This window comes from Actinomadura fulvescens (genome assembly GCF_039533225.1).
Lineage (GTDB): Bacteria > Actinomycetota > Actinomycetes > Streptosporangiales > Streptosporangiaceae > Spirillospora > Spirillospora fulvescens.
In genome coordinates this window covers 1-113,386 of the sequence record NZ_BAAATD010000014.1, presented here as the reverse complement: position 1 = coordinate 113,386, position 113,386 = coordinate 1, and the positions used below count along the sequence as shown (strand labels likewise).

Annotated in this window: 108 protein-coding genes and 2 pseudogenes (1 of these 110 cut by a window edge); 56 read left to right on the top strand and 54 right to left on the bottom strand. The window is 70.8% G+C overall.

Going from position 1 to position 113,386, the window contains the following annotated elements:
• Positions 1-514, top strand: the 3' portion of a protein-coding gene (locus tag ABD333_RS38490) for a radical SAM protein (RefSeq protein WP_344547540.1). Its footprint begins 269 nt before the window's first position; only the last 514 of its 783 coding nucleotides appear in the window; the start codon falls outside the window, past its left edge; the stop codon is at positions 512-514.
• 145 nt (positions 515-659) lie between these two features.
• Here the strand turns inward: ABD333_RS38490 and ABD333_RS38485 are convergent, their stop codons facing one another.
• The 8 genes from ABD333_RS38485 to ABD333_RS38450 form a co-directional block, all read right to left on the bottom strand.
• On the bottom strand, positions 660-4,397 hold the full coding sequence (locus ABD333_RS38485) for a type I polyketide synthase (protein ID WP_344547687.1): 3,738 nt from the start codon (positions 4,395-4,397) through the stop codon (positions 660-662).
• Complete coding sequence (locus tag ABD333_RS38480) at positions 4,384-9,540, bottom strand: SDR family NAD(P)-dependent oxidoreductase (RefSeq protein ID WP_344547539.1); 5,157 nt, start codon at positions 9,538-9,540, stop codon at positions 4,384-4,386. Before ABD333_RS38480 ends, ABD333_RS38485 begins: the two co-directional genes overlap by 14 nt.
• Positions 9,537-12,866, bottom strand: a complete 3,330-nt coding sequence (locus ABD333_RS38475; protein WP_344547538.1) for a beta-ketoacyl synthase N-terminal-like domain-containing protein — start codon at positions 12,864-12,866, stop codon at positions 9,537-9,539. Before ABD333_RS38475 ends, ABD333_RS38480 begins: the two co-directional genes overlap by 4 nt.
• Positions 12,867-12,987: 121 nt before the next feature.
• Positions 12,988-13,911: an amidohydrolase family protein gene (locus ABD333_RS38470; protein ID WP_344547537.1), complete on the bottom strand. Its 924-nt coding sequence runs from the start codon at positions 13,909-13,911 to the stop codon at positions 12,988-12,990.
• A gap of 223 nt (positions 13,912-14,134) precedes the next feature.
• Positions 14,135-14,938 (bottom strand): phosphatidate cytidylyltransferase, encoded by an 804-nt coding sequence (locus tag ABD333_RS38465; RefSeq protein ID WP_344547536.1) that lies wholly within the window; start codon positions 14,936-14,938, stop codon positions 14,135-14,137.
• On the bottom strand, positions 14,938-16,629 hold the full coding sequence (locus ABD333_RS38460; protein ID WP_344547535.1) for an aminotransferase class I/II-fold pyridoxal phosphate-dependent enzyme: 1,692 nt from the start codon (positions 16,627-16,629) through the stop codon (positions 14,938-14,940). Before ABD333_RS38460 ends, ABD333_RS38465 begins: the two co-directional genes overlap by 1 nt.
• A gap of 404 nt (positions 16,630-17,033) precedes the next feature.
• A complete protein-coding gene (locus tag ABD333_RS38455) occupies positions 17,034-18,437 on the bottom strand; it encodes a hypothetical protein (protein ID WP_344547534.1) in 1,404 nt (467 codons plus the stop codon).
• Positions 18,438-18,853: 416 nt separating this feature from the next.
• Positions 18,854-19,714, bottom strand: coding sequence for a dienelactone hydrolase family protein (locus ABD333_RS38450; protein WP_344547533.1), 861 nt, complete (start codon positions 19,712-19,714; stop codon positions 18,854-18,856).
• 477 nt (positions 19,715-20,191) lie between these two features.
• Between ABD333_RS38450 and ABD333_RS38445 the strand changes: the two genes are divergently transcribed.
• Positions 20,192-20,701 carry a hypothetical protein gene (locus ABD333_RS38445; RefSeq protein ID WP_344547532.1) on the top strand — a complete coding sequence of 170 codons (510 nt, stop codon included), beginning with the start codon at positions 20,192-20,194 and terminating at the stop codon, positions 20,699-20,701.
• Positions 20,702-21,097: 396 nt separating this feature from the next.
• A complete protein-coding gene (locus tag ABD333_RS38440; RefSeq protein WP_344547531.1) occupies positions 21,098-21,844 on the top strand; it encodes a helix-turn-helix domain-containing protein in 747 nt (248 codons plus the stop codon).
• A 37-nt stretch (positions 21,845-21,881) separates the two neighbouring features.
• Here ABD333_RS38440 and ABD333_RS38435 read toward each other — a convergent pair whose 3' ends face one another.
• Positions 21,882-22,241, bottom strand: a complete 360-nt coding sequence (locus ABD333_RS38435; protein ID WP_344547530.1) for a hypothetical protein — start codon at positions 22,239-22,241, stop codon at positions 21,882-21,884.
• Between the two features lie 162 nt (positions 22,242-22,403).
• Here ABD333_RS38435 and ABD333_RS38430 point away from each other — a divergent pair, with 162 nt between their 5' ends.
• Both ABD333_RS38430 and ABD333_RS38425 read left to right on the top strand, forming a co-directional pair.
• Entirely contained in the window at positions 22,404-23,216 is an 813-nt protein-coding gene (locus ABD333_RS38430; protein ID WP_344547529.1) for an SGNH/GDSL hydrolase family protein, read from the top strand.
• A 38-nt stretch (positions 23,217-23,254) separates the two neighbouring features.
• Positions 23,255-24,862, top strand: coding sequence for a zinc-binding metallopeptidase family protein (locus ABD333_RS38425; protein ID WP_344547527.1), 1,608 nt, complete (start codon positions 23,255-23,257; stop codon positions 24,860-24,862).
• Between the two features lie 21 nt (positions 24,863-24,883).
• On the opposite strand, the gene ABD333_RS38420 is transcribed toward ABD333_RS38425, so the two are convergent.
• From ABD333_RS38420 to ABD333_RS38410, 3 genes are all read right to left on the bottom strand, one after another.
• On the bottom strand, positions 24,884-25,798 hold the full coding sequence (locus tag ABD333_RS38420) for an alpha/beta fold hydrolase (protein ID WP_344547526.1): 915 nt from the start codon (positions 25,796-25,798) through the stop codon (positions 24,884-24,886).
• Between the two features lie 99 nt (positions 25,799-25,897).
• Positions 25,898-26,257, bottom strand: coding sequence for an MDR/zinc-dependent alcohol dehydrogenase-like family protein (locus ABD333_RS38415; RefSeq protein ID WP_344547525.1), 360 nt, complete (start codon positions 26,255-26,257; stop codon positions 25,898-25,900).
• 83 nt (positions 26,258-26,340) lie between these two features.
• A complete protein-coding gene (locus ABD333_RS38410) occupies positions 26,341-26,931 on the bottom strand; it encodes a TetR/AcrR family transcriptional regulator (RefSeq protein ID WP_344547524.1) in 591 nt (196 codons plus the stop codon).
• A gap of 78 nt (positions 26,932-27,009) precedes the next feature.
• Between ABD333_RS38410 and ABD333_RS38405 the strand changes: the two genes are divergently transcribed.
• The 4 genes from ABD333_RS38405 (at position 27,010) to ABD333_RS38390 (ending at position 32,368) form a co-directional block, all read left to right on the top strand.
• Positions 27,010-27,849, top strand: a complete 840-nt coding sequence (locus tag ABD333_RS38405; RefSeq protein WP_344547523.1) for an alpha/beta fold hydrolase — start codon at positions 27,010-27,012, stop codon at positions 27,847-27,849.
• A gap of 237 nt (positions 27,850-28,086) precedes the next feature.
• Positions 28,087-29,544, top strand: coding sequence for a protein kinase domain-containing protein (locus ABD333_RS38400; RefSeq protein ID WP_344547522.1), 1,458 nt, complete (start codon positions 28,087-28,089; stop codon positions 29,542-29,544).
• 318 nt (positions 29,545-29,862) lie between these two features.
• Entirely contained in the window at positions 29,863-31,077 is a 1,215-nt protein-coding gene (locus tag ABD333_RS38395; RefSeq protein ID WP_344547521.1) for an MFS transporter, read from the top strand.
• An 85-nt stretch (positions 31,078-31,162) separates the two neighbouring features.
• Positions 31,163-32,368: a cytochrome P450 gene (locus ABD333_RS38390; RefSeq protein WP_344547520.1), complete on the top strand. Its 1,206-nt coding sequence runs from the start codon at positions 31,163-31,165 to the stop codon at positions 32,366-32,368.
• Positions 32,369-32,380: 12 nt separating this feature from the next.
• Here the strand turns inward: ABD333_RS38390 and ABD333_RS38385 are convergent, their stop codons facing one another.
• Entirely contained in the window at positions 32,381-33,583 is a 1,203-nt protein-coding gene (locus tag ABD333_RS38385; RefSeq protein ID WP_344547519.1) for a cytochrome P450, read from the bottom strand.
• A gap of 25 nt (positions 33,584-33,608) precedes the next feature.
• Positions 33,609-34,232 carry a sulfotransferase family protein gene (locus ABD333_RS38380; RefSeq protein ID WP_344547518.1) on the bottom strand — a complete coding sequence of 208 codons (624 nt, stop codon included), beginning with the start codon at positions 34,230-34,232 and terminating at the stop codon, positions 33,609-33,611.
• A gap of 196 nt (positions 34,233-34,428) precedes the next feature.
• Here ABD333_RS38380 and ABD333_RS38375 point away from each other — a divergent pair, with 196 nt between their 5' ends.
• The 4 genes from ABD333_RS38375 (at position 34,429) to ABD333_RS38360 (ending at position 37,384) form a co-directional block, all read left to right on the top strand.
• On the top strand, positions 34,429-35,034 hold the full coding sequence (locus tag ABD333_RS38375) for a hypothetical protein (protein ID WP_344547517.1): 606 nt from the start codon (positions 34,429-34,431) through the stop codon (positions 35,032-35,034).
• A gap of 196 nt (positions 35,035-35,230) precedes the next feature.
• Positions 35,231-35,776: an RNA polymerase sigma factor gene (locus tag ABD333_RS38370; protein ID WP_344547516.1), complete on the top strand. Its 546-nt coding sequence runs from the start codon at positions 35,231-35,233 to the stop codon at positions 35,774-35,776.
• Positions 35,769-36,035 (top strand): hypothetical protein, encoded by a 267-nt coding sequence (locus ABD333_RS38365; protein WP_344547515.1) that lies wholly within the window; start codon positions 35,769-35,771, stop codon positions 36,033-36,035. Before ABD333_RS38370 ends, ABD333_RS38365 begins: the two co-directional genes overlap by 8 nt.
• A gap of 80 nt (positions 36,036-36,115) precedes the next feature.
• A complete protein-coding gene (locus tag ABD333_RS38360) occupies positions 36,116-37,384 on the top strand; it encodes a wax ester/triacylglycerol synthase domain-containing protein (protein ID WP_344547514.1) in 1,269 nt (422 codons plus the stop codon).
• Here ABD333_RS38360 and ABD333_RS38355 read toward each other — a convergent pair.
• A complete protein-coding gene (locus tag ABD333_RS38355) occupies positions 37,295-38,674 on the bottom strand; it encodes a cytochrome P450 (RefSeq protein WP_344547513.1) in 1,380 nt (459 codons plus the stop codon). The two genes, ABD333_RS38360 and ABD333_RS38355, sit on opposite strands and share 90 nt — an antisense overlap.
• Before the next feature lie 26 nt (positions 38,675-38,700).
• Positions 38,701-39,882, bottom strand: a complete 1,182-nt coding sequence (locus tag ABD333_RS38350; RefSeq protein ID WP_344547686.1) for an aminotransferase class I/II-fold pyridoxal phosphate-dependent enzyme — start codon at positions 39,880-39,882, stop codon at positions 38,701-38,703.
• 53 nt (positions 39,883-39,935) lie between these two features.
• On the opposite strand from ABD333_RS38350, the gene ABD333_RS38345 reads away from it, so the two are divergent.
• The 7 genes from ABD333_RS38345 to ABD333_RS38315 all read left to right on the top strand — a co-directional run bounded on the left by ABD333_RS38345 (position 39,936) and on the right by ABD333_RS38315 (position 44,358).
• On the top strand, positions 39,936-40,184 hold the full coding sequence (locus ABD333_RS38345) for an acyl carrier protein (protein ID WP_344547512.1): 249 nt from the start codon (positions 39,936-39,938) through the stop codon (positions 40,182-40,184).
• Entirely contained in the window at positions 40,181-41,383 is a 1,203-nt protein-coding gene (locus ABD333_RS38340) for a beta-ketoacyl-[acyl-carrier-protein] synthase family protein (RefSeq protein ID WP_344547511.1), read from the top strand. The genes ABD333_RS38345 and ABD333_RS38340 overlap by 4 nt, the downstream gene beginning before the upstream one ends.
• Positions 41,355-42,518: a GNAT family N-acetyltransferase gene (locus ABD333_RS38335; RefSeq protein ID WP_344547510.1), complete on the top strand. Its 1,164-nt coding sequence runs from the start codon at positions 41,355-41,357 to the stop codon at positions 42,516-42,518. The genes ABD333_RS38340 and ABD333_RS38335 overlap by 29 nt, the downstream gene beginning before the upstream one ends.
• Positions 42,519-42,590: 72 nt before the next feature.
• Positions 42,591-42,968 (top strand): VOC family protein, encoded by a 378-nt coding sequence (locus ABD333_RS38330; protein WP_344547509.1) that lies wholly within the window; start codon positions 42,591-42,593, stop codon positions 42,966-42,968.
• Positions 42,969-42,972: 4 nt separating this feature from the next.
• Positions 42,973-43,299 (top strand): ArsR/SmtB family transcription factor, encoded by a 327-nt coding sequence (locus tag ABD333_RS38325; RefSeq protein WP_344547508.1) that lies wholly within the window; start codon positions 42,973-42,975, stop codon positions 43,297-43,299.
• The gene (locus tag ABD333_RS38320) at positions 43,296-43,748 is read left to right on the top strand and encodes an SRPBCC family protein (RefSeq protein WP_344547507.1); all 453 of its coding nucleotides are present in this window, start codon (positions 43,296-43,298) and stop codon (positions 43,746-43,748) included. The genes ABD333_RS38325 and ABD333_RS38320 overlap by 4 nt, the downstream gene beginning before the upstream one ends.
• Positions 43,749-43,767: 19 nt before the next feature.
• Positions 43,768-44,358 (top strand): TIGR03086 family metal-binding protein, encoded by a 591-nt coding sequence (locus tag ABD333_RS38315; protein ID WP_344547685.1) that lies wholly within the window; start codon positions 43,768-43,770, stop codon positions 44,356-44,358.
• 23 nt (positions 44,359-44,381) lie between these two features.
• Here ABD333_RS38315 and ABD333_RS38310 read toward each other — a convergent pair whose 3' ends face one another.
• Positions 44,382-45,866: a pyridoxal phosphate-dependent decarboxylase family protein gene (locus ABD333_RS38310; RefSeq protein ID WP_344547506.1), complete on the bottom strand. Its 1,485-nt coding sequence runs from the start codon at positions 45,864-45,866 to the stop codon at positions 44,382-44,384.
• A 72-nt stretch (positions 45,867-45,938) separates the two neighbouring features.
• Between ABD333_RS38310 and ABD333_RS38305 the strand changes: the two genes are divergently transcribed.
• The gene (locus tag ABD333_RS38305; protein ID WP_344547505.1) at positions 45,939-46,889 is read left to right on the top strand and encodes a GlxA family transcriptional regulator; all 951 of its coding nucleotides are present in this window, start codon (positions 45,939-45,941) and stop codon (positions 46,887-46,889) included.
• Positions 46,890-46,994: 105 nt separating this feature from the next.
• On the opposite strand, the gene ABD333_RS38300 is transcribed toward ABD333_RS38305, so the two are convergent.
• Positions 46,995-48,311, bottom strand: coding sequence for a helix-turn-helix domain-containing protein (locus ABD333_RS38300; protein WP_344547504.1), 1,317 nt, complete (start codon positions 48,309-48,311; stop codon positions 46,995-46,997).
• Positions 48,312-48,479: 168 nt separating this feature from the next.
• On the opposite strand from ABD333_RS38300, the gene ABD333_RS38295 reads away from it, so the two are divergent.
• The 5 genes from ABD333_RS38295 (at position 48,480) to ABD333_RS38275 (ending at position 51,879) form a co-directional block, all read left to right on the top strand.
• Positions 48,480-48,671: a hypothetical protein gene (locus tag ABD333_RS38295; RefSeq protein ID WP_344547503.1), complete on the top strand. Its 192-nt coding sequence runs from the start codon at positions 48,480-48,482 to the stop codon at positions 48,669-48,671.
• Positions 48,668-49,006: a hypothetical protein gene (locus tag ABD333_RS38290; protein WP_344547502.1), complete on the top strand. Its 339-nt coding sequence runs from the start codon at positions 48,668-48,670 to the stop codon at positions 49,004-49,006. Before ABD333_RS38295 ends, ABD333_RS38290 begins: the two co-directional genes overlap by 4 nt.
• Before the next feature lie 216 nt (positions 49,007-49,222).
• Entirely contained in the window at positions 49,223-49,618 is a 396-nt protein-coding gene (locus ABD333_RS38285) for a hypothetical protein (protein WP_344547501.1), read from the top strand.
• 169 nt (positions 49,619-49,787) lie between these two features.
• Positions 49,788-50,375, top strand: a complete 588-nt coding sequence (locus ABD333_RS38280) for a carbonic anhydrase (RefSeq protein ID WP_344547500.1) — start codon at positions 49,788-49,790, stop codon at positions 50,373-50,375.
• A 46-nt stretch (positions 50,376-50,421) separates the two neighbouring features.
• On the top strand, positions 50,422-51,879 hold the full coding sequence (locus ABD333_RS38275) for a SulP family inorganic anion transporter (RefSeq protein WP_344547499.1): 1,458 nt from the start codon (positions 50,422-50,424) through the stop codon (positions 51,877-51,879).
• 209 nt (positions 51,880-52,088) lie between these two features.
• Here ABD333_RS38275 and ABD333_RS38270 read toward each other — a convergent pair whose 3' ends face one another.
• From ABD333_RS38270 to ABD333_RS38260, 3 genes are all read right to left on the bottom strand, one after another.
• A complete protein-coding gene (locus tag ABD333_RS38270) occupies positions 52,089-52,721 on the bottom strand; it encodes a LysE family translocator (RefSeq protein ID WP_344547498.1) in 633 nt (210 codons plus the stop codon).
• A gap of 255 nt (positions 52,722-52,976) precedes the next feature.
• Entirely contained in the window at positions 52,977-53,345 is a 369-nt protein-coding gene (locus ABD333_RS38265; RefSeq protein ID WP_344547497.1) for a hypothetical protein, read from the bottom strand.
• Positions 53,346-53,569: 224 nt separating this feature from the next.
• Positions 53,570-53,830, bottom strand: a complete 261-nt coding sequence (locus ABD333_RS38260) for a WD40 repeat domain-containing protein (RefSeq protein ID WP_344547496.1) — start codon at positions 53,828-53,830, stop codon at positions 53,570-53,572.
• 586 nt (positions 53,831-54,416) lie between these two features.
• On the opposite strand from ABD333_RS38260, the gene ABD333_RS38255 reads away from it, so the two are divergent.
• From ABD333_RS38255 to ABD333_RS38240, 4 genes are all read left to right on the top strand, one after another.
• Positions 54,417-55,055 (top strand): hypothetical protein, encoded by a 639-nt coding sequence (locus ABD333_RS38255; RefSeq protein WP_344547495.1) that lies wholly within the window; start codon positions 54,417-54,419, stop codon positions 55,053-55,055.
• A gap of 1,175 nt (positions 55,056-56,230) precedes the next feature.
• Positions 56,231-56,374 carry a hypothetical protein gene (locus tag ABD333_RS38250; protein WP_344547494.1) on the top strand — a complete coding sequence of 48 codons (144 nt, stop codon included), beginning with the start codon at positions 56,231-56,233 and terminating at the stop codon, positions 56,372-56,374.
• Between the two features lie 350 nt (positions 56,375-56,724).
• On the top strand, positions 56,725-57,495 hold the full coding sequence (locus ABD333_RS38245; RefSeq protein ID WP_344547493.1) for an alpha/beta fold hydrolase: 771 nt from the start codon (positions 56,725-56,727) through the stop codon (positions 57,493-57,495).
• Positions 57,496-57,522: 27 nt separating this feature from the next.
• Positions 57,523-58,302, top strand: a complete 780-nt coding sequence (locus ABD333_RS38240; protein WP_344547492.1) for a MerR family transcriptional regulator — start codon at positions 57,523-57,525, stop codon at positions 58,300-58,302.
• A 37-nt stretch (positions 58,303-58,339) separates the two neighbouring features.
• Here ABD333_RS38240 and ABD333_RS38235 read toward each other — a convergent pair whose 3' ends face one another.
• A complete protein-coding gene (locus ABD333_RS38235) occupies positions 58,340-59,008 on the bottom strand; it encodes a response regulator (RefSeq protein WP_344547491.1) in 669 nt (222 codons plus the stop codon).
• Positions 59,005-60,132, bottom strand: coding sequence for a sensor histidine kinase (locus tag ABD333_RS38230; RefSeq protein WP_344547490.1), 1,128 nt, complete (start codon positions 60,130-60,132; stop codon positions 59,005-59,007). The genes ABD333_RS38235 and ABD333_RS38230 overlap by 4 nt, the downstream gene beginning before the upstream one ends.
• Before the next feature lie 193 nt (positions 60,133-60,325).
• Between ABD333_RS38230 and ABD333_RS38225 the strand changes: the two genes are divergently transcribed.
• Together ABD333_RS38225 and ABD333_RS38220 are read left to right on the top strand one after the other, a co-directional pair.
• A complete protein-coding gene (locus ABD333_RS38225; protein WP_344547489.1) occupies positions 60,326-60,688 on the top strand; it encodes a DUF6223 family protein in 363 nt (120 codons plus the stop codon).
• Positions 60,689-60,761: 73 nt separating this feature from the next.
• Positions 60,762-61,993 (top strand): annotated as a pseudogene (locus ABD333_RS38220) (APC family permease).
• Positions 61,994-62,027: 34 nt separating this feature from the next.
• Here ABD333_RS38220 and ABD333_RS38215 read toward each other — a convergent pair.
• The 5 genes from ABD333_RS38215 to ABD333_RS38195 all read right to left on the bottom strand — a co-directional run bounded on the left by ABD333_RS38215 (position 62,028) and on the right by ABD333_RS38195 (position 64,388).
• Complete coding sequence (locus tag ABD333_RS38215; RefSeq protein WP_344547488.1) at positions 62,028-62,177, bottom strand: hypothetical protein; 150 nt, start codon at positions 62,175-62,177, stop codon at positions 62,028-62,030.
• 10 nt (positions 62,178-62,187) lie between these two features.
• Positions 62,188-62,664 (bottom strand): hypothetical protein, encoded by a 477-nt coding sequence (locus ABD333_RS38210; protein WP_344547487.1) that lies wholly within the window; start codon positions 62,662-62,664, stop codon positions 62,188-62,190.
• Between the two features lie 121 nt (positions 62,665-62,785).
• Complete coding sequence (locus tag ABD333_RS38205; RefSeq protein WP_344547486.1) at positions 62,786-63,145, bottom strand: hypothetical protein; 360 nt, start codon at positions 63,143-63,145, stop codon at positions 62,786-62,788.
• Positions 63,146-63,459: 314 nt separating this feature from the next.
• Positions 63,460-63,867: a hypothetical protein gene (locus tag ABD333_RS38200; RefSeq protein WP_344547485.1), complete on the bottom strand. Its 408-nt coding sequence runs from the start codon at positions 63,865-63,867 to the stop codon at positions 63,460-63,462.
• On the bottom strand, positions 63,864-64,388 hold the full coding sequence (locus ABD333_RS38195) for an ATP-binding protein (protein ID WP_344547484.1): 525 nt from the start codon (positions 64,386-64,388) through the stop codon (positions 63,864-63,866). Before ABD333_RS38195 ends, ABD333_RS38200 begins: the two co-directional genes overlap by 4 nt.
• A gap of 275 nt (positions 64,389-64,663) precedes the next feature.
• On the opposite strand from ABD333_RS38195, the gene ABD333_RS38190 reads away from it, so the two are divergent.
• Together ABD333_RS38190 and ABD333_RS38185 are read left to right on the top strand one after the other, a co-directional pair.
• On the top strand, positions 64,664-66,214 hold the full coding sequence (locus ABD333_RS38190; RefSeq protein ID WP_486303486.1) for an NsdA family TPR-like regulatory protein: 1,551 nt from the start codon (positions 64,664-64,666) through the stop codon (positions 66,212-66,214).
• 29 nt (positions 66,215-66,243) lie between these two features.
• Positions 66,244-66,807 (top strand): GNAT family N-acetyltransferase, encoded by a 564-nt coding sequence (locus ABD333_RS38185; protein ID WP_344547482.1) that lies wholly within the window; start codon positions 66,244-66,246, stop codon positions 66,805-66,807.
• A gap of 163 nt (positions 66,808-66,970) precedes the next feature.
• Here the strand turns inward: ABD333_RS38185 and ABD333_RS38180 are convergent, their stop codons facing one another.
• The 10 genes and pseudogenes from ABD333_RS38180 to ABD333_RS38135 all read right to left on the bottom strand — a co-directional run bounded on the left by ABD333_RS38180 (position 66,971) and on the right by ABD333_RS38135 (position 74,983).
• Positions 66,971-67,423, bottom strand: coding sequence for a copper chaperone PCu(A)C (locus tag ABD333_RS38180; protein WP_344547481.1), 453 nt, complete (start codon positions 67,421-67,423; stop codon positions 66,971-66,973).
• Positions 67,420-69,600 (bottom strand): heavy metal translocating P-type ATPase, encoded by a 2,181-nt coding sequence (locus ABD333_RS38175; RefSeq protein ID WP_344547480.1) that lies wholly within the window; start codon positions 69,598-69,600, stop codon positions 67,420-67,422. The genes ABD333_RS38180 and ABD333_RS38175 overlap by 4 nt, the downstream gene beginning before the upstream one ends.
• Positions 69,597-69,791 carry a hypothetical protein gene (locus tag ABD333_RS38170; protein WP_344547479.1) on the bottom strand — a complete coding sequence of 65 codons (195 nt, stop codon included), beginning with the start codon at positions 69,789-69,791 and terminating at the stop codon, positions 69,597-69,599. The genes ABD333_RS38175 and ABD333_RS38170 overlap by 4 nt, the downstream gene beginning before the upstream one ends.
• Positions 69,788-70,966, bottom strand: a complete 1,179-nt coding sequence (locus tag ABD333_RS38165) for a Dyp-type peroxidase (RefSeq protein WP_344547478.1) — start codon at positions 70,964-70,966, stop codon at positions 69,788-69,790. Before ABD333_RS38165 ends, ABD333_RS38170 begins: the two co-directional genes overlap by 4 nt.
• The gene (locus ABD333_RS38160) at positions 70,963-71,625 is read right to left on the bottom strand and encodes an SCO family protein (RefSeq protein ID WP_344547477.1); all 663 of its coding nucleotides are present in this window, start codon (positions 71,623-71,625) and stop codon (positions 70,963-70,965) included. Before ABD333_RS38160 ends, ABD333_RS38165 begins: the two co-directional genes overlap by 4 nt.
• 121 nt (positions 71,626-71,746) lie before the next feature.
• On the bottom strand, positions 71,747-72,352 hold the full coding sequence (locus ABD333_RS38155; protein ID WP_344547476.1) for a hypothetical protein: 606 nt from the start codon (positions 72,350-72,352) through the stop codon (positions 71,747-71,749).
• Positions 72,353-72,580: 228 nt separating this feature from the next.
• A pseudogene (sigM, locus tag ABD333_RS38150) lies at positions 72,581-73,168 on the bottom strand (RNA polymerase sigma factor SigM); the annotation flags it as partial.
• On the bottom strand, positions 73,165-73,716 hold the full coding sequence (locus tag ABD333_RS38145; protein ID WP_344547475.1) for an RNA polymerase sigma factor: 552 nt from the start codon (positions 73,714-73,716) through the stop codon (positions 73,165-73,167). The gene ABD333_RS38145 and the pseudogene sigM, both read right to left, overlap by 4 nt.
• Positions 73,717-73,724: 8 nt before the next feature.
• Positions 73,725-73,955, bottom strand: coding sequence for a hypothetical protein (locus ABD333_RS38140; RefSeq protein ID WP_344547474.1), 231 nt, complete (start codon positions 73,953-73,955; stop codon positions 73,725-73,727).
• Positions 73,956-74,104: 149 nt separating this feature from the next.
• A complete protein-coding gene (locus ABD333_RS38135; protein ID WP_344547473.1) occupies positions 74,105-74,983 on the bottom strand; it encodes an RNA polymerase sigma-70 factor in 879 nt (292 codons plus the stop codon).
• A 170-nt stretch (positions 74,984-75,153) separates the two neighbouring features.
• On the opposite strand from ABD333_RS38135, the gene ABD333_RS38130 reads away from it, so the two are divergent.
• Entirely contained in the window at positions 75,154-76,647 is a 1,494-nt protein-coding gene (locus tag ABD333_RS38130; protein ID WP_344547472.1) for an MFS transporter, read from the top strand.
• 71 nt (positions 76,648-76,718) lie between these two features.
• On the opposite strand, the gene ABD333_RS38125 is transcribed toward ABD333_RS38130, so the two are convergent.
• The 3 genes from ABD333_RS38125 to ABD333_RS38115 form a co-directional block, all read right to left on the bottom strand.
• Complete coding sequence (locus tag ABD333_RS38125; protein WP_344547471.1) at positions 76,719-76,973, bottom strand: DUF6343 family protein; 255 nt, start codon at positions 76,971-76,973, stop codon at positions 76,719-76,721.
• The gene (locus tag ABD333_RS38120; protein WP_344547470.1) at positions 76,970-77,374 is read right to left on the bottom strand and encodes a YbhB/YbcL family Raf kinase inhibitor-like protein; all 405 of its coding nucleotides are present in this window, start codon (positions 77,372-77,374) and stop codon (positions 76,970-76,972) included. The genes ABD333_RS38125 and ABD333_RS38120 overlap by 4 nt, the downstream gene beginning before the upstream one ends.
• Positions 77,375-77,467: 93 nt before the next feature.
• Positions 77,468-77,875 carry a hypothetical protein gene (locus ABD333_RS38115; RefSeq protein WP_344547469.1) on the bottom strand — a complete coding sequence of 136 codons (408 nt, stop codon included), beginning with the start codon at positions 77,873-77,875 and terminating at the stop codon, positions 77,468-77,470.
• Between the two features lie 361 nt (positions 77,876-78,236).
• Here ABD333_RS38115 and ABD333_RS38110 point away from each other — a divergent pair, with 361 nt between their 5' ends.
• The 3 genes from ABD333_RS38110 to ABD333_RS38100 all read left to right on the top strand — a co-directional run bounded on the left by ABD333_RS38110 (position 78,237) and on the right by ABD333_RS38100 (position 81,633).
• Positions 78,237-79,250 carry a NucA/NucB deoxyribonuclease domain-containing protein gene (locus tag ABD333_RS38110; protein ID WP_344547468.1) on the top strand — a complete coding sequence of 338 codons (1,014 nt, stop codon included), beginning with the start codon at positions 78,237-78,239 and terminating at the stop codon, positions 79,248-79,250.
• 68 nt (positions 79,251-79,318) lie between these two features.
• Positions 79,319-80,317, top strand: a complete 999-nt coding sequence (locus tag ABD333_RS38105; RefSeq protein ID WP_344547467.1) for a hypothetical protein — start codon at positions 79,319-79,321, stop codon at positions 80,315-80,317.
• A 128-nt stretch (positions 80,318-80,445) separates the two neighbouring features.
• Positions 80,446-81,633: an aminotransferase class I/II-fold pyridoxal phosphate-dependent enzyme gene (locus ABD333_RS38100; protein ID WP_344547466.1), complete on the top strand. Its 1,188-nt coding sequence runs from the start codon at positions 80,446-80,448 to the stop codon at positions 81,631-81,633.
• A 14-nt stretch (positions 81,634-81,647) separates the two neighbouring features.
• On the opposite strand, the gene ABD333_RS38095 is transcribed toward ABD333_RS38100, so the two are convergent.
• Complete coding sequence (locus tag ABD333_RS38095; RefSeq protein WP_344547465.1) at positions 81,648-82,730, bottom strand: GNAT family N-acetyltransferase; 1,083 nt, start codon at positions 82,728-82,730, stop codon at positions 81,648-81,650.
• Positions 82,731-82,906: 176 nt separating this feature from the next.
• On the opposite strand from ABD333_RS38095, the gene ABD333_RS38090 reads away from it, so the two are divergent.
• From ABD333_RS38090 to ABD333_RS38065, 6 genes are all read left to right on the top strand, one after another.
• Positions 82,907-83,881 carry a GlxA family transcriptional regulator gene (locus tag ABD333_RS38090; protein WP_344547464.1) on the top strand — a complete coding sequence of 325 codons (975 nt, stop codon included), beginning with the start codon at positions 82,907-82,909 and terminating at the stop codon, positions 83,879-83,881.
• A 61-nt stretch (positions 83,882-83,942) separates the two neighbouring features.
• The gene (locus tag ABD333_RS38085; RefSeq protein ID WP_344547463.1) at positions 83,943-84,545 is read left to right on the top strand and encodes a cysteine hydrolase family protein; all 603 of its coding nucleotides are present in this window, start codon (positions 83,943-83,945) and stop codon (positions 84,543-84,545) included.
• A 162-nt stretch (positions 84,546-84,707) separates the two neighbouring features.
• Entirely contained in the window at positions 84,708-86,303 is a 1,596-nt protein-coding gene (locus tag ABD333_RS38080; RefSeq protein WP_344547462.1) for a helix-turn-helix domain-containing protein, read from the top strand.
• 224 nt (positions 86,304-86,527) lie between these two features.
• A complete protein-coding gene (locus tag ABD333_RS38075; RefSeq protein ID WP_344547461.1) occupies positions 86,528-86,698 on the top strand; it encodes a hypothetical protein in 171 nt (56 codons plus the stop codon).
• Between the two features lie 43 nt (positions 86,699-86,741).
• Positions 86,742-87,218 (top strand): hypothetical protein, encoded by a 477-nt coding sequence (locus tag ABD333_RS38070; protein WP_344547460.1) that lies wholly within the window; start codon positions 86,742-86,744, stop codon positions 87,216-87,218.
• A gap of 135 nt (positions 87,219-87,353) precedes the next feature.
• Positions 87,354-87,875 carry a pyridoxamine 5'-phosphate oxidase family protein gene (locus tag ABD333_RS38065; protein WP_344547459.1) on the top strand — a complete coding sequence of 174 codons (522 nt, stop codon included), beginning with the start codon at positions 87,354-87,356 and terminating at the stop codon, positions 87,873-87,875.
• Here ABD333_RS38065 and ABD333_RS38060 read toward each other — a convergent pair.
• On the bottom strand, positions 87,863-89,374 hold the full coding sequence (locus ABD333_RS38060; RefSeq protein WP_344547458.1) for a peptide deformylase: 1,512 nt from the start codon (positions 89,372-89,374) through the stop codon (positions 87,863-87,865). The two genes, ABD333_RS38065 and ABD333_RS38060, sit on opposite strands and share 13 nt — an antisense overlap.
• Positions 89,375-89,526: 152 nt before the next feature.
• On the opposite strand from ABD333_RS38060, the gene ABD333_RS38055 reads away from it, so the two are divergent.
• From ABD333_RS38055 to ABD333_RS38040, 4 genes are all read left to right on the top strand, one after another.
• Complete coding sequence (locus tag ABD333_RS38055; RefSeq protein WP_344547456.1) at positions 89,527-90,003, top strand: glycine-rich domain-containing protein; 477 nt, start codon at positions 89,527-89,529, stop codon at positions 90,001-90,003.
• A 19-nt stretch (positions 90,004-90,022) separates the two neighbouring features.
• A complete protein-coding gene (locus ABD333_RS38050; RefSeq protein ID WP_344547455.1) occupies positions 90,023-90,859 on the top strand; it encodes a hypothetical protein in 837 nt (278 codons plus the stop codon).
• 3 nt (positions 90,860-90,862) lie between these two features.
• A complete protein-coding gene (locus tag ABD333_RS38045; RefSeq protein ID WP_344547454.1) occupies positions 90,863-91,654 on the top strand; it encodes a helix-turn-helix transcriptional regulator in 792 nt (263 codons plus the stop codon).
• A 70-nt stretch (positions 91,655-91,724) separates the two neighbouring features.
• Entirely contained in the window at positions 91,725-92,471 is a 747-nt protein-coding gene (locus tag ABD333_RS38040; RefSeq protein ID WP_344547453.1) for a glucose 1-dehydrogenase, read from the top strand.
• Here ABD333_RS38040 and ABD333_RS38035 read toward each other — a convergent pair.
• From ABD333_RS38035 to ABD333_RS38015, 5 genes are all read right to left on the bottom strand, one after another.
• Positions 92,468-93,496 carry an Ig-like domain-containing protein gene (locus ABD333_RS38035; RefSeq protein WP_344547452.1) on the bottom strand — a complete coding sequence of 343 codons (1,029 nt, stop codon included), beginning with the start codon at positions 93,494-93,496 and terminating at the stop codon, positions 92,468-92,470. The genes ABD333_RS38040 and ABD333_RS38035 overlap by 4 nt on opposite strands.
• 354 nt (positions 93,497-93,850) lie before the next feature.
• Positions 93,851-95,221 (bottom strand): FAD-binding oxidoreductase, encoded by a 1,371-nt coding sequence (locus ABD333_RS38030; RefSeq protein WP_344547451.1) that lies wholly within the window; start codon positions 95,219-95,221, stop codon positions 93,851-93,853.
• Positions 95,222-95,250: 29 nt separating this feature from the next.
• Positions 95,251-95,859, bottom strand: a complete 609-nt coding sequence (folE, locus tag ABD333_RS38025) for a GTP cyclohydrolase I (RefSeq protein ID WP_344547450.1) — start codon at positions 95,857-95,859, stop codon at positions 95,251-95,253.
• Positions 95,856-96,590: a 6-pyruvoyl trahydropterin synthase family protein gene (locus tag ABD333_RS38020; protein WP_344547449.1), complete on the bottom strand. Its 735-nt coding sequence runs from the start codon at positions 96,588-96,590 to the stop codon at positions 95,856-95,858. The genes folE and ABD333_RS38020 overlap by 4 nt, the downstream gene beginning before the upstream one ends.
• Positions 96,591-96,702: 112 nt before the next feature.
• On the bottom strand, positions 96,703-98,484 hold the full coding sequence (locus tag ABD333_RS38015; RefSeq protein ID WP_344547448.1) for a CocE/NonD family hydrolase: 1,782 nt from the start codon (positions 98,482-98,484) through the stop codon (positions 96,703-96,705).
• Positions 98,485-98,590: 106 nt separating this feature from the next.
• Between ABD333_RS38015 and ABD333_RS38010 the strand changes: the two genes are divergently transcribed.
• The 3 genes from ABD333_RS38010 to ABD333_RS38000 all read left to right on the top strand — a co-directional run bounded on the left by ABD333_RS38010 (position 98,591) and on the right by ABD333_RS38000 (position 102,308).
• On the top strand, positions 98,591-99,769 hold the full coding sequence (locus tag ABD333_RS38010; RefSeq protein ID WP_344547447.1) for a glycoside hydrolase family 1 protein: 1,179 nt from the start codon (positions 98,591-98,593) through the stop codon (positions 99,767-99,769).
• Between the two features lie 130 nt (positions 99,770-99,899).
• Positions 99,900-101,723, top strand: a complete 1,824-nt coding sequence (locus tag ABD333_RS38005; RefSeq protein ID WP_344547446.1) for a glycine betaine ABC transporter substrate-binding protein — start codon at positions 99,900-99,902, stop codon at positions 101,721-101,723.
• A 93-nt stretch (positions 101,724-101,816) separates the two neighbouring features.
• Entirely contained in the window at positions 101,817-102,308 is a 492-nt protein-coding gene (locus ABD333_RS38000; RefSeq protein ID WP_344547445.1) for a hypothetical protein, read from the top strand.
• A gap of 56 nt (positions 102,309-102,364) precedes the next feature.
• On the opposite strand, the gene ABD333_RS37995 is transcribed toward ABD333_RS38000, so the two are convergent.
• The 4 genes from ABD333_RS37995 to ABD333_RS37980 form a co-directional block, all read right to left on the bottom strand.
• Complete coding sequence (locus ABD333_RS37995) at positions 102,365-102,574, bottom strand: hypothetical protein (protein WP_344547444.1); 210 nt, start codon at positions 102,572-102,574, stop codon at positions 102,365-102,367.
• Positions 102,575-102,576: 2 nt separating this feature from the next.
• A complete protein-coding gene (locus ABD333_RS37990; protein WP_344547443.1) occupies positions 102,577-103,227 on the bottom strand; it encodes a hypothetical protein in 651 nt (216 codons plus the stop codon).
• 127 nt (positions 103,228-103,354) lie between these two features.
• Positions 103,355-105,610 carry a glycoside hydrolase family 3 C-terminal domain-containing protein gene (locus tag ABD333_RS37985; protein WP_344547442.1) on the bottom strand — a complete coding sequence of 752 codons (2,256 nt, stop codon included), beginning with the start codon at positions 105,608-105,610 and terminating at the stop codon, positions 103,355-103,357.
• A 64-nt stretch (positions 105,611-105,674) separates the two neighbouring features.
• Positions 105,675-106,340, bottom strand: coding sequence for a TetR/AcrR family transcriptional regulator (locus ABD333_RS37980; protein WP_344547441.1), 666 nt, complete (start codon positions 106,338-106,340; stop codon positions 105,675-105,677).
• Positions 106,341-106,542: 202 nt separating this feature from the next.
• Here ABD333_RS37980 and ABD333_RS37975 point away from each other — a divergent pair, with 202 nt between their 5' ends.
• Genes ABD333_RS37975 through ABD333_RS37960 form a run of 4 tightly spaced genes read left to right on the top strand, consistent with a single transcriptional unit; the run spans position 106,543 to position 111,668 of the window.
• Positions 106,543-108,081 (top strand): ABC transporter substrate-binding protein, encoded by a 1,539-nt coding sequence (locus ABD333_RS37975; RefSeq protein ID WP_344547440.1) that lies wholly within the window; start codon positions 106,543-106,545, stop codon positions 108,079-108,081.
• Between the two features lie 22 nt (positions 108,082-108,103).
• Positions 108,104-109,045 carry an ABC transporter permease gene (locus tag ABD333_RS37970; protein ID WP_344547439.1) on the top strand — a complete coding sequence of 314 codons (942 nt, stop codon included), beginning with the start codon at positions 108,104-108,106 and terminating at the stop codon, positions 109,043-109,045.
• Entirely contained in the window at positions 109,042-110,847 is a 1,806-nt protein-coding gene (locus ABD333_RS37965; RefSeq protein WP_344547438.1) for a dipeptide/oligopeptide/nickel ABC transporter permease/ATP-binding protein, read from the top strand. Before ABD333_RS37970 ends, ABD333_RS37965 begins: the two co-directional genes overlap by 4 nt.
• Entirely contained in the window at positions 110,844-111,668 is an 825-nt protein-coding gene (locus ABD333_RS37960) for an ATP-binding cassette domain-containing protein (protein WP_344547437.1), read from the top strand. The genes ABD333_RS37965 and ABD333_RS37960 overlap by 4 nt, the downstream gene beginning before the upstream one ends.
• Before the next feature lie 113 nt (positions 111,669-111,781).
• Here the strand turns inward: ABD333_RS37960 and ABD333_RS37955 are convergent, their stop codons facing one another.
• The gene (locus ABD333_RS37955) at positions 111,782-111,991 is read right to left on the bottom strand and encodes a hypothetical protein (RefSeq protein WP_344547436.1); all 210 of its coding nucleotides are present in this window, start codon (positions 111,989-111,991) and stop codon (positions 111,782-111,784) included.
• Between the two features lie 45 nt (positions 111,992-112,036).
• Positions 112,037-112,987, bottom strand: a complete 951-nt coding sequence (locus ABD333_RS37950) for a helix-turn-helix domain-containing protein (RefSeq protein ID WP_344547435.1) — start codon at positions 112,985-112,987, stop codon at positions 112,037-112,039.
• Between the two features lie 148 nt (positions 112,988-113,135).
• Here ABD333_RS37950 and ABD333_RS37945 point away from each other — a divergent pair.
• Positions 113,136-113,386, top strand: a 251-nt coding sequence (locus ABD333_RS37945; RefSeq protein ID WP_344547434.1) for a hypothetical protein, incomplete at its 3' end; no start/stop codon positions are given.

Here is a 113,386-nt window from a genome sequence, read left to right as displayed (position 1 = left end):
GCACTGCTACCTGGGCTTGAAGACGTTCGAGGGACTGGATTGGCCGGACCGTGAGCGGCTGTTGGAAACGATCCGCGACGCGGGCGTGTTGTGGCTCCAGCTCACCGGGGGTGAGCCCATAGTGGATCGCCTCTTCGCCGCCGTCTACGCCAAGGCGTACGAACTCGGGATGATGATCGAGGTTCTGGCCAACGGTTCCCGATTGGCCAATCCCAAGATGCTCGATCTGCTGACCGCGCAGCGGCCAAGCAAGTTGAGCATCAGTGTCTATGGCGCCACGGCCGACAGCTACGACGCGCTCACCCGCCGGCCGGGCTCGTTCGACAAGTTCATGAAGGGTCTCTCGGCTGCAAGCGAGGCGGGCCTTCAGATGGATCTGAGCCTCATCATCACGGACAGGAATGCACACGAGGCTGACCAAATGCGTCTGATGGCCAACGAGTTCGGTGTGCGATATCGCGAGTACGGCATCTGGGCCATCAGGGCTACCTGCTGGGCACCGCCGACGCGGTGACCAGGGACGCCGAGCGGCGGGTCGAGCTGGTGAACCCGGCCGACCTGCGCACGGAGGTGGTGCGCCGGCGCACGGTGTTCCAGTTCACCGACTCGACCCGCCCCGGCCGGGTGGAGGGAGTCCCACGATCCGCGTCCGGCCGCGGCTACTGCGAGCCTGCGCTCTGCACTCGGTGGGCGAGAAGGCCGGCGAGGACCGGCGGCGTAGCACCCTCGGACAGGCTCTGGAGAGTCAATGAGACCCCCAGGTCCCGTTCGACGGCGGCCTGCAGCTCGGCGAGCATGAGCGAGTCGGCGTAGGCCGGCAGCGAGGCCTCTAGGTCGACCTCCCCGGGCGGCAGCCCCGTCACCTCCGCCACCTGATGGACGAGATAGTCGAGGATCAGACCGCGGCGCGCGCCGGCGTCGGCCGAACGCAGCGCGTCAGGTGAGGGGGCCGCCGGTACGGAACCGGCCCTCGGGCCGCGGACCGGCTTCACGATGCGGTCCAGCATCGCGACGGAGATCGTCCGGAAGCGGACCCCCTGCAGGTCCGCGACCGCACGGTCGTGTGCGTCGGTGAGCCGCAGGTCGCCGCTGAGCGTGCCGTCGGGTGCCTTCCGGGTCGTCGCGACACAGTGGAACGGCCCGTCGAGGTCGTGCGAGTGGACGATGGCCCGGTCGTAGCCCGTGCCGATGTGGACGGGACGGTCGCCGTCGGCGAGATCTGTCTCCGCACCGACCGGGATGAGCTGCACGCAGGTGTCCAGGAGCAGCAGTTCGGGCCGTACCCCGGCGAGGACTCCGGCGCAGGCCGCATCGGGAGCCGTCAGCCTCGCCGCCGCGACGCCATGGCCGCGCCAAGCGGTTTGAACGAGCTGGAAGCTCCTGCCCAGGACGAACGACGGGTGCCAGGCACGTTGGTAGAAGTCGGTCTGGCCGAGCTCGTCCACGCAGCGCCGCGCGGCGTCGGAGAGCGTCTGCGCCAGGCTTCGCCCGCTGGTCTTCCAGCCGTGGCTGGATGCCGTCTTGTCGGCGCCGGTGTCGGTCTCGGCGCCGGTGTCGGCCGCGGTCACCCGGGCCTCCATGTGCAGGTGCCACTTGCCAGAGGCGTCCGCGGCGAAAACGCGGGCCCTGGCGCGGCCCGGGCCGGCCGGGTCGAGGACGACCTGGACGCGGCGTTCGTCGTCGTCGCCCAGCGCCATCGCGCGGGGGATCGTGAGGTCGGCAAGGGCCGGGTCGGGTCCGAAGAGCCGCTCGCCCGCCTGCAGCAGGAGTTCGACGAGTGCCACACCCGGCACCACGAGGCGGCCGTGGACCCGATGTTCGTCCAGGAAGGGCACCGTGCGCAGGGACAGGACGGTCTCGGCGATCGCGCCGCCCGTCGCGGTCAGCAGGAAGGCCGGCCGCAGCGGGCGCCGCGCCGCCGGAGCGGTCGTCATGCTTTCGGGGACCTGGTGATACCTGTGCTGGAACGGGTAAGTGGGCAGGCCTTCGAGTAGTGGACGACGCGGGTTGACCTCGTCCCACCTCACGTCCACCCCCTTGACCCAGGCGCGGGAGAGGGTTTCCAGCAGGCGACGATGCGCGTGCCTGCCGTCCGTCAGCGGCTGAGCCGGCCCGTGCGATGCCTCCGGGTCGTCACCCGCGACGCCGACCCCGATGACGACGCCTTCGCCGTCGCCGTTATCGGGCCCGGTCGCACGGTCATGGCCGACCCAGTAGTCGGGTGAGGTCAGCTGGTCCACGGCCGTCACGTTCTCGCCGTCGAGCACGAGGTCCAGGCGCGGCCTCGCCACCTCCAGGTCGCGGACCACGCGAGCGAGCGCCGAGCGGTCCGCGCCGCCGGATCGCCCTGCCGCGACGGCGAGGCGGGCGCCGTCGGCCGCGGAGAAGACCCCGGCGAGGACCGCCGCCGCGACGATCCCCGGGCCTCGGCCCGTGACCTGGTCGGGTTCGACGCCGACCGACCGCCACCACTGGCCGAGGGCGACGGCCAGGCAGTAGGCGGTGACGGGATCGGCCGGCGGCAGCTCGGTGGCGGGACCCACGACCTCGGCCAGCGAGTCGAGTGCCTGACCGAACGCCGGCAGCCGCCGGCAGAGATCAGCGATCATGGCCGGTGCCGCCGGGCCGGGGAGCCGGGCGGGCACGGCGAACGTCACGCGCGGCGCGCCGGCGGCACTGCGGCGGCCGCGCGCGGGCTCGATCCCGTCAGGCCGGTCCTGGGCGATGGCGCGCAGCCCGCCGACCAGATCGCCGGACGCGTCGAGGACCACGGCGGCGCGGTCGCGCAGGTCGGCGCGCCCGACACCGGCGGCCCAGGCCACATCGGCGGGAGCGAGCCCGGTCCGGGCCGTGCAGTGGTCGGCGAGACGGGCCGCGTACGCGCGCACGGCGGCTTCCCGCGCCCCGCTGACCTTGACCACCACCGGGCGGTCGGGCACGGGGGCCGGTGGGCGGTGGGCCGGGGCCGGAGCGTTCTCGATGACGGTGTGGGCGTTGGTGCCGCCGAACCCGAACGAGGAGACTCCGGCGATGCGGCGAGGCCGGTCCCAGGACGTGGGCTCGGTCGGGACGGTGACCGGCAGGCGATCCCAGGCCACGTGCGGGGTGGGTTCGCGCAGGTGCGGGTGCGGTGGGACGAGGCCGCGCTCGACGGTCAGGACGGCCTTGATGAATCCGGCGATGCCGGCGGCGGCCTCCAGGTGCCCGATGTTGGTCTTGACCGAGCCGACCATGACCGGGCGTTCCGGCGCGCGGCCCGGTCCGAGCGCCTCGGCCAGCGCGCGCAGCTCGATCGGGTCGCCCAGCGGGGTGCCCGTGCCGTGGGCCTCCACGTAACCGACGTCGGAGGGCGCGATGCCCGCGGCGGCGCAGGCCTGACGGACGACCTCCTGCTGGGCGGCGGCGTTCGGCACCGTGATCCCCGAGGTCCGGCCGTCGTGGTTGACGGCGGTGCCGCGCACCACCGCCGCCACCCGATCGCCCGCCATGATCGCGTCCGACAGCCGTTTCAGCACCACGATGCCGCAGCCCTCGCCGCGCACGTAGCCGTCGGCGGACGCGTCGAACACGCGGCACGCTCCCGACACCGACAACATCCGGGCCTGACACAGCGCCACCCAGCCGTCCACGCCCAGCAGCGCGTTCACGCCACCGGCCAACGCCGCATCGCATTCGCCCGCGCGCAGGCTCTGTACCGCCAGGTGCAGGGCCACCAGCGAGGACGAGCACGCCGTATCGACCACCAGACTCGGCCCCGCCAAACCCAGGCAGTAGGAGATCCGATTCGCCACGAAGTTCGCCGACGCCCCGGACGCCGCGTATTCGTCCACCACCTCCACACCGGCCGCGGCACCCAGCCGGGCCCAATCCGAACCTCCCACCCCCACGAACACGCCGGTCCGCGATCCCCGTAGGCGGTCGGGCGCTATCGCCGCGCCCTCCAGCGCCTCCCACACCACCTCCAGCACCAGCCGCTGCTGCGGGTCCATCTTCAGCAGCTCACGCGGCGGCACTCCGAACAGCTCCGCGTCAAAGCCGCCCATCCCCTCGACGAAACCGCCGTGCCGCGCGTACACCCGCCCGGCGTCACCCACTTCCGGCGAGAACCATTCGCGGGCATCCCACCGGTCCGCGGGAACGTCACCAACGCCCGAGCCACCGTCCACCAGCAACTCCCAGAAGCCGGCCACACCGTTCCCCGAGCCCGCGTCCACCCCCGGAAAGCGACATCCCAGTCCGACCACGGCGATCGGCTCGGTCTGCCGGCGCCGGAGGTCCGCGGCCTCGGCCCGGGCCGCTCTGAGCTCGGTCAGGGCACGCCTGACCACCTCCTGGCGGCTTCCCGGGGTCCGCTTGTCGACAGCGTCGTCGGGGGCGTGCCTGCTAACCGGGTTCATCACGGTCCTCCAGCTCCTCTTCGAGGAGTCGCAGCAGCTCGTCCTCGGACGTGTCGGTGAAGTCGCCCGCCCCTGCTTCGCGCGCCCCGGTCTCGCCCGCCTCGGTCTCGGTCCGCGGGTCGCGTTCGGCGGAGGCGGTGCTCGCCGGCAGGACGGTGGGGAGCACCTCGCGTACCAGGAAGCCGGCCAGCGCGGCCACGGTCGCGTGCTCGAACGCGGTGGTCGCGGGCAGTCGCACGCCGAGCAGCGCATCCAGGCGGCTCTTCAGCTCGACACTGGTGATCGAGTCCATGCCCGCCTCGAAGAACCCGCGCTCGCGGTCGAGCGGGCCCTCGTCCGTGCGGCCGAGAACGGTGGCGATCTCCCGCTGGAGCAGCTCCTCGACCAGCCTCAGCCGGGCACCGGTGGTGGCCGCGCCGGCGAGCCGGTCGAGCAGCGCCGTGTCCACGGCGTCACCGGCGGCCCGGGGGAGGGGCTCGACGTCGGCGAAGTCCGAGAGCAGCGGCCTGCGTCGCCTGGCCTCCAGAACGGGACGGAACCGGGCCCAGTCGATCGGCGCCACGGTGACCTGGGCACGGGAGGAGCGCAGCAGCCGTTCGAAGGCGGCGAGCCCCTCGTCGTCGGGCAGGGCGTGCAGGCCCATCGCCTGGAAGTACTGGGCGTGCTGGGCGGCCATGTCGCTGTCGGACCACCAGCCCCAGTTGATCGCCAGGCCGGGCAGCCCGCGCCGGGCCCGGTCGTGCGCCGCCACGTCCAGGAAGTGGTTGGCGGCGCAGTAATGACCCGCGAGCGCCGAACCCCACACCGACGACGCGGAGGAGAACATGACGAAGAAGTCCAGCCGCCGGTCGGCGGTCACAGCGTCCAGCACCAGCGTCCCGTCGACCTTGGCGCGCAGCGTGTCGCGGAACGCCGTCCAGCTCAGCTCGGCCACCGATGCGGGCTCGAAGACCCCGGCGGCGTGCACGACACCACGGACGGCGGGCCAGGGCGTCGACTCGGCGTCGAACAGTGCGGCCATGGCCGCCGCATCGGACACGTCCGCCACGGGAGCGTGCACGGTGACGCCCGCCTCGGCCAGCCGGCCCAGCGCCTCGCCGATGCCCGAGCGCCGGGCGGCATCGCCGGCGGCGGCCGGCGGTCGCCTGCCGAGCAGGACCAGGTGCCGGGCTCCGCGTTCGGCGAGCCGCGCGGCGACACGCAGGCCGAGCGCTCCGCGCCCGCCGGTGACGAGGTAGGCGGCCTCGCCGTCGAGCCTCATGCCCTCGGCGGGAACGAGCGGTCCGGTCCGAACAAGGCGGGCCGCCAGCCGGGTACCCGAGCGCAGTGCGATCTGGTCCTCGCCGTCCGGGGCGAGAAGTTCGGCGACGACCGCCGCGGCATGGACGTCGGGGTCGGATTCGGCCGGGTCCAGGTCGATCATGGCCCCCCAGGTGTCCGGGTGCTCAAGGGCGATCGTGCGGCCCAGACCCCAGACGGGAGCCTGGGGCAGGACCGGACGTGCGGACCCGGCCGGCGTCGCGCCGCAGGTGACCGTCCACACCCGTGGCGCGGGCCCGCCGATCCGTGCCGTCCACGCCGTCAGCAGGGCGGGAGCGGCGAGCAGCGGCTCACATGAGACCTCCAGCGCGCGGTCGAGTCCGGGACCGGGCCCGGCGTCGGCGGACCTGGCGTCGAGCGCGCCCAGATGAACGATCCCGTGCAGGGTCTCGGTGCCGTTCAGCGCGGCGGCGAGACCGGCCCGCGTCACGTCCTGGATCGTCGAGCACTCGTGCCCGGCCGTGGTGAGACGGGCGGCGACGCGGGCGCCGACGCCCTGTCCGTCGGCGAGCACGAGCCACTTTCCCTTGGGCACGCTTGGTGCGTGTGCGTGTGCGTGTGCGTGTTCCGCGCGCGGGCTCGGACGCCAGTCGATCTCGTAGACGTCGCGTTCGAGCGCCCGCTCCAGCTCCGTCCCGGCGGCAGGAGCCGCGTCGGCGGGAGCGGCGGTGGCCGGGCGGGTGGGCAACCAGTGGCGTGCACGTTTCCACTGCCGGGGCGGACGTGGGGCACGTCCGGCATGAGCGACCGGCTGCGGCGCCTCCTCCACGACCACGTGCGCGTTCGTGCCGCTGAAGCCGAAGGAGCTGAGCCCGGCCAGGCGCGCCTGCCCCTCGGCCGGCCAGGGCGCGAGCTCGGTCGGCACGGTCACCGGTAGCTCGTTCCAGTTCACGTACGGGTTCGGCTCGGTGAGATGCAGATGCGGCGGAACGCGACGGTGGTGCAGGGCGAGCGCCACCTTGATCAGCCCGCAGACGCCCGCGGCCGCCTCCAGGTGCCCGACGTTGGTCTTCGCCGATCCGACCAGCAGTGGCGGCGCGGCGCACCCCGCCGGTCGCAGGCACTCGGCGAGGGCGGTCAGCTCCAGCGGGTCGCCCAGGGCCGTGCCCGTGCCGTGAGCCTCCACATAGCCGACCGCCTCGGCGGCCACGCCGGCGTCGCGCAGCGCCGCGCGGATGACCTCCTGCTGGGCCTGCCCGTTCGGCACGGTCAGTCCGGCGCTGCGGCCGTCCTGGTTGACGGCCGTGCCGCGCAGCAGCGCCCAGATCCGGTCGCCGGCGGCCACCGCGTCCGAACACCGTTTGAGGATCACCACCCCGCAGCCCTCGCCTCGCCCGTATCCGTCGGCGGTGGCGTCGAAGACCTTGCAGCGGCCGTCCGGTGCCAGGGCCCGCATCGTCGCCAGGCTCGCCGTGGTCGCGGGCGACAGCATGAGGCTGACCCCTGCCACGATCGCGAGGTCGGACTCGCCGGACCGCAGGCTGCGCGCGGCGAGGTGCGCCGCCACCAGTGACGAGGAGCACGCGGTGTCCACGGCCATGGCCGGGCCGTGCAGGCCGAGCAGGTAGGACAGCCGTCCCGCCGCGACGCTGAAGGTGTTGCCGGTCGCGACGTACGGATCGATCGTGTACGAGTCGTCGGCCGCCAGCAGCTGCAGGTAGTCCGAGGTGTTGATGCCGACATAGACCGAGGTGAGCGACCGGTCGAGCGTCTCCGGGCCGCGGCCGGCGTCGTCGAGGGCCTCGTAGGCGACCTCCAGCAGCAGCCGCTGCTGGGGGTCCATGGCCCGGGCCTCGCGCGGGGAGATGCCGAACGCGTCGGCGTCGAACTCGTCGACCGGCAGGTCGAGGAACGCGGCCCGGGCCGGGGACGCGGCGCCCGGCTGCCACCTTCCCGGGGGGACGTCGCCGACGGCGTCACGGCCGTCGTGAAGCAGCCGCCAGAAGCTCGTGATGTCGTTGGCGCCGCCCGGGAAGCGGCAGGCCATGCCCACGATGGCGAGCGGCTCGGCATGGGCGGGACGAGAGCGTTCGGCCGGACGGGACCGTTCGGCGGGACGAGAGCGTTCGGCGGGACGAGACCGTTCAGAGGTCGCCGGGGCGAGCGCCGCGCCTCCGCCGCCGGCCAGGTACTCGGCCAGTCGCCGGATCGTCGGGTGGTCGAAAACCGCGGTCGTCGGGATCTCCCGGCCGACGCGGCGTTCGATCCGGCCGCGCAGCTCCACCACCATCGCCGAGGTCAGGCCCAGGTCGAACAGGCCCGTGTCGGGGTCGAGCGACTCGTCCGAGGCCAGGTTGAGCGCCTCACGCAGTTCCGCGCGCAACCAGCCGGCCAGCTCCGACTCCGCCTGGACGGCCTCCGCCGCCGTTGCCTCGGCCGGGGCCTTCACCGTCGGGCTCGTCGGCGGTTCCGCCGGGAGGCGTTGACGCGGCAACGTGAACGGGTCGGCGTCCTGGGGGCGGAGGGGGAACTCCCGGCGTTGGTAGGCGTAGGTCGGCAGCGCGACGGGGCGCTCCGGGCGCCGGTTGACCTGGGGCCACGCCACGTCCGTGCCGTTCGCCCATAGCGCGCCGAGTGCCTGGAGCATCCCGCGGTGCCGATCACCCCGCGCCGGTACGGTCGCGACGGAGCGCAGCCGCACGTCGAGTTCCGCGGCGACGCTCGCGCCCGCCTGGAGCAGCGCTCCGGGACCCAGCTCGATGAGCCTGGTCACGCCGCTGCCCAGCACCGTGCGCAGCGCGGCGGAGAACCGCACCGGGCCGCGGGTGTGCCGCACCCAGTAGGCCGGGGTGGCGAGTTCGTCGCCGGCGAGCTCGCCGGTGTGGTCGGAGACCAGTCCGGTCAGGGGCGGCGTCGCCGGGACACGGGTGAACGCCTCGGCGAGCCGGTCGAGGATCGGGTCCACGTGGGCGGAGTGGAAGGCATAGGGGACCGGCAGCCGGACCACGCGGACGTCGCGCCTGACGAGCAGCTCGGACACGGCGGCCACCGCCTCCGCGGGGCCGGACACCACCGTGTTGGCGGGCCCGTTCTCCACGGCGACCACGACCTCGCCCGAGACGATCTGGGGCAGCCCGGCCAGTCGGCCGGGCGGTGCCAGCACCACCGCCATGGCACCGGACGGCGTCAGCTCCGACGTCAGGCGTCCGCGTTCGGCGACCAGCCGGGCACCGTCCTCGATCGAGAAGACCCCGGCGAGCGCGGCGGCCGCGTAGGCGCCGACGCTGTGCCCGAGGAGCAGGCCGGGGCGTACGCCGACCGACCGCCACCACTCGCCGAAGGCCACGGCGGCCGCGTACACCGCGGGCTGGAAGACCTCGGTGCGGGCGGCCGCGGCCTCGGCGTCCGGCCCCGTCCCGGTCAGCACCGACAGCGGCGGCCCGGCGGCCGGCCCCAGGACTCCGGCGAGCGCGTCGATCACCCGGGTGACGACGGGGACGCGCCCGTACACGCCCTCAAGGAGCCCGGTCACCCGGACGCCGTGGCCGGGGGCGACGAAGGCCACGGCCGGCGCGGGTCCCGGAGCCCGGCGGCCCGCCGCTCCGCCGGAGGGCTCGGCCCCCTCGGCCACCGCCCTCAGCCCCGCCAGCAGTTCGCCGGTCGAGTCCGCCACCAGGGCCGCCCGGTCCGGCAGGTCGGCGCGGCCGGTGCACGCCGTCCAGGCGAGCCCCGCCAGATCGACCGCGGGGTCGTCCGCCAGGAAGGCGGCCAGCCGGGCCGCCTGGGCGCGCAGCGCGTCAGGACCCGCACCGGCGACCTTGCACACCACCGGCCCGCCGCCCAGAGCCGGCCCGCCGCGCGGCTGGGCGCCTTCCTGGCTCACGGGGCGTCCCCGGTCAGCTCGCCGACGCAATCGTCGATCACGGTGTGGGCGTTGGTGCCGCCGAAGCCGAACGAGGAGATTCCGGCGATGCGGCGGGGCCGGTCCCAGGGCGTGGGTCGAGTGGGAATGGTGAGCGGCAGTCGGTCCCACGCGATGTGGGGGTTGGGCCGGTGGAGGTGCGGGTGCGGGGGGACGACGCCGTGTTTGACGGCGAGGACGGCCTTGATGAGCCCGGCGATGCCGGCGGCGGCCTCCAGGTGCCCGATGTTGGTCTTGACCGACCCGATCATCAGGGGGCGGTCCGGTGGGCGTCCCTGGCCCAGCGTCTCGGCCAGGGCCCGGGCCTCGACCGGGTCGCCCAGCGGTGTGCCCGTGCCGTGCGCCTCCACATAGCCGACAGCGGCGGGCTCGACGTTCGCCATCGCGAGCGCGTCCCGGATGACGTGCTGTTGCGCGAGCCCGTTGGGGGCGGTCAGGCCGTTGCTGCGGCCGTCGTGGTTGATGGCGGTGCCGCGGATGACCGCCAGCACCTCATCGCCTGCCGCGACCGCGTCCGGCAGGCGTTTGAGGACCACGATGCCGCAGCCCTCGCCGCGCACATAACCGTCGGCGGCCTCGTCGAACGCTCTGCACAGGCCCGAGGCCGACAGCATCCGGCCCTGACACAGCGCCACCCACGCGTCCACCCCCAGCAACAGATTGACCCCGCCCGCCAGCGCCAGATCGCATTCGCCGCCGCGCAGACTCTGCACCGCCAGATGCACCGCCACCAACGACGACGAACACGCCGTATCGACCGCCAGGCTCGGCCCTGCCAACCCCAAGCCGTACGACACCCGGTTCGCCACGAAATTCACCGACGACCCCGTTGCCGCGTATTCGTCTATCGCCCCCACTCCGGCCGCCGCGCTCAAGCGCGCCCAATCCGAGCCCGCCACCCCCACGAAGACACCCGTCCGCGACCCGCGCAGCCCGTCCGGCGCCACCCCCGCGCCCTCCAGGGCCTCCCACACGACCTCCAGCACCAGCCGCTGCTGCGGGTCCATCCTCATCGCCTCTCGCGGTGACACCCCGAACAGCTCGGCGTCGAAGCCGCCCAGTCCCGCAACGAAGCCGCCATGCCGCGCGTACACGCGACCCGCCTCACCCATGACCGGCGAAAACCACTCCTTCACGTTCCACCGCTCCGCAGGCACGTCGGTCACCTCACAACCACCCCTCACCAGCAGATCCCAGAAACCACCCACACCACCTCCCGGGCTCACACCTGGAAAACGGCAACCCATTCCCACGACGGCGACCGGATCGAAATGCGACTGCGAGGCTTTTCCGGCACGTGCGCAAACCGTTGTGGCCGGTCCGGGATTGTTTGCGGTGAGCGCACGCACCGCACTTTCGATGGTCGGGTAGTCCCACACGAACGTCGGAGGGACCTCGACGCCGAGCCATTCCGACAGCCGATGCGCCAGGGAACTGGCATGGACGGAATCCAGGCCGTAGTCGGTGAAGGGCCGGTCGAGATCGACCTCGGCTGAATCCCGGTCGGCCGCGTCCGCGACAAGCAGCCGGAGACGAGCGGCGACTTGATCGGGGGCCGGGTCCGAGACCGGACGCGCCGCCTCGTCGGCGCGGGGCCGGACGCGCGGTAGCTCGCCGGCCAGGTACGAGGCGCGGCACGCCGCCCTCCGCAGCTTGCCGCTCGATGTGACCGGGATCTTCTTCGAGGGGATGAGGACGACGTCGTGCGGGTGGAGACCGTGTTCCTGCGCGATGGCACGGCCCACGGCCGAGGTGATCTCGTCCACGTCACCTGCGCTCACCCGGGGCCGGACCAGCCCCTGCACGACGACCAGGCGTTCGGTCCCCTGGACGTCGATCGAGAACGCGACGGCACGGCTCCCGGCAAGGCAGGGATGGCTGGCGACGCTGCCGGCCTCCACGTCCTGCGGGTGGACGTTCCGGCCCCGGAAGACCATCATGTCGCTGGCCCGGCCGGTGACGAACAGGTAGTCCTCGATGAAGGTTCCGAGATCGCCTGTGCGCAGGTAGGGCCCGTCACCGTCCGCGAGAGTGGCACCGAAGGTCTCCCGCGTCGCCTCCTCGGCACGGAAGTAGCCCGCGGCGACCGTCGGACCCCGTACCCAGAGCTCACCGATCCGGCCGGGTGGCAGTACGCGGCGTTCCGCCGGGTCGACGATCAGAATCTCGGTGTCGTCGACCACGGCCCCGCAGCCCACCAGCCGGCGCGCCGACGCCACGTCCTCCGGCAGGCCCACCCGGCCGTCGGTCTCCAACGCGGGGGCGGAAACGAGGCGCACCTTCGGAATCTCGCCGGGCGGGCGGGCGCCCGAGAGCAGCGCGGTACCTTCGGCCAGCCCGTAGCAGGGGAAGAAGGCCGACCGCCGGAAGCCGCAACGCTCGAACTTCAGGGAGAACCTGTCGAGCACCTCGGGCCGGACCGGTTCCGCGCCGCTCAGCGTGCAGGCCAGGGTCGACAGGTCCAGCCGGTCGAGGTCCTCGTCCGCGACCCGGTCGCAGCACAGGTCGTAGGCGAAGTTCGGTGCCGCGCTCACGGTCGCGCCGAAACGCGTGATCGCATCGAGCCAGCGCGCCGGGTCGCGCAGGAACGCCATCGGCGACATCACGTTCACGGGGAAGCCGGTGTACATCGGGAAGATGAGGCCTCCGAGCAGCCCCATGTCGTGGTGCGGCGGCACCCAGCTGACACCCACGGCCTCGCTGCCCACGGCGAGGGCCGGCTCGGCCGACCGCATGTTGGCGAGGACGTTGGCGTGGGTGACCATCACTCCCTTGGGCTCGGCCGTCGACCCGGACGTGTACTGCAGGAACGCCAGGTCCGCACTGCCCGCGACGATTCCGTCCCAGGATTCCTGCCTGCCGTCGACGAGCCGGTCGGTGGCGGCCAGCCAGTCCAGCCCGGGCACGTCCAGGCCCAGCGGATCGGTGTCGGAGGTGACCGGATCTCCCGACCGGCCGGTCACGGCGAGCCGGGCTTGCGCGCCGCGCGCGATGCTCCGGACGCGGTCGACGTGCCTGGCGGAGGTGGGCGGGTAGGCGGGAACGGCCACCAGCCGGGCGTAGAGGCTTCCCAGGAGGTACGCCACGTACTCCGGCCCGGGCGGGCAGAGCAACAGCACCCGGTCGCCGGGCCTGCTGCGTTCGCCCAGGGTCACCGCGATCGCCCGCGCCCAGACGTCCAGCTGGCCATAGGTCAGCGGGGAGATCCGTGGCGGGCCCTTTCCCGGGTAGTCCAGGAAGCGGTAGGCGATGCGGTCCGGATGCTCTGTGGCCCGTCGACGCAGCACGTCAACGAGCGTTCTGGGCCGAGGCTCGCCACATACCGACACGGCAAACGGTCCTTTGCTCAAGAGGATGAACGGCACTCGGTAGGAAGCTGACCGTGCTCACGCGTATGGAGGAAGACGGTCATGGTGGGTCGTTGTCGAAGCGGTGGAAGAGCGCCCGTGCGTTGCGGTGGCCGATGCTCTCGTCCTGGGCGATCGGCCCGTTGAAATAGGTGACGGCGAGTTCTGGTGCGAACGGCCAGTCGCTGCCGTACAGCACGTGACCGGGCCGGGCGAACGACAGCAACGACGGCAGCGCGGCCGGGCTCGACGACAGGGCCGTGTCGAAGTAGAAGCCGGCCAGGTCGTCCAGGATCGTGGCGGGGTCGCGGCCGGTCTGGTCGAACAGGCTGACCGCGAGGCGGTGCGCGGCGTAGGGCAGGAAGCCGCCCGCGTGCGCCAGCACGAAGCGGATGCCCGGGAACCGGCGTGGCACGTCGTGGCGCACGAGGCCGTAGGCGGCACGGGTGGTGTCGAGCAGGAAGTCGGCGGCGAACGGCGGGATGCCGGCCGCCGCGGGGCCGGGCAGTTCGGCGGGGTGGACGAGCACCACCGCGCCGCGCCGGTCGAGTTCGGCCATGAGCGGGTCGAACGAGGGGTCGCCCAGGTAGCGGCCGTGGCTGTTGGCCAGGAGCACCACCCCGTCGGCCGACAGCTCGTCCAGTGCGTGCGCCGCCGCGGTGACGGCGCCGTCCACGTACGGCAGGGTGAGCGTCGCCAGCAGCCCGAACCGGCCGGGGTGGTCCTTGACGAGTTCGGCGCCGAACTCGTTGAACTCCCGTGCCGCCGCGGCCGCCTCGCGGTCGTCGCCGAGATGCACGCCCGGCGTGGTCAGCGAGAGGAGGGCGGTCGCGATGCCCTGCCGGTCCATGAGCTCCAGCGCCATGGCCGGGCTCCAGCCGGGCAGCTTCCGGCCGCCGGGCGCGGTGATCCCGTGGTCGCGCAGCCGGCCGGCGTAGGCGGCGGGCACCAGGTGCTGGTGAACGTCGATGCGGCCGCTGGTCATGGCGCTCCCTCGGTCCTCGCTGCTCAGGCCGGCCGCCCGAGCCCGGGTCCAGGATCGGCAACGCCCAATCACGTAAAGTAGTTGACCAATCACAGAAGGCAAATGACGGAAGAGTAAGAGTGGTTGAGCGGTAAGGCTCCGGCGATGCCGACCTCGCAGCCACCGCCTTCGCACACCAGTCGAAGCTGAGCGACAACAGCGACCGGCGTCCGGCTGGGCGTCGTCAGAGTGCGGGCAGCAGGGCCAGGGCGAGGGTGAGCAGCAGGGAGTCCAGGCGGTCGAGGAGGCCGCCGGCGCCGGCCAGCCAGGATGCGGAGTCCTTGGCTCCCAGGGATCGTTTGATCAGGGATTCCAGGAGGTCGCCCAAGGGGGCGCCGAGCAGGACGGCGGCGGCGTGGGCGGGGGTGAAGGCGTCCAGGGCGGCGAGGGCCGCCAGGCCGGCCGCGGCACCGCACAGGGCGCCTGACCAGGTCTTGTCCGGCGAGATCGGTGACAGCTTGGGGCCGCGCAGGCGGCGTCCGGCCAGGGAGGCGGTGATGTCGGTGACCGATACGGCCGCGAACAGGGCCAGGACGGCGTTGCCGAGCAGGACGGCGCCCGCCAGGGGAGCGAACCACAGGATTCCGCCGGCGGTGAAGGCCAGGCGGCGCGCACCGTCGTCGGCGTCCGCCGCCAGGACGGGAATCAGCAGGGCCGCCAGGACGGCGGCGGCCAAGACCTGGGGGAGTCGCCCCGGGGTGAGCCAGGCGGCGGCGGGCAAGGCGAGGGCTGCGGCGTGCAGGACGACGCGGTCCGCCGGACGCAGCCGCGCCAGGGCGGCGTACTCGGCGGCGCAGACCGTCCCGCCGAGCGCTGCGAGCAGCGTCAAACCGGGCTCGCCCAGGGCGAACGCCCCCAGGACGGCCGGGACGGCGACCGTCCAGGCGCACCAGCGGACGAGGTAGTCGCGGCGGCGTGAGAGGGCGGCTCCGACGCCGCCGATGGCCAGCGCCCCGCCGATCCAGGGCGCCGCCTGAACCACGGTCATCACGCCAGGACGTCCCGCAGTGCCTTGGTGACGCGAGCGTTGTCCTCGGCGCTGCGCACCGAGACGCGCAGGGTGCGTCCTTCGAAGGACGGCGACATGCCGGTGAGGTCGCGCACGAACACGCCGCGAGCGCGGCAGGCGCGGGCCACCCTGGTGGCGGTGGGCCCGCCTTGGGGGAGGGTGAGCAGGACGGAGTTGGCGCAGCCGGTGAGCACCTGCGGGGCACTCTCCCGGAGTGCGGCGGCCAGGTCGTCGCGCAAGCGGGCGGTCTCGGCCCAGCGGGCGGCGTAGTACGCCTGTTCACGCAGCGCCTGGACGGCGGCGACCTGCGCGGGCAGGCTCACCGCCCACGGCGGCGTCCAGCGGCGGACGTCCTGGACCAGCGTCGGCGGCCCGGCCAGGTAGCCGACGCGCAGGCCGGACAGGGCATACATCTTTGACAGGGTCTTGGCCACCACGACATTGGACGAGGCGGCGGCGTAGCCCTCCAGCGACGGCTGCCCTGTGTACTCCAGGTACGCCTCGTCGATCCAAAATCGCGTCGTGCGCGGGGCACGCTCCAGCACGTCCCGCAACACAGCGGTGTCCAGGACCTGGCCGGTGGGGTTGTTCGGATTGACGATCACCGCCAGGTCGTAGTCTCCCTCGGCCAGGGCACGCGACAGGCGCTCCGGGTCGATCCGCCAGTCCTGTTCCCGGCGCAGCCGCAAGCGTTCGGCCCGGCATCCCGCGATCTGCTCCACCACGTGCGCGTACTCGCCGTACATGGGGTCCAGGAGCAGGACGCGGCTGCCGGGCCGCAACCACCCGCGCAGCGTCCGGAAGATCAGGTCGGAGGAGCCGGCGCCGACCGCGACGGCCTCGGCGGGCAGGCCACGCCGCTCGCACACCTCGGCCAGCAGACCGTCCGCGCCCGCCGGCGGCGAGGTCCGCGCCAGCCACGCCGGGTCTTCCAGGAGCACCTTCTCCACTGCCGGCGCGGGCGGGTACCAGGCGTCCAGGACGTCGGCCGGCACCGCGGCGTACCTGCCGTCGAGCGCGTCCACCCGCTCACCGATCGCGCTGATCGAGGCCCCGCCGTGGTAGCAGGATTCCTCGGCCGGCAGGAACGGCGTGTCCAGCTCCCAGACCGTCCGTTTCTCCATCGCCCGCAAGATCCGTCCGTACCGTTCCAGCGACACCCGCGCCATCTGCGCGGTGTCCCCGGCCATCAGCTCGAACTCCACCGAGCCTGACCGGATCGCGCGTCCCGTCCCCGCCAGGCCGATCCCTCGGTACATCTCCATCAGCTCGGCCCGCCCCATCGCGGCCACCCGCCGCCCGCCATGCGCGATCACCCACCGCAGCGCCGCGTGCAACAGCACCCCGGCCACCGCCGACCCCCGGAACCTCCCCGCCACCGTCAGCAGCCGCACCTCGAACAGCGCCTCACCCCCGGCAAGCCGGTCAAGCTCTCCCGGCACCAGGTACTTCTCCAGCGCGTACCGCCCCGCCCACGGCGGCGTCACGCTGATGAACCCGGCACGCTCCCCGTCCACCTCAGCGAGAAGGTGGACGTTCCGCTCGTCCACCGCGTCGCTGAGCACGCCCTGGTCGTTGACCGGATGCTGTCCCAGCTCCCGCGCGAACACCTCATGCCGCGTCCGGAAGATCCACTCTCGGTCTTCCGCACCGGCGACCCGAATCCGCATGATCCCTCGATCCCCAGGGCTTACGGTCGCCGCCGAACCTCGCGGCGCCCGGTGGCTTCTGCCATCGTTCCGATCGCCACCCTGGCCCCTCCCGCCCCGCCAGGAACACCGCCGCGATACTCAATCCCAGCTGAGTACGCGCCCCCCTACAGCATCGCCGGTCATCGTGTCTCGCCGCCTTCCTCCGCAGGCTCATCGTGGCTCTGCTCGCGTTCCCACCGGTCGAGCTGGGGCCTGGCGAAGGCGCGTCTCAGCGTCGATCGTCTGCTCGACAAGGTCCTGGCGCAGCTCGGCCCGGCGTCGTTCCATCGCCTCCGCTCCCATGGTTCTCAGCGGGAGGCCCCTGCCTCCTCACTGAGATGACGCAGACCCGTTGGACCGCAGGTCGCGCGGCTGCGGCGAGGTCAGACGAGGAACGCCAGGAGGGTGGCGGTCAGGACCATGCCCAGGTAGCACGGCCAGTAGAGCAGCTTGGGCAGCAGGTTTCCGCCCCAGGTCAGGACGCGGATGTGGGTCTTGGTGGTGATCAGCATGGCGTTGAGGCCGACCAGCAGGATCATCCCGTACAGGGCATAGGAGAAGTACTCCAGATACACCACGCCGCGCGCTTCGACCGCCTCGCGCACGGCCACCTGGTCGAAGACGATGACCAGCAGCATGCCGACCGCGAAGCTCATCACCTCGAACGTGGTGAAGCCGACGACCTCCCGCCGCTCGGAGTCGACGGTGACCAGGAACAACGCGGCGAACACGATCAGGGCGATGAAGAGCCAGCGGATGAGCTGGCCGTACAGCGGACCCTGGGGGTCACGCTTGAGGCCGAGGTTGAAATACAGCTCCGGGGTGCCGTCACCGGCCTGGGTGGCGGTGGTGCCGTAACCGAAGTTGGAGTTGTAGTGGTTGGTGACGTAGCTGAAGGCGGTGAAGTCGGGGTTCCACTCGCCGTAGACCATCTGCTCGTCCACCCCGGTCATCGCGCCGTTCTTCCAGGGAGGGTAGGCGGCGTAGTCGGGCGACAGGATCGCCTGGTCGCTGAAGTCGGCCGACCACATGCGCAGCCACACGTTCTGCTTGTCCAGCGGATAGCTGCCGTAGTCGAAGCGCTGCCGCAGCTGGGTGTCGAAGTACCAGCCGATGAGCGTGTGATCTCCCTGTACCTGCCGGTAGACCTCGCTGTCCTTGGTGACGTACGCGTCGTCGGCCTCGGGGAACACGACCCCCGCCTTGTCCTCCGCCCCCTTCGGGACGCGCTGCCAGACATATCCGGATACGGCCACGTCGCTGGCGCCCTCGAACTTCACCGACTGCAGGAAGACCCCCGTCGGTATCCGCTTGGCACCGGCGTCCTCGCGCGGCAGGTGCGACCGGAGAAAGTCCTCGGCCTGCCGCGGCCCCGCCACCACGGTGCCCTTCGCCTCCATCAGGGCGCTCCGCTCGTACACCTGCGACCAGGCCACCGCGATGGCCGCCAGGCACAGCACGGTGGCGAAAGCGCTGACCAGGCCCAGCCGCCGGCGGATACGCACCGGATCGGGCTTGGCCAGCGGCGCCGCCACCTCCAAGGCCAGCAGCGTCAGGAACACCACCGGCGTGATGATCAACGCGGCCATTCCACGGTGGTGGTTCGGATCAGCGGTCGTCCCGTGGTCGGACAGGTAAGCCAGTACGGACCACACCATCCACACCGTGGCCAGGCCGAGCAGGATCCGCACCGCGAGCCGGAACCGCCGCGCCACACGCCGGGTGGTCACCACGGTCAGCGGATCGTCATCCCAGTCCTGGTCCGCAGCCCTCACTGCCTTGTCCACTTACGACCTCACTCCGGTGTCGGTTTCGGCGCGGGCGACAGCAGCCGACGGGCGGAACGTTCGGCCAGCGGTCGGAGGTTACTCTCCATTTACCAGTTTGCTACACAGAGTAATCATAGTGAACGAGGATCTGTCCGTGGCGGAACCTCGCAGAACGTTCTCTTGACCCGGCCGAACGGCCCTCACCGAGGCCGACCGTCCGGGGGAGCGCGATGCCGCACGTCAGGGGACTGGCAAGCGCGATCAACGCGAAATCTGCCGCTTATGACCTGCGTCACGTTTACTAACAGACACTTGTGTTCTTATGGGGTCGTGCTCAGACTTGCAGTGAAATTACCGGGAAAGCCCTGACAGAAGGGTTGCGGTGAAGAAGTCCGGCCTTGGGAGGAGCCAAGGCCGGACTCAGCCCGGATCGGTCAGGTGAGGGGGCAAATGCCCTTGTAGTCGGCGACGGTGCTGCTGGGCGTGGGAAGAGGGCAGAGGAACTGGTCATAGCGGGTGTCGTTGTCAAGGAACCGCTTGAGCCAGGACACGCTGTACTTGGTGATGGTGGGGTTGTACAGCAGGTACGACAGGGTGTGCCCTGCCATCTTGAGCTTCACGTACGTCCGGTTCTGGGCGGTGAGGCTCTTGTAGAACGACTCGGCGAGCAGGCCCGAAGGGGCGATCGGGTCCATGTCCGCGCCGATGATCATCGTCGGGGCCTTGACCTTCGGTGGCGACGAGAAGTCCAGGTTCCAGGGCGCGAGGGGAATGGCCGCCTTGAGATCGGGCAGCTGGGCCGCCGCGTCCAGAGTGCCCCCGCCGCCCATCGAATGACCCATCAGGCCGAGACGGGCAGGGTCGACCTTGTCCTTCATCGCGCTCTTGCTCTTGAGGTAGTCCAGCGCGGACCGCAGCTGCGCGGCGCGGCCGAAGGGCGGGTCGATCGGGGTGATGGTCGACATGGTCATGACCACGAAGCCGTGGGAGGCCAGCGTGCGTCCGTACCACTGGATCATCGGTTCCACGGTCATGAAGCCGGGCGAGACCACGACGGCGCCGAACGTGCCGCTCTCGTCCTTGGGATACCAGATGGTGCCGCCGCCGAACCCCCCGTTGAAGGGCCCGACGGAGACGCTCGCGATCTCGAACGGCCCCTTCTCGGCCTTCACCGAGGCCTCGGTGGGGTCCGGCCCCCGCTGGTGCGGACCGGCGGCGGCCGAGGCCTGCACCGGCCCCGCCACCACCGTGGTGACCGCCACGCACAGCGCGGCGATCACGTGTGTGAGTTTCATGCGACCCTCCTCAGAAACCATCCGGAACGCGGACGGCTCGGATATCTGCAACGCGAATGTCCCAGATGGGTCACATCGATCTATAGAGCTTCAGTGCCAAAAAACAGGCAGCGTGCTGACACCGGCTTCTACACCGCGCCACCTGGCACTTCCGGCGTGACGGCTGGCGGATGCGGGGGGAGGCGGTACGGGCCATCGACACGGCGAGGCGGTGAAGCCTGCCCGAGCTCCGATCGCTATACCAGACAGAACATGGATTCTGTCTGGTATTGCCAGGCTGCCGCCATGCCATCCGCCGCCGGCAGCGTCCCGTCCCGTCCCGCTGTGCGGCTTGTCCCCGCAGGTCAGCAGGTGAGATGTCCCGGCGCTGCGCGGTTGTGCCGATCACCCTACCGAGGGAGTGGCCGCGCTGATCAGGATCTGTCCAGCGGGGCCAGCCGGCCACCGGACGAAACCAGATTGAAAGGAGTCGTTGCCATGGCAGCGACACGTACAGCGTTCATGGGGATCGCGGCGGCGGCCTGCGGCGCGAGCCTGCTGACCGCACCACCGGCGCAGGCGCACGTTCAGGCACAGCCCGCCTCCCCGAGCACGGCAACCGCGGCCGTGTCCGCCGAACAACCCCCCGAGGCCCGGCAGGCACGGTGGAATTGTCGTAAGGGCAGAAGCTCGATCAGCGGAGCGTCGGCCTGGGCGACTCTGTGCTGGGAGAATCCTCGGGGCGTGGCCAGGCTCTCGCTGAAGGGCTCCGTGCGCGACAGCGCCAACGACGGCAAGTACGCGCAGTTCCGGATTCACTGGCGGGTCAGCAGGGGTACGTACTGGCAGACCAAGACGGCGATCATCAAGACGACCAAGGGCAAGCGCGCCCCCATCACTCTGCCCGTAAACATGGACACCATGTACGGCCTGCGATTCAAGGACTTCTGGATGCAGGCGTGCAAGCAGGGCAGCGGCAAGCGCACCTGCGACTCCCGCTGGCGCTGACCCAGCGCCTGATGTCCGGTCATTGAGGCACGGGACCATGGGGGTCCCCGTGGTCCCGTGCTCTCACCTGCGGCACCAGCCGTGCTGGGGACCAGGCCAATCTCCCCTCGCCTCCGCCCTTTGCCGAGCTGCCAGCGGCGGATCGAGCGATGCGAAACCCGGGGCTGATTCCACGCCGTGGGTACGACTCGGCACTCAAGCCGGTGGAGTACGGCCGTACGGCACTGGTTGTACGTCCGGAGTTTCTGCAAGCCAATCGCGGTAGCGCGGTTCAACCCCCTGTTCGACGCGCTGTGCCCGCGGCTGCTCGTATCTTTTCGCAGGTATATCCATGCACTGCGGAGGGACGACGCGTTGGGCACATGGCGGCCTCTTCCCGAGGCGCTGGAACCAGAGATGCGGCATCTGACCGTGCGGTTGCGGGAACTCAAAGACCACACCGGGCTGAGCCTGACCGATCTGGCGCGGCGGACCCCGGCCAGCCGATCGGCGTGGAGCCGCTACCTCAACGGCCAGGTCCTGCCGCCCTGGAAGGTGGCCAGCGCGCTCGGCCAGCTCGCCGACACCAACCAAACCGAGCTCAAGACTCTGTGGAGGCTGGCCGACCACGCCTACCGCCAGCGACCCGTCCACACCGGCACCGACGAGCAAGTCCAGCCCGCACCAAGCGGCAAATCGGCTCCCGCCGATGACCACCAAGGCATCCCCCACCGAAGCGATGACCAGACCGTCCCGTCACCGCACGTCCGCGAGCGGCCAGCAGCGCAGCGCTGGACCGTGCTCGGGATGCTGCACGCCGTGATCCCCACACTGCTGGCCATCGGCGCCTTGACCATCGCACTCACCGGCTGGCGCGCCGATCCCTCCGCCCGCACTTCGCCTCATCCAACGCCGACGCCTTCCTCGGATCCGGCGTCTTCCTCTCCACTCCCCTCCGCGACACCAACCCCGGCCACCCGGCCTCGCAGCCACGACCGAACACCCGTCATCACAAAGCCCCGGACAAAGCCCAAGTCCCCCAAGAAATCGTCCAGTCCCTCTCCTAGCGTCGAGCGCAGCGGTGGCCCGCACCCAGACCCAGACGCCGGTGGCGGACTGCCTCCGACCCACGCGACCTCCCCGCCGCAGAGCAGGGACCGGTGACAGGCGGGCTCCGGTCCGGCCTACAACGAAGCGCGTCCTACCCGAATCTGACGAACGTCGGGAAGGGGGCTGAGAACTCTGCGGACTGGCGGGAGCCGACGAACCCCCCGAACGCGGTGCAGCTGCTGTTGGTGTACATCGTGGCGTCGGTGTCGGTGTCGTTGAGCGCCGTGCGGGCCCCGCCGGGGACCGAGAGGCAGACGCCGTTGGGCGTGCTGCCGAGGAAGGTCTCCCTGCCGGTGTCGGCCCTGGTGTAGAAGAACGTGCCTTCGGCGGCCTGGGCGGGGGCCGGAACCGCCGCCGTGAGCAGGAACGCAGCGGCAAGGGCGGCCAGAGTGGGGCGGCGCATCGGCTCCTCCTGGGGGTGAATGGCCAGGCCGTATCCCAGAGTAGTCAACTCTTTACAATATGTCACGACCTGAGGCGTGGCCGGATTTGTTGTCATCGGTGGCGTAGAGAACCGAGCCTCTAACAAATATCTTTGTCTGTATGAGGCGCCGCGGACGCGTGGCGATTCGGGGGTCTGGGTTTCCGCGCCCCGATGAAAGGTGCTGGTCCGATGACGCGTTGGTCGAAGGCGGCCGTGGCGGCGTTGATGTTCGTGCTCTGCTCCGGCGGCCCCGCGCGGGCGGCCTCGCCGCCGACGTACTATCTGGCGCTCGGTGACTCGGGGGCGATCGGAGCCCAGGTCGGGCAGGGAGCCACCAACGAGGGCTACACCGACGTTCTTCACGCGGCGCTGAAAGTGGACCAGCCGAACCTCCGGCTGGTGAAGCTGGGCTGCGGCGGCGAGACCACCACGACCATGATCAACGGCGGGATCTGCCGCTACCCGGCGGGTTCGCAGCTGAACGCGGCGATCGCGTTCATCAAGCAGCACCCAGGCCAGGTCCGCTACGTCACGTTGAGTATCGGGGTCAACAACGTCGGCTGCCTACTGCAAGGCGACATCGTCTGCGGGCTGAGCGGCACCGGCGGTCTCGTCACCGAGCTGCCGCAGATCACCGGAAAGCTGCGCGGCGCGGGCGGTGACACCCCGGTGTACGCCTCGATGACCTCCTACGACCCCGGCCTGGCCTCCTGGGTGACCGGCGGCAAGGCCTTCGCCGTCGCCTCCGTCGCGCTGGTCGACGCGTTCAACGCCGTTCAGCGGGCCGCCGCCGCGGCGGCCGGATTCCAGGTCGCCGACGTCAACGCGGCCTTCTCCACTCACGACTTCGCCACCAAGGTGACTCTCGCGCCGTACGGCACCATCCCGCTGAACGTCGCACGCATCTGCGTCTGGACGTCCCAGTGCACCCACAACGACGGGCACGCCAACGCGGCCGGTTACCGGCAGATCGCCCACAGCTTCCTGCGCGTCCTGGCCTGACATCGGGACGCCGCACCAGCCCCCCGAAAGGACTTGCGATGCCTGACGACTCTGGCCCCAGCACGTTCGCTCGCCGGGACGTCCTGACCCGTGGGGGCGCGGCCCTCGCCGGCCTGGCGGCCGGGGGCTGGCTCGCCCCGCCGGCGCTGGCCGCCGGTTCGGCTCCGGACTGGCCGGGCGCCGAGCTCACCGGCGCCGCCGCCCGTTGCGTCGACCCCGTCCAGTTCCTGCCCTGGGAGCAGATCCACGTCTGGCAGCAGGCCGCCGACGACGTCGGGCTGCGAGCCACCGGCACCGGTTCGCACCACCGTTACGTCGACCATCTGGCGGAACGCATGGAACAGGTCGGCATCCGCGACGTCCAGGCCGACCAGACTCCGCTGAACCGCTGGGAACCCTCCACGTGGGGCCTGGATGTGATCGGTGGCCAGGACGCCGGCCCGGTCGATGTGGCCTGGTACGTGCCGTACTCCGGCAGCACCGGGCCGGACGGGGTCACCGCGCCGTTGTCGGCCCACCCCCGCCGCGACACCATCGGCATCGTCAAGGTGGACCCGTGGCGCATCCCCTACCTGCTGATGGACCTCATCGACTGGGACGCGCCCTGGCAGCCCAAGCACCACCCCGGCTACAACCCGGCCGAGATCTACAACCGGCCCTGGTCCGGCGGCATGTCGGCGGCCAAAGCCCTGGACGACTACAAGAAGGCCGGGGCTCTCGGCCTGGTCATCGTCCTCGACCTGCCCCGCGATGTCGCCCGCGGCCAGTACCTGCCCTACGACGGGATCATCCGCGGTCTCCCGTCGCTCATCGTCGACCGCGACACCGGGGCGCGGCTGATGAAAGCCGCCGGCAGCGGTGCTCAGGTACGCATTCGGCTGCGGGCCGCGGTGACGCGAGTGACGACGCCCAACCTCTACGGCATCATCCCCGGAGCCAGCGACGAACTGGTCATGCTGCACTCCCATACCGACGGCACCAACGGCCTGGAAGAGAACGGCCCCGAGGCCATCCTGGCGATGGCGCAGTACCTGGCCCGGATCCCCCGCCGGCATCTCCCCCGTTCCATCCTCGTGGTGATGGCCACCGGCCACATGGCGGGCACGATGGGCACCGACGCGTTCCTGCGCCGCCACGCCGACGGCATGGTCGCCCGAACCGCGGCGGCCATGAGCCTGGAGCACCTGGGGGCACGTCCCTGGCTGCCCGACGCCAACGGCGACTACCGCATCGCGCCCGGCTATGAGACGGCCATCTGCTTCACCTCTCCGCACCCCGCCATGATCAACGCCGCCCGGCGAGCCCAGCTGCGGTCCAAGGTCGGGGACGCGCGGGTGATGCGGCCGTTCCTGCCCGACACCCGCTTGGAGTCGCCCAGCGGCTTCTGGTGGCCGGGCGACGGCGAGGGCCTGTGGCGGATCTCCGCCCTGCCCTCGCTCCAGTTCATCACCGGCCCGGCCTACCTGCTCAACGCCAACATGCCGACCATGCAGTTCGTCGACACCCACGCCATGCGCCGCCAAGCCATCGCCTTCACCAACGCCGCCCTCGAACTGGCCAACACCCCGCGCACCCAGCTCCAGCAGCGCCGCATCGATGACCCGTCCATCGTCTTGGACGCCCTGCGCCGCCTCGGTCTCGCCTAGGCGCAGCCGTGCAGCCAGCCTCTACCTGGTCTCGCTGGAATGGAGTGATGCTTCAGCTGCTTTCGCATGCCGAAGTGTCAGTTCGGCGACCTTGTCGGGTACCTCGCGTGGAGGAAAGTGGCCAACCTCAGGCAGAACGACTCGTTCGTAGCCGGCGGCGAACAACTCTTGCTTGCCTTCGGTTGTCTCGGGCAGATTGTCCCCGTCCTGGGCGCCGTGCACCACCAGCGTCGGAACCCGTACCGGCGGCGGATCCGACAGTCGCTGCTCGATGTCGTCATAAGCCTCGTCACCTGCCGCCTCGCCCCAGCGGTGCAGGTAGGCGTGCACGGTGATCGGCGGCCAGTCGTCGTTGTCCCAGGCCACCGCCGCCTGCTCGAACTCCTCGTCGCTGAAGCTCCACCCGGGCGCCCAGGACTCCCACAGATAGCGCGAGAAGGACCGGCGGTCATCTCGCATGGCGCGGCGGCCACGCTCGGTCGCGACGAACCACTCGTACCAGTAGGCGTGCACAAGAGGCCAGCTCAACGGCGCGTCCGGCCGGTTGGTCGCGTATCCCGCCGACAACGCCACGAGCGCCGCCACCCGTTCGGGAAACAACGCGCCCACCACGTACCCGGCCCGTGCGCCCCAGTCGTGCCCCACCACCAGCACCCGATCCAGCTCCAGTGCCTCCAGGAAGGCCGCCAGATCGTGCCCGAGCGCACCGATCTGACCGCTGCGCATCTTGTCCGCAGCACGAAACCGCGTCGGCCCAAAGCCCCGCAGGTATGGCCGGTACACCCGGTAGCCGGCTTCATGCCAGAACGGCACCACCCCGTCCCAGCAATGAACGTCGTCCGGCCACCCGTGCACGGCCACCAGGCTGCGCCCGGGCTCAGGGCCCGTCACCACGTAGCCGATGTCCAGCTCCGCAGTCCGTGCGACCTCGACCATCACGGTCACCCCCTCGAACCGCCCTGCCCCTCCCCCACCTGGACAAACATCCAAAAGGGACGGCACGAACCCGGCATCACCGCTGCCTGGAACGGCTGGCTACGAGTGCCCGGGCTCGGCGAGGACGGCCAGGTCGGGGCCGGGGCGGGACGCGTCGCCGAACGACCGCAGGGTCTTGGCCGCGCCGGGAACGAAGGTCGAGTTGGGCGGGAACGTCGCGGGTTCGCCGGATGCCCAGCCGATGCTCTGCAGGCTCCCGCCGGGTCGCAGCAGGCTCCAGGCGGTGACCAGGTGCCCGCCGCCCACACTGTCCAGCACCACGTCGACGGACGTGTCGATGTCGTCGAGCCCGACCACGATCTCGTTCGCGCCGAGTTCGCGCAGGCCCTCGCCGCTGCTCGGCTCGTTCGACGGTGACCTCGTCCGGCGGATCACCGCGGACGGCGGCAGCACCCGCATGCGCGGTAGTGCACGACCTCGCCACGACGCTGGTGCCTGAACCGGCCCGACCGGGCCGCCTGCCGGCTCGGCCTGACAGGCGTTCATCGGTCGTCGGGGATGGAGAGCGAGGCCAGCTGGGCGTCGAGGACCGCCAGGGTCTCCTCGGGGGTGCGGGCGCCCAGGAGCAGGGGGTAGCGCAGGCCCTCCAGGACGGCGACCAGGTGGTGGGAGGCCAGGTCGAGCGATTCGGCGGGCACACCGACGTCGGCCAGCCGGGCGCGGACGAACGCGGTGAGGTTGGTGTAGGCCTCGGCGGCAAGCCGCTGGGCCGCGGGGTCGATCGCCGCGCGAGAGAGGAAGGCCATCCAGACCCGGGCACCCCGGCGCGACTCCTCGTCCAGGGGGAGCAGCTGGGTGAAGAAGTAGCGGTAGAGGTCGCGGGGCGGGGTGTCGGGGTGGGCGGCCATGCGCTGTCGCATGCGGGCCGCCAGGTTCTCATTGCCGTACTCCAGGGCAAAAAGGATCATCTCCTCCTTCGCCTTGAAGTAGTGCTGGACGGCCCCCATCGAGACGCCGGCCTCGGCGGCCACGGTGCGCAGGCTCGCCCCCTCGGCGCCCCGGGTGGCCAGCAGCGTCAGGACCGCCTCGGCGATCGCGCGGCGGCGCTCCTCGTGGTCTACCTGCTTGGGCACCCGCCCACCCCCTATGCAATGCAGTCGCATTGCCAACTTGTTACCATGCAAGTGCATTGTAAAACGAGGAGGTGCTCGGTGGAGACGTTCACGGCTCGCAACGGTGAGGTCGAGATCGCCTATGAGGTGTTCGGGACCGAGGGGCGGCCGCTGCTGCTCGCCGGCGGCCTGGACGGGCAGATGATCTGGTGGGCCGACATGTTCTGCGACGGGCTCGTCCGGGCCGGGTTCCAGGTCGTCCGGTTCGACCATCGGGACGCGGGGCTGTCGACGCACTTCACCGGCAAGAAGAAGGCCTACTCGCGGGACGACATGCTCGACGACCTGACCGCGGTGCTCGACGCGATGGGGTGGGAGGCCGCCCATGTCCTCGGCCTGTCGATGGGCGCCGGGCTCGTCCAGTTCGCCGCACTCCGCTCCCCCGAGCGGTTCCGGACACTGACCCTGCTCAACGGCCTGCCCATGGACGACGCCGGATTCGGGATGTTCCGCTACATCCGCTTCCCCGGGCCATTCCGCGGCGTTCTGCGCCGCCACGGCAGGTCCCGGGACGAGCAGGCGCGGATGCTCATGCACGTCATGCGGCTGACCGAGGGCCGGTTCCACAAGTTCGACCAGACCTGGCTGCGCGAGACCGCCGAGCGATGCCTCGACCGCAGGATGCCCGATCCGCACGCGCGCGGCCGGCAGCTGGCGACCGCCCTGCACGACAGACGGAAGATCTCGCTCGCCGGGATCAGGCACCCGACCCTCGTGATCAGCGGACTGGCCGATCCGATCGTGAAGCCGGTGGCCGGCCGGCGGCTGGCCGCCCGGATTCCGGATGCCCGGCTTGTCGCGGTTCCCGACCTCGGCCACGGTGTCACCCCGGAGCACTGGCCACTGATCATCCGTGAACTGGACGCACACGCCCACTGACGTCCGGCCGGGTAGTCGAGCGCGATTTCCAGGAACCAGCGGTGCGGTGACCCCACGTTCCGGATCGTCCCCGGCGCACCCTCACCCACCGCCCACGCCCGCCGCCTCTACACCCGCGTCTTCGGCGACACAGCTCCCTGACAGATCGGGCCGCCGGCAGCCGCCCGCGGTGCGCCTTCAGCCGGGGCGGTGCCGGGGAGCTGTCAGACACAGGTGTTTTTCTGTCATGCTTTTCGCATGGTCGAGATGATCGGTCGGTATCGGCTGGTTCGCCGGCTGGGACGCGGCGGAATGGGGACTGTGTGGCTCGCCGAGGACGGCGGCGGGCGGCGGGTCGCGGTGAAGGTCATCAACGACGAGCTGGCGCGCGAGCCCGAGTTCCGGGAACGGTTCCGGCAGGAGGTCGAGGCGGCGCGGCGAGTGCGGCGGTTCTGCACGGCGCCGGTCCTGGACGCCGGTCTCGACCACGATCCGCTGTGGGTGGCCACCGACTTCATCGACGGCCCGACCGTGCAGGAGGCGGTGTCGGCCCGGGGTCCGCTGCGGGGAGCCGACCTCGACGCGCTCGCGGTCGGTATCGCCACGGCCCTGACCGCCATCCACCAGGCCAGGCTGATCCACCGGGACCTCAAACCCTCCAACGTGCTGCTGTCACCGGTCGGCCCGCGGGTCATCGACTTCGGTATCGCCCGCGCTCTGGACGCCACCGGGCAGCTGACGCGTTCAGGCACGGTCATCGGCACTCCCGGCTACATCGCGCCCGAGCTGCTGGCCGGCGGCCGGCCGTTCCCCGCCGCCGACGTGTTCTGCTGGGGCGCCGTCGTCGCCTACGCGGGCACGGGCCGTCCTCCCTTCGGCGGGGCCGGCGGCACCGAGATCAACGACCGGGTCCAGTACGCCGAGCCTGATCTGGACGGCCTTGACGCGCACCTTCGCCACCTGGTCGCCCGTGCCCTCGCCAAGGATCCCGCCGCCCGGCCGACCGTTCCCCAGCTGCTCGCCGAGCTCACCGGCTCGCCGTCCGCTCCACCCCACCCTCGCACCCGCGCGCTGACAACACGGCTCGACGCGCGCACCGCCCGGCGGCTCGCGCCGTTCGCGGGTCTGGGCGCGGTCGTGCTCGTCGCGGCCAGTGGTGCCGCGCTGGCCTTGGCCGCGTCCAACGGAGATCCCGGAGCGGGAAGCACGGGCCGGGCCGCGACGGCGACCTCGCCCGCCACCAGCGCCACACCTTCGGCATCGCCCACAAGCCTTAAGCCGACCACCGCTCCTGCGCCCGACCCGCGGCCCAGTACGCAATCGCCTCTGTCGGGCCCGGGGCCGCTCACCAACACCGCCAGCGGCCTGTGCATCGACACCGACGGCCCTCAGCGGCCCGGTGTCGCCGTGCAAGTCCGTGCCTGCGGCAACTTCAGCGGCCAGGAATGGAGCTACGACCAGACCACCTACCGCCTCGCCAACCCGCCCAGCGGGCTGTGCCTGGACACAGCCAGGGCCCCCGCCACGGGAGTCAGCGCCGTACTGAACCGGTGCGGGAACTACACCGGCCAGCAGTGGCAGTACAAGCCCGGCACCGGCCAGCTCACCAACCTCACCAGCGGCCTGTGCCTGGACACGTCCAGACCCCCCGCCGACTTCGTCGCCCTGGTGCTCAAGCCCTGCGGAAACCACACCGGTCAGAGCTGGCACGGATGAGCCCTTCGGCTGCGGGCGTTGCGGAAAGTCATTGGGGATACGGACCGCGAAGGGTGATTTGTGGCTTCGGTCCGTTCGGGGAACTGACGAGCCGCTGACCGGTGGAACGTCTCGTGGCGTCGAGGCGTGACTACGGTACGTTGCGGTGCGCGTGCTGATGGTTACTCTTTGAATCTGGATGGCGTGACGGCGTGTGGTCATCGCACCGGCGCGCCGACCGTGATCTCGGGCGCTCACCGTCACACGGCAGGGACGGCATCGATGGCGACCGATTCTTCGTGGCCGCGTTGGCGGGACGTCGGTGTGCACGGTGCTCGGGTGTCGGCTCCGCTTCGGGGCAATCCGCCGTTCCGGCGTTACCTGCTGGCCGGTCTGATCTCCTCGGCCGGGACCGCGATGGCGACCGGGGCCGTGGCGTTCGCCGTGCTGCGGCTCGGCCACGGCGCCTCCGGGGTGGCCATGGTCGCCTTGGGGCAGACGGGCGCGACCGTGCTGATGCTGCCGGTGGGCGGGACGCTGGCCGACCGGTTCTCCCGGGTCCGGGTCATCGTCGTCGCGCAGCTGGTCATCGGCTCACTGGTGGCGCTGCAGGCCTGTCTGGTCGCCGCGGAGCGGGCACAGGTCGCGCAGCTGGCGTTGATCGCCGCGGCGGTGAGCGTCGCCAGGGCGTTCTCCTCGCCGGCCCGGTTCGGTCTCGTGGGTGATCTGGTCCCCGCCGAGCAGGCGCCGGAAGCCAACTCGCTCGCCAAGCTGGCCCAGACCGGTGTCGATGTGTTCGGGCCCGCCGTCGGCGGCGTGGTCGTGGCCGCCGCCGGACCGTCCGTCGGGATCGGCGTCAACGCGCTCAGCTTCGTGCTGTCGGCGCTGCTCATGCGCGGTGTGCGGGCACCGCCGGCCCGTGCGCGAGGGCGTACGTTCCGTTCCGACGTCCGCGAGGGCTGGCGGGTGGTGTCGCGTACGCCGTGGATCGCCTGGAAGGTGCTCGGCAGCGCCGTGGTGGTGTCCTGCTGGCAGGTGAGCTACGCGATCGCCGGGCTCACGTACGTGCAGCAGCGGCTCGGCGGCCCGGCCGCGTGGGGCGTGGTCGCCTCGTGTCTGGGGATCGGGACGGTCGCCGGGGCCGTGCTCGCTCTGGTGTGGACGCCGCGTCGCGCGGGCCAGGCCGGTGGTGCCGCCCTCCTGCCGCTGGCTCTGCCCGGCCTGTGCATGGGCTGCGGCGCTCCGCTCCCGTTGATCGCCGGGACGGTCGTGTTCGCCGCCATGGGGCTCACGGTCGCCGCGGTCACCTGGCGCAGCCTGGTCCAGCAGAAGATCCCCGAATCCCAGCAGGGCCGCGTGGCGGCCTGGGTTCAGCTGGGCGAGACCGGCCTGGCTCCGCTGGCGTTCCTGCTGGTCGACCCCGCGGTCGGACGGCTCGGGCTGCAGGGCGCGCTGCTGCTGTGCGCGGGCGGGCTCGCGGCCGCCGCCGTGGCGCCGCTCGCCCATCCCGACGTTCGCCGGCTGCGGCTGGCGCCACGACCGTCCCAGGGGTGACATCACTGTCCGGGCCGGGCAACCGGGCGCGGCACCGCTGCCGGGTACGGAACAACACGATGGCACGACACCAAGGATCTTCGGCATGACGAGTCCGTGCGGGCACGCGGCGATTCCCTTCCCCTTCCCCATGCCTCCCCCGCTGACGGTCCCGCCGGAGTTCGCCGAGCTGCGGGCCGGCTGCCCGGTGGCGCGGGTGGCCTTTCCGACGGGGTACGAGGGGTGGCTGGTCAGCAGTTACGAGCACGTCCGGACGGTGCTGACCGACCCGCGCTTCAGCCGCGCCGCGATCAACCGGCCCGGCGCCCCGGTCCTGCGGCCGATCATCCCCGGCTCCCAGTCGCTGCAGAAGAAGGACGGCGCGGACCATGCCCGGCTCCGCAGGGTCCTGGCACCCGCGTTCTCCCCGGCGGCGGCCAGGAGGCTGCGCCCGTTCATCGCCCGCACCGCCGGGTCCCTGCTCGACGACATGGTCGCCGCCGGGCCTCCGGCCGACCTGGTGGGCGCGTACGCCCGGCCGCTGGCGATGTCGGTCGTCTGCCGGGTGGTGGGCGTCCCGGACTCCGATCACCGCTGTCTCGACGACGTGTCCTCCCGGCTTCTCGGGCTCTCCTTCGATTCGGCGGACGAGATCAGGCGGGCGCGCGCACAGATCGACGCCCACATGGCCCGGCTCCTGGACGCCAAGCGTGCGGCGCCCGGCCAGGACGTGCTGAGCGACCTGGTCAGAGTCCACGACGAGGACGGCCGGGTGACCGGGCCCGAGCTCCTGGACGCCGGATGGTCACTGGTGCTGGCCGGACGCGGGCCGCTGGCGATCTCCATCGCGAACGGGGTCCTGCGGCTGCTGCGCCATCCCGATCAGCTGGACCTGCTGCGCGCCCGGCCGGACCTGCTGCCCGGCGCCGCGGAGGAGCTGCTGCGGATCAACCCGTTCGCGGTCGGCAACTCCCTGCTCAGGATCGCGCGCGAGGAGGTCCGGCTCGGGGACGTCACCGTCGCCGCCGGACAGGCCGTGATACCGGCCATCATGTCGGCCAACCGCGACGAGAGCGTGTTCCCCGAGCCCGACACCTTCGACATCCGGCGCACTCCCAACCCTCACCTGGCCTTCGGCAAGGGATACCGGTACTGCCCGGGAGCGCATCTCGCCCGCCTGCAATTCACGATCGCGTTGAGGATCCTGCTGACGCGGCTCCCCCGTCTGGAGCTCGCCTGCGACGAGCGCGACATCACGCTGAGGAACGACCGGGCCCTGTTCGCTCCCGCCGAGCTTCCGGTCAGCTGGTGAACGGCCGCCCGTTCACCAGGTCACCGGCACCGCGGTGAGAGCGTAGAGGACCATGTCGTCCCGGACCCTGATCTCGTTTCCGCCGCCCGCGACCTCCAGGCCGGGAAGGCGCCTCAGGATCGCCTTCAGCGCGACCTCGATCTCCACGCGCGACAGCCGGGCGGCCAGGCAGAAATGAGGGCCCTTGCCGAAGGCCAGTTGCGGGTTGGGGGTGCGCCGGATGTCGAAGGTGTCGGCGTCCGGGAACACGCTCTCGTCGCGGTTGGCCGAGATCGCCGCCGGCACCACGGACTCGCCGGCCCGGATCGTGACGCCGCCCAGCCGGACGTCCTCCAGGGCGATCCGGAGCAGGATGCCGGCGACCGAGAACGGATTGACGCGCAGCGACTCCTCGACGGCGCCGCGCAGCAGGTTCGGCCGGGCGCGCAGCAGGTCCAGCTGATCGGGATGGCGCAGCAGCCGCAGGACCGCGTTGGCGATGGAGATCCACTGCGACGGGTAGCCGGTGAACAGCAGGGACCATCCGAGGTCGGTGAGCTCCCGGCCGGTCAGTTCGCCGTTGTCGTGTGCGCTGATCAGGCTGCTCAGCGCGTCGTCACCGGGCGCGCTCCGCTTGGCGTCGACGAGCTCGCTGATGTAGGCGTCCAGCTCCCACCTGGCCGCGCTGATCTCGCCGGCCGCGTTCGGGAACAGGCCGAGGAGCCGGCCGAACCAGCTCGCGATGGCCTGACGATCCTCATACGGCACGCCCATCACCCGGCAGATGACCGCCATCGCCAGCGGCTGGGCGTACGCGCTCACCAGGTCGGCCGGAGGCCCGGCCTCGACCATGTCGTCGAGCAGGGAATCGGCGGTGCGGGCGATGAACGGGCGCAGCTCCCGCACGCTCGCCACGGAGAACGCACGCACCGCGATCTTGCGGAGCCGGGCGTGCTCCGCGCCGTCCTTCTTCAGCAGCGACCGGGAGTCGGGGATGATCGGGCGCATGACGGGCGCGTCCGGCCGGTTGACGGCGGCGCGGCTGAAGCGCGGATCGGTCAGCACCGTGCGGACGTGCTCGTAGCTGCTGACCAGCCACCCCTCGTACCCCGTCGGAAAGGCCACCCGCGCCACCGGGCAGCCGGCCCGCAGCTCGGCGAACTCCGGCGGGACCGTCAGCGGAGGGGGCGTCGTGAACGGGAAGTGCAGCTCTGCTCGGGTGTCCCGGCTCGTCATATCGGCCGTCCTCCGTAGGCGGGCATCAGCAGGCGGGTCCGGCGAGGGGGAAACCGGCAGATCCCGGAGGCAGGTAGGTGGATCGATCGTTGAGGTGCGGGAACGGTTCGCCGGGGACCTCGACGCCGAGGAAGGCGCACAGCGGCTCCCAGCCCTGGCCGATCTCGTAGGTCAGCAGCCGGCCGGCCGGAATCGTTCGCTGGACGGCGGCGGTGTGCGCCCGGAATCCGGCGATCACCCGTTCGCCGTCCTCGGGCGCGCAGCCGAAGTCGTGCCGGAACCGCCGGCGCCACGCCCGGTCGATCGGGCCGGGCTCGGCGGCGTTGGCCGGGTTGTAGATCGTGGCCATGGCGCTCTCGTACCACTGCCGCGGATCACGGACGCTCAGCAGCACCTTCGCGCGCGGATAGTACGCGGTCAGCTCGCGCCAGAACGACCGTCCGGGGAAGTCCACGGTGGACCGGTAGCCGCGGAAGACCTCACCCCAGTCGACCGGCCTGCCCTCGGTGGCGTCCAGCCACGCGCGGCCGCGCTCGGGCTCCCGCTGGATCTCGACCATGTGGTAGCACGGGCCGAAACCGAGCCGCTCCAGCGCGTGTTTCAGCGACAGTGTCCCGGTCCGCCCCATGCCGACACCGATGACCTCCATGCCCGGCTATCGAGGTCGCGCAGCCGTCCGCTACCTGATGCGACGGGCGTGTGAGTGCGACGCCACCCCGATCTGCTGCTCAGGTAAGTCCACGGCAACGAACTCGGCCGCGGCGCGGAAGCATCGTGAAACAGGTAAACCCGGACTGCCATCCAAGCGCCTTTGTAACGGACAACTCTGTGCGAAAGGTAATCGGATGGACGGTTCGCTCGACCAATTCGTCGCCGGGCGTGGCTCTGCCCTGCTCAAGACCGCCACCTTGCTGCTGCTGGCGGTGGTGCCCGCCGCGGCGTGCACCGCGGCGCCTCGGGACGACGGGTCGGGGCGCCCTGCGGCCACCGCCACGCCGAGCCCGTCCGGCAGCCCTCTGGTGCCCACGGTCGCCGGTATGCGGATCACTTACCTGCCCACGATCGCGAACCTGGCCCGCCAGCCGAGCGCGGGAGGCGATGATGGACGCGGCTGGAAATCGCTGGTCGCGTCCTGGACGAGCGGAGGATTCAGCAAGCGCGAAGAGGTCGTCGTGATCGTCTTCTTCGGCAAGGCGGTCAAGGATCTGGATTCGTTCGTCGCGGCGGCCTATCCCGGAACGAAGCCGCCAAAGGTGGGCAGGGTGCACGGCAAACCCGCGGTGTTCCCCTTCGAACCGCAGGTAGGCCGGGGCTTCACCAGCCTGGCCTGGGTCAAGCGCCCTGGCGTGGGCATCACGGTGGCCGTCCGCGGCACAAATGAACGCGCCAAGCGGGAGGCGCGCAAGATCGCCGAAGGTGTGCAGGGCGAGCCCGAAGGCATTGGGGACTAGGTGTCGGGCAGGTCGAGAACGCGGACGGCGGGTGGTGTGAATCCTTTGGACCCGTTCGCTCCTCTCATGGGGGTGTCCGGCGACAGTGCCGGACGGGAACGGGAGGTCGTCGTGATCGTTGGTGCCGCCGTGATCGGTGTGGCCGTGCTCATCTGTGCCTGCAGTGTCACCGTGCTGCGCCGGCGGGGTCGTTCGCGTGGCTGAGACGACCTGGCCCGGTGAGCGGCTGATCGCCGCCGCGCGGGGTGGTGACGTCGAGTCGATCGCCGCCCTGGTGTCGGGCTCCCATCCGCATGTGCGGAGGTTCGCCCGCTCGCTGTGCGCCTCGCCCGAGGACGCGGAGGACGCCGCGCAGGAGGCGCTGATCATTCTGTATCGCAAGATCGGGACGCTGCGGGCGTCCGGGGCGCTGGCGTCGTGGATGTTCCGGATCGTTCGCAACGAGTGCCTGCGGCGGGCGAGGCTGAGGCCGCGGCACGACGGACCGGTTCCCGACGTCGGCACGGTGTCGGCCGAGGACGAGGTGCTGCGGCGTCTGGAGGCCGGCCGGGTGGCGGCGGCGATCGCCGCCCTGCCCGCCGACCAGCGGCGCGTACTGATCATGCGAGACGTGCAGGGCTACAGCGGGCGGATGACCGCCGACGCGCTCGGCCTCAGCGTGCCGGCGATGAAGTCGCGGCTGCACCGTGCCCGTGCGGCGGTTCACCACGCGCTGCGGGACCCGGGAGGCGGCGATGACTGACAGGCCGAGTTTCGCGAGCACGTCGCTGCCCCGGCATCTGCTCCGCGGCATGGTGGGGTTCGGGGCCTTGATCGGTTCGTTCGCGCTGCTGCCGGTGTTCGGGCCGGCGAGCCTCCTGCTCGCGCCGATCGGCCTGCTGGCGCTCCGCGGGTGCCCGGCCTGCTGGGCGATCGGGCTGGTGCAGACCATCTCCATGGGCCGGTTGCGGCGCTCGTGCACCGACGGGCGGTGCGAATTGGAGTTCCGCCCAAAGCAATGAATGGTCAACTGGTGTAGTTCAGGAGTGACCGCGCTCGGGATTCAGGGGGGAATTTGGGTGTTTCCGCATTTTGGCGAGAATTGCGGTCCGAGTCGCGCCCGGCCGGGTGGCCGGACGGGGTGCCGCTCACGTTCGGGGACCACTACACCCTCTGCCTGAGCGACGCCGCGGTGGACGACGCCCGGATGCACATCGTCGTCGGCGCCCGGATGCCCGGTCCCCCGCCCACGCCGCGGGCGCTGCGCGGCCTCGTCGCCGACAGGGTCGCGCACGCGCCCGTGCTGGCCTATCGGCTGGCCGGGGCCGGCCGACGCCTCCGATGGGTGCCCGATCCCGCGTTCGAACCGGCTGACCACGTCGAATACCACCGGCTGTCGCCCGGCCAAAGCCCCCACCAGGCCGTGGTCGCGGCCATGCGCGACCGGCCGCTGTCGCGGGGCCGCCCGCTGTGGAGCCTGCTGGTGCTGCACGGCTACACCTCGGACGAGCACCTCCTGTGCTACCGCGCCCACCACGCGTTCCAGGACGGCCTCGGCGTCCTGAGTGCGGTCCGGGCTCTGACCGGCGATGAGTCGCTGCCCCATCCGGTCCCCGATTCCGGATCGCCGGTACGTGTGCCGGGGGCGACCCGCCGGGCCCTGGGCGATCTGGCGCGGCTGATGCCGGGACCGCCGCGCTGGTACACGTCCGGCGACCCCGGCACCCTGCTTCCCCGCCTGCACGTCGGCAGCCTGGCCATCACGCCGTTCCGCGAGATCGCCAGGGAGTCCGGCGCCGGCCTCGCCCAGATCGCCCTCGCCGTCGTGGCCGGCGCCCTGGGGGAATGGACGGCGGTGACGGCACCCGAACGCGCGCCCCGGCGAGGGATGACGGTCCCGATGCCGGTCAGCCTGCGAGGCCGCCGAGGCAACACCGGCCTGGGCAACCAGGTGGGCCTGATGCCGGTGGTCCTGCCCTGCGCCGAGCCCTCACCGCGGGACCGCCTGCGCCGGGTCGTCGAGCAGACGAGCCTCGACAGGGTTCTCCTGTGCCGCCGCGGCAGCCGTGAGATCTACCGGGCGCCTCCCGGTCTGGTCCGTCCGATCCTCCGGTGCGTCCTGCCGTTCGCCAACGCCCGCTCCGCCACACGGCTCGACGTCAGCGTGCTCAGATGGAAGGGCGAGTTCCCCGGAGGCCGAGACCGTTTCAGCGTTCCCCCGCTGGCGCCCGGAAGCGCCGGCATGATCATGATCATGTCCGGCGACACCGACGTGTCGGTCTCAGCCGTGTTCGAGCCCGGCGTCCGCCACACCGACCGGCTGCTCCCGCTGCTGCGGCAGGCCCTCGGCGAGCTGCACGCCGCTGTCTGACCGCCGGCGCAGCACGAGGCGGCAGTCGTCGCGCGGAGCGTTGCTGACGGCGCGCCACTTGACCGGCTCGTCTCCCGGGTCCGCCGGGGCGATGGCCACCGAACGGGCGAACACGTGCAGGAAGGTCTTGATCTGCATGATGGCGAGATGGTCGCCGATGCAGGTGTGCGAGCCGCCGCCGAAAGGCATCCAGCCGTACCCGCCCGGCCGCCTGCCGAGCCAGCGCTCGGGGCGGAAGGCCGCGGGATCGGGGAAGAGGTCAGGGTCGTGGTGGAGGGCCCGCAGGTGGACCACGATCATCGTGCCGGGCCGCAGCCGGTGGCCGCCCAGCTCGTACGGGCGCCGCGCCATCCGCCCGATGAACGCGACCGGTGGCCGCACCCGCAGCGCCTCGTAGGCCACCGCGGCGGCGTACCCGTCCTGACCACCCTCGTCGGCCTCGGCCGTCAGCCGCCGCAGCGCCGCCGGATGGCGTGCCACCCGTTCGAACGCCCAGGCCAGCCCGGTGGCGGTGGTCGTGCGCGCGCCGGCCACCACGCTGATCACCTGGTCGCGCAGCGCCCGGTCGGTGAGCGGCGCGCCGTGGTCGTCGCGGGCCCGCATCAGCACGCCGAGCAGGTCGTCCCGGTCCTCGCCGCGCCGCCGGCGGCGGGCGATCTCGGCGTAGACCAGGCGGTCGCACTCGGCGTGGAGGCGGTGCCATGACGGCCACAGCGCCAGTCCCCCGGCGTGCCGCAGGAAGTACCGCACGGTGATCTCGATGGAGTCGGCCCGCCGCAGCAGCAGGCGCAACGGCGCGTTCCACTCGTCGACGCGCTCGCCGGTGCCCACCGTGATCGCAAGGATCGACTGGAGCATCGCCACGCGGAGCCGTGGCAGCAGGGCGAACGGCGTGCCGGCGGGGCAGGCGTCCACCGTGCGCTGCGCGATCGACGCCGTCGACTCGCGCAGGCGACGCAGCTCCCCGCCCCGGAGCGACGGCAGCAGGATCCCGCGCAGCCGCCGGTGCTCCTCGCCGTCCAGCCGGCCCAGTCCGAGGCGGCCGATGACCGGCTCCTGCACGCGGTTGGCCCCGGCTTGGTCGATGTCCTCGGGCGAGGCGCGCAGGATCTGCCTGACCATCGCCGGGTCGCGTACCATCACGGCCCGGCCGAGGCCGGGGAACCGGAACTCGAACATGCCGCCGGCCGAGCGGAACATGTCGTCGATGACACGCTCGCCCAGCAGCAGGGCCGCCGGCATCACCATGGGCTCCGGCCACGGCAAGGCGCGCGGTCGCCGGTCACGCATCGTCTCTCCTCGGCTCGCCGGCCGCATCAGCGCGCACCCGCGCAGGCGATCAGGTTGAGGCGGCGGCCGACGGCGGCGACGGCGTCCAGCACGCGCTCCAGGTGCGCGTCACCGTGGTCCGCCGTGACGCTGAGACGGATCAGCGCCCTGCCCTCCGGAACGCTCGGCGGGATCATCGCGTTGGTGAAGATCCCCTCGTCCAGCAGCTCGGCCCAGGCGCGCAGGCACAGCGGCGTGTCCCCGATGTGCAGCGGGATGGTCGGCGTACGGCCCGGGACCACCGCGAAGCCGAGCTCGGCCAGGCCCGCCCGCAGGCGCTCGGCGGCGGCCAGGACGCGCCACCGCCGCTCCGGCTCGCCGCGGATGATGTCGAGTGCGGCCAGCGCGGCGGCGGTGCAGGCCGCCGGCAGCGACGCTGAGAACAGCGCCGCGCGGGCGTGGTAGCGCAGGTAGTCGATGACCCGCCGGGACCCGGTCACGGCCCCGCCGATGGTGCCGAAGCATTTGGAGAAGGTCAGCGTCTGCACGTCGACCGCGATGTCCTCGGCCACCCCGCCCCCGTACGTGCCGAGCAGGCCGATGTCGTGGGCGCCGTCGAGCACGACGCGGGCGCCGTGGCGGCGGGCGAGGTCGCTGATGGCGGGCAGGTCGCACAGGTCGCCGGTGGTGGAGAACATGCCCTCGGTGAGGATGAGGCGGCCGGCGGAAGGGTCGGCGGTCGCCAGCATGCGGGCGAGATCGGCGGCGTCGTTGTGGCGGTAGCGCCGGAACCGGGCCTGGCCCAGGCGGACGGCCTCGACCAGCGAGGCGTGGACATGCCGGTCGGCGAACAGGACGTCGTCCGGTCCGAACAGCGGGCTGAGGGCGAGGTTGGCCTGGTAGCCGGTGGAGACCACCATCGCCGCCTCGTGGCCGAGGAACCCGGCGAGCTCCTCCTCCAGCTTCTCGTGCAGCGCCAGCGTGCCGTTGAGGGCGCGGGACCCGGAGTTGCCGGTACCCAGCCCGCGGATCGCTTCGACGGCGGCCGCCTGGAGCCGCGGATCGCCGGAGAGGGCGAGGTAGTCGTTGGAGCCGGCCATCAGCACCGCACGCCCGTCGACCAGGACCTCGCCGCCCGGCAGCCGCTTCTCGATCGGCCGGTAGAAGGGCAGATCCTTGGAGGCGAGCTCGATGTCCCGGCGGCGCACGCATTTGTCGAAGACGTCCATCACCGAGGGATGGTAACTGACCGTCACCATTCGGTTGGCTAGGGTGATCACGCATGAGCGACGACGAGATCTTCCAGGAGCTGCGCTCCATCTGTGCGCGGATACTGTCGGTCGACCCCGCGACCATCACCCGGGACATCGACCTGCGCCAGGAGCTGGAGGCCGACAGCCTCGACATGGCCGAGCTGGCCGCCGCGGCCGAGGACCGGTTCGGCCTGGTCATCCGGCTGGACGACACGAGCCGGGTACGTACGCCCACGGACGTGATCTCGCTCGTTCGACACGGCATCAACGCCCGGTGAGACCTGATCGGGTACGTGTCGCCGTCACCGGCGTGGGAGTGCGCACCCCCGCCGGCAACGATCCCGCGACGCTGTGGGACACGCTGATCGCCGGGAAGTCCACGGCACGGACCATCACCTCGTTCGACGCGGACGGCCTGCCGGTGGACTTCGCCTGCCAGGTCCCCGACATCGGCGCCGGCCGGGTGACGGGCCGGGACGCGCGCCGGATGGACCGCACCACCCTGCTGGCCGTGTGCGCGGCCGACGACTCGCTGGCCGACGCCGGGGAGCCGGGGGTGCCGCCCGAGCGGCGCGCCGTGGTGACCGGGACCGGGCTCGCCGGGAACGAGACGGCCGAGGCCGCCTTTCTCGGGCGGCCCTCGCCGCTGCACGTCCCGAAGGTGATGGCCAACGCGTCGGCGGCGTTCATCGGCATGCGCCACCGGGCCCTCGGCCCGAGCCTCACGATCTCGACGGCCTGCGCCTCCGGTGGCCACGCGATCGGAGAGGGCCTGCGCCTGGTCCGGGACGGCTCGGCCGACCTGGTCGTGGCCGGCGGCGCCGAGGCGTGCGTCACGCCCACGCTGCTGCTGGCGTTCGCCCTGTGCGGTGCCCTGTCGCAGCGGGTCGCCGAGCCCGACTGCGCCTCCCGGCCGTTCGACGCCGACCGCGACGGCTTCGTGCTCGCCGAGGGCGCCGCGTTCGTCGTGCTGGAACGGCTCGATCGCGCGCTGCGGCGCGGCGCCCACGTGTACGCCGAGCTGGCGGGCTACGGCCGCACCACCGACGGCCACCATCTCACCGTCCCGCACCCGCACGGCGAGGGCGCCGAGCGGTGCATGCGCCAGGCCCTGGCCGACGCGGACCTCTCACCGCACCAGGTCGCGCACGTCAACGCCCATGGCAGCGGCACCGAGCTCAACGACGTCACCGAGGCGCAGGTGATCGCCCGGCTGCTGGGCTTCGATGTCCCCGTCACCGCGACCAAGAGCGTGACCGGCCACGCCATCGGGGCCGCCGGGGCGATCGAGGCCGTGGTCAGCGTGCTGACCCTGGAGAACGGAACCATCCCTCCCACCATCAACCTCCGCACGCAGGACCCCCGCTGCGAGATCGACGTGGTGCGCCGGCCGCGTCCCCTCCGGCCCGGCGCGATCCTCTCCAACTCCTTCGCCTTCGGCGGTCACAATGCCAGCCTCGTCTTCACCCGGCCCTGAGCTGCCGGTCGATCCCGTCCGCAAGCCGTCGGTCGAGCCCGTCCGCACGCGTTCCCGGTTGAGGGAGTTCGTCGAGCTGCCGTACCGGCTGTACGAGGGCGACCCGCATTTCGTACCGCCACTGCGCGGAGAGTGCCGTCGCCTGCTGTCGCGCCGGCACAACCCGTTCTTCGCGTACGGCGACGCGGAGCTGTTCACCGCCCGCCGTGACGGACGGGTGGTGGGGCGGATCGCCGCGGTGCACAACCCCCGCCACAACGAGGTCCACCAGGCCCGCGACGGCTTCTTCGGCCAGTTCGAATGCGAGGACGACCCGGCGGTGGCCCGGGCCCTGATCGACACCGCCTCCGGGTGGCTGCGCCGCCGGGGCTTGGCGACCATGCTCGGCCCGTTCAACTTCACCACCAACGACGAGTGCGGCCTGCTGGTGGACGGCTTCGACACGTCGCCCCGCGTGCTGATGCCGTACAACCCGCCCTACTATCCGGCGCTGCTGGAGAGTTGCGGCCTGGCCAAGGCGAAGGACCTGTGGACCTGGGAACGTGGCACGCAACCGCCCGGCGATCGCCTGCTGCGCCTCTACGAGCGCGTCCAGCGGCGCGAGCAGGTCAGCGTGCGGACGCTCGACCTGCGGCACTTCGACCGGGACCTGGCCAAGATCAGGCACGTGTACCACGTCGCCTGGCGGCACAACTGGGGTTTCGTGCCGATGACCGACGCCGAGCTGACGGCCTTCGCGCGCCGCCTCCGCAGGATCGTCGATCCTTCACTGGTCCTCCTCGTCGAGGCCGCGGGCGAGCCGGTGGCCGCCGGCCTGGCCGTCCCCGACGTGAACCAGGCCCTCTCCGCCGCCCGCGGCCGGTCGACGCCCATCGGCCTGCTCCGCCTGTCGCGCGCCGCCCGCGCCATCACCCAGACGCGCGGCCTGCTGCTCGGCGTCGTCCCCGGCTATCGCGAACGCGGCCTCGAACTCCTCCTGTACGGCCGCTTCCTGGAGGCCGCGCGAACGGGCGGCTACCGCGGCACCACCGAGTTCGGCTGGACGCTGGAGGACAACCGCCCCATCAACCAGAGCATGACGGCCCTCGGCTGCACCCACGCCAAGACCTACCGGATCTACGGCAAGGACCTGTGATCCCCCTCCACAGATCCGGGCCTGACACCACGGGGTTGATAGGTAGGGAAATTCCTACGTATAGTGGGAGCCATGCAGATCACACACGCCACGTTCGTCACGCTGCCCGTCACCGACCAGGACCGCGCCAAAGAGTTCTACGCGGGCGCGCTCGGATTCGAGGTCGTCGCCGACCGGCAGGCAGGGCCGGTGCGCTGGGTCCAGGTCGCGCCCAAGGGCGCGCAGACCAGTTTCACGCTGGCCACCGCCGACCAGCTCGGGCTCCAGCCCGGCAGCGTCTCGGGGCTCATGCTGGAGACGGCCGACCTGGACGGCGACTGCGCCGAGCTCACCCGGGCCGGGATCGCGGTCGAGGGGCCGCAGGACCTGCCCTGGGGACGGCAGGCCACGCTGGCCGACCCGGACGGCAACGGCCTGATCCTGTCGGAGAAGCCGGCGTCCGCGAGGTGATGGCGTGGCTGAGGACCAGGTCTTCGCCGCGCTGGCCAGCCCGGTGCGCCGCCGGGTACTGGAGTTGCTGCTGGAACGCAGCCCGCGCCCGGTGACCGAGCTCGCCGCCGGGTTCGCCATGGCACGGCCGAGCTTCTCCGAGCATCTTCGGGTGCTGCGGGAGGCCGGGCTGGTCAGCGAGCGCCGCGACGGACGGCAGCGGCTGTACCGGCTGGAGGTCCAGGCGCTGGAAGAGGTGCAGGACTGGCTGCATCCGTTCGAGCGGTTCTGGCGCGAACGCCTGGCCCAGCTCGGCGACGTCCTCGACGACCTTGATACCGAGGGCTCGTGACCAGTGATGACATGAACGCGATCAGCGTCGACCAGTTCCTGGCCCACCCGCCCGCCAAGGTGTGGCGGGCCCTGACCGAACCCGAACTGCTGGCCCGGTGGCTGATGCCCGGCGACTTCCGGTTGCGGGTGGGCCACCGGTACACGATGCGCACCAAGCCCGTCCCGGCCACCGGGTTCTCCGGCATCGTCCAGGCCGAGGTGCTCGCCTTCGAGATCGAGAAGATGCTCCGCGTCAGCTGGCGGGACACCGCGCCCACCCAGGGCCCGGCGGCCGACTGGACGATCACGTGGACGCTGCACCCGGAGGGGCGCGGCACCCGGCTGTTCCTCGTGCATGAGGGCTTCGATCCCGACAACCCCCTGCACCAGCGTTCCCGCACGATCATGGGCGGCGGCTGGCGCTCCCACGTGATGCGTGCTCTGCGGAGCGTGCTCGACCAACTCTGAGAGGAAACCCCTTGTGACCATGTCTGCCCAGGCGGAACGGTTTCGCCGTGCCGCCGACGGCTTCCAGGCCAGGATCGCCGCGGTCCCCGCGGACCGGTGGAACGCGCCCAGCCCCTGCCCTGCCTGGACGGCCCGTGACGTCGCCGTTCACGTCATCCACGAGGCCCGCCGTGTCGTGGCCACCGTCCGCGGCGCCCGGCCCGCTGAACTGCACGGCATCGGGCTCGCCGAAATGGGGACGCTGCCCGCCACGGCACCGGACGCCGACCTTGCCGCGGCCTGGGAGGAGATCAGCGCGGCCCTGACCGCCGCCATCGACGATCCCGCCTGTCACACGGCCAAAATGCCCACACCGGTCGGGGAGGTCCCGTTCACCGACGTCATCGAGGTGCTTCCCGAGGACGTCCTGATCCACACCTGGGACCTCGCCCGCGCCACCGGCGGCGACGAACGCCTCGACCCGGGCCTGGTCGCCCACGTCCACGAGCACCTCAAGCCGATGGACGAGGCGCTGCGCCAGCCCTGGGCGTTCGGCCCCAAGACGCCGGTGCCCGACGGCGCCGACCCGCAGACCGAGTTCCTCTGCTTCGTCGGAAGGAACCCGAACTGAGCCACAAACCGCCGATCTGACGGTCAGGCGCGCTGGCCCTTTCGCGCGTCGTTCACGGCCTGCACGAGGTCGTCGACGTCCGCGGAGGTGGTGCGATGGCTGATGACGCAGGCGCGCAGTGCCGCGCGCCCGTTCAGCCGTACAGGGCTGATCCAGGCGCGTCCGCTCCGCACGACCGATTGCGCGAGCGCGCTGTGGTGCTCCCAGGACTCGCCGGACGGAAGGGCACCGGCGGCGGGGTCGGCGAAGCAGACCACCGGGAGCGGTGTGTCGTTGGCGATCAGCCAGTCAGAGTCGGTGAGCCGTCGGCGCAGGATTCCGGCGAGGTCGACATCGCGTTCCACTTGCTCGGCGTAACCGGAGCGACCCGCGACGGCGAGGCTGAGGAACAGTTTCAGCCCGGTGAACCGGCGCGACCATTGCTGGCTGGAGGTGTAGGGATCGACGGTGTCGGGGATGTCGGCCGGCATGTAGGAGGTGGAGACCCGGAACGTCTCCGCCAGGCCCTCGCGGTCGGTGCACAGCAGGGCACCGGCTCCCATCGGCACGCTCAGCCACTTGTGCGCGTCGACGGTGATGGAGTGGGCCCGTTCGATCCCGGCCAGTTCGTTCCGTAGCCGATCGGACAAGGCGGCGACTCCGCCGTAAGCGGCGTCGACATGAAACCGTACGCCGAACTCAGCGCACAGGTCGGCGAGCTCGGGCAGCGGGTCGATGACACCGGCCCCCGTGGTGCCGGCCGTTCCGACCACCATGAACGGCTCGTCACCGGCGTCGCGGTCGGTCTCCAGCCGGACTCTCAGCCGCTCGATATCCATGCGCAGCCCGGCATCGACCGGTACGAGCCGTACCGCGTCCCGGCCGATGCCGGTGGCGTGCGCGATCTTCAGCCAGGCCAGATGGCTTTCCGACGACGCGTACAGGACGGGCCGGCCGGGCAGTGCCCGCAGCCCTTCGGTGCCGTACTCGGGCCACATCCGGGTCAGCGCCAGCAGCACGGCGGTCAGGTTCGCCTCCGCGCCGCCGCTCGTGAACGACCCGGCCACCTCGCCGGGGGGATATCCCATGCGCCCGCCGAGGAAGCGCAGGAGGTGCGCTTCGATCTCCACCGCCGCCGGCGCGTGCGACCACGCCGCCAGCTGCGGGTTGAACGCCGCGGCGAGGGTCTCGCCGACGACGCCCAGCAGCGTCGGCGTCGGGTTGAACAGGCCGAAGTAGCGGGGATGGGTCGTGTGGACGGTGCTCTCGCGCAACAGGGCCACGACCTCGTCGATCACGACCCCGGGCTCGGCCGGTTCGTCGAAGTCGTACGAACCGACGGCGGATCTCAACCTGCCGACGTCGGCCTCCGCGCTCACCGGCCGCGCGGCGATCTGCTCCCGTTCGGCGCGCAGAACCTCCAGGACGCGCCGCCAGAGCCCGTCCGCCGGCCCTGAGGCAGGGTCGAACGACCCGCGGCCCAGCGGAAAGGCCTCTTCGGTGATCAAGCCAGGTGCGTCGTCTCCCATGGAAGCCATGATCACCGACGGCGTATCATGGCGCCAAGTGGCAAGAACGACAATGAGCGCTTAAATAGTGACATGACGTCCCGTACCCTCGCCGTCGCCGTCACCGACGGCGTGCCGATCTTCGAACTCGCCATCCCGTGCGAGGTGTTCGGCTACCGGCGCCCGGATCTGACCGACTCCTGGTACGACTTCCGGCTGTGCGCCCCGGCCGGCGAGCGCCCCCGCACCGCCGCCGGCTTCTCCCCCGAGACCGACCACGGCCTCGACGCCCTCGCCGAAGCCGACACCGTCGTGATCCCCGCGTGCCACGACGTCCACGACACGCAGCCGCCCGAACTCGTCGCCGCGGTCCGCGCCGCCCATGACAACGGGGCCCGGATCGTCTCGCTGTGCTCCGGCGCGTTCGTGCTGGCGGCCGCGGGCATCCTCGACGGGCGCCCGGCCACCACCCACTGGATGCACGCCGACCTGCTCGCCCGCCGCCACCCCAAGGTCCTCGTCGACGCGTCCGTGCTCTACATCGACGACGGCGACGTCCTCACCAGCGCGGGAACCGCCGCCGGCCTCGACCTCTGCCTGCACATCGTCCGCACCGACTACGGCACCGCCATCGCGAACGCCCTCGCCAAACGCCTGGTCATGCCCGCACATCGGCCCGGAGGCCAGGCCCAGTACATCGACTCCGGCACCGTCATCGATGACATGGACCAGCTCGCTCCCTTGCTGGACTGGGCACGCCGGCGCCTGGACCAGCCGCTGACGATCGCGGCCCTCGCGCGACAGGCGAACGTCACCACCCGCACCCTCATCCGCCGCTTCCACACCGTGACGGGCACGACGCCGATGAACTGGCTGCGCAACATCCGGGTCGACCACGCCCGCGAACTCCTCGAAACCACCACCCTGCCCATCGACCGGATCGCCGAACGTTCTGGACTGGGCAGCCCCGCCAACCTCCGCCGCCACTTCACCCGTACCGTCGGCGTCCCCCCGAGCGCCTACCGCAAGGCCTTCTCCCCGTGAGGCACGTCGCTTTGCGTAGCGCTGCCCTGGCGTGCGGGCCAGCAGCCCCGCCGACCGGCTGACCAGGCAGAGGCGGTGGTTTGCGATGTGCACACAGCGCAGCGGCTACGCTCCGAGCGCGGGACGGGCCGGGGAGACGGTGGCCAGGACCTCGCGCAGTTCGCCGACGGCGGGGTGGTTCCTATCGCCGGGCGGTACGGCGCGCAGCATCATTCGGCCCGTTTCGACGATGTATTGGCTCCGGTAAGGGGTCGGCAACGCATCGAGCACCCCGGCCGCCTGCCGGGCGCCCTCAGCGACCCCGCCCTTGGCGACGGTGCAGGTCGCGGCGTGGAGCTGGACGTTGGCGGCGTACTGGTAGTCGACGGCCGGGTTCGACAGCACTCCCTCGCGTGCCTTCCCGGTCGCCGTTTCGTCACCTGCACGCGCGTAGACCCAGCTCTCGGCGAAATGCGCCTGGTCGTAGCACCACAGACTCGGGATGATTCCGGCCCGAGCGTCTCCGCCCTCCCAGCGCACGAAGGTGTGCAGCGCCTGCCGCGCCTCGTCGTGCCTGCCGAGCAGGGACAGCGCTTTGGCCTCCGTGCCCGCCAGGTCGGCCAGCCAGTAGGAGGGCTTGTCGCCCGCGATCCGTCGCGCGCTCTCGATGAGGTGTAGGACGGTGGTCAGGTCGCGTTGCCCGTACAAGCCGCTTGCGGCTTCCCTACAGCGGGCCGATAGGCGGATGTTGAGGTCTCCTGACGCGTCGGCGGCGGCCTTGGCCGTGCGCCACCAGCGGATCGCCGCGCTGTGGTCACCGAGCCTCGTGAACGAGTTCGCGTGCAGGATCGAAAGGGCAGCGGCGACCCGCTGCAGCTCGGTGGCCTCGGTGCCGCTGGCCACTCGCAACTGGCGTTCCAGCGCCAGCAGGTCCACCGCGAGCCCGTCACGAACCTGCGCGGGCGGCTGGGTCCGCAGGGCGTGCAGGGCGTGCAGGTGGTCGGTGCACGCCATCCCCCACTCGTCGAGGGGGCGATGCCTGCTTTCCACGGCCATGTCGAGGAGTTGCCGCAGGGACTCGCCAGAGGAGCCGAGCGTTACGCCCAGGGCGGCCAGCAGCAGTTGCCGACGCTCCATGTCGTCCCAATCGTCCGACGCGATCGTCCCCTCCAAGGTAACCGCTGCCGGAGGAATCTCGGGGAACAGATCCGCCTCGTCCATCTCGAACGCGGTGGCGTACGCGGCGGCCCACTGCTCTGGGTAGTGCTTGCCCTTCTCCCAGTCGAGCATCTGGCGGTCGAGGGAGTCGACGCGCTTGCGCTCGGGCGGCGCGCCGATGGCCTTGAGCAGCTCGCGGGCCATCCTCCGCTTGCCCCAGCCTCGCTTCTCGCGTTCCTCGCGCAGACGCTGCCCGGTTTCTGCTCGCACTTTGGACGTCGTCATTTCGGCACCTCGTCCCGCTGGAGTCCGGACAGCGCGTGCACATCTGCGCCCATCTGGATTATCCGGCTGCTCCGGACACAGGGTGGGTCGGTGGACTGGCTGTAACCAGATCGCTACAACGAGGGGACCAGCCGCCATGATGCCGCGCCAAAACGCCGAGGCAGCGCCGTGACCGATGCCGAGGTCCTCGCGCAGCTCGCCGAGGCGTACACGCACTGGACGTTCACCTGCGAACGAGGTGTCTGGCGCGCGGACGGCCCGGTCGTGCTCACCTCCAGCGAGCTGAGCGGACTGCTGTTGCTGCTGGCCGTCGCCGACCCCGCCGCTACCGCCGAGTGGAACCGGAGCCGGAGCCGATGAGCGCGGTGGAGCGGCTGGAGAGCCTCGCCATAGAGCTGGTGCGGCGCGGGTACGTGGTGCGGCGCTGGCACCGGGGCGATCCTCCGTGGATCGTCGTGTGCCTGCCCGCGGTGCCGGCCTGCGGTGAGTCGGTGACGGCCTGCCCCATCTCCGACCTGGAACAGGTCTCCCCGCTCGAACCCCTGTGGTGGTTCCGCACCTCGTCCTGGGCACTGCTCGCGCCCTGCGACCGTCCAGCGGACGCGGCGACCAGGTTCGAGGAGATCATGGCCCCGATCCACAGAGTCGCCGCCCGCAAGGCACGTCCAGCGGTCGATCAGCGGCAGGAGCCGTGAGCCGCGTGGGTGCTGTGCTGGCGATGGCGCAAGTGAGGCGGGTGATAAAGCCGCGGAGCCGTCGTAAGCGGATCTGACAACCGGCATGACTGTGTCCCGCTGTGCATGTGATTTCACACATAGTTCACATAGGGAAGAGCCCGCTGGAATCGATCAGCCCCTATTCTTCCCAGAAAGGTCAACAATTCCCTGGGCCGGGAACGGGAGGATCCAACAGTGACGCGGCGCATAACGCACCTGGGTGGTGCGGCGGCGCTGGGCCTGTTCCTCTCGCTGGCGCTGCTGTTGATCCTCGCCTGGTGCCCGAAGGACACCGGGCCCCGCCACGGCGTCACGATCAGCGGCGCGCAGGGAATCTCGCTCCGGGCGTTCGACCAGGTCCACGAGGACGAGTGGCAACACGAGGAGCCGAGCGACCCGCTGACCATCCGGGTGCGCGGCCTCGCGCCCGAGGCCCGCGCCGTCCAGGCCCCCGACGGCCTCGCCGCCGGCACCGACCCGGCCGCCGGACAGGCGATCGCGTTCCCTCTCCGGCTCGAAAGACATCTGCACAGGGTGACCAGACAGGTCACCTGTCACCTTCACGCGATGCTCCAGGTCTTTCGCTGCTGACGACGAGGAGCCGCTGACCGGGACGGCGACGGCGCGCGCCGTACGCCTTCTGTACGCGCAGCATCGCTTCCGTACGCACGCCATCGCTTCCACACACGCGCAGCATCGCTTCCGCACTCACTCCATCGACGCACGCCGCCCGCCGACGACGCCCCTGGAGGTTTTCGCCATGCAAACTTTCATCGACCACGCCCGCGCGTTCCGTACCCACGCCGCCGGCGACGAGGAGTTCCGGCGGCTGGCTGACGGCCAGTCACCGCTTGCCTTGTTCATCACCTGCTCCGACTCCCGCGTCATCCCCTCGATGATCACCGGTGCCCGTCCCGGTGAGCTGTTCGAGCTCCGGACGGCGGGCAACATCGTTCCCGCCTACCGGCCCGAGCGGCCGTCCGGTGAGGCCGCGACCATCGAGTTCGCGGTCGAGGTGCTCGGCGTACGCGACGTGGTGGTGTGCGGGCACTCGCACTGCGGCGCCGTCGGAGCGCTGGTGCGCGGCGACGACCTGTCCACCGTGCCCGCGCTCCGCGGCTGGCTGGCCGACTCCGCCACGCCCCCCGCGACACAGGACGCGACCAAGGAACTCGCCGGGTCCGTACAAAGTCATGTGCTGGCCCAGCTGGAACGGTTGCGCGCCTATCCGGCCATCCGGACACGGCTGGACAGTGGTCGAATCGGCCTGCACGCCTGGTACTACGAGGTCCACACGGGCTCCGTGCTCGCCCACCGGCCCGATCCGGGCGTCTTCCTCCCGCTCTGAAGGTCCATGACCCCCGCCCTTGCGTTCCGCTTCGATCGAGGACTCGATGCTCCCTGCAACCCTGCGGCGTGACTTCGCCGCGTCCCTTGTCGTCTTCCTTGTCGCCCTGCCCCTGTGCGTGGGAGTGGCGGTGGCGTCCGGAGTCCCGGCCGAGCTCGGCCTGGTCACCGGGATCGTCGGCGGGTTGGTGGTCGGGCTGATGCCCGGCAGCAGCCTGCAGGTCAGCGGGCCGGCCGCCGGGCTCACGGTGCTGGTGTTCGACGCCGTCCAGAGCCACGGGCTCGCCGCCCTCGGCGCGATCGTGCTGGCGGCCGGGCTCCTGCAGCTCCTGCTGGGCGTGCTGCGGATGGGCCGGTGGTTCCGCGCCATCTCGATCGCCGTCGTCGAGGGCATGCTCGCCGGGATCGGCCTGACCATCATCGCCGGGCAGCTGTACGCGATGGCGGACGAAAAGGCCCCCGGCTCAGGCCTGGACAAGCTCGCGGGCCTGCCCGGGATGCTCGCCGACGGCGTCAGATCGACCGAAGGCCTCGCCTCGCTGGGGGTCGGCGTCACCACGATCGCCGTTCTGGCCGGGTGGCGGCACCTGCCGGAACGGGTCCGGGCCGTTCCCGCGCCGCTGGCCGCCGTCGCGCTGGCCACGGTGGCGGTCCCGGCGTTCGACCTGCCGGTCGCCAAGCTGGACGTACGGGGGCTGCTCGGCTCCATCCAGCCGCCCGGCACCGACCAGCTCGCCCAGCTCGCCGAGATCGGCGTGCTCGGCACCGTGGTCGCCTTCGCCCTCATCTCCTCGGCGGAGAGCCTGTTCAGCGCCGCCGCGGTCGACCGCATGCACGACGGCCCGCGCACCGACTACGACAAGGAACTGGTCGCCCAGGGCGTGGGCAACAGCGTGTGCGGGGTGCTCGGAGCGCTCCCGATGACCGCCGTGATCGTACGCAGCGCCGCCAACGTCCAGGCCGGGGCGCGTACCAAGGCGTCGCGCGTCCTGCACGGGATCTGGTTGCTGCTGTTCGCGGCGCTGTTCCCGGCCGCGCTGGAGATGATCCCGCTCGCCGCACTCGCCGGAGTCCTGGTGCACGCGGGCTGGAAGCTGATGCCGCTGAGCCAGCTTCCGCCGTTGTGGCGCGAGCATCGGGGCGAGGCGCTGGTCCTGTGCGTCACCGCCGCGGCGGTGGTGCTGCTGAACCTGTTCGAGGGGGTGCTGCTCGGGCTGCTGCTGGCGGTGCTCAAGACCGCCTGGGAGACCTCGCACATCCACGTGGACGTCGAGGACTCCGGATCGGGGCCGATCCGGGTGGCACTGAGCGGGAACGCGACGTTCCTGCGCCTGCCCAAGATGCTCGACACTCTGGAGGCCCTCCCGAAGGACCGCCCGATCGAACTGAACGTGGCGGGCCTGCGGCACCTGGACCACGCGTGCCGGACCGCGCTCACCACCTGGGCGGACGACCACAACGAGGCAGGCCCCGTCCCCGTACCCCGCATACCGGCGAGCGTCTGAGCCTGGCACGGGCGTCTCCAGTCAGCAGGGGTCTCCGGTTTTGGCGGGCCGCCATCCCAGCAGGCGCTCGGCCTTGGAGCAGTCAACGCCGCTTACGTCGGGTGGCGATGAGGTCATCCAGGCTGCGGTTGGGTGTCGAGGAGGTGCAGGATGCGGTGGTTGATCTGGGTGTTCCAGCGTCAGTCCGTGTCCCGCGTTGCGGGGCGGTGTTATCGCGCTTGGGCTGCCAGGCGCAGCGCCAGGCCGATCAGTACGGTGCCCGACAGGTACTCCAGGCGGCGCTGTATCGCGGGCCGTTGAAAGTATCGTTTGGCCCTCGTGATCAGGGACACGATCGCGACGTACCAGGCCAGATCGATCAGCGTCGAGGCGAGCGCCAGCAGCAGCAATGCCGCCGGCACCGAGGCGCCCGCGGGCACGAACTGCGGCAGGAACGACACCGCGAACACGGCGGCCTTGGGATTCGCCAGGTTCGTCAGCAGGCCGAGCCGGTAGCTCCGCCACCACGATGGCCTCGGCCCCTCTGGCAACTCGCCGCCCGATCGCAGGACCGTGCCGCGGCGGGCCTGCCACACCATCTTGGCTCCGAGGCACACCAGCACGACGGCACCGGCGATGCGCATCACGTCATACGCGAGTCGTGACGCCTGCAACAGCGCTGAAAGGCCGAGTGCGGCGGTCACCGACCACAGCAGCCACCCGGTTTCGTTGCCCAGCACGGCCGCGGTCCCCGCGGACCGACCAAAGCGCGCCGACTGGCGCATGATCACCACGGTGGTCGGGCCGGGTGCCATCGAGACCAGAAGCGATGCCACCACGAAGGCGACCAGGCCGTCCAGCATGCACCCTCCTCAACAACCGCCAGCGAAGGCGATTCCCTCCCCCGCTCGTGCCCGTCCCTGGAGCAACGGAACTTGTCTCGCGGTTACGGGCGGGGTGCTCGCTCAGCACATGCTAGGCGGGTCAAGGCCGAAGCCGCGTTCGCCGAACGTGTCCGCGGCTACCTCAAGGTGCGCGGGCTCACGACGGTTCGCGGTCGAGACCGGTAGTCGGACGTTCAATGGTCGTGCCCGAGCAAGACAGCTGCCGAGGGGTGGTTACTTTGCTTTTACGAGTGCCCAGTCGATCCAGCCCTCTTTCTGGCAGGTGGCCTTGTTGGAGCCCTTGCGCCATCGGGGGCTGCTGTAATTCATACGGTTCGTGTCCGGGCTGTTCGGGCAGGCGACGCGCACATGCACCCGCTTGCGACCGCACTTGGCGTGCAGGCGCTGGGCGCCGCCCGGTCCGTCCTCGTCGATCCGCGTCTGGCAGCCGCGCGGCTTGATGATCCTCGGCGGCGCCGCGGCGGAAGCGTCCAAGGACGAAGGCTTGGTGATGGGCGCGTACGAGATCGGCGCGGGCGAAGCCGCAGCGGACGGCATGGTGAGCGCCGATACGACGACGAGCGACGTGAGTACCTTGATCATGTGGCCGCCGTTCACGGGTGTCGGACGTGCTTCTTGGGCCCCTCGACCACGGTGAAGTCGAGGGACCCGACCCGTCCGGCTGCTCCTCGGCCGGCCGAGAATGCGCCGCGATGAGCAGCTTCAAGGCTTCTCCTTCGCCACGCGACACAAGTCCACCGCCAGGTTGTCTTGGCGGTGTCATAGGACTGTCTCGATGTCGTGACACGAACGCCGGGCCGGCTCGTTCAGCCGAGGTCCCAGAATCGGAGACTTCCGCCGACGTCGGCCGCCGCCAGGATCGTGCGGCCGTTCAGCTCCGCGGCCGCCAGGATCGTGCGGCCGTTCAGCTCCGCGGCCGCCAGGATCGTGCGGCCGTTCAGCTCCGCGGCCGCCAGGATCGTGCGGCCGTTCAGCTCCGCGGCCGCCAGCTCACGTACGTCGTCGGTGTGACCGGTGAGGGTCGTGCCGCGCTTCGTACTTCCCCGCCGACCAGCAGGCCGCCGCACTGTTGCACGCGCTGCATCCCGGCATCACCGACCTGGCCTGCCACCCGCCATGGCACGTCCGCACCGTCCCGTACACCGCAACCATTCAGCAGTGGCGCAGTTCCTCGACGTCGGCGTCGGCTACCGCTCGTCTATCCCACCGGCCAGAACGCCAGGATCCTGCCCCACGGCCGTGACCCTCTACGTCGACCACCACCCGATGGTCATCACCTGCAGCAGCGGGGCTAGGCGCAGGGGCGGTACGCCGATCAAGTCAAGGCTGCAGCGGTGCCGCCTACGCTCTCGCCCACTGCAGCTCGGGAATCCGGCAATCCTCCCCATGGAATCGCGGGAAGCACGGATCGGGGCTCGTCCATGCGGGTTTCCTCACACACGGGTCACTTCGCACTTGCACGTTGCGTGGGGCATGCTGAGCCAACGAAGCGGGGACTCACAGGGGCCCTGGTCATCGACGCGTCGAACTCAGGGGCGAGCCTGCCAAGGTGAACGCGTCTTCGTACGTAGTTACCTGAAGGGCGGAGCGGCAGTGGGCTACGTTGCAAGTTTCCAGCGAAGCTATCCTCTACTGCTTATTACATTCAGCCTTATGCCCGTCTTCTGGCTTTTGCTTCTGGTGGTTGATCCACGCCCTCATGGTGGCCAGTTCGTCATTCCGTTGCTTCTTTTGCTCACTCTTACCCCGACTCTCCTTGCAATGGCAATAGTCTATGTGGGGCGAATGCGTAAGAGTGGGGGCGTGGCGCTGAGGGTGGACGACTCTGGCTTCTATCTCGGCGCACCAAGCGGCAGCGAACCCACGCTGTTCAGCTGGGACCAGATAAGCGCCGTGGTGCTGTTTACCCGGCGGACTTTCATCCTGCGAGGAATAGTAAGATGCGTGGGACTGCGGCTTCACCCGTGTTCCTCGGATGCGCCCGAACGATATCTTGAGGAGTTGCGCGGCGCACTCAATCGTGGAGATATCGATAGTTCCGAACGCATGCAGATTCGAAAGCTATCCGACCAGCTCTCGCAGGGGCAATTGGAGATGGCTGTCAGTTGCCATGTGGAAGCGAAGGGCTGGCGATTTAAGCCCAAGGAGCTCCGACACGCGTTGGCGACCTACGCACCTGGCGTTCCAGTGGCCGTCTACTCGGAGCAGGCCTATTGGGATCTCGTGGGCTGGAGGGTCGGCCGCGAGAAGCTGGCCGAGATACTAGAGTCCGCTGAGCTGAGGCACTGGTAGCCACGGGTGCGGCCAAGGCCGCACCCGTATGCCAATTTACCAGTAATTGTAAGCCTTAATTTCCCACGGAGCTTTTACCGCGGGAAAGTTGTGGAGAGTCACGCGATATTTTACTCCTTTTCGGGCTCTCTTCCAGTGCACGGTCTTCCACTGGCCATCACAAAGCGCGTAGGGAGTCTTGGCCCTGAGGTAGCCATCCGTACCCGTAATTCCCAGCCAGGCCTTGCCTGCGCCTCTCCAGCGCCAGCATCGGAAGTTGATTCCCAGTACCTTGCTCTTCGACTTGAATGGCTTTGAGGCCCAGGCGCCGGGGAACCTAGAATTTGGCCAGACAAACGCGGGCCCCCAGAGGCGGTGCCACTTTCCCTGGGCGGCTACCTCGTTAGTACCCACGGCGAGAACTTCAGGGCTCGCTGTGGGCTTGGAGGAGCTGGCCGAGGCTGGTGCGGCAAGGATCGAGGCTCCGATAACCGAGGCTGCAAGCACTGTGACGGAACGCATCGGCACCTTCATGGCAACGCTCCTTAAGGGTGAATGGGGAACTAGATGATCAACCTAGATAATTTATGTCAAGTTTGTCAATATTGAGTGTTGACCTGATCTGGCCACTCGCAATGTTTGGTTTGAGCACTCCTTGAGTACGGCGCAGGTCTTTCGCCTGTCGCCATTTGTGTCGCTTGGCAGGCGTTCGTTGACGTGGTCGTTCCTTGGACGCCTGATCGGTCACGGCTGGCCGCGCCCATTCAACAGGAGGGGCGTCTCCGGGACGTCTCCAGCGGATTGAGGGGTTCTCGCCTAACTGCACGGCTCCGACACTCGCCCGTGCCGAGCCGTGTCCGAGGCCACCCCATAGCAGCGGCGCTCCACCGAATGCCGCGCTCCATCGAACCTGGCTGACGCTGGGGGGACTGACACGCCATCTGGAGTGCGGTCCAGGCTGGATCGGTGCCGCCCGTACAGGAAGAGCTCGGCCTGCCTGATCGTCGGCCCTGCGCCACCCTTACGCGGGGGCCGTCATCACCTGGACGGACGGCCGCACGCGGCTCATCGAGGCGGGCGCGCCCAACGACCCGGGCCTCTCCTACGCAGGCGCCGAGTGGACGTGGGACCGCGAAGGCAAGAACCCGATCATCGTCACCGGAGGGCAGCTCTCAGCGGTCAACGCGGACACGGCCGTGCCCGCTCCGGACCTGCGGCTCCCGACCGCCCAGAAGCCGGGGCTCTTCGCTCCCGGCGGAGGCCACATCCTCGCGAGCCGCTGCGGTGACCTGATCATCAATCCCGACACCTGCCTGTGGAATCTGGCCGGCCGGCCCTGATGCGCCGCCTCGACCGCGTGGAGCTCGTCGCCTGGTACGACGCACAGCATCTGATCGTCGTACGTAGGACACGACCAGGCTCTGAGGCCGTCATCACCGACCTCCACGGCCGCAACCCCCGCATCCTGGTCAAAGGCCCCAGCGCCACACCGACCTTGCCGACCGCCTCCACTTCACCCCGGTACCCGGCTGACCCCCAGGGCAGCACACGGCAGTCCACCGGAGACCGCGCTGCCCGTCCGCCCCGCTTGAATCACTGGGCGGCGGACAAACACTCACCCCGGGTGAGACCTGAGCCGTCGCGACGCCGGTTGACTCTGACGCAGGGTCAACCTCTCAGGATGGTCGGCATGACCATGACGACCACGATTCACCATGACGGCGTCACGATTCCGGTGTCTCGCGGCGGACGGGGGCGGCCGCTGGTGCTGTGCCCTGGGCTGAACGCGACGCAGGCCGGCATGTACGAGCTGGCCGAATCGCTGCGGCGTGACCACGACGTGGTGACGTTCGACCTGCGAGGCCATGGCCGCGCCTCGGCCGCCGGGCGCTACTCCTTCGAGGCGTTCCTCAGCGATCTGGCCGCCGTGATGGCGGAGCTGGACGTGGCGCCCGTGCTCGTGGGCTATTCGCTGGGCGCGGACCTGGCCGTGCACTATGCCTCCGAGCATCCCGGCGCCGTGTCCGAACTGGTCCTCATCGACGGGGCCAACCCGGTGCCCGAACCGTTCCTCACCGAGGCCGTCCTGCCGCAGTTCCGCGCCATGTGGGAGGACATGGCGGCGCGGCAGGAGGCCGAGCGGGGCACCGCGCGCCAGGTGTTGCTCACCGGCGAGGAGATCCTGGAGCTGAACGTCGAGATCGACGCGGTGCGGTCCAGGATTCTGGAGCGGTACCGGAAGATCGACTGGCCCATCAGCATGATCATGTCGACCTCGATGGCCGGCGACGGCGACGGCGGGCTCGCGCGGCGGGTCAATCGGAACTGGCGGGCCGGCGTCGAACGGCTCGTCCGCGAGCAACCGCAGATCGCCACGTCCTGGCTCGACGCCGACCACCGGCTGGTCTTCACCCATGCCCGGGAGATCGCTCGGATCATCCGGAACGGCGCGGCCGGCTAGCCGGGCTCCTTGGACGAGACTGGTCCGATGCTGACCATCGGTGAGCTGGCGGCGTACGCCGGGGTGACGGTGCGCGCGGTGCGGCACTATCACGCCAAGGGACTGCTGCCCGAGCCAGAACGGGATCACTCCGGCTACCGCAGGTACGACGCCGCGGCCGCGATCGAGCTGATCAAGATTCGGACCCTCGCGGAGGCCGGAGTCCCGCTGGCGCGGGTACGGGAGCTGCTGCGGGCCGACGAGGAGGAGTTCGCCGCGGCGATCGCCGACATCGACGCGCGGCTGCGGGCCGAGATCCGGCAGCGGCAGCGCCACCGGGAGCGGATCGCCCGGCTCGCCGCCGGTGACCACCTGGCGCTGCCGCCCGAGGTGGTCGGGTATCTCGACCGGCTGCGGGCGCTCGGGATCGACGAGCGGATCGTCCGGGCCGAACGCGACGGCTGGATCCTGCTGGCCGCGCACTCACCCGAACGGGTCGCGGAGTGGACGGCACGCAAGTGTGAGCAGATCGCCGACCCTCGGCTCGTCGACTTCTATCGCGTCCTGGGACAGGCCCTCGACGAGGACGCGCGGTTGGACGAGCTGGCCGATGAGCTGGCCGCCTACTTCACCCGGCTGGCCGGCGAACGGGGCGACGACTACGTCGACGACATCGATCTCGAACCGGCGCTGGTCAGGCTCATGGACACGCTGGCGTTCGACACCGTGCCGCCGGCCCGCCGGCTGATCGAGCTGCTGAAGCGGCGAGGCTGGAGCGGCTGGACCAAGCTCGAACGCGTGGCCTCCCCCGGCGATCGGGCTCCTTGAGCCGCCGCACGCGCATGAACGCCTCCGGGCCGGGTGGTCAGTGCTCGTGGGAGCCGGGGGTCACGAGGCCGGACTCGTAGGCGTGGATGACGAGCTGGGCGCGGTCGCGGGCGTGGAGTTTGGTCATGGCGCGGTTGACGTGGGTCTTGGCGGTCATCGGGCTGATCACCATGTGATCGGCGATCTGGTCGTTGGACAGGCCCTGCGCGACGAGGACGACGGCCTCGCGTTCGCGGTTGGTGAGCTCGTCGAGTCCTCTGGCGGTGCCGGTGCTGAGGGGCCGGTCGACGTACCGGTTGATGAGCTTGCGGGTGATCGAGGGTGCGAGCAGGGCGTCGCCGCGTGCGGCGACGCGTACGGCGTGCAGGAAGTCGTCCGGCACGATGTCCTTGACCAGGAATCCGGCGGCGCCGGCGCGGAGCGCGTCGAAGACGTACTCGTCCAGGCCGTAGTTGGTGAGGATGACGACGCGTATCCGGCTCAGCGCAGGGTCGGCGGCGATGCGGCGGGTCACCTCGATGCCGTCCAGGACCGGCATCTGAACGTCGACGAGGGCGACGTCGGGCAGGTGCGCGCGGGCGAGGGCCAGGCCCTCCTCGCCGTCGGCGCCCTCGGCCACCACCTCGATGTCGTCCTCAAGGTCGAGGAGGGCGCGGAACCCGGAGCGGATGAGCGGCTGGTCGTCGACCAGCAGGACGCGGATCATGATGTTCCGTTCACGGGGAGTTCGGCCTGGACGGTGAAGCCTCCCTGGCCGCGCGGTTCGGTCCGCAGCTTGCCGCCGAGGGCGGTGACGCGCTCGTGCATGCCCAGCAGCCCGACGCCGGGCACCGGGGCGGTGTCCGGCGTCGTTCTGCCGTCGTCGTCGACGCGTACGGCGAGGGTGTCGGCGCGGTAGTCGATCTGGATCGACGCCGTGGAGGCCTGGGCGTGGCGGGCGATGTTGGTCAGGGACTCCTGGACGATCCGGTAGACGGTCCGGTCCACCGCGGCCGGTACGTCCAGTCGCCGCCCTTCGATCGTCAGCGTGGTGTCCAGGCCGAGTGTGCGGGCCCGTTCCACCAGGTCGGGGAGGTGGTCGAGACCGCGCGGCGGAGCCGTGTCGTCGTCGCGCAGGGCCTGGAGGGTCGCGCGCAGTTCCAGGCTCGCCTCGCGCGCGGCCTCCTGGATCGCCAGCAGGGCGTCCGACACCTTCTCACCGCGCCTGCGGGCGACGTGCACGGCCACCTCGGCCTGCACCTTGACGACCGAGATCTGGTGGGTGAGCGAATCGTGCAGTTCCCGCGCGATGCGGAGCCGTTCCTCGTCGGCGCGGCGCAGCGCGGCCTCCTCCCGGGTGCGTTCGGCCTCCTCCGCCCGCCGTTCGGCCTGCCGCAGCGCCTCGCCCGCGGCGCCGGCTGCGATCAGCCAGGCCAGTTCGAGGGCGCCTCGGGCCTGCGAGAACGCCTCCTGCGTGTCATGCGTACCCGAGGCCAGGGCCGCGAGCGGGAGCGCCGCCAGCATGACGACGGTGGCCGTCACCGTGATGAGGCGGTGCCCCGCGCGTACGGCCGCGTACACCGCGAAGAGGTAGGCGACGGCGGGCACGTCGAAACCGGCGGCCTGGTAACCCAGCGCGCACAGCCCACTGACGACCAGGACGGCGACGGGGGCGCGGCGGCGCGGAACCAGTGCCAGCGCGCTGGCCGCCAGCAGCGCGAACCCGAGCACGTGCAAGCTCGTGCCGGAACGCTGCTCGGACAACCCGGTGACGAGCAACGCCACGGCCAGCCCGACGGCGACTCCCCAGTCTGCGGCACGGGCACGGAAATCGGACTTACCCGCACTCATGACCGCACCCTAACCTGCGTCCTGCCTGGGGTGACTCCTCCCTGTGAACGACCGGCCGACTACCGCGTACGTCGTATCTCCGGCTTGGCTGCAGCGAACGTGGCAGCGCGAAGTGTCCACGTCCGCCGGATGCCCGAACGGGGTCCGGCGAACATGCTCAAGGGGTACTCGTTCACAGAGAAGGAGCATCCCAATGCCGGTTCACTTCGCTGCCGCGGCCGTGTCGACCCACCCGGTCGCCGCCAGTTTCACCACGATGACCGCTAACCGCACGACAGCCTCCATCGCCGCGCTCATCGGGCTCGCCGGCCTGGTCATCGGCGGGCTGGCACTGGCCCGCTCGTCCAACGCGCAGAAAAGGACCGTCATCGCCCTGTCGGCGGGCGTGATCAGCATCGTTCTCGGCGGGCTGGTCGTGGCCACCGCCGACGGCGGGCTCGGCACCGGCAACGGGCTGGGCGGAGGCATCGTGGCCATGGCGGTGGGCGTGCTCGACTTGGTCGTCGGCGGCCTGGCGCTGACCCGCTCGCGTCGTTCCGCCGTCAAGACCTCGTGAGGCTTGACCCGGTGACCCCATCCTCGGGACGATACATCAAATCAGTTTGATGGAATCTCCACGAGGATGGGCGATGCCACCGTCTGAACTCGCACGCCGGCTGGGGACCGGGGACGCGGTGGTAATCGGCCTGGGCTCCATGATCGGTGCGGGGATCTTCGCCGCGCTGGCGCCCGCGGCCCGTGCGGCCGGGTCGGGACTGCTGCTCGGCCTGGCGCTGGCCGCGCTGGTCGCCTACTGCAACGCCACGTCCTCGGCGCGGCTGGCGGCCCGCTACCCCGAGTCTGGCGGCACCTACGTGTACGGCCGTGAACGGCTGGGCGCGTTCTGGGGCTACCTGGCCGGATGGGCCTTCGTGGTCGGCAAGACCGCCTCGTGCGCCGCGATGGCCCTGACCGTCGGGCTGTACGCCTGGCCGTCGCAGGCGCACGCGGTCGCGGTCGCCGCCGTCGTGGCGCTGACGGCCGTCAACTACGCCGGAGTGCACAAGTCCGCCGTGGTCACCCGCGTGATCGTCGCCGTCGTGCTCGCGGTCCTGGCGTCCTTCGTCGTGATCGCCCTCACCTCCGGCCCGGCCGACGCCGGACGGCTGGACATCGGCTCCGACACCTCGCTCGGCGGCATCCTGCAAGCGGCCGGCCTGCTGTTCTTCGCCTTCGCCGGCTACGCGCGCATCGCCACCCTCGGCGAGGAGGTCCGCGACCCGGCCCGGACCATCCCGCGCGCGATCCCGCTGGCCCTGGCGATCACCCTGCTGGTATATGCCGCGGTTGCGGTATCGGCCCTGATCGTCCTGGGCAGCGACGCCTTGGCCAAAACCAGTGCACCACTGGCCGAGGTGATGCGCGCGGCCGGCACACCCCAGCTCACACCCCTCACGCAAGCCGGCGCCGCCATCGCCGCACTCGGCTCACTGCTGGCCCTCATCCTCGGCGTCTCCCGTACCACCCTGGCGATGGCCCGCGACCGTCACCTGCCGCACGTCCTGGCCGCCGTGCACCCCCGCTCCCAGGTACCGCACCGCGCCGAACTCGCGGTCGGCACTATCGTGGCGGCGCTGGCGGCGACATCGGGTTCTCCTCCTTCGGCGTCCTGGCCTACTACGCCATAGCCAACGCCTCGGCCTGGACGCTGACCCCCGGCGAAGGCCGCCCGTTCCGCCTCATCCCCGCCGTAGGCCTGGTCGGCTGCCTGACCCTGGCCTTCGCCCTCCCGACCTCAGCCGTCCTGACCGGAGCCGCAGTACTAGCCGCAGGCGCCACCTGGTACGCCGCCCGCAGGTACGGCGACCGAACGCGGCGATGACCTCATGCCCAGCCGGCAGTGGTCCTCCGGACGCTCACCCGTGAGTCGTGTGGTTTCCGCCGCGCCAGTACACCCATTTGGTGGTGACCTTGGACCGGAGCCTCACCAGCCAGTACGGGCGGCGGACACGATCCAGGTACAGCGAGGCTTTGCTGCCTGACCATGGGGAGTATCCGGACTTCATGTCGTCTCCCTCATCGGCTGCAACGGATCCGTGATCCGAGCCTGTTCTTGTTCTCGCCCTTGTCAGGGTAACGAAACCGCTTCCCTGCCCTGCTGGTTCCCGACACGAAGTAGCGGACCTGCCAACGGCCGTCGCGGCACTCGGTCGTACTGATCGGAATCTTGCGCGCCTTGCCCGGCGTCGGGACGGTGTCGTCGGTGATGGTGTGCACCTGCACCCACCCTTGCGACTCGTCCTGATACCAGAGCGCGACCTTCACCGAATGGCGCTGCTGCCGTTCGCGGCAGAACGTGTGGATGACGGCCTCGACCGCGGAGGTGCCGCCAAGGTCGATGACACGGGGGGTCTGGTCGATCCCAGCGTTGCAGGCCAGGTCGCCGCCGCCGACTCCGCTTCCGCTGCTCGCGCCGCACTCCTCGGCCGCGCCAAGCAGGAGTACGGCGGCTGACCCAAGCACAGCGACCCTGATCGTGTTCGAGGTCTCCATGGTCCCTCCTCACGGTGGGGGGTGACGGCCGCAAGGGCTGTTGGGGACAGATCCTCCGCGACGGTCACGCCGCTTGGCCCGTGGCCCCGGCCGACAGGATTAAGCCGGGGCCGGAGGGGTCTTATGCGGTGTCGGCGAGAGCCTCGCGCCGGGCCTGCATGGCGATCGCCCACAGCATGAACACCAACTGCCCAAGCTGCTCCTCGCCCATCCTCATCAGGACCGCGCCGGCTTCCTCATGACTGCCGCGTACCCACGCCTTCACGTACGCGCGGGCATGACGCAGCATCACGCGATGGATGCCGCGCGCCTTAATCTGGGTCTGCGCCGGGATCTTGAAAGGCATCAGCCGCGCGTACCCGTGCCGCTCCGAAGGCGCGAGCCGTGCCACATCCGCCACACCGGCGATGACCACGCCCGCCGTGACGGCGTCACGCTGGATCGCGTCCGCGAACACCCCGGCCATCACCGGCCCGGCCACCGCCCACCCCGGCGCGACCTCACCCGCTCCAGATACCGCAGCGGACCCTCGACCGCCCCGGACACACCCGCCATGATCAACGCCTCGCACTCCGTGCGGACCTGATCCCGGTCAACGTTCAGACGATCAACCATATGGGTCCCTTCCTCTCGGTTCGGGGGGCTGAGAAAGCTGTGTGCAGACCAGGTCGGCGGCGACCACCAGGCTGTCGCCGAACCGGGGCGTGGCCGGGAACGGGCGGTGCCGCGACGCCTTGACCGCGACGGCCAGGGACTCCAAGCACGTTGTTGTCGTCGGCCTGGCCGCCGCGGGGTTCAGGGGAGTTCCGACTGCTCGTCGCGGAGACCATCCGGCCGGCTTCCGGTACCGGATAGCCGCTGCCAGCGGTCGTACCGGGCCCAGAGGTTCAGCTGGGCAATGATCGCCTCATCCAGCCGTGTGACGGCCTGGTTGGTCGCCTGGGCCTGCCCCGCCAGGGTGGCGCGGCGGATCGGGTCGCGGGCCCGGCGGGCCGCATCGGTGTAGGCGGTCGCCTCGCGTACCAGGCCGGCGCGGAAGGCGCTGAGTGCCTGGGTGACCGCCTGCAGGACCTGAGGTTCGGTGATGCTGTCGGGCAGGATCAGTACCAGATCCTGTGCAGGCGGCGGCGTGCCGTGGCACGCGGACGCGGACGCGTCAGCGCTGGCGCGATCGCGGCGAGCCGTGCGCCGATCAAAGCTCATCGCGCCAGCTCCCACCAGGCAATGACAGCCTTGCCGCCGGCCGGGCTGGGGTAGGAGGCCCAGCGGCCGGCCAGCGACGCGATCAGCGCCATCCCCCGGCCGCCCAGGGCGAAGTCACCGGCCTCGACCGCGACGGGCGGGGAGGGGCTGGGGTCCCAGACCTCGCAGAACAGATGGCGTGTGGTCAGCCGCAGCTGCAGCAAGATCAGCGGCGGATGCGCGTCATGCAAGGCGACGTAGCCATCGGGCGGGGTGTCCAGGCCGACCTCGCGGACGGCGTTGGTCACCAGCTCACTGGTGACGATCTCGACGTCGTCGGCGAGCGGGTCCAGTCCCCACGTGCGCAACTGGGCGACGGCGAACCGGCGGGCGCCGCCCACCGCGCTCGGCACCGCGGCCAGCGGCAACACCGTCCGCTCCCGGTCGGGATCGTCCGGGTCATGGGTAAAACACTGCGATGGTCGTGGTGTCGGGGGTGGTGACGGCATCAGTGCCTGCCGTTCGACGGGGAGCACAGTCATGTGCGGCTCCGGCGGAATCACGAGGGGTCTCAAACCCCGGTACGGGCGTGCTGGTGGTGGAGACCGAGTGAACGCGATTTGACACCGCCGGTCACCAGGGATTGAGACATGCTTTCTATGCACCCGCCGCTCCTCTGACCTGGGAATTTGTCGCCATGGGAGCGGCGCCTATGTCACCCGGGCACTCCGTGTCCGTTTTGCCCTGTTGCCGTATCTGCCAGGCGGCGGCGACGCTGGCCCCAACAGCCCGGATGGACGCGAGGAGAGAGTTCGTGATGGGCGGATGGAGCAAGCGGGACGTCACCCGGCTGCGGACGGCGATGACCAGCCAAGGCCGCGGCATGGAGGAGATCTCCGAGGAGATCCGGCACCTGACCGGGTGCTCGCGGCTGGCCGCCGTCCGGATGGCCCTGGGCTGGTCTCAGCCCGAGGTCGTCGAACGGTATGCCGCCCAGGCGACCGGGTCGATGATGGACCAGCCGCTGCTGTCGCGATTGGAGGCGTTCCCGGCGGCAGGTGCCCGGGCGCCGCAGGCCACCCAGATCATCGCCCTCGCAACAATCTATGGCACCACTCCGCTGCGGCTGCTGGATCCCAACGCTCTGGACCGGCTGGACGAGCACGAACGCGCCGTGCTGATCCGCTGCAACACCGCGTTCACCGGACCACTGAGCACCGCCGGCGACAGCGCCCTGCAGGCGTCAGTGAGTGCGGGCGCACTCCCGGTCCTCGGACCGGTATCCATCACTTCGACGACGATGCCCGGGCAAGCCTCCCGGCCGCCGCTGACGACGGTCGCCGGTCATCTGGAAAGGCAGGTTGAAATGGCAGCACGCAGAGCACTGCGATTCGGCGTCACAGCAGAGGGCTCCAATGTTGGACCCGAGACCCTCGACCAGCTCCGAGCCGAGGTCGCCCGGCTGGCCATCGCCTATCCCCAGCAGCCGCTCCCGACCCTGCTCGCCGACCTGGTCGATCTGCAGGATGTGACGTTCCGCCTGTTGGAAGGCCGACAGCGGCCCGCTGAGACCACCGACCTGTACCTGCTGGCCGGAGCGTTGTGCGGGATGCTCGCCAAGGCCTCCCACGACCTCGGCGACCCGCACTCGGCCATGACCCAGGCACGGACCGCCCATGTCTGCGCCGACAACGCCGGACATCCCGGGCTGCAGGCATGGACCCGCGGGCTGCAGTCGATGATCGCCTACTGGGCCGGATGGCCCCACGAAGCCGTCCGCTATGCCCAGCTGGGCGACGAACCCGCGACGGCCGCCACCGGGACCTCCTCGGTGTGGCTGCCCGCCCAGGAAGCCCGCGCCTGGGCCGTGCTCGGCGACCATGCCAAAGCCGAGGCCGCCATCAGCCAGGCCAACGCCGCCCGTGACGGCGTGCGCGGCGACGAACTCGACGAACTGGGCGGGATCATGACCTTTCCCCGGCCCCGCCAGTTGTATTACGCCGCCGACGCCCGCGTCTGGCTGCCCGGAGCCGAGGACCAAGCAGCCCAGGCCGCCGAAGAGGCCATCACCGCCTATGAGGCCGCCGACGAGCTGGAGCGTTCCTTCAGCGATGAGGCCGGCGCCCGCGCCGACCAAGCACTCGCCCGCGTCAACAGTGGTGACCTCGACGGCGCCGCCCACGCGCTGCGGCCCGTTCTGGACCTGCCACCCGACCACCGCATCGGCGGCATCGTCACCAGCGTGATGCGCGTCCACCAAGCCCTGCGCGCCACCGGCTACCGAACCGTGCCTCTCGCCCGCGATACCCAGCAAGAGATCGAAAGCTACTCGCAGCTGCGTGCCGCCGCGCTGCCCCCAGGCCGCTGACCATCACCGGTCGACTAGGGTCGATCAGCATGTATCCGGTCACGGTCCACGGCGATCGCCTCACGCTGCGCGAGTTCACCGACGCCGACATCGACGCGGTGCTGGAGATCTATGGCGACCCGGTCGTCACCGAGCACCTCAGCTTCGAACCCCGCACCCGTGACCAGGTCGGCACCACCATCAACGCCGTGACCGCCGCCGCCCGAGCCGAGCCGCGGACCGAGTACTCCCTCGCCGCGGCTCTCACCGACACCGGGCAGGTCATCGGGTTCGCCCGCCTCGCCGTCGACACCCAGCACCCCGGCCAGTCCAGCGGCCAGCTCGGCTTTGCCCTCCGCAAAGACACCTGGAGCCAGGGCCTGGGCGCCGAAACCGTCCGCCTGCTGATGCGGCTCGGCTTCGACGAGCTCGGCCTGCACCGCCTGTGGGGCGCCCGGGCTCCGGCCAACACCGTCTCCGAGCACCTCATGTGCAAGCTCGGCATGATCGAGGAAGGCCGGATCCGGCACCATCTGCGCATCTGCGGGCAGTGGCGGGACTCCGTCGTACATTCGATCCTCGAAGACGAATGGCGAGCAACCGCCTCGGCCTGACGCTCGGAGTCCCCCGGATCAACGCCTGCGATGGTCAGGCGGTTTGATCATGCCGCCGTCGATGAGGTGGTCGGTGCCGGTGATGTTGTTGGGTGAGGCCGGGAGGGCGATGAGGCGGCTCTTGTGGTGCGCTCAGGCGCAACCTTTGGGTTGCGCCTGAGCGTCAGTTTCCGCCGGGTGGGGTGACGACCGCGCTGACGCGGACCTCGCCTGCATGGCGGAAGACCAGCGTGAACGGTACGGAGCGGCCGGCGCGGAGGGGTTCGAGTGGTCGGATCATGATGTTGACGGTGGACGGGGTCATGCGGACGGTGGTGTGCGACGGGACGGCGAGACGGCCCTGCATCGCCATCCGGCCGGCTCCGTCGCGGTAGACGTGCCGGGAGATCATGGCCGACGCGGAGAGCGGCGTGCGGACGTCCAGCAGTTCGTCGGGCTGGTCGCCGTGGTTGCGCACGGTGAAGTAGGCGCCGGTCTGCGCGGCGGTGGGTGCCATGACCCGCGCGTCGGTGATCTGGAGGCGCGCGGGACGACCGGCCTGGCCGGTGGCCGTCCAGGCCGTGAGGAGCACCAGTGCGGCACCGCCTGCCGCCAGCGTGGCGCTGATTGTGTTCATCGTCGTCGCTCGCGGAGCAGGCGCAGGCTGTTGCCCGCGACGAGCAGGGAGCTCAGCGACATGGCGACGGCGGCCAGCATGGGGTTGAGCCGCCCGAGCGCCGCCGCCGGGACGGTGACGGCGTTGTAGGCGAACGCCCACGCGAGGTTCGTCGTGATCGTCGTCCGGGCGCGCCGGGCGAGGTGGATCGCGTCGGCCAGGGCCGTGACGCCGGGGCGTACCAGCGTGACGTCGGCGGCCGCGATCGCGGCGTCGGTGCCGCCCGCGACGGCGACGCCGAGGTCGGCGCGGGCGAGCGCGATCGTGTCGTTGACGCCGTCGCCGACGACCGCGACCGAACGGCCTTGTGACTGCAGGTCGGCCACCAGCGCCGCCTTGTCTTCGGGACCGATTCCGGCGTGGACGTCGGTGATCCCGACACGTTCGGCGACGGCGTGCGCGGCCGCGAGGCGGTCGCCGGTGGCCATCACCGGGCGAAGCCCGCCGCGTCGCAGCCGCCCGATCGCCTCGGCCGCGTCGTCGTGGACGGTGTCGCCGACCGTCAGCACCGCGACCGGGTGGCCGTCGACGCGTACGACGACGGCGGTGTGCCCCTGCTCGTCGGCCTGGACGACTGCGGCGCGCAGCGGCGCGGGCAGCGGCGCGGTGTCGTCGCAGCGGACGACCGCGACCTCACGCCCTTCGACCTGCCCGCGCACGCCGTACCCAGGGACGGCCCGGAACGCCGTGACCTCGGGCAATGGTGCGCGGGCCGCCCGTACGACGGCGCGGCCGATCGGGTGCTCGGAGGCGTGCTCGACGGCAGCGGCCAGCCGCAGGACCTCGTCGGCATCCTCGTCGGCGGCGACCGCCAGGAGCGTCATGCGACCGCGGGTGAGCGTGCCGGTCTTGTCGAGGACGACGGTGTCGACGCGGCCGAGCCGTTCCAATGCTCGGGGGCCGCCGATCACCACTCCGGCGCGCGCCCCGGCGCCGGTGGCCGCCAGGAACGCCAGTGGCACCGCCAGCCCGAGCGCACACGGGCACGCCACGACCAGGACGGCGATGGCCGTGGTGACCGCCGCCGCAGGCGCGGCCCCGGCACCGAGCCAGAAACCGAGGCAGACCGCGGCGACCACCAGCACCGCCGGCACGAACACCCCGGCGATCTGATCGGCGCGGCGCTGCGCCCGCGCCTTGGCGAGCTGCGCGTCGTTCAGCAGCGCGGCGATCCTGGCGAGCCGGGTGTCGGCACCGACCGCGGTGGCGCGGACGACCAGCACGCCGCCGACGTTGCCGGTGCCGCCGGTCACGCGGTCGCCCGGGCCGCACTCCACCGGTACGGCCTCGCCGGTGACCAGCCGGGCGTCGAGCGCCGACGCGCCCTCGACCACGACGCCGTCGGCGGCGACGGTCTCGCCGGGACGGACCACGAACCGCTGTCCCGGCACGAGCCGCCGTGCAGGTATCCGCGTCCCGTCCTCAAGGGTCACCTCCTTAGCGGCCAGGTCGTCCAGTGAGGCCAGCGCCGATCCCGTACGGCGGCGGGCACGCGCCTCCAGGAAACGGCCGATCGACACGAACAGCGCCACTCCGGCAGCCGATTCCAGGTAAAGGTGCGCGGTGGCCTCGTCCGGTGTGGCGGTCCAGGCGAACGGCATGCTCATCCCCGGTTCTCCCGCCCCGCCCACGAACAACGCGTAGACCGACCATGCGAACGCGGTGAGCACGCCAAGGCTGACCAGGGTGTCCATGGTCGCGTTGCCGTGCCGCAGGCCGCGTACCGCCTGGGTGTGGAACGGCCACGCTCCCCAGATCGCCACCGGCGCGGCCAATGCGAAGCACAGCCATTGCCAGTTGCGGAACTGCAGCGCGGGCACCATCGACAACACCAGAACCGGCGTGGCCAGCACGGTCATGACAATCACGCGGTCAAGACCGCCGCGCGCCGGTTCGCCCGCCCCTTGAGCTGCGGGCGGCTCGGGGACGTCCGGGCGTCCGCGGTAACCGGCCTGTTTGATCGCTTCCAGCAGGTCGTCGAGGCCGATCGAAGCGGGATGGGCGACCTGGGCGCGGCCGGTGACGAGGTTCACCGTGGCGGTGACGTCCTCAAGGCGGCCGAGCCGTCGTTCCACCCGCGTCACGCACGCCGAGCAGGTCATGCCCTCGATGGCCAGGTGGGTCGTCTGCGTGCTCACGGCCGTCCCCCGTTCATCGGCATGCCGCCCATGCCCGGACGTTCGCCGGTGCCGGGGCCGGAGGTGGCGGGCAGGGTGCCGGGCTCGGTGCGGTGCATGCCCGGCGAAACCGGCCCGGCGAGCCTGCCGGCGGCGAACGAGACGGCGAAGAACGCGGTGAGCAGCACCGCGAAGCCGGCTGCGGCTCTCATCGGCCCTCCATGAGGTCCTGGCCCAGGTAGTGGCCCGGTCGGCAGCCGTGCGGGACGGCGAACAACGCGCTCGACTCGTGCCGGACGAACCGGCTCAGGTCGTCCGCCCTGGCGAGCCGTTGCTGGATGCGCGTGAACCCGTGCCGAGGGTCGGCCTGGAACGCGATGAACAGCAGCCCGGCGTCGGGCGTGCCGTCGGGGCGGTACCCGTCGAAGTACGACAGGCCCTTGCGCAGGATGGTCGCGCCGGAGTTGGACAGTGGCGACGACTGGCGGACGTGCGCGCCGCCCGCGATGGCGAGGCCTCCGTCCGGGTTCTGCTTGCGCAGGTCGGGCGCCGTGAACTCGGTGCCGCCCGACAGCGGCGCCCCGGTGTCGCGGCGCCGGCCGATGATCTGCTCCTGCCGGTGGCGCGGCAGCCGCTCCCACTCGTCCAGCAGCATGCGGATCCGCCGGAAGACCAGGTAACTGCCGCCGCGCATCCAGGCCGGACCGGCCGCGAAGATCTTCTGGTCGAAGCCCGGATCGTCCGGCCGCGGATTGCCGCTGCCGTCGAGCTGGCCCATGAGGTTGCGCGGCGTGGCGCGCATGCCGCCGCCCGGCGTGGTGCCCGTTCCGTCCGCGGTGCTGAATCCGGTCATCTGCCAGCGCGGCCGAACGGTCCCGCGCCCGGCCGTGACCAGGACGCGCAGCGCCTGCGCGGCCACGAACGCGTCGTCGCCGGCGACGAGCACGCCGAGGTCCCCGTCGCTGCGGCGCGGGTCGATCGCGTCGCGCGGGAACGCAGGCAACGGCTCCAGTTCCGCGGGCACCGGCGCTCCGATCCGCCGCAGCAGCGAGGCCCCGAACCCCACCGTGACGGTCAACAAGGCCGGACCGGTCGTCAACCGCCGCGCGGCGTCCGTCCACACCTTCAGCAGCGAGGTCACCGCGGCCTTGTCCGCCCGCCGTTCCAGGTCGAACGCGGTGAAGCGGCCGTGCGCCGCAGGCGGGGCGAGGATGCCCGCCTGGTGGTCCCCGTCGAACGGGACGCGCCGGCCGGTGTCGCCTCCGGGCTCCGAACGGGCGACCTCGGCCACCCCCGCCCCGGCGACCCCGGCCATCAGCCCGCCGCCGACCAGGGAAGCGGCCCCGAGCAACCGGCGCCGCCCCAGGTGGTCCGTTCCGCCGGTCACGAGGCGCCTCCCCGCAGCAGCCTGGGCAGGTCGGCCGCGAGTTCCCGCGACGACACCCCGGACGGGTAGATCACGCTGGCCCGGCGGTCGGTGCCGAACACCACGAGCTGCCCGCCGTGGGTGACCTCGTAGTCGCCTTCGCGCACCTCGGGACGTTCCAGCCCGATGCCGAGCGTCCTGGCCGCCGCCTGGATCTTCGTGAAGTCGCCGGTCATCCCGATGAAGGACCGGTCGAACGCGGCGAGCCAGCTCTTGATCGCCTTGGGGGTGTCGCGCCATGGATCGCTGGAGACGAAGACCACGGCGATTCGGCTTCGTTCGCCGGGAGGCATCTTGCGCAGCGCCGCGGCGACGTCGGCCATCGTGGTCGGGCAGACGTCCGGGCAGTTGGTGTAGCCGAAGAAGACGAGCGCCACCTTGCCCTTGGTGGCCTCGGCCAGGTTGACGGGACGCCCGGAGACGCCGGTCAGCGTCAGGTCCGGCTGGGGAAGGGGACGGGGCAGTTCGATACGGCGGACGCCGTCCGGCGCGGCCGTCTCGGCCGGCGCCGCCTGCGGCTCGGTGCCGTTCCCGCAGCTCGTCAGCAGCGCGGGCACGAACAGCCCGAGCGCCACCGCCCGGCGGAGACGCCGGCTGATGTGGGCATGCCGAAGGTACATGGTGCTCCTCGATCGAAATCGCAAGGTCGGTGTCCTGCGACCACGACCCCGCGCCCGGCGGAGCAGGCGGAACGGGCGGCGCGGCGCGCGAACGCCGCGGACCGCCGTGAACGGGCCGTGATCAGGTGACCGGCTGAGGAGGACCGCGCCGTACGAGGCTGTGGCACAGCACGGCAAGGCACAGCGGGCGCTCGCCGTCGTCCGGCCCGTGCCCGTGGCGCGTCGGCCGCACCTCACCGAGGAGCCCGCCGCCGAACAGGACGGCGAACGTCCACAGCAGCGGCCTCAGCAGCAGCCCGGCGGCGGCGTCCAGCATCCGCCACAAGGCACGTTCCCCCGCGTACAGCCAGAGCGCGACCAGCGCACCCGCCAGCAGGTGGGCGCCGAGCATCCCCGGGGACGCGCCGTCGTGGTCCATCCGCGTGCCCGTTCCCGCGCCGCCATGATGCGCGACCCCGCCAGACGCCACGCCGACATGCGCGGACCAGGTGAACCACGCATGCAGCACGCCCTGCATCACCTCGACGGCGAGCAGCAGCCACCAGGCCGAACGCCGCCGATCGGCCAGGCAGTGCCCGACAGCGGTCAGCCCGGCCAGCGCCGTCCACCCGGCCCACGCGGGCGCTGGCCGCGCCGCCATCAGATCGTGTCCCGCCAGCGACAGCACGACGCACACCGAGGCGAACAGCCCGGCACGCATCAGGCGGAACCAACCAGGGGGACGCATGACCTCACCATGAACTACGACGTGTAGTAGAAGAACGCTACACCGGCCCCCCGAGCAGCGACGCAGCGCCCGCGGCGTCGCGCCCTGTCACCCGCGCTCGCGGGGTGGCCGACTCTGCGGGCCGGGGAGTTCGTCGGTGACGGCGGCGGCGGCGATCGAGAGAACGCGCCGGCGTTCCTCGGGGTCGATGTGCAGGCGCCGCAGTGCCGCGAGCAGCCGCTGGACGTCGGGCGCGGGCGGTGCCTGTGATCCCGGGCGTTCGCCGTGGTGGCGCAGCAGGGGGCCGAGCCGGGCGCGCCCCCGCACGCAGCGGCTCTTGACCGTCCCGGCCGGCACCTCCAGCGCCCTGGCCGCGTCATCGACGGGGTAGCCCATCATGTCGACCAGGACCAAGGCCGCACGCTCCTCGAACGGCAGAGACGCCAGCGCCGCCAGCACGTCGAGTGCCACCCCATGAGCGTCGGTGGGGTCCGGCTCCACCACGTCGAACGTGGCGTCGCCCATCGGCGTCGCAGGCCGTGCGGACCTGCGCCGCAGCCGGTCAAGGCAGGCCTTCACCACGATCTGGTGCAGCCACGTCGTGACCGCCACGTCCCCCCTGAACCGTTCCGCCGCCCGGAACGCCGACAGACAGGCGTCCTGCAGCGCGTCCGCCGCCTCCTCCGGATCTCCGAGAGTGCGCATCGCCACCGCCCACATCCGGTCGCGGTGCCGATGGATCAGCTCGGCGAAGGCCTGCCGGTCGCCCTGGACGTGGCGGGCGAGCAGTTCGCTGTCGCGGACCTCACCCGCATGGCGGGAGGCGATGCCGCTCATCGTTCGCCCTCCGTCCGATCGCCGAAGTCGCCGCCGAGCTCACCCTTCAGGCGTTCCCGGGCCTCGCGCAGGTAGCCCTTCACCGTGCCCTGACCAATACCCATGATGCCCGCCACCTGCGCCACCGTGTGATCCGCGAGGTAGTACAACCGCGCCGCCCGCCGCATCTGCGGCGGCAGTCGGGTGATCGCCTCGTCGATCACCAGCCGTAGTTCGAGTTCGGGTCCCGCCGTACCCGCGCCGAGGCCGTGACCGGCGGCGGCGTGCGGGTCGGGATGCGGTACCGCCAGGCTCCGCTCCAGGCCCAGCAGCCGGCGCAGCCTGTTCTCGGCGACCCGGTAGAGATAGCCGCGCGGGCACTCGTAGGTCCGCACCACATGCCAGCGCAGCCTGGTCGCCAGAAAACTGTCATGGACCACATCGGCCGCCATCTCCGGCGAAGCGCCCTTACGCACCAGGTGAGCGGCGAGCCGCGTCGCCTCGGCGACGTACAGGTCGCAGATCTCCTGGTCATGCCTCTCGCGGTGGTCAGGGGGCTCCCGTCTCATGGCGATGGTCAGTCGCCCGGCGCGGGCTTGGTGATCGCGCGGAACGTGCCGCCCTCGTCGAGCTCGCAGACCGCACCACCGGGCGGCAGACGCTCCAGGGCCTGCGCGACCGAGGCCGCACGCTGGCGTTCCAGCGCCACGGCGACACGGCCTCGGGCGAGGATGCGCAGCACGCTCCACATCCCGCCCCCGGCCAGCACTCCGCCCAACGCAAGGGTGAACGCGCCTATGTCGGCCACCTGGGCCTCCTGAATCCCGTTGGAACATCCTCACCCATCAACAGGCGCCAGCAAGGGGATCCGGTGGGGTAGCACCTCGAACTTTCTGCGCGTCCAGCCGGCGGGGGCGCCCGCCGGCCGGCATCAAGCCGGGTTAGCGGGTTAGCGGCCTAGCGGGTTAGGGAGGTTTCTTGTTTTACGCGGGAGAGTTTGGCGGGGTTGCGGACGAAGTAGAGGCCGGTGATGAGGCCGTCGTCGATGCGGACGGCGATGACGGTCACGTGTCCGCTGCCTAGGCGGAGGATCAGGGCGGGGCAGCCGTTGACCTGGACCGGTTCGATCGACGCCTGGCCGCTGACCTTGGGCATGCCGGCGGCCAGCAGGCGCATCACCTTGGCGGCTCCCGTGATGGGCCGCGGCACGGAGTGCGAGAGTCCGCCGCCGTCGGACAGCAGGACGACGTCGGGCGCGAGGATGTCGAAGAGGTCCTGCATGGCGCCGGTTTCGATCGCTCGCCGGAACGCGTCGAGGGCGGCGCGGGTCTCGGCCGGGGACACCACGTCGCGTGGACGGCGCTCGGCGACGTGGGCCCGTGCCCGGTGGGCGATCTGGCGGACGGCGGCGGGGCTCTTGTCGACCGCCTCGGCGATCTCGTCGTAGGGCAGGTCGAACACCTCGCGCAGGACGAAGACGGCCCGTTCGGTCGGGGCGAGCGTCTCCAGCACCAGCAGCATCGCCATCGAGACGCTGTCGGCCAGCTCGACGTCCTCGGCCACGTCCGGCGCGGTCAGCAGAGGCTCGGGCAACCAGGAGCCGACGTAGGACTCCTTGCGGCGGCCGAGCGAACGCAGACGGTCGAGAGCCAGGCGGGTCGCGATCCGCACCAGGTAGGCACGCTGGTCGCGGACGGCGCCGAGATCGACGTCCACCCATCGCAGCCAGGTCTCCTGGAGAACGTCCTCGGCGTCGGCGGCCGACCCGAGCATCTCGTAGGCGACGGTGAACAGCAGGTTGCGGTGGGTGACGAACGCCTCGGTGGCCACCGTCATCGTTTCGTTTCTTTCGACTGCCACACGTACAAGACGACGGTCCCCGCTGTTTTGTGACGCCCGCGGGCAGTGGCATACGTCATGTCACAGGGCTCGGACGGCGGGCGTCTCCATGGTCGTCAGAACGCCGCGTGAGGCGGCAAACGACTGCTAGGAGTGAGGACGAAGTCATGGCGACCACGAAGGCGCAGGCCACGCCGCGCCGCTGGGGCGCGTTGTTCTTCATCGGCTTGGCCCAGCTCATGATCGTTCTGGATGCCACCGTGGTGAACATCGCGCTGCCGTCGGTCCAGCGGGATCTGGGGATCTCCGACGGCGACCGGCAGTGGATCATCACCTCTTACATGCTGGCGTTCGGCAGCCTGCTGTTGCTCGGCGGCCGGATCGCCGACTACACCGGCCGCAAACGGACCTTCCTGATCGCTCTGCTCGGCTTCGCGGGCGCGTCGGCGCTCGGCGGCGCGGCGGGGAACTTCGAGCTGCTGCTGATCGCCCGTGCCTTGCAGGGCGTGTTCGGCGCGCTGCTCGGGCCGTCCGCGTTGTCGCTGCTCACGGTGACGTTCCCGGAGCCGAAGGAACGCGCCAAGGCGTTCGGGATCTGGGGCGCCATCTCGGCGGCGGGCGGCGCGGTCGGGCTGCTGGCCGGCGGGGCGCTGACCCAGTACCTGGACTGGCGCTGGTGCCTGTACATCAACATCCCGATCGCCCTGCTGTCGGCGATCGGCGGGCAGGCGATGCTGACCGAGTCGCGGCGCGAGGGCAAGTCCCGGTTCGACATCCCCGGCGTGCTGCTGGTGACCAGCGGGCTGGTCGCGATCGTGTACGCCACCAGCCGGGCCGAGTCCGACGGGTGGGGCTCGGCGAACGTCATCGGCCTGCTGGCCGCCGGCGCGGCGCTGCTCGCGGCGTTCGGCTTCGTCGAGAGCCGGGTGGCGGAGCCGCTGCTGCCGCCGCGCGTGGTCGCCAGCCGTACCCGTGGCGGCGCCTACCTGGCCGTGGGCCTGGCCGTCATCGGGATGTTCGGGGCGTTCCTCTTCATGACCTTCTACCTCCAGATCGTCAAGGGATTCTCGCCGGTCAAGACGGGTGTGGGCTTCCTGCCGATGGTCACGTCGGTCCTGCTGTCGGCCGGTGGGCTCACCACCCGGCTGCTGCCCAAGGTCGCGCCGCGGGCGCTGATCGTGCCCGGCATGCTCATCAGCTGCGTCGGCATGCTGTGGATGCTCAGGGTGGAGGCCGACACCTCCTACGCGGGCGGCGTCCTGGTCGCCCAGCTCCTGATCGGCTTCGGCGCGGGGCTGATCCTGCCGGTGGCCCTCAACTACTCCACCCACGGCGTCGACGACGGCGACTCGGGCGTGGCCTCGGCCAGCATCAACACCGCGCAGCAGATCGGCGGATCGCTCGGCACCGCGCTGCTCAACACCATCGCCGCCAGCGCGACCGCGGACTACCTGGCCTCGCACGGCCCGAGCCCGGCCACCGCCAGGCAGGCCGTGGTGGAAGGCTTCGCGACCGCCAGCGCCTGGGGCGCGGCGATCATCCTGGTCGGCGCGGTGATCGTCGCCATCCTGATGAACACCCCGCGCCCCGACCAAGACGCCGAGGAAACCGACAGCGCCGAGGACGGCAAGCGTGCCGAACCGTCGTTCGCGCATCCCTAACTACCCGTCCGGCAACGAGACCGCCGCGCCACATGGTCCGGCGGTCTCGGCGCGGAAGGTCACCCGTCCGCTCACGAACGGAGGCGCCGGGAAATGACCAGCAGGTCGATCGCCGAGACCAAGACGATCACGAGGCAGACCACCGCAAGGCTCCAGTTGAGCGCGCCTCCGTTCCGGCTGCCCAGGACGACGAACAGGATCGCCGCGGCGCCCGCCCACACCAGGGCGGTCAGCGACAACACCACCCGCAGCCGCAGCGGGCTGCAGGCGGTCACCGGCTCGTCGCCCGGTGGCTGACGATGGTGGTCCGGGCCCGGCACGTTCACCGGCCGAAGGTGCCGACGAGCGTGCCGCTCGCCACGGCCTTGTCCCGGACCTTCGCCCGCAGGTCGTCGGCGGAGAATCCGTCAGCGAGCCCGGACGGCTCGGACAGGCCGTACAGGCGGAAGAAATAGCGGTGCGTCTCCCCGATCGGCGGCTGCGGGCCTCCGTATCCGGACGTTCCGTAGTCGTTGCGCCCGCTGACCGCATTCGGGACGTTCTGGTCGGCGGCGATCCCGCCGGTGTCCGGTGGGATCGCCGCGAGCGCCCAATGGGTGAACGTGCCGTTCGGAGCATCCGGATCTTCGCAGATCAGGGCAAGCTCGGCGACGTCCTCGGGAACGTCCAGCCACTCCAGGGGAGGCGGGGTGTCTCCGTTCTGATGGGAGTACTCCGCCGGGATCATCGCGTGATCATTGAACGCGGGACTGCGCAGTTCTATCGCTTCCATAGTGCGGTCTTGCCCGCAATTCCGTGTCGTTGCACGTCAGCGCGATGATCACCCAAGAGGACAGCCCCCGAGTACGGACCTGGCCAGCGACACGCCACCGGCGTCGGTGAGCGTTATCTTCACGGTGTAAATGCTGTTGGGCAGGCTCGGAAAGGACGAGCTGGGAGTGCAGTAGCCGGTCGCCCACGTACGGCGCGCGACCGGGTCGCTCTCGCCCGGTCCGATCTCGGAGTAGAGGCCGTTGCTCCAGCGGCCCGTGACCTGGTCCGCGCCCCCTTCCCAGGTGGCCTCGCAGTGAATCCGCCACCGGTTCACGCTGTCCCTGACGCACATGGCGGAGGTGAAGCGCAGCTCTGTCGCGCTCTGCACCGGGGGTGACACCACGGTCATGGCCGAAGCCAGCGCCGTGGTCGCGACCGAGATCGAGAACGTGTTCCGCACGAGTCGCCTGGACATCCGATCTCCCTCCGGATCACTTTTGTGCAGCCCCTCAGTACAACACCCCGGCGAATGAATGGTCCGTTCCACCGGCGACCGGATCGGGTCAGCGCCGGCCGTGGCGCGGCTTCCGCCCGCCTTCTCAGTGATCTCTCGGATCAGGCAGACGGATCATGTCCGCGTTATCCGTAATTGACAGGGTTTGCCACAGACCTCGTTCTTCGCACCAAATGCCGTAATTCACACGATGCTCCCGCGACGTTCTTGATCGTAACGTGCGTATGCCTTTATCCCCCCAGTCACGGAGGTTGACTTGAAACGTCAACGATGGCTCCACAGCACTGCGATCCTGGGCATTTCGGTCGCACTGCTGGCACCTTTGACCACCGGAACCGCCTCGGCCGCCGGCGCGGCCGGCCAGGCGGCGGCCCAGCCGTCCGAGCAGGTCGTGGTCAGCACGTCGCCGGAGGCGCCCGCCGCCGCGGATCAGGGAGCGAGGACGGCGGCGCCCTGCAACGTCTACAACCGGACAGTGCTCTGTTGGAGGACCAAGCTCACCGTCACCGTGATCCGCAACCGCGTGGTGACCGGACGGCTGTACGGAACGATCACGCAGACCATCAACCTCAAGACCACGAGCCGCGCGTTCAGTGAGCGGATCTCGCTGAAGACCGACCGCATCGTCGGCAACGCCGGCGGCATCCGCGCCGGTTTCTCGGTGTCGTGCGGCAGCGGATGCCGGGCCCGCTCCACCGGTGTGAACGGCAAGACGCTGCGCGTCGGTTCCATCATCCGCGGCAAGATCTCCTACTCCGACGGCGTGCGGTTCGGGCGGGTCCACCAGGCCCGCACCCGGTATGTGCTGTCGCCGCTCAAGCCCGGTTACGTCCCCGGCCCGGCCACCTGGCGGTCGCCGATCGACTTCCGGTGCGACGACAGGATGCGGAGGACGAGCACCAGCCGCGGCCCCAAGGCCGGCTGTGTCTTCCCCAGGTTCACGCCGACCCTCACCACCATGCGGAGCCTGCGCTTCATCGCACCGAACATCCGCACGTGGCAGCGTCGCGGCGCGCCCAAGGTGCTGCACCGCAACAACTTCCTGACCGCCGCCAACCGTCGCGCGGTCTGCGGCCGGGCGACGCTTCCTCCGGGATGGCGGCCCCCGGCGGGCTGGCCTCTGCCCGCGACCGGGAACAACAGGCCCAGCTGTGACGAGTACGCCTTCGCCGGCACGAACGAGGGCGGTGCCAGGCGCGGTAACGGCTACGGCTGGGTGCCTCTCCGGGAGAACAACAGCCAGGGTGGTCGCATCGCCACGTTCTTCAACCAGCAACGTGTCCTGAACGCGACGTCGGCCCGTACCCGCGGCGACGCCTTCCGCGTCTCCGTCTGACGTTTCCTATGAACGGGGCGGAGCGACGGACTCCGCCCCGTTCACCTTCGTAGGCGAGGATGAAAGACGTGGACAACGAAAAGGTCGTCTACAGCGGCCTGGTGAAGCCCGACCATCACCAGTACTGGCTGCGTGACGATGTCGAGTGGGACGCCGAGACGCTGCACGACAACGAGATCCCTGGGGCGTTCCCGCTCGTCGCGCTCGACGCGAGCGGGCACATGGCCGCCGTGCTGACCGGGATGTACGGCTTCGACCTCCCGCTGACCGTCGAGGTCTGGAGCCGCCGCCCCGAGCCGGACCTGACCGGCTGGGAAGAGGCGATCGAGTTCAGCCTGACGCTCGGGCAGGACGCCTACGTCGAGTCGCTCTTCTCCGATTCCGGCCTCGACCTGCGCCTTCCCGAGGACGGCAGCTACCGGGTCCGCCTCCACGCCACCGGCCGCCAAGCCGCCACCGAACGCCAGCACATCTCGGTCGAGCAGGGCGACGAACTCGTCGAGAAGCACCTGATCCAACTCTGGGTCGCGCCCTCGGCCCCGCCCGAGTGGCTGAAGGAGCTCAGTGAGCCGTCCTGGGAACCCGATTCCTCCCTGCCCAGGACCGACTTCTACGCCGAGACCACTGACGGCCAGTACTGGCTCACCGACTACACCACCGGCCAGCAGTCGGCCGACGTCACCGGCCGCGGAAACGGCGTCGTCCTCCCCCAGCGAAACGGCAACATGGCGGCAATCTTCACCTCGGAGCCCGAGAGCATCGTCGAGGTCGTTCTGGACGTCCTCCACCACGAGCCGGCGCCCGAGCCCGGCGGCTGGGACGCGATCACCGAGGTCAGCATGGTCTTCACCGGCCCCGACATCGGCTGCAACTTCCTGGAGGACGCCTCCAGCCCCGCCGGTTACCAGGAACTGCCCGCCGCCGAGGACGAGTCCCGCACCTACCGCGTCCGCGTCTCGGTGAAGCGCCGCCACGAACTCGCCGGCCACACCGATCCCCGGCACGCCGAACGGCACCTGATCCAGATCTGGCCCGCACCCGAAGGCCCCGACAAGACCTGGAAGTAGGGGGCGGCGCTAGCCGGTTGGACACACCTGTCCGTACTCGGACACCTCTCCCGTGACCACTCGCCGTGGTTGGGCAACTACTTGTTGAGGTTGCTCGTGGCGGTCGTCCCAGTGCGCGGGAGGCTTTCGTGGCAGGTGAGGTCTCAGGTGACATGTTCGCCAAGTGCCGTGACTGGCGACTCATGGACGAAGCGGTCGCGATGGGCGTCTATCCCTACTACCGGCCGATCGAGATGCCGGCCGGTGCGGGCGAGGTGGTGGTCGGCGGACGGCGGGTGGTCATGGCCGGGTCCAGTGATTACCTGGCGCTGTCGGGCGATGCGCGGGTGCGGGCGGCGGCCGTCGCCGCGATCGAACGGCTGGGCGTGGGGACCGGGGGGTCACGCCTGACCAACGGCACGCTGGCCCTGCACGAGGAGCTCGAAGGACGGCTGGCGCGGTTCCTGGGCCATGAGGCGGCCATGGTGGTCACCACCGGCTTCCAGGCCAACCTGGCGTTGAGCGCGCTGTTCGGCCCGGCGGACGAGGTGCTGGCCGACGGGCACGTGCACGCCTCACTGATCGACGCGGCGCGTCAGGGGCGGGCGCGGTTGCGGCGCTTCCGGCACAACGACCTGGGCCATCTGGCGCGCCTGCTGGAACGCGGCCAGGCGGACGCGGGCCGTCTGGTCCTCAGCGAGGGGCTGTTCTCGGCGACCGGGGACGTGTGCGACCTGCCGGGCATCGTGAAGCTGGCCGAGCGGCACCGCGTTCGCCTCTGCCTGGACATCGCCCACGACGTGGGGGTGCTGGGCGCCGGCGGCCGCGGTGCCGCGGAACGCTTCGGCCTGCAGTCGGCGGTGGACGTGTACACCGTGGCGTTCTCCAAAGGTCTGGGCGGCCTCGGCGGTGCGATCACCGGCCCCGAACCGGTCATCAACTACCTGCGGCATCATGCGCGGGCGATGCTGTTCAGCACGTCCCTGCCACCGGCGAGCGCCGCCGCCGCGCTGGCCGGGCTGGGCATCATCGAGGCCGAGCCCGAACGCCGCCGCCGGGTGCTGGCCCATGCGGCCCGCCTCAGCACCGAGCTGGCCGCCCTGGGCCTGGCCGGCGTCGGCCCGGGCGACACCCCGATCATCGCCGTGCCGGTGGGCGACGCCGTGCGCTGCATGCGGCTGTGCTCCACGTTGCTGGACGAAGGGGTCTTCACGCTGGCGATGATCCCGCCGAGCGTTCCCGAGGGCAGGTCGCTGATCCGCCTGACGGTCACCGCCGCTCACACCGACGACCACATCGACCGCATCCTGGACGCGTTCGCCGTCGTCTGCGGCTGATCGGCTCTGCGCCGTCAGCACAGGTCGCGGTGCCAGAGGCGGTGCACTTTGGTACGCCGGCAGCCGAAGCGCTCGAAGGCGCGGTTGAGGTGGTGGTTGTCCTCCAAGGTCCAGGAGATCTCCACGCTGCGCAGCCCGGCCTGGCGCGCCGCGGCCTCCAGGCGCGCCAGCAGGAGCGCCTCGACTCCGCGCAGCCGGTGCTCGGGCAGGACTCCCATCAGCAGGAAGCGCCCATGGTCGATCCGGCGGGCCGCGCGCAGAATCCGCAGCAGCCCCGTGCCCGGCAAGGCCCCACGGGCGGCGGCCAAGGCGCGGTTCACGTCCGGAACGCCCAGCGCCGTCCCCGCAGGCCGCCCCCCGACCTCGGCTATCAGCAGGAACTCCGGCCGCAGCCAGGGCCGCAGCCGGAGCGCCAGCTCGTCGAACTCCCGGTCGCTGAACGGCTGGAATCCCCAGTTGGCGCCGAGCGAGAGATTGACCAGCGTGCGCACCCGTTCGAGTTCGGCCCGGAAGTCGCTCAGATCCACGTGCCGCACGGTGACGCCGCCACGTTCGGCCCGGGCGGCGATCCGGCCGACGCTGGCCGGGAAGCGGCTGCCCTCGGCCATCCACTCCCACGAATACAGGTCCTTGGCCTTGGTGAGCCCGCATCCTCGCAGCAGCGCCTGATGGTAGGGCGGGTTGTAGGCGGTCAGCAGGGCCGGTGGGAGGTGGAAGCCCTCCATCAGCGTGCCGCACTCGTCGTTGGTGGTGAGGTTGACCGGCCCGAGCATCGAGCTCAGCCCGCGCTCCCCCAGCCACTCCCCGGCCGCGCGGAACAGCGCACGGGCAGCCGCCAGATCGTCGACGCACTCGAACTGGCCGAAGAACCCTTCGCACGGGTGGCGCCGGTTGTGGATCGCGGCGATCCGGCCGAGCACCGTCCGCCCGCGCCGCGCCACGAACAACCCCACGTCCCCGTACTCGAAGAACCGGTTGCGGCGCCGGTCCAGCAACCGCCGGCAGTCACCGCGCCGCGGCGGCACCCAGCAGGCGTCATCGCGATACAACCGGTAGGGCACCTCGATGAACGCCGACAGGGCGATGGGTCCCGTCACCGGGGACACCACCACCTCCGGGCGGGAGTCACGACACGTTCGAACGTCGGCCACAGCATCTGCCTCACCAACGCCCACCCGGACCAAACGTCACCATAAGTGCACTCTCCGTAATGGCCGGAACTGACAGAACCACGTCGTGGCGGTCACTCGGGTGCAGCGGTGACAATGGGTACATGTCCGCCCCGCACCGTGTCGTCGTCGCCGTGTTCCCCGATGTCGATCTCCTTGATGTCACCGGACCCGCCGAAGTGTTCGCCATCGCGAACCGCGAGATGTCCGGCCAGACGCCCTACCAGGTGTCGCTGGCCGGGCCCGACGGCGGGCAGGTGCGCACCAGCGCCGGGGTGCGGCTCGCCACCGACCTGACCTTCGGCGAGGTCGGAGACCGCGTCGACACCCTCGTGGTGCCCGGCGCGGTCGACTCCGGCGGCGCACCGGTGATCGATCCGGACCTGGTCGCCTGGATCACGGCCACCGCCCCGCACGCCCGCCGGGTCGCCTCGGTGTGCGTCGGCGCCCACCTGCTGGCCGCCGCGGGGCTGCTGGCGGGCCGTACGGCGACCACCCACTGGGCCACGGCCGACCGGCTGGCCGCCGACCACCCCGACGTCACCGTGGACCCCGACCCGATCTACGTACGGTCGGGGAACGTGTGGACCGGCGCGGGCATCAGCGCGTGCATGGACCTCGCGCTCGCCCTGGTCGCCGAGGACCACGGTGAACGGCTCGCGCTGGCGGTCGCCCGGCAGCTCGTGATGTACCTCAAGCGGCAGGGCGGCCAGAGCCAGTTCAGCGTCCCGCTGTGGCAGGCCCCGGCCGAACGCCGCGACCTCGACGAACTGCGGGCCTGGATCACCGCGAACCCGGCCGCCGACCTGACGGCGGCGGCGCTCGCCGAACGGATGTGCCTGAGCGAGCGGCACTTCACCCGGGTCTTCGGCAAGGAGACCGGCACGACCCCGGCGGCGTACGTCGAGGCCGCGCGGGTGGAGGCTGCGCGGCGCCTGCTGGAGGGCACCGACGAGCCGCTGGAACGCGTCGCCGCGGAGTGCGGCCTGCGATCGGTGGAGACGCTGCACCGGGCGTTCAGGCGGCGGCTCGGTACGACCCCGGCGGCCTACCGGCGGCGGTTCCGCACCGCCGCCTGACCCCTCTCCCCTGCTCCCGGCCGGTCCGGCCGGTGCTTCACCCTGCCAAAAGGAGACTGAAATGACCGTTTCGACGACCCTGCGTGACGTGATCGGCCTGGACGGCTCGCTGCCGTCGCTGTCGACCGCGACGCTGATCATGATCGACTTCCAGAACACCTACCGCACCGGCGTCATGGCCCTGCCCGGCGCCGACCCCGCCCTGGACGCCGCCGCCCGCCTGCTCGAACGCGCCCGCGCCGCCGGAACGCCGGTGGTGCACGTCATCAACGACGGCGGCGAGGGCAGCCCGTACGACATCCGGGCCGAGATCGGACGGATCGAGACCCGCGCCGCACCCCGGGATGGCGAGCCGGTCGTGGTGAAGGGCTTCCCGAACGCCTTCCACGAGACCGACCTGCTCGACGTGCTGCGCCGCCTGAACGCCGGGCCGGACCTGGTGCTGGCGGGCTTCATGACCCACATGTGCGTGCAGTTCACCGCCCAGGGCGCGTTCAACCTCGGCTACCGTCCCACCGTCGTGGCCGAGGCCTGCGCGACCCGTCCGCTGGCGGCCCCAAATGGCACACCGGTCCAGGCGGACGCCCTCCACACCGCAGCCCTGACCACGATCGGGGATCTCTTCGGCACCATCGCCCCCCACGTAACCGACGTCCCCGCCTGAACCGCACGTCTGCCTCCGCCGTCTCCTGGACGGCGGAGGCACCATGCGGACACATGGCGACAGGTAGGGACACCAACGCGGACAGGCGGACTCAAAGGCCCTGCACAGCCGCACCCTTCGAGCCAACAATGGAAAGGACCTCACCCCCCACGTCGAGCAAAGGTGCCGACGATGAGCGACCAGCAACCGACCACGCCCAAGCCGCCGCCGCCTTGGGCCATCCGCCTCCGCGCAGAACGCGAATCACGTGGCTGGGGCAGACGCGAGATGGCCCGGCAACTCCTGACGACCATCAGCGCACCCCATGAAGAACGCCGTATCCGGTCACTGACACGGCAGCTGCGGCAATGGGAACTGGGCGTGAACTTCCCCCGTGACTGGTCCGCCTGGATCGCCCAAGCGCTCGACATCGACGAAGGCGAGCTGTTCGGCGTCACGCGCACCCAGCCGTCCTTCGGCACGATGATGTGCCGTCACATGGCGCAGCGCGGCATCCGCTTCACCGGCCTTGCCCGAGATCTCGGCTACGACGTCGGTGAACTGGCCAAGATCTCCCACGACATCACCCCGCCGCCCCCCGAACTCGCCGAACGCCTCGACGCGCTCCTAGGCGCGAACGGCGAGCTCGCAGCGCTGGCACCCGCCGAGCTGCCCTCGTCGTATCGATCTGACTTGCCAGCGGTTAGCGTGGAGCAAAGGACCCCCATCGAAGAATGGGAGGACGACGTGGAACGCCGCGCCGCACTCCAGCTCCTCGCCGCACTCGGCACCGGGGCCGCCGTGTCACCGGGCACCCTCGGGGAGGCGCTCCAGCGCCTGATGGACCTCACCATGACCGCCGCACCCCGCGACCTCGATGCCTGGCACCTGGCCTGTGACGACCATCTCCACGCGCTGCGCACCAGGCCACCCGTCCAAGCCCGTCAAGACCTGGTGATCGATCTCGTCTCGCTCGGACGCCAGATCGAGACCGCCGACGCCGCAGATCTCACCGAACTACAGCGGGTCAAGGCCGCCCTGGCGACCCTGCACGCCAACGTGTTGACCAGACTCGGCGACCACGGAGCCGCCATCCGCTGGTGGCGCACCGCCAAGGACGCCGCCGACGCAACCGGCGACCTCGAACTACAGCTGGGGATACGCTCCACCGAAGCCGGATACGCGAGGTACGGGCAGAGGAGCCCGACGACCGTGCTCCGCCTCACCCAAGACGCGCAACGGATCGCAGGCGACAAGCCCTCGCTTGGCCGAGCCCTTGTGGTGTGCTCAGACGCGAAGGCGCTCAGCACGGTCGGCAGGCACTCGGACGCCAAGCAGACGCTCCGTGCCTCCGAAGACCTCTTTGCCGCCGCCGGAACGCCGTGCGACATCATGCCGGGCTACTGGAATGGCGGTCAGCCTCAATACGCTGAACTCGTAGTCTTTGCGGCTGCGGGAGATACGGACAAAGTAGACGCGGCACTGGGTGAGGCCAGAGCCGTATTCGACCGGAATACGGACCACCTGTATGCGGCTCTGATTCGGCTTCAAGGCGCGCTGTGCACCGTCGTAAACGGCGGGACAGATCAGGGCATGCGGCAGGCTGCGACGGTGCTCGACTCGCTTCCGGCGTCCCACCGGAGCCACATCATTACCGAGACCGGCAACACCGTGGTTCGGGCCGTACCGCGCGATCAGCGGCAGCGGCCCGCCGTACGGGAGTTCCGCGAGCTACTGGCCAAGACCGCGCCCAAGCCCGCATTGACCGCCGCCACCTGACCCGGCCGCTTGACCGTTGCGCCCCGGCCGTTCCTCCATGGGCATACCGGCGGAGGGACCCCGTCGTGCAACCAAGAACGCGACGCGCGTCGCCGCGCTCATGCTGAGTGGCGCGGAGGAATGCGGCAGCGGCACGGGCGACGGTTCAGCAACGCCTGTACCACCGGATCGATGAGGCTCCCCGCGCTGAGCATGTCGGCGGGGAGTCGATCGCGTGGGCACGGGTGGCCACGCTGTGCAAGGAACGCCAGCTACGGCACTCGGTGCATGTCGCGCTGTGCCGCCAAGACGACGCGGCCGGATGGTGCACCTACGTCCGGGCCCAACTGCGATACCCGTTCTGGCTGTTCCGGCTCCGCAGCCGGGCACACCGCATCCGCCAACGCTTCAACTGACCAGGCGCCTGCCGCCTTTTGAGTGCGGCGAGGTGCGCCACGCGTGGCGCAGATGGCGTCAGCGGGTTACGGTGCCGCCCGGCTCGTCCTCGATCGTCGCGAGCGTGGTCTTCAGGCCGTCGGGATCGAGGAGGCGGGCGTCGATGAGCGGGGATCCGTCGTGGAGGAGCGGGATTCCGTAGGTCTTGAGCGCGTGCTCGACGAGCCAGGGTTGCTGGAGGTTCTTGAACTCCCGCCAATGGATCGGGAGCTGCTCTCCGAGGTGATCATGGCGGGGTGTGTGAAGGGGTGGACCGGCCATCTCCCCGCGCGCAGCAGCGGCGGCGCCGTGGTCTCCAGCGACAGCAGCGTGATCGCGTTCACGATCGCGGGCGGCGCGATGCCGTCATCGGCGTACCGCAGTGCTGGCCGGGCGTCCGGGCCGAGCCACGGCAGCTTGTCAGTGATGTGGGCGTTGGCCGCCGCGACGGCCTCGGTCTCCTCGGGTGACCTTGGCGCGACGGCTGCGCCGTGGTCCTGACGTCGGGTAAAGCCGTTCGCACCCCCCGCTGACGAATGGTCCGGCGATGTGTCGATGCGCGCCCAGCGCCGTTCGTCTAGAGGCAAGGCCTCCAACAGAGGCGGAGAACTTGCACCCACGTGAAAGAGGACCGTCATGCACGCCGACGAAGAACTCACCTCAATCCCGGTCCCGCGCAGCCTGGCCGAGCGGCGGGCCTATGCTCGGGACCGGCTCGAAACCGGCTTCCAGATGTGGCTGGCCACCGGCAGCGACGGCCATGGTGCGCATCTGATCCCCGTGGCCTATGCCTGGGACGGCTCGGCCCTGTATACCGCGACCTTTGTTAAGAGCCGCACTGTCGCCAACATCAAGGCCCACCCCCAAGCGCGGGTCGCTCTCGGCGACACCGCCAACGTCATCATGATCGACACCAGTGCGTCGCTTATGGACGTCCCCGACATCGGCGCCGGCATCGCCGAGCACTACGCCAGAGTCTCCACAGACCCCCGTACCTACCCGGAGGGCACGTTCGTCTACCTACGCCTGCAACCCAGGCGCATCCAGGTCTGGAACGGCTTTCACGAATTCGTTGGGCGCACGGTCATGCGGGACGGTCGATGGCTAGATAACCCAGTCGACTGGCATGCTGTCCGGCCGGAAAGTCACCGTGGATAGGTCCAGGCGCGGCCGGTGTCGCGGTACTCGTGCACTCCGATGGGCCGCTGCCCGTCGCGCATGCGGTCGGTGTAGATCCGTCCGCCCAGGTGGTCGACCTCGTGGCCGACCAGCCGCGCCAAGCCGTCGCGGAACGTGGTGATGGTCTTGGCTCCGTCCAGGCCGGTGTGCTCGACCTCGAGGCTGCGGGCGCGCGGGACCAGGCCGCGCACGTCGAAAAAACTCAGGCATCCCTCGTACTGCTCATCGACGTCGCCTGACTCGCTGATCACACGGGGGTTGAACAGCACGATCGGATCGGCGTCATCGTCCGGCGGCTGAACGATCGCGGCGGCACGCGGCACGCCGATCTGCGGCGCGGCCAGCCCCATGCCCTTGCCGAAGACATGGTGTTCGCGGACGCGCTGCATGGCGGCCAGTAGCTCGTCGATCAGGTCATGGGCGGTGTCGGCTTCGGCAGGCAGGTCGAAGCCGGTGGCGGGCTGGGACAGGATCGCATCGCCCAACTGGACGATGCCGCAGGCCTTCATCCGGTCGCTGGCCAGCCGCAGATCCGGCGCCTGCTCATCGTCGCCGCGCCCGCTGAAACGCCACTCCAGCCGGTAGCGGGCGTTGAGCGGCGGATCGGCGGTCGACCAGTCGAAGATGTCATGCCCTTGCTCGTCGCCGTCGCCGACGCGCTGGGTGATGGGGGTGTGCAGCGCGACGGCCTCTGCGGTGGTGGACGTCTCGGTGCCCCACACGGTGGCGGCCAGGCCGACAGGGAACACCAGCCGCACCGACAGGTTCAGCGTCGGCAACCGCACCGCCCGCTGGAACCAGCGGCCCCACTGGGTGTCGGTGACGCGGTAGCGGTACTCCAGCGTGGCGCGCTGGCCGGGATAGAGCGGAAACCGCCCACGCGCGTTCTCCAAGCACAGCCACACCTCCTTGAACGAGTCGCGATCCAGCTTCGGCTGCCAGTCCATCGGCTCCCCGTCGCAGGTGGCGGTCAGGCCGAGCGCGTCGAAGGTGAGCGGATGCTGCCGATACAGCCGATTGGAGGCCTCCGGGTCGCCCGGGTACCGGTCGACCGAGATCCGCACCAGGTAGCGCGTGACCGGGTCCGGGCCGGTGTTGACGATGGTGCGCCGCATCATCGCCGTGTAGGTCTGGCCGTCGTAGCGCAGCTCCGCCTGGTCGACCTCGACGACCAGTCCGCCCTGGCCGCGGGACGTCACCGCAGCGGCCGGTGCGGCCGTGCTGTCGGCCCGCCATATCTGCCAAAGCTCACCGCCGGCCCCCAGCACCTGGTCGGCGACGCGGGCGACGTCGGCCGAGGCGGGGTGCCGACCTGCTTCGATGTGGGACACGTACGTGCGGTCGTAGCCCATCGCGGTGGCCAACGCCTGCTTGGTCATCCGGCGCCGCGTCCGCCAGGAGGTCAACGCCGCACCGAAACCACCGGCCTCGTCTCCGTGCTCGGTGCCGTTGCGGGCTGGCGCGCCGGTGTCTGCCACGACAGCAGGACCTTCCGTGAGGTCACGTGAATCGCGTGAATGAACCGTGAATGCGGACTGTTCACGATGGTCTCACGCGCTTGCCGCGAGGTCTCCTACTCCTTGGAAGCCCCGGCCGGGAACTGGCGGGGGCAGGACCGAAGGAGGAGCACGTGACACTCGCAGCAGAGGTCGAGGTGCGAGGAGCACTGGGCAAAGACCCGCGGGAACTCGTGACGCCCGAACAGTTCAAACAGATGACGGACGACGTCGTTGAGTTCGACAAGGTCACCCGCCCCTACGCCGAGGCCGGCGTCGCTCAGTTCCTCGTCTTCCTCAAGGCGTGGGGCGACACGATGGCCGAGGTCGGCGGCGACCCGCGCGCCTGGCTCAAGTTCGCACCGTCACCGGCCGTGGACAAGATCTGGCACCGCTCCATGATGCGCACCCGCATGTTCGCCGAGGTCTGCGACACGATCGCGGGCCGCTACATGCACCATCTTCCGATCATGGACGCCGATATCCAGAGCGGCATGGCCACCGAGCGCGGCCTTTCAGCGATGCTCGACACCGGGTACCGGGTCGACCTGGAATGGTGGATGGAAGGCCGCTCCTGCTGCCCGGAGAACTGCGGCACCATCGGTGACTGACCACACCAGGGGATGATCCGTGCGTATCGACTGGACCGAGCTGCCCACCGAGATCCAGGCTGCCGTCGAGGCCCACACCGGCCAGGTCGGCAGTGTCGTCCCGGCCGCCGAGGGCAATCACGCGAACATCGCGTCGACCGTTCACGGCGGGCGGGGGAGCGTGTTCGTCAAGGCGGCCCGCAAGCAGGCAGCGGACCAGGACGGCGCGGAGGTCCGGTCACTGCGCTGGGAGAACGCGATCAACCCCCACGTCAGCGAATTCGCCCCCCGGCTGCTGGACAGCGCCGAGGCCGGGGGGTGGTTCGCGATCATCTTCGAGCATGTCGACGGCCGGCGCGCCGATTTCGCGCCGGACTCACCCGACCTGGAGGTATTGGCCAAGACCGTCGATGCGCTGCAAAGCACCGCTGCACCTGATGCGCTGAAAAAGTACGTGCAACGCCGCTGGGAATCGGTCGTCGACGACGTGACCCCGATGGCCGGTGACCAACTCCTGCACGCCGACCTGAACCCGGCGAACTTCCTCATCACTGCCGACCGCGTCTACCTGGTCGACTGGGCGTTCGTGGCGCGCGGCGCGGCATGGGTCGAGCCTGCCCTGCTCATGCCGTGGCTGCTGCAAGCCGGCCATGAGCCCGGCGACGCCGAGCGGTGGCTGTCGCGAATCGGTTCCTGGGCCGACGCCGACCCCGCCCACCTCGATTTGTTCGCCGGTGCCTTCGCCGCCAAGTGGGCGATCAACCTGGAGAACAACTCCGAGCCGTGGGCCGTCAAGCTCGCTGCGGCGGCACGGGCGTGGGCCCACTACCGGCTGGACGGGCCGTCGGCCAGCAAGCCGGTCCGCTGGATACGATGACGTATGACCAGCGGATCGTCCATTTTGGGCCGTCGTGAGCAGCTCAGCGACTTCCTGCGTTCGCGCCGGGCGCGGCTGACGCCGGGCGACGTCGGCATGGCGGTGGCGGGCAGGCGCCGGACGCCGGGCCTGCGGCGTGAGGAGGTCGCCGTGCTGGCCGGGGTGGGCGTCTCCTGGTACACCTGGCTGGAGCAGGGCCGCGACATCAACGTCTCCGCGGAGGTCCTCGACGCGATCAGCAGAGGGCTGCGCCTGAACGAGCACGAACGCGTGCATCTCCATCGGCTGGCAGGGCTCAACCCGCCTCCGCCGGGCGAGGCGCGCGGGGCCGCGGTCAGCCCGGAGCTCCGGCGGCTGATGGACTCCTGGTCACCGCGACCGGCGTTGCTGCGGGACCGGCACTGGCACATCATCGCGGTCAACGACGCGGCGCGGCGGGTGTTCGGATACGGCGACAGCGACCACAACTGCTTGATCACGTTCTTCACGAACGCCCGTTACCGTGCCATGCACGTCGAGTGGGAGTCGGTCGCGCCGAGCGTCGTCGCGGCGTTCCGTGCCGACGCCGCGCATGCCCCGGACGATCCGGAGTTCGGCCGGATCGTCGACGACCTGAGCGCCGTCAGCCCCGAGTTCGCTGAGCTGTGGGCCCGCCACGACGTCGGTCCTCTCGTTCAGGCGGTGAAGGCGGTCCGTGATCCGGAGGCGGGCGAGCTGTACTTCGACATGACGGCGCTGGCCGTGGTCGACCACCCGGACTGGTATCTGGAGCTCTACAACCCCCGGCCCACCTGAGGGTGGTGGTGTCACTCCCCGGATAGGTGCGCACTGTTCACCTCATGCGCCGGTCGGCACGCTGGAACGCATGACGAACTTCGACGGCAAGATCGCACTCATCACCGGCGGTACGAGCGGCATCGGCCTGGCGACCGCGCGGAGGCTGCTCGACGAGGGCGCCCAGGTGATCATCACTGGACGTGACAAGTCTCGGCTGGACGCCGCGGTCGAGGGCCTGCCCGGCGACCGTGTACTGGCCCTGCGCGGCGACGCGGCCGACCTTTCCGACCTGGACTCCCTGACGGACGCCGTCCGGGAGCGCTTCGGCCGCGTGGACGTGCTCTTCGCCAACGCGGGCGTCGCGTCGTTCCAGCCTGGCGCCGACGTCGCCGAGGATGAGTTCGACCGCCTGGTGAGCATCAACTTCAAGGGCGTCTTCTTCACCGTTCAGAAGACGCTGCCTCTGCTGTCCGCCGACGCGTCGATCGTGATCAACGCGTCGTGGACGGCGCACCGCGGCATGGCCGGTGCCTCGGTCTACTCGGCGACCAAGGCCGCCGTTCGCAGCCTGACGCAGACCCTCGCGGCCGAGCTCGGCCCCCAGGGAATCAGGGTCAACTCCGTGAGCCCCGGCTACATCGAGACCCCGATGTTCCATGAGAACGTCGAGCCCGAAGCACAGGCCGACGTTCTCGCCAATGTCGCCAGCGGTCGCTTCGGCACCTCCCAGGACGTCGCGGACGCCGTCGCGTTCCTCGCCTCCTCCGAGGCGTCCTACATCAACGGCCAAGACCTCATCATCGACGGCGGCCTGGTCTCCGCCATCCCCGCCTAGCGGCGCTTGGCCTTGACGATGGTGACCGTTCGCGAGGTCACCTTGGAGGTGTTGCCCGCAGCGTCGACCGCCGTCAGCGTCAGCACGTTGTTGCCTGGCAGCAGGTCGACGCAGGGCGTGCAACGCCAGGCTCCGCTGGGCTGGACGGTGGCGGTGCAGAGCTCGTCGGTGTCGAGCGTGATCTTCACCTTGGTTCCCGGTTCGGCGGTGCCGGAGAGCAACGGCCGTGGGTCGGTGCCTTTGGCGCCCTTGGCGGGGAAGCCGAGTTTGGGCGGTGTCGGTGCGGTGGCGTCGACGGTGATGCGGACGGCCGGCCCCCCGACCGTGCGACAGCATGGACCGCCCACCGAGGGCACCAGCCGATAACGTCCATCGCTCAACGGCTGGCGGACCGGTATGCGCCAGGTACCAGAGCGGCTGACAGGTCCTGACAACGACATCGGGCCGCCCGCTCCGGTGAACCGCACGGTCGCCCGGGCGCCCGGCCTTCCCTTCCCGGTGATCTGGAACGTTCGCCTGCGAAGGTGTGCACCGTTGCGCGGGGAGGTGATGAACGGGCGGAACGACGGAGACTTCGGCGGCCTGGGCTTGCCGCAACGGCGCCACGCCCGATGGTCTTCGGCCTCGCCGCTCCTGGCGGAGCCGGCCGGACGAGGGTTGGCGACCCTGCCGCCGTACAGTCGCAGGCGCACGAAAGTGGCCCCGCTGGACCTGCGGCCGAACCGTCCCCAGCGCAGGGTCGCCTTGCGGGCTCCGGGCCGGACGCGGGTCACCGCGCGTTCACCACGTCCGAACGTCCCGTCGCGGTTGGCGTCGATCCAGCCCGCCAGCGTCGCGGTCCGCCGGGTCTTGTTGCGTACGTGCAGGGTTCGCCGGAAGGCGCCGCACTTGGCGATGCGCAATCCGCGCCGGAGCGCGTCCTCGTCATCGTGCCGTCGCCGGTCGTCGGCCTTGGCGTGGCCACGCCCGGATCGGCCGGGGCCGGTCTCGCCGTCGATCCTCGCGCCCAGTCGCAGGCCCGGCACGATCGTATGGCGGGCGACCCGGTACCTCCTGGGACCGTCCGAGTAGTCGCGGCGTCCCCCGCTCTGCGCCGCTGCCGCGCCAGGTTGAGCGACGACCGCCGACGAGTCGTCCGGTGGCGGGGACGGCGAACCCCACGATTTCTCCGATGCCTCCGTTGGCGGACCGATTGGTATGACCGTGGCCAATACCGCCGTTACCAGAGCGCGGGTAGGCAGCATCAGGCGCATCTCCTTGCCGGTGTGATGTCTCGCGGCGATGACACTGGATCTACAATTACGTAACGTAATTATGACTACGCAGAGTGTTGCGCATGGCGGCCGAGACATCACTCTGACCTGGGAGTGTCGATCGTTCTAAAGCGACTTTTTAAGAATCCCTGACCCTAGGCTGTGGGGGAATCTGAAGAGGTTGTCGGGGTCGTATGCGGCTTTGATCTGGCGCAGGCGCCGCACGTGAGGGCCGTAGTAGGCGCGTTGCCAGTCGGGTAGGGCAGGCCACAGGTGGTTTTGGTAGCTGTGGCCTGAGGCGACCGGGCGTAGTTCCGCCCACAGACGGCATAGGCGGTCGCGGGCCGCCAGAACGGTGCGCATCTGGGCCGGACGGGTCACCGTGATGCTGTAACGCAGGTCGAACAGGCAGCCCCGGTGGGCCCATGCGGTCGGTGGGCCGGTGTCATAGGCGCCGCCCAGCAGGTCGATGCCCAACGACAGGTGGTGCGTGGGCGGCGGGTCGGTGAGGAAGTCGCCGATGAACGTCGGCAAGGCGTGGGGTGGGATTGGGCGGGTGAGCAGATCGTCGGCGTGGAACTGGCAGGCGGGCGCGCCCTCGGCAGACGGAGTGGTGTGCTCGCGTAGGAACTCGATGGCACGCGGGTAACGCGACGTCGTGTGGTGGTGGAGGTCGGGGGCGGCACCGATGTCGTCGACAAGCCGGTCCAGCAGCGGCGCGGCGTAGCCGGGAGCTGGCGAGGCGGGTTTGGGCGGGTGGAGCTCGACGAGGGTCACGATGACCCGGCGGCGGGCTGACTGGATCACGGTTTGGCTGGAGACGGTGTCGGGCAGGGCTGGTGTCCAGCGCTGCCAGGCCTCCACCACGCGCGCGGCGTGCGGCAGCGTCCAGACGAGTACGTGGCTGTGCAGCTCAGGGGCCGGATGGGTCGCGAAGCGCAGGCGTGTCACGACGCCGAAGTTGCCTGCGCCCGCGCCGCGCAGCGCCCAGAACAGGTCCGGATGCGACCGTGGCCCGCACGTCACCACCCGGCCGTCGGCCAAGACCACCTCGGCCTCCCGCAGGTTGTGCATCGTCAGGCCGTACGCGCGTCCGACGGCGCCGAGCCCGCCGCCTAGGGTCAGCCCGGCGATCCCTACCCCCGGGCAGGCCCCGAGCGGCACGATGCGTTCGTGGGCGTCCAGCTCACGGGCCACCCGGCCGCTGGTGGCGCCCGCGCCCACGGTGGCGAGTTCGGCGTCGACGGTGATGTGGTGCAGGGGCGAGACGTCGACCACCAGTCCGGGGCCGGTGGAGTAGCCGGCGTAGCTGTGCCCGCCCGAGCGCAGGTGCAGCGGCAACCGGTGCGTGCGGGCGAACGCCAGCGTCCGGCGTACGTCCCCGGTGCCGGCGCAGCGGACAACGGCGGCGGGACGCACGGCGGCGAACCTCGGGTCTGCGATCTGCCGCGCCTGCTCGTAGTCGGGATGATCTGGGGTGATGACCTGCCCGTTCACCGCCACCCGAAGGCGCCCCCAGTCGCTTGTCACGTTCGGGCGAGCCCCAGGAAGTTCTCGCGTAGCTGCGGGTCGGCTTGGAAGGCGCCCTTGAGGTGGAGGGTCTCCATCTGCGCGCCGGTCGACCGCGCGCCGCGCAACGTCATGCACGAGTGTTCGGCGGTGATGGCGCACGCGGCCCCGTCGCAGTCCAGCCTTGAGACGAGCGCGTGAACGATCTGTTCGCCGAGGCGTTCCTGCACCTGGGGCCGCGCCGCGTACTCCTGCACCAGCCGGGCCAGCTTGGACAGGCCCACGATCGACGCGCCGGGGGCGGGGAGGTACGCCACGTTCGCCGTGCCGGTGAAGGGCAGCAGGTGGTGCTCGCACAGCGACACGAACGGAACGTCGGTCACCGCGATGAGCCCGGGGTCAGGCGATTCGGGCGGGAAGGTCACCGCCAGGTGGCGACCGGGGTCCAGGTGCATTCCGTGTGACAGCTCGCACCAGGCGCGCACCAGCCTGGCGGGGGTGTCTGTCATCCCCGGATCGCCCACGGGGAAGCCCAGCGTCGTCATCAGGCGCCGTGCGTGCAGGCTTGCCTCCCGCTGGACCGCGGTGAGGGCGGGCCGCGAGTCGTTCAGCTCATCGACGGTCACATCCGGCTCCTTTCGCGGGTGAGCGGCGCCGCCGGGTCGATGTCCTGGCGCGCTTGCGCGGGTATTCCTGCGGCGGCGGGTATTCCTGCGGCGGCGGGTGTTCCGGCGGTGGCGGGTGTTCCGGCGGGTGTTCCTGCGACGGCGGGTGTTCCTGCGGCGAGTGTTCCGGCGGCGGGTGTTCCGGCGGCGGCGGGCTCCCGCGCCGGCGGCAGGCCTGAGGTGGCGGGGACGAAGTGGGCGCTGTTGGTGTGGGTCTCGGTCACCTTGACGTGGCCGAGCCCCGCACCGGCGGCGCACGGCAGCATCCCTTGCAACGCCTGCCGCGCGACCCGGCCGAGCATCACCGCGACCGCCTCGACCGTGGGATAGGCGAGGTCGGTCGCATGCCGTTCGGCCTGCCACCTCGAACGCTCGCCGTCGTGCCGGTCAGGGCGCGGCGGGGACGCGCCGAAGCGGTAGACCTTGCAGCCATGGTCGGCCAGCACCGAGGCCAGCGGGTCCTGGTCGCCGAGCATCGCGCCATGGTCGAGGTACTCGTCGACGAAGGCCCGCAGAGCCTTCTTGAATATGCCGAACTCCACCACGGTTCCGTCGTCGCCCAGCGCCGGGGCGCTCACCGTCACCTCCACCCACCACGAATGGCCGTGCAGGTTCTTGCATTTGTCGTTCAGATGCGGAAGACGGTGCGCCGACTCGAAGTTGTGACGGACACAGATCTGGTGCATCGTCATGACCTCACTTCCCTCCTGTGCCGGATCAGCCCGGCCCACCGCCTTCATCACCGATGGCGAGGGAGTCATGACGCACAGCAGGTAGATAGTCGGGAGATCAGGCCTCGCGGCGTCAGCGCCCTGGCCGTGAGGTGACGGGGAGCGTGAGGACGCCCGGCCGGTCGCGGTCGGTGTGCACGGTGACCGGCAGGACGGTGCGGTTGCCCAGGTAGGACATGTCGCTGGAGGCGATGACGACGCGCAGCCGGTGACCGGCCGCGAAGCGGTGCACGATGGCCGGCAGCCGTACGGTCAGCGGTTTGCGAACGTCGCTGACGCGGACCGGGGAGACCAGCCGGTGGGCGAGGGTGGCGCTGCCGTCGGGTGCGATGTCGTAGAGCTTGGCGAACAGCACCAGGCGGCCGTCGACTCCCCGGCGCTGCGAACGTTCGGCGGCAGGTGACGACAGGCGCACCGTCAGGGTGGGCGAGCCGGCCACGTCGGTGGGACGTTTCAGGGGTGCGCTGGTCCAGGCCGCGGCGGAGCCGAGAGCGTCGGAGGGCGGGACGGAGACGAGGGCGTTCTGCAACACCGACAGTTCGGAGAACGACGTCGGCCACCCGCCCAGCGGATTGCGGTAGGCCGCCCGTCCGCGTGCCACCTGCGAACGATTGGAGACCAGGCGGTCGCGCCCGGACAGGTAGAGCCGCTGCGGCCGGGACGGGGCGCTGCTGTAGGCGGGCGCGGCGTTCCCCTGGTAGCGAATCCACGGACGGAAGTAGGCGAAGCCCGGTCCGGTGTCGGCGCGACGTCCCCACAGGTAGTGGCCGAGCCACGCCAGTACGCGCCGCCCAACGTAGTTGGTGGCGGGGCGTTCCAAGTCCAGGTCGCCGGGCCGCCCGGCACCGCTGTGCCCGCCCGACATCCAGATCATCTTCACCGGCGTGCCCCGCGCGGCCAGCGCCCGGTAGGTCGCCTGGCTTTCCTGGAGGTTGAACAGGCTGTCGGCCTGCCCCTGGATCAGCAGCGTCGGCGTCCTGATCCGGGACATGTACGAGGCGACCGAGGCGGCGTGCAGATAGGCCAGGCTGGCCGGACGCGGAACGCCGTACCACAGGCTCTCGCCGACGGCCTGGCACAGCGCGGTCGGGAAGTTGGGGCATCCGGCCAGCCGTGCCGGGTCGGTCCTGGCGTCGCTGATGCCGCGGTAGGCGCCCAGGGCGAAGAAGCCGAGTCCCCAGAGCAGTTTGGTCGCGCCCGGCCCGCCGGTGAGCCGCCCGGACGCGGCGACCTGGTTGTTGGGCGCCAGCGAGTAGCGCAGGTCGTTCCAGGTGATCATCGGAACGATCGTGTCGATACGGCGGTCGACCCCGGCCGCGGCGAACTGCGCGCCGCCGCCGTACGAGCCGCCGACCATCCCCACGCGGGGGTCGCCGGGCGCGTCCATGCGGACGACGTTGATCCGGGTGCCGTCACGGGCCGCCTTGCGTCCGGCCAGGAAGTCCACGAGCTGCCGGGCGGCGGCGCCGTCGTAGGCGGGATGGTCCAGGGTGATGCGGCAGCCGCTGCCGCCCGCACCTAGTCCCGAGTACGCCAGCACCACGTACCCGCGTTGAGCGAACGCTTTGGCCAGGCCCGCCTGGTCGTCCTTGGAGCCGCCAAAGCCGTTGGTGGTCAGCAGCGCGGGCGCCCTCTTCCTAGCCGAAGCTGTGGCGGGCCGGTAGAGGTCGGCTACGACAACGCAACGCTGGGCGCCCTGCGGCCCGATCCGCACGTCGAAGCGCAGCGTCCGCACCGAGAAGGCGGCGGCGGCTTGCGCGGGGGCGGCGGCTTGCGCGGGGGCGGCGGGCAGGCCGGTGAGCAGCAGCGGGACCGCGAGCACGACGGCGACGGACCTGGCGGAACGCATGGGCATGGCGGCTCCAATGATCATCCTGGAGCAGATCTAACCACCTGGTAAGTTTTTCCGCCAGAGCGGCTCGGCGGAACGTTCCGGGCCGCCCGAGCCAAGGAGTGACGCCGTGCGAGCCTCGTTTCCGAACCGCTTCCTCTGGGGCGCGGCGGGCAGTGCCCACCAGACCGAGGGCAACAATGTGGCCAGCGACTTCTGGGCCCTGGAGAACCGGCCCGGCGGCTTCCTGCCCGAGCGCAGCGGCGACGCCTGCGACGGCTACCACCGCTGGCGCGAGGACCTGGACATCGTCCGGGACCTCGGCCTCAACGCCTACCGGTTCAGCGTGGAGTGGGCGCGGATCGAGCCGGTCGAAGGCGCGTTCTCCCGCGCCGAGCTGGCCCACTACCGGCGTGTGATCGAGGGCTGCCTGGAACGCGGCCTGACGCCCGTGGTGACGCTGCACCACTTCACCAGCCCGCTGTGGTTCCAGCGGGAGGGCGGCTGGCTCGCGCCGGACGCGACCGAGCGTTTCCGCCGCTACGTACGCGCGGTGCTGCCGATCCTGGACGGCGTCCAATGGGTCTGCACCATCAACGAGCCCAACATGCTCGCGATGATGGCGAACATGGTGAAGCGCGAGAAGCGCGAGGAGAACGTCGCCGGGGCGATGCCGCCGCCCGACCAGGCTGTCGCCGACGCGCTGCTTGCCGCACACCGGGCCACCCGCGAAGAACTGGCCGACATCAAGTCAGGCTGGACCGTCGCCAACCAGAACTTCGAGGCCGCCGAGGGCGCGGACGCCGAATGCCAGGAGTGGGCATGGTCGCGCGAAGACCAGTTCCTCGACGCCGCTGCCGACGACGACTTCATCGGCGTCCAGGCCTACACACGGGTACGGATCGGCCGGGACGGCGCTCTGCCCGTGCCGGAGAACGCCCGCCGCACCCTCACCGGATGGGAGTTCTACCCCGCCGCCCTCGGCAACGCCGTACGGCACACCGCCAAGCGCCTCCCCGCCGTACCGATCCTCGTCACCGAGAACGGAATCGCAACGGCCGACGACACCGAGCGGGTCGAGTACACCCGCGAGGCACTGGCGGGCCTGCACGCGGCAATCACCGACGGCGCCGACGTACGCGGATACCTGCACTGGTCACTGCTGGACAACTACGAATGGGGCTCCTGGAAACCGACGTTCGGCCTAGTCCACGTGGACCGCGCCACGTTCACCCGCACCGTCAAGCCCAGCGCCCGCTGGCTGGGCGACGTAGCCCGCGCCAACACCCTCGACCCGCCCCACCGGTAGTCGCCGCCGGCTCCGACCGAACCGCCGCGTCCGTCAACTGAGCGGGCCAGGCTAGGCCAACCCCACGGCGGAACCCCTCAGTGCCCGACAGGATCGAACCTGACGGGAGACGCCCACGAGAGGGGACGCGATGGACGCCGAGCCACTCCGTCCGGAAGACCCCCGCGAGGTCGCCGGATACCGCCTGATCCGGAGGATCGGGGAGGGCGGCCAGGGTGTGGTCTACCTGGCCGCCCTGCCCGACTCCGGTCAACGCCACGTGGCGTTGAAGGTGCTGGCCGGGGAGGTCGACGCGGGCTCGTTCGCCGAGATCGGGCTGGTCCAGGAGGTCGCGCGGTTCTGCACGGCGCGCGTGCTGGACGCCGGGGTGGCGGACGGGCGGGCCTACATCGTCAGCGAGTACGTGGACGGCCCCTCGTTGCTGAACGTCGTCGAGCAGAACGGGCCGCTGACCGGCATCGAGCTCGAACGGCTGGCCGTGGGGACGATCACCGCGCTGGCCGCGACGCACGCCGCCGGGGTCGTCCACCGCGACTTCAAGCCGCACAACGTCCTGCTGGCCGCCGACGGCCCCAGGGTGGTGGACTTCGGCGTGGCCGTCGCCCTCGGCACCGGCGTCGCGCAGGGCGCGGGCACGCCCCGCTACATGGCCCCCGAGCAGGCCGAACGTACCGAGATCGGCACCGCCGCCGACATCTGGAGCTGGGCCGTCACGATGGTCTTCGCCGCGCTCGGCCCCCGCGCGTTCGAGACCGGCGTCGCGCCGAACGCCTTCAACCGGCGGCTCGCGGTCGAGCGGAATCTGCCCGACCTGCCCGCCTGGCTCGGCCGGGTCGTCGGGCCATGCCTCCAGGACGTCCCCGCGCGCCGTCCCGCCGCCGACGAGATCCTGCTGAGCCTCCTCGGCTACGACGCCGAACGGCGCACCGCCCGCGACGAGACCCGCCGCGACCAGAGCGAGCGTCCCGCCGACAGCCGCACGACCGAAGACGCCGCGCCCGCGCCCCCCGGCCGTTCCCGCCGGCGGCTCGTGATCACCACCGCCCTGGCCCTCACGGCGGCGCTGACCGCCGGCCTGGGCGCGTGGCTGTGGCCCGCACCCGACAAGCCACGCCCGCTCACCACCCCGCCCACACCCCCCACCATCACGGTCGGCTCGGCGAACTTCGCCGAAAGCCGCCTGCTCGGTGAGATCTACGCGCAGGCACTGGAGGCGAAGGGCCTGCGGATCACCCGCCGTCCGGACATCGGCTCGCGCGAGGACTACTACCCGCTGCTCGTGTCCGGCGAGGTGGACGTCATGCCCGAGTACAACGGCGCGCTCGCCTCCCACGTGGGCGCGCTCGACCTGGAGACCACCGATCCCAACACGACCACGCGGGTCAACGACCGGCTCCGTGACAAGCTCCCGCCCGGCCTGGAGATCCTCGATTCGGCGCGTGCCGAGGACAAGGACGCGATCGTGGTCACCCGCAAGACCGCCAAGTCGTCCGGCCTGCGCACAATCGCCGACCTGCGCGACACCGCCGGGGAGTACGTGCTCGGCGGCGCTCCCGAGTTCCAGACGCGCCACCAAGGCCTGATCGGCCTGCGCGTCCGCTACCGCATCGCGTTCAAGGAGTTCCAGCCCTTCCGCCACGAGGACTTCGGCACCATGGCCACCCTCCTGGCCAAGGGCTCCCTCCAGGCGGCGACGCTCTTCACCACCGACCCCGCGATCCACATCCACGACCTGGTGGTGCTGGAGGACTCCGAGCACCTGTTCAGCGCCCAGAACATCACGCCGCTCGTCGACCGCACCGACGTCACCCCCGCCGCCAAGGCGGCGTTGAACGCGATCTCGGCCAAGCTGACCACCGAGGACCTGCGCTACATGAACACCCGAGTGGCCGTCAACAAGGACCGCGTCCAAAGCGTCGCCAAAGCCTGGCTAGTCCAAGCAAACCTCATCTGACCCCCGGCCGCGCACGGAGACAACTAAGAGATAGTTCGGAGAGACCCTGCTGCTTGGATTCGGCGCACCACCCCGACGAGAAGGAGCAATTCCTTGTCACGAACCGTCCGGAAACTGGCCATGGTCTCCGTCGCCGCGGCCGCGTCACTCGCGGTCACGCCCGCCGCATCGGCCGACACCTCGGCGAAATCCGCCCCCGTCAACGCGTCCGTCTCCACCGACCAGGCGACCGTCCAGGCCGGCGCCCAGGCCTGGAGCAAATGGTTCCGGCTCAACAAGGTCCGGCCCATGCGCAACGTGAAGTGCCGGACCTACGCCAGCGTCAATTCCGGATCGAAGATCAAGTACCGCGGCTATGTCGAATGCACCAAGAAGACCACGATAACGGTCTACGTCAGCGGCTCAGCGATCGGCATGAAGACGAAAACGTGCTACCGCAAGACCTGGTGCGATGTAGTTCGCTACAAGAACAACCGCAAGGGAAAGCAGAAGTGGTGCGCGACGGCCCCGATGCCGATGATCGCCAGCGAGTTCTGGCCGACCACGGACAGGTACCGCGCGCCCAAGGCGTGCATCAGGTACTGATCCCGCTTGATCGTTCACAGCAAGGCTCCTGATGCCATCAGGGGCCTTGCTGCTTCTTAGGCGGTGCGGCGGTCTTCGGTGGCCAGCCGGGCACGCAGCCAGTCGGCGCGCGTACGGTCCTGCTCGGGGGTGGGGCGCATCGCATCGAGGTCGACGGCGCCGGCGCGGAGGCGTTCGTAGTCCGGGTGGGCGGGGCCGATCACGGTGACGCCGTCTCCGACAGAGTGCGGAAGCAGGAGCTCGCCGTCCCTGAGGACTGCCTGCATGGTCACACCTCCAACCCGTAGTGCCTGACATAGTACCTGGCGACCATTTCCATGACCGGCAGCGAGCCGGACAGCTGGCGGGTCAGCCATTCGAACTGGCCGGTGATCACCAGGGCCCACGCCTCGGCCCACCATTCCCGCGGGTCGTGCCAGCGTTCCATGACCAGCAGCGGGCGGCACCGGAACATGATCGTTTCCCACTCGGGCGACTCGGCGGCGCGGCGTCGTCGTTCGATGACGTGGCCGATCTCGTGATCGGTGAGAGAGGCGCTGATGTGCGGGCCGGTGCCGATCGCCGCGGTGCGCGTCTCCCAGTCGGTGATGCCGGGGATCTCGTCCCACCTCGCCGTCCCGCCCGGACGGACGGGCTGACCGGCGAGATGCCCGAAGTGGTCCAGCCCGGTGATCGGGCCGACACCGATCCACAAACCACCGGTGAGCGCCTCGGCGACCTGTGAGGCGATCGGCCCGGGAAGCGCCGCGAGCCGGTCGATCGCCGCGATCACCTCGCCCGGTGGCGCCCCGCGGGCGGGGTCCCACTGCCTGCGGACGGCCGCTTCCAGAGAGCCCAGGTGTCTGCGGCCGTCCCTGGGGAGCAGATCGGTGTCGGCGGGGTGCGGGTCGCACCAGTACGGGTCACGGGGGGTCGTCATCGCCCGCCACATCCTGCCACGGCCGCAAATCCCGGATCGGCACACGGCCCTCAGTCCGCTACCACGTCCATGCGGAGGAACTCGGTGATGCGCGTTGCGATCTCCTTCCGGCGGCGGCTTGCGTATATCAGGCTGAGGCGTTGCGGGCGGCTGCCACCAGGTCGTCGACCGCCTCCGCGCTGAGACCGATGCCGAACGTGCGGAACTTCAGCAAGGGAATCCCACGCGCGAGGTTGAGCAGCGTGGGTGACATCTCTCCGCTGGCCAGCACGGAACGTTCGCCCAGGCGTTCCCTCAGCACAGGCCCGCCGATCGGGTGGTCGAGCCACTCGCCGAGCGTCGACATCGCGTTCAGCTCGGGTGCCCAGCCGTCGCCCGGCGTACTGAGGTCGGCTCGCAGCCGGATGTCGCGCGAGGATGCGCCTACCTCGACCGTGAAACGGCCGGGGGCGATCCGCCAGCCGCCACGGGCCGTTGACCAGTGCGCGATGTCTCGGCCGGTGAGGGTGAACGAGACGTGCGTGCTTTCGCCGGGCTCCAATCCCACCTTGGCGAAGCCACGCAGCTCGTGCCGAGGCCGGGTGGGCTGTTCCTCGTCAAAGGCGACGTACAGCTGGACCACCTCGTGCCCGGCGCGCGCGCCGACGTTGGTAACGGTGAGCGAGACCGTCCAGTCGGTGTCTCCGGTCTGGTCGGCCTCCAGATCCGAGTACTCGAAGCGCGTGTAGCTCAGCCCGTGCCCGAAGGGGTAAGCGACGGCGGTGCCGAGCGTGTCGTAGTAGCGGTAGCCGACATAGCGACCCTCGCCGTAGACGACGTGCCCGCCGCCGCCCGGGAAGTGAAGGTAGGACGGCACGTCCTGCAGCCGGACCGGGAGCGTCTCGGTCAGCCGTCCCGATGGGTTGCGCACGCCTAGCAGCAGGTCCGCGACGGCCGAGCCGCCCGCCTGCCCGGGCAACCAGCACTCCAGGATCGCCGTAGCGGCGTCCTGCCATCCGGCAACCGAGACCACACTGCCGTTAGCCAGAACGACCACGACCTGGGAGCACCGCGAGGCCACCTGGCGGAGCAGGCTCAGCTGCGCCTCCGGTAGGTCCAGTGTGGTGCGGTCGAATCCTTCGGACTCGGCCTCGTCGGGTAGGCCTAGGAAGACCAGCGCGATGTCGGCGTCCGCAGCGGATTCGACGGCCTCCTCACGCAGCGCGTCGTCGGCCTCGCCGTCCAGGCGGTATCCGGCGGCGAACGTCAGGATCCCGCCCTCGTCTATTCCCGCGTTCAGCGCCTCCCAGGCGTTGTCCAGCCGGGTCGGCACCACGTGCGAGCTGCCGTGTCCCTGGTAACGCGGGGTCAGGGCCAGTTCGCCGATCACCGCGATCCGCTGCCGCGCCGCAGGGTCCAGTGGCAGGACGTCGCCCTCGTTCTTGAGCAGCACGGCCGAGCTCGCGGCGGCCTCGCGTGCGAGCTCGTGGTGGGCCTCGACGTCCCAGTCCTGGTGCCGCTCGGCGGACGCGGCGCGCTTGGCGAGGGCTCGCAGCCGGTCGGCGGAACGGAGGACCACCGCCTCGTCCAGCCCGCCGGATCGGACGGCGTCCACGATCTGGTCGTCGGTGCCCGTCGGCGGCATTTCGAGGTCGAGCCCGGCCGCCAGCGCGGCCACGCGGTCGTTGACCGCGCCCCAGTCGGAGACCACCACGCCCTCGAAGCCCCACTCGTCGCGCAGCAGCTCGGTCAGCAGCCACCGGTTCTGCGCGGCGTACACGCCGTTGATCTTGTTGTACGAGCACATGACCATGAACGGACGGGCCTGGCGGACGATGTGCTCGAACGCCGGGAGGTAGATCTCGCGCAGCGTCGCCTCGTCCACGTCGGCGCTGATCCGCATGCGGTCGGTCTCCTGGTTGTTGACCGCGAAGTGCTTGACGCACGCGCCGATCCCGCGTGACTGGATCCCGGTGACCAGGGCCGCGCCCATGACCCCGGTCAGGTGCGGGTCCTCGGAGAAGTACTCGAAGTTGCGGCCGCACAGCGGTGAGCGCTTGATGTTGATCCCCGGCCCGAGCACGACGTCGACGCCGAGCGCCGAGGCCTCGCGGGCCAGTGCGGCGCCGACGCGGCGGGCGAGGCCGGAGTCCCACGACGAGCCCAGCGTGACCGCCGGCGGGAAGCAGGTGGCGGGCACGCTGTTGAGGAGTCCCAGGGCGTCCCCGCGCTCCGTCTCGTTCTGCCGCCGGATGCCGTGCGGGCCGTCGGACAGGGTGACCGCCGGCACCACGTCGCGGACGGCGGTGGTGTGCCAGGTGCCGGAGCCGGAGGTGAGGGAGGCCGCCTCCTGCAAGGTCAGATCGTCAAAGCCGCCTCGGCGGGCGCGGTCGTGCTGTGCCATGCGGTTCCTTGTCGTACGGGGATGTGTTGTGCGGCGGCCTGATGTGACGGGCCGCGAGTCGGTGTCAGGTGCCGCCGGCCGGGAGGTCGGCCAGTTCGTGGCGCGGCGACAGGTCAAGGTCCAGGTCCAGTCCGAGCTGCCGCAGGAACGTCACCACGGCGGCGTACATGTCGACGGCGTCCGGCTCCAGGAGCCACTGGGTCTGCAGGCCGTCCATGAGGGCCAGCAGTTGCCGGGCGACCAGGTCGGGGTCGTGCTCCAGCGGCGGGTCGGCCTGCGCGAACAGCGTCGTGAGCGCCCCGGACAGCTGCTCGCGCAGCACGCGGTAGCGGTCGACGAAGTAGGCGTGCGCCGGGTGCTCGGGGTCGACGGCCTCACCGGAGATCTTCACGTAGAGGCCGACCAGGCCGGGGGTGCGCATGTTGCGGGACACGAAGCCCACGGTGGTGCGGAGCACGCCCTCGGGGCTCGCGGCGGCCTCGGGCCCGAACAGCAGCCGGGCGTCGTCCCGGTCGCGGCGGCCGAGCACCTTGATCAGCAGGTCCTCCTTGCCGGGGAAGTGGTGCAGCAGCCCCGCGTGGGTCAGCCCGGCGTGGGCGGCGATGTCGCGCAGTGACACCGCGTAGAAGCCCGAACGGGAGAACAGCTCGGTCGCCGAGTCGAGGATGCGCGCTCGGGTGCGTTCACCTTTGGAGACGCGGCGTGGGGACGCCGGGGACTGCTCGGTCACGGAAGCCGGGCCTTTCTGCGACGACGGACGGGGTCCGGGCACGGGAGGACCCCGCCTGGGGGATGCCCGGCGCTGCGCCAACCGTACGGCCTCGACCTTTCCAGCGGCCGTGAGCAAAACCTACCACGTGGTTAGTTTTCGCTGTATGCTCGCCCGAAATCTCGCCTAGACGGCGGTTTTGCTCGCACATCGGAGTGAATCCATGAAGAAGTCCACCAGGGCCGGCGCCCTCACCGCGGTCTGCGCCATCGCGGCGTCCGCCCTCACCGGATGCGCGGACGCCGGTGGCGGCTCCGGGGCGAAGGGCTCGACGACCCTCAACCTCGCCACCCTGACCCTGCCCCAGAGCCTCGACCCGGCCGACGCGAACGGCAGCGCGCTCCCGTTCTTCCAGGCGGTCTACGACACGCTCATCAAGCGCGAGCCCAACGGCTCCTTCAGCCCGATGCTGGCGACCGAGTGGAAGTACAACGGCGACCGCACCGAGCTGACGCTCACCCTGCGCGACGGCGTGAAGTTCGACGACGGCACACCGCTGGACGCCACGGCGGTGAAGGCCAACATGGAACGCTTCGCCAAGCGGACGGGCGCGCAGGCCAAGACCCTCAAGGACGTCAAGTCCATCCAGGTCGTCGACAAGACCCATGTGACGCTGAAGCTGTCACAGCCCAACCCGGCCATGCTGTACTTCCTCAGCGACGCCGCCGGGCTCATGGCCAACCCGGCGTCCTTCGGCAAGCCCGGCGATCCGCTCAAGACCAAGCCCGACGGCACCGGCCCGTACGAGCTGGACTCCGCCAAGTCGGCGATCGGTACGCGGTGGGTGTACACGCGGGCGCGCAACTACTGGGGAACGCGCCTGCCGTACGAGAACATCACCATCACCTACTTCAACAACGAGACCGCGATCGTCAACGGGCTCCGCACGCGGCAGCTCAACGCCGCGCTGCTGCAGACGGCCGACCAGCAGGTGGCCGCCGAGTCCGACCGCAAGCTGACGACCGTCCCCCAGGAGTTCGACTTCCAGGGCATCGTGCTGTTCGACCGCGGCGGCGCGCTCGTCCCCGCGCTGCGCGACGCCCGCGTCCGCCAGGCCCTCAACCACGCGCTCGACCGCAAGACGATGCTCAGCAAGATCCGGCAGGGCCGCGGCGCGGTCACCGACCAGATCTTCGGCACGCAGGCCGCCGGCTATGTCAAGGAACTGGACGCCCACTACGCCCACGACCCGGCCAAGGCCCGCGAGCTGCTCAAGCAGGCGGGTCACGCCTCCGGCTTCACGCTGAAGCTGCCGCGCGTCTCGGCGATCGTCTCCGACGCGCTGGCCTCCTCGATCCAGACCGATCTGGCCGCCATCGGCGTCAAGGTGACCTGGGAGAACGTCGACGCGGGGGCGATCCGGAAGATCTTCACCGACCGCGGCTTCCCGGCCATGGTCATGAACCTGGGGCAGCCCGCCGACGACTGGATCGGCATCAGCGACTACGTCCTGCCCGGCGTGTTCAACATGTTCGGCACCACCGACGACACGGTGCGCGAGCTGCTGCCGAAGATCCAGAGGGCTCCGGCGGGCGAGGCCAAGACCGAGCTGCAGGCGCTCAACCGGCATCTGGTCGAGCAGGCGTGGTTCGTCCCGTTCTACCGCCTGTCCTACCTGCACGTGACCGACGGCAGCGTGAAGGTGACACCGCAGTCCGGCATGGCGGTCCCGTCGGTGTACAACTACGCCCCGGCCAAGTAACGCCCGGCACGGACCGAATCGCATGCTGAGCTTCATCGCACGCAGGCTCGCCGCAGGGGTGGCCCTCCTGTTCGTGATCTCCCTGCTGTCCTACCTGCTGCTGTCGATCCCCGACACCGACGTGGGCCGCCAGATCCTCGGGTCCGGCGCGCCCCAGGAGGTCGTGGACGCCAAGAACGCCGAGCTCGGGCTGGACCGCCCGGTGCCCGTCCAGTACGCCGACTGGCTGGCCCACGCCCTGCGCGGCGACTTCGGCACGTCCTGGTTCACCGGGGAGAACGTGGTGCAGACCATCTCCACCCGGCTGCCGGTGACCGCCAGCCTGATGATCGGCGTCACCCTGGTGACGGCCGTGCTGTCGCTGCTGCTGGGCGTGTGGGCGGGAGTGCGCCGCGGCGCCGCCGACCGCGTGGTGCAGGTGCTGGGCGTGCTGGGGTACGCGCTGCCCGGCTTCCTGGTCACGCTGATCATCGTGGTGGTGTTCGCGGTACGGCTCGGCTGGTTCCCCGCGATCGGTTACACCGGGCTGACCGAGTCGGTTCCCGGCTGGCTGTCGACGATCACGCTGCCGGTGGTGTCGCTGTCGGTGGCCGCGGTCGCGGGCGTGTCCCAGCAGGTGCGCGGCGCGGTGATCGACGTACTGCGCCAGGACTACGTCCGCACGCTGCGCGCCCGCGGCCTGCCGCCGTGGCGCATCCTGTACCGGCACGTGCTGCGCAACGCCGCCGCGCCCGCGCTGACGGTGCTCGGCATGCAGTTCGTCGGGCTGCTGGGCGGCGCGGTCATCGTGGAGCAGATCTTCGGGCTGCCGGGGATCGGCAGCATGACCGTCACCTACACCACCCGCGGCGACATCCCGGTGATCATGGCGCTGGTGATGGTCACCGTCGTCGGCGTGACCATCGTCAACCTCGTCGTGGATCTGCTGATCGGCTGGCTCAACCCGAAGGCGAGGACGGCATGAACCCGGTGGCCCGCCGCCTCCTGCGCAACCCGCTGGGGCTCGTCGCGGCGGCCGTGCTGGCGGCCGTCGTCCTGGCCGTGCTGCTGGCGCCCCTGCTCAGCCCGCAGGACCCGAACGTGTCCAACCTGCGCGACTCGTTCGCCGGACCGGCCGGCGGGCATCCGCTCGGTTTCGACTCCGCCGGACGCGACGTGCTGTCGCGGCTGCTGCACGGCGGCCGCAACACCCTCGGCGGGGCGGTGCTCGCACTGGCGGTGGCGCTGGTGATCGGGGTGCCGTCCGGGCTGGTGGCGGGCTACCGCGGAGGCCGGTTCGACGTCGCCGCCGGCTGGGTCGTCAACCTGGTCATGTCGCTGCCGGCCATGGTGGTGCTGCTGGCCTCCCGCGCGATCCTCGGCCCGACCGTCTGGGCGCTGATGATCGTGCTCGGCGTACTGATCGCCCCGAGCTTCTTCCGGCTGGTGCGCGGCACCGTCGCGGGCGTCCGCAACGAGCTGTACGTGGACGCCGCGCGGGTGTCGGGCCTGCGCGACACCCGGATCATCGCCCGGCACGTGCTCATCGTCGTACGCGCTCCGATCATCATCCAGACCGCCCTGGTCGCGGGCCTCGCCATCGGCCTCCAGGCGGGCCTGGAGTTCCTGGGCATCGGCAGCGGCTCCACCCCGACCTGGGGCGCGATGCTGAACGAGGCGTTCACCAACATCGAACGCGCCCCGACGATGATCCTCTGGCCCGGCCTGGCGCTCGGCCTCACCAGCGCGAGCCTCGTCCTGCTGGCGAGCGCACTGCGCGACGCCCTGGAAGACCGCACCACTCCCCCGCCCCGCCGCCGCCCCCGAACCACCACGCCCACGCCGAGCCCCACACCCGGCGCCACGCCTAGCACCACACCCGGCGCCGGGGTCGCGGACGCCGAGGGAGACCAGGCGGACGTGCCGTCGGTCAGCAGCCCGGACGGCTCCGACGATCGGGCCGGGCTGCTGTCGGTCCGCGGCCTGAAGGTCTCCTACGCCATGGCGGACGGCACGTCCAAGCAGGTCGTGCACGGCGTCGACCTGGACGTCCGCGAAGGCGAGATCGTGGGGCTGGTCGGCGAGTCCGGGTCCGGCAAGACGCAGACCGCGTTCTCCATCCTCGGCATCCTGCCCGAGGGCGGCCACGTCAGCGGCGGCAGCGTCACCGTCGACGGCCGCGAGATCGCCGGCCTGACCGAACGCGAGCACCGCGCCCTGCGCGGCAACGTGATCGCCTACGTGCCCCAGGAGCCGATGAGCAACCTGGACCCGTCGTTCACCATCGGCGCGCAGCTGATGGAGCCGATGCGCTACAAGCTCGGGCTCTCCAGGGCCGAGGCCCGCCGCCGCGCCGTGGACCTGCTGCGCCAGGTGGAGATCACCGACCCGGAACGCGTCATGGCGTCCCATCCCCATCAGATCTCCGGCGGCATGGCGCAGCGCGTGCTCATCGCCGGCGCGATCTCGTGCGATCCCAAGCTGCTGATCGCCGACGAACCGACCACCGCGCTGGACGTGATGGTGCAGGCCGAGGTGCTCGCCCTCCTGCGGCGCCTGCAAAAGGAGCGCGACCTCGGCGTCCTGCTCGTCACCCACAACCTCGGCGTCGTCGCCGACGCGTGCGACCGGGTCGCGGTGATGCGCGAGGGCCGCATCGTCGAGACCGGCACCGCGGAGAAGATCCTGCAGTCCCCCGGCGACCCGTACACCCGTACCCTGCTCGACGCGGTGCTCGACCAGGCCCCCACCCGCCGCCCCTGGCAGCCCGCGAAGGAGACGACGTGACCACCGACGACAATCTGCTGGAGGTCGCGGACCTGCGGGTCTCCTTCCCCGGCAGGCGCCGCCGCGCGCCGCGCACCGAGGTGCTGAAAGGGGTGTCGCTGCACGTACGGCCGGGCGAGGCACTGGGCCTGGTCGGCGGATCGGGCTCGGGCAAGACCACCATCGGCCGCGCCGTCCTCGGCCTGGTCCCGGTGGCCGCCGGCACGATCACCTTCGCCGGTGAACGCGTCGAACGGGCCACGCCGCGCCGCCGACGGCAGCTCAGCAAGGACATCCAGGTGGTCTTCCAGGACCCCTACACCTCGCTCAACCCGTCGCTGACCATCGGAGACACTCTCGCCGAGCCGCTGCTGGCCCAAGGCGTGCCCGCTGCCGACGCGCGCCGCCGGATCGGCGGTCTGCTGGACCGCGTGCGGCTGCCGTCCGACGCCGCCGGACGGCTGCCGCGCGAGTTCTCCGGCGGCCAGCGCCAGCGCGTGGCGATCGCCCGCGCGCTGGCGATCGACCCCCGGCTGATCGTGTGCGACGAGCCGGTGTCGGCGCTCGACCTGACGACCCAGCAGACGGTCCTGGACCTCTTCCTGGAGATCCAGGAACGTACCGGCGTCTCGTACCTGTTCATCTCGCACGACCTGGCCGTGGTCCGCTACATCAGCCACCGCGTGGCCGTCATCGACCAGGGAACGATCGTCGAGACGGGCGACACCGCCGAGGTCACCGAGCGGCCGCAGCACCCCTACACCCGCCGTCTCATGCTCGCCGCCCCGGTCGCCGACGTGGCCGAGCAACGAGCCCGCCGCGAGGCGTTCACGACGACGTGACCGGTGCTCAAGCCCCCGGCGGCGCCCAGACGACCCGACCGGCAGCCACCCGTAGGCGCGCCCCTGAAATTCCACAACCTCAGGGTGTCCCGCCGCGCGGCGGGACGGGGCCCTTAGGTGACGGCGGTCAACGCGGGCTTGGCCAGCACCTCGCGGAACTCCCGTACGGCGGGCCTGCGTTGCCCCTTGAGCCCGTCTCCTGTTTCGGTGGCGCGTATCCCGAGCTGTAGTTCGAGGTCGCCGGTTGCGTCGGCGGCCTCCTTGGCCGCGCGGCTCGGGTACGCCACCGCCGTGGCAATGGCCGCTTCCGCGCTGATCATCATCAGCGACGTCTGAGACGCGATCCCGCTGTAACGAGACCTGCACGGTCAGAGACTCAGCGGCTTGACCCTGATGCCTTTCGACGCCCACGGCTCGAACGCGGGGTCTTCGGCCAGGCGTTCCAACCACCGGAGTTGGTCGGTGAGGTAGGTGTAGGCCGGGCCCTGTGACCCGAACGTCACGATCGGCCCCTGTGTGCCGCGCATCCCGTGCCCGTACAGCATCACCCGCGCGGCATCGTCGATCTCCTCGATGGCGAAGCTGCACGGGAAGTTGAACGTGAAGATGCGGAAGGCCTTATGGCGCTCGCTCGCCAGGCTCAGCGGCACGAGGATCTCGCGGCTGTAGCGCTCGGGATCCTCCATCGTGGCCTCGGCGGGCTCGATGCGGTAGCGGTCCTTGCGGGATGGGCACCAGGGATCCATGACGTACACGGTCACTGGGACACCGGCGGCGGCACGCGCCTCCAGTAGCGGCAGCACCTCGCGGTGCACGTAGTAGTTGCGGGTCAGCCCGAACAGATTGATGCGGTGCCGGGCCGCGGAGATCCGGTCACGTAGATCGGCCTCGGACTCGGTGCTGGTGTACGGATAGGCATCGATGATCCCCGCGCGCTGCATGTGCGTGACCTCGGCCCCGGTGTGGTCGCTGCCGTAGCCGAGCCTGTCCGGGCGGGTGCGGTACAGGCGGCACAGGTAGTCGATCCGCTCTTGTCCCGGACGGCGTTCGCCGAGTTCCCAGCGGCACAGGGTGGCGGCGTCGATGGCGGGCGGGATGAGCCCGTCCGCCTCGTACAGCATGTCGATGCGGGCGGCCACCTCGGCGCGGGTCCATCCGTTGGCGAGCCGCCATGCCTCCAGCGGGAACACTTCGGGAAGCTCCCGCATGATCCGGTCTGCTGTCTCTTCGACCGCCAGGCCCCGGCGGATCCCATCGAAACGAATCTCGTTCGCTCGCCGCTCGATCTCGCCGCGCTTGCGGGTCGTCACCTTAGCCATGTGCCCACACTCCATCGATTGCCGCTCAACGGCAATCCTGTTGCCGCGTCCCGCCATTGCCTGGGATTGCCGAACAGCGGCAACCTCAGGAGTGGTGAACAACGGAACGCAGTGGACCGGCTACAGCCGACGCTAAGGATGTTACGGCATGACAACAGACGCGGGCGCGGCGGGAACCCTGCGCGGGGCCGCCCGCCGTGCCCGCCCAGATCGTAGGGTCGCCCGCCCTGATGGGAGAGCATCGGGCGGGCGCCGTACGACCCCGGGCGGCGCGGCGGCGGCGCTTACCCCCGAGAGCGACGCCGCCGCGCCTCAGATCCCCGGCACGTTCTACGCCTGGGACGTGGAGATCGCGGGTCGCCAGCCACGCGGCATCTCCGGCGTCACCGACCAGGCGGC

Coding starts and splice junctions, on each gene's coding strand:
- ABD333_RS38485 (WP_344547687.1), bottom strand. CDS start 4,397: ATGAACCCGGTTAGCAGGCACGCCCCCGACGACGCTGTCGACAAGCGG.
- ABD333_RS38470 (WP_344547537.1), bottom strand. CDS start 13,911: ATGACCAGCGGCCGCATCGACGTTCACCAGCACCTGGTGCCCGCCGCC.
- ABD333_RS38465 (WP_344547536.1), bottom strand. CDS start 14,938: ATGACCGTGGTTCAGGCGGCGCCCTGGATCGGCGGGGCGCTGGCCATC.
- ABD333_RS38460 (WP_344547535.1), bottom strand. CDS start 16,629: ATGCGGATTCGGGTCGCCGGTGCGGAAGACCGAGAGTGGATCTTCCGG.
- ABD333_RS38450 (WP_344547533.1), bottom strand. CDS start 19,714: ATGAAACTCACACACGTGATCGCCGCGCTGTGCGTGGCGGTCACCACG.
- ABD333_RS38445 (WP_344547532.1), top strand. CDS start 20,192: ATGGCAGCGACACGTACAGCGTTCATGGGGATCGCGGCGGCGGCCTGC.
- ABD333_RS38440 (WP_344547531.1), top strand. CDS start 21,098: ATGCGGCATCTGACCGTGCGGTTGCGGGAACTCAAAGACCACACCGGG.
- ABD333_RS38430 (WP_344547529.1), top strand. CDS start 22,404: ATGACGCGTTGGTCGAAGGCGGCCGTGGCGGCGTTGATGTTCGTGCTC.
- ABD333_RS38425 (WP_344547527.1), top strand. CDS start 23,255: ATGCCTGACGACTCTGGCCCCAGCACGTTCGCTCGCCGGGACGTCCTG.
- ABD333_RS38420 (WP_344547526.1), bottom strand. CDS start 25,798: ATGGTCGAGGTCGCACGGACTGCGGAGCTGGACATCGGCTACGTGGTG.
- ABD333_RS38415 (WP_344547525.1), bottom strand. CDS start 26,257: ATGCGGGTGCTGCCGCCGTCCGCGGTGATCCGCCGGACGAGGTCACCG.
- ABD333_RS38400 (WP_344547522.1), top strand. CDS start 28,087: ATGGTCGAGATGATCGGTCGGTATCGGCTGGTTCGCCGGCTGGGACGC.
- ABD333_RS38390 (WP_344547520.1), top strand. CDS start 31,163: ATGACGAGTCCGTGCGGGCACGCGGCGATTCCCTTCCCCTTCCCCATG.
- ABD333_RS38385 (WP_344547519.1), bottom strand. CDS start 33,583: ATGACGAGCCGGGACACCCGAGCAGAGCTGCACTTCCCGTTCACGACG.
- ABD333_RS38380 (WP_344547518.1), bottom strand. CDS start 34,232: ATGGAGGTCATCGGTGTCGGCATGGGGCGGACCGGGACACTGTCGCTG.
- ABD333_RS38375 (WP_344547517.1), top strand. CDS start 34,429: ATGGACGGTTCGCTCGACCAATTCGTCGCCGGGCGTGGCTCTGCCCTG.
- ABD333_RS38365 (WP_344547515.1), top strand. CDS start 35,769: ATGACTGACAGGCCGAGTTTCGCGAGCACGTCGCTGCCCCGGCATCTG.
- ABD333_RS38355 (WP_344547513.1), bottom strand. CDS start 38,674: ATGCGTGACCGGCGACCGCGCGCCTTGCCGTGGCCGGAGCCCATGGTG.
- ABD333_RS38350 (WP_344547686.1), bottom strand. CDS start 39,882: ATGGACGTCTTCGACAAATGCGTGCGCCGCCGGGACATCGAGCTCGCC.
- ABD333_RS38345 (WP_344547512.1), top strand. CDS start 39,936: ATGAGCGACGACGAGATCTTCCAGGAGCTGCGCTCCATCTGTGCGCGG.
- ABD333_RS38335 (WP_344547510.1), top strand. CDS start 41,355: ATGCCAGCCTCGTCTTCACCCGGCCCTGAGCTGCCGGTCGATCCCGTC.
- ABD333_RS38330 (WP_344547509.1), top strand. CDS start 42,591: ATGCAGATCACACACGCCACGTTCGTCACGCTGCCCGTCACCGACCAG.
- ABD333_RS38315 (WP_344547685.1), top strand. CDS start 43,768: ATGTCTGCCCAGGCGGAACGGTTTCGCCGTGCCGCCGACGGCTTCCAG.
- ABD333_RS38310 (WP_344547506.1), bottom strand. CDS start 45,866: ATGGGAGACGACGCACCTGGCTTGATCACCGAAGAGGCCTTTCCGCTG.
- ABD333_RS38305 (WP_344547505.1), top strand. CDS start 45,939: ATGACGTCCCGTACCCTCGCCGTCGCCGTCACCGACGGCGTGCCGATC.
- ABD333_RS38300 (WP_344547504.1), bottom strand. CDS start 48,311: ATGACGACGTCCAAAGTGCGAGCAGAAACCGGGCAGCGTCTGCGCGAG.
- ABD333_RS38290 (WP_344547502.1), top strand. CDS start 48,668: ATGAGCGCGGTGGAGCGGCTGGAGAGCCTCGCCATAGAGCTGGTGCGG.
- ABD333_RS38280 (WP_344547500.1), top strand. CDS start 49,788: ATGCAAACTTTCATCGACCACGCCCGCGCGTTCCGTACCCACGCCGCC.
- ABD333_RS38275 (WP_344547499.1), top strand. CDS start 50,422: ATGCTCCCTGCAACCCTGCGGCGTGACTTCGCCGCGTCCCTTGTCGTC.
- ABD333_RS38270 (WP_344547498.1), bottom strand. CDS start 52,721: ATGCTGGACGGCCTGGTCGCCTTCGTGGTGGCATCGCTTCTGGTCTCG.
- ABD333_RS38265 (WP_344547497.1), bottom strand. CDS start 53,345: ATGATCAAGGTACTCACGTCGCTCGTCGTCGTATCGGCGCTCACCATG.
- ABD333_RS38255 (WP_344547495.1), top strand. CDS start 54,417: ATGCCCGTCTTCTGGCTTTTGCTTCTGGTGGTTGATCCACGCCCTCAT.
- ABD333_RS38245 (WP_344547493.1), top strand. CDS start 56,725: ATGACCATGACGACCACGATTCACCATGACGGCGTCACGATTCCGGTG.
- ABD333_RS38240 (WP_344547492.1), top strand. CDS start 57,523: ATGCTGACCATCGGTGAGCTGGCGGCGTACGCCGGGGTGACGGTGCGC.
- ABD333_RS38235 (WP_344547491.1), bottom strand. CDS start 59,008: ATGATCCGCGTCCTGCTGGTCGACGACCAGCCGCTCATCCGCTCCGGG.
- ABD333_RS38230 (WP_344547490.1), bottom strand. CDS start 60,132: ATGAGTGCGGGTAAGTCCGATTTCCGTGCCCGTGCCGCAGACTGGGGA.
- ABD333_RS38225 (WP_344547489.1), top strand. CDS start 60,326: ATGCCGGTTCACTTCGCTGCCGCGGCCGTGTCGACCCACCCGGTCGCC.
- ABD333_RS38215 (WP_344547488.1), bottom strand. CDS start 62,177: ATGAAGTCCGGATACTCCCCATGGTCAGGCAGCAAAGCCTCGCTGTAC.
- ABD333_RS38210 (WP_344547487.1), bottom strand. CDS start 62,664: ATGGAGACCTCGAACACGATCAGGGTCGCTGTGCTTGGGTCAGCCGCC.
- ABD333_RS38200 (WP_344547485.1), bottom strand. CDS start 63,867: ATGAGCTTTGATCGGCGCACGGCTCGCCGCGATCGCGCCAGCGCTGAC.
- ABD333_RS38195 (WP_344547484.1), bottom strand. CDS start 64,388: ATGACTGTGCTCCCCGTCGAACGGCAGGCACTGATGCCGTCACCACCC.
- ABD333_RS38190 (WP_486303486.1), top strand. CDS start 64,664: ATGGGCGGATGGAGCAAGCGGGACGTCACCCGGCTGCGGACGGCGATG.
- ABD333_RS38185 (WP_344547482.1), top strand. CDS start 66,244: ATGTATCCGGTCACGGTCCACGGCGATCGCCTCACGCTGCGCGAGTTC.
- ABD333_RS38180 (WP_344547481.1), bottom strand. CDS start 67,423: ATGAACACAATCAGCGCCACGCTGGCGGCAGGCGGTGCCGCACTGGTG.
- ABD333_RS38170 (WP_344547479.1), bottom strand. CDS start 69,791: ATGAGAGCCGCAGCCGGCTTCGCGGTGCTGCTCACCGCGTTCTTCGCC.
- ABD333_RS38160 (WP_344547477.1), bottom strand. CDS start 71,625: ATGTACCTTCGGCATGCCCACATCAGCCGGCGTCTCCGCCGGGCGGTG.
- ABD333_RS38155 (WP_344547476.1), bottom strand. CDS start 72,352: ATGCGTCCCCCTGGTTGGTTCCGCCTGATGCGTGCCGGGCTGTTCGCC.
- ABD333_RS38145 (WP_344547475.1), bottom strand. CDS start 73,716: ATGAGACGGGAGCCCCCTGACCACCGCGAGAGGCATGACCAGGAGATC.
- ABD333_RS38135 (WP_344547473.1), bottom strand. CDS start 74,983: ATGACGGTGGCCACCGAGGCGTTCGTCACCCACCGCAACCTGCTGTTC.
- ABD333_RS38130 (WP_344547472.1), top strand. CDS start 75,154: ATGGCGACCACGAAGGCGCAGGCCACGCCGCGCCGCTGGGGCGCGTTG.
- ABD333_RS38120 (WP_344547470.1), bottom strand. CDS start 77,374: ATGATCCCGGCGGAGTACTCCCATCAGAACGGAGACACCCCGCCTCCC.
- ABD333_RS38115 (WP_344547469.1), bottom strand. CDS start 77,875: ATGTCCAGGCGACTCGTGCGGAACACGTTCTCGATCTCGGTCGCGACC.
- ABD333_RS38090 (WP_344547464.1), top strand. CDS start 82,907: ATGTCCGCCCCGCACCGTGTCGTCGTCGCCGTGTTCCCCGATGTCGAT.
- ABD333_RS38085 (WP_344547463.1), top strand. CDS start 83,943: ATGACCGTTTCGACGACCCTGCGTGACGTGATCGGCCTGGACGGCTCG.
- ABD333_RS38065 (WP_344547459.1), top strand. CDS start 87,354: ATGCACGCCGACGAAGAACTCACCTCAATCCCGGTCCCGCGCAGCCTG.
- ABD333_RS38045 (WP_344547454.1), top strand. CDS start 90,863: ATGACCAGCGGATCGTCCATTTTGGGCCGTCGTGAGCAGCTCAGCGAC.
- ABD333_RS38040 (WP_344547453.1), top strand. CDS start 91,725: ATGACGAACTTCGACGGCAAGATCGCACTCATCACCGGCGGTACGAGC.
- ABD333_RS38020 (WP_344547449.1), bottom strand. CDS start 96,590: ATGACGATGCACCAGATCTGTGTCCGTCACAACTTCGAGTCGGCGCAC.
- ABD333_RS38015 (WP_344547448.1), bottom strand. CDS start 98,484: ATGCCCATGCGTTCCGCCAGGTCCGTCGCCGTCGTGCTCGCGGTCCCG.
- ABD333_RS38005 (WP_344547446.1), top strand. CDS start 99,900: ATGGACGCCGAGCCACTCCGTCCGGAAGACCCCCGCGAGGTCGCCGGA.
- ABD333_RS37995 (WP_344547444.1), bottom strand. CDS start 102,574: ATGCAGGCAGTCCTCAGGGACGGCGAGCTCCTGCTTCCGCACTCTGTC.
- ABD333_RS37990 (WP_344547443.1), bottom strand. CDS start 103,227: ATGACGACCCCCCGTGACCCGTACTGGTGCGACCCGCACCCCGCCGAC.
- ABD333_RS37985 (WP_344547442.1), bottom strand. CDS start 105,610: ATGGCACAGCACGACCGCGCCCGCCGAGGCGGCTTTGACGATCTGACC.
- ABD333_RS37975 (WP_344547440.1), top strand. CDS start 106,543: ATGAAGAAGTCCACCAGGGCCGGCGCCCTCACCGCGGTCTGCGCCATC.
- ABD333_RS37970 (WP_344547439.1), top strand. CDS start 108,104: ATGCTGAGCTTCATCGCACGCAGGCTCGCCGCAGGGGTGGCCCTCCTG.
- ABD333_RS37965 (WP_344547438.1), top strand. CDS start 109,042: ATGAACCCGGTGGCCCGCCGCCTCCTGCGCAACCCGCTGGGGCTCGTC.
- ABD333_RS37955 (WP_344547436.1), bottom strand. CDS start 111,991: ATGATGATCAGCGCGGAAGCGGCCATTGCCACGGCGGTGGCGTACCCG.
- ABD333_RS37950 (WP_344547435.1), bottom strand. CDS start 112,987: ATGGCTAAGGTGACGACCCGCAAGCGCGGCGAGATCGAGCGGCGAGCG.